105 protein-coding genes (1 of these 105 only partly in view) are annotated in these 113271 nt (G+C 62.1%); 43 read left to right on the top strand and 62 right to left on the bottom strand.

The genetic code is table 11. The features are described 5' to 3' along the window. Nucleotides 1–189, bottom strand: the beginning of a protein-coding gene (gene gdhA / locus BGO64_RS01535) for an NADP-specific glutamate dehydrogenase (RefSeq protein ID WP_202043939.1). The gene continues 1155 nt to the left of window position 1, outside the view; the window shows 189 of its 1344 coding nt (coding positions 1–189); it begins with the start codon at nt 187–189; its stop codon lies off the left edge, out of view. A 571-nt stretch (nt 190–760) separates the two neighbouring features. Here gdhA and rluF point away from each other — a divergent pair. Continuing rightward, entirely contained in the window at nt 761–1774 is a 1014-nt protein-coding gene (rluF, locus tag BGO64_RS01530; RefSeq protein WP_202043938.1) for a 23S rRNA pseudouridine(2604) synthase RluF, read from the top strand. An 86-nt stretch (nt 1775–1860) separates the two neighbouring features. Here the strand turns inward: rluF and BGO64_RS01525 are convergent, their stop codons facing one another. After that, nucleotides 1861–3093: an MFS transporter gene (locus BGO64_RS01525; protein ID WP_202043937.1), complete on the bottom strand. Its 1233-nt coding sequence runs from the start codon at nt 3091–3093 to the stop codon at nt 1861–1863. After that, entirely contained in the window at nt 3086–3595 is a 510-nt protein-coding gene (locus BGO64_RS01520) for a nucleoside deaminase (protein ID WP_164883018.1), read from the bottom strand. The genes BGO64_RS01525 and BGO64_RS01520 overlap by 8 nt, the downstream gene beginning before the upstream one ends. Nucleotides 3596–3710: 115 nt before the next feature. Between BGO64_RS01520 and BGO64_RS01515 the strand changes: the two genes are divergently transcribed. Next, complete coding sequence (locus BGO64_RS01515) at nt 3711–4553, top strand: LysR family transcriptional regulator (protein ID WP_124245432.1); 843 nt, start codon at nt 3711–3713, stop codon at nt 4551–4553. 16 nt (nt 4554–4569) lie between these two features. Here the strand turns inward: BGO64_RS01515 and BGO64_RS01510 are convergent, their stop codons facing one another. From BGO64_RS01510 to BGO64_RS01500, 3 genes are all read right to left on the bottom strand, one after another. After that, nucleotides 4570–5037, bottom strand: a complete 468-nt coding sequence (locus BGO64_RS01510; RefSeq protein ID WP_039038603.1) for a GyrI-like domain-containing protein — start codon at nt 5035–5037, stop codon at nt 4570–4572. A 20-nt stretch (nt 5038–5057) separates the two neighbouring features. Next, nucleotides 5058–5213 (bottom strand): pleiotropic regulatory protein RsmS, encoded by a 156-nt coding sequence (rsmS, locus tag BGO64_RS01505; RefSeq protein WP_010674200.1) that lies wholly within the window; start codon nt 5211–5213, stop codon nt 5058–5060. 84 nt (nt 5214–5297) lie between these two features. After that, nucleotides 5298–5765: an acyl-CoA thioesterase gene (locus BGO64_RS01500; RefSeq protein WP_010674201.1), complete on the bottom strand. Its 468-nt coding sequence runs from the start codon at nt 5763–5765 to the stop codon at nt 5298–5300. Nucleotides 5766–5938: 173 nt separating this feature from the next. On the opposite strand from BGO64_RS01500, the gene BGO64_RS01495 reads away from it, so the two are divergent. Beyond that, complete coding sequence (locus BGO64_RS01495; protein ID WP_286700054.1) at nt 5939–6589, top strand: tellurite resistance TerB family protein; 651 nt, start codon at nt 5939–5941, stop codon at nt 6587–6589. A gap of 159 nt (nt 6590–6748) precedes the next feature. Then, complete coding sequence (locus BGO64_RS01490) at nt 6749–7207, top strand: GNAT family N-acetyltransferase (RefSeq protein WP_039038605.1); 459 nt, start codon at nt 6749–6751, stop codon at nt 7205–7207. A 26-nt stretch (nt 7208–7233) separates the two neighbouring features. Here BGO64_RS01490 and BGO64_RS01485 read toward each other — a convergent pair whose 3' ends face one another. Further along, nucleotides 7234–8682: an aminotransferase-like domain-containing protein gene (locus BGO64_RS01485; protein WP_053288572.1), complete on the bottom strand. Its 1449-nt coding sequence runs from the start codon at nt 8680–8682 to the stop codon at nt 7234–7236. 120 nt (nt 8683–8802) lie between these two features. On the opposite strand from BGO64_RS01485, the gene BGO64_RS01480 reads away from it, so the two are divergent. The 3 genes from BGO64_RS01480 to BGO64_RS01470 are packed head-to-tail and all read left to right on the top strand — an operon-like array spanning nt 8803 to nt 11643. Then, nucleotides 8803–10374: a cytochrome ubiquinol oxidase subunit I gene (locus BGO64_RS01480; protein ID WP_234924026.1), complete on the top strand. Its 1572-nt coding sequence runs from the start codon at nt 8803–8805 to the stop codon at nt 10372–10374. Next, nucleotides 10374–11501 carry a cytochrome d ubiquinol oxidase subunit II gene (cydB, locus tag BGO64_RS01475; protein ID WP_286700053.1) on the top strand — a complete coding sequence of 376 codons (1128 nt, stop codon included), beginning with the start codon at nt 10374–10376 and terminating at the stop codon, nt 11499–11501. Before BGO64_RS01480 ends, cydB begins: the two co-directional genes overlap by 1 nt. Before the next feature lie 28 nt (nt 11502–11529). Then, on the top strand, nt 11530–11643 hold the full coding sequence (locus tag BGO64_RS01470) for a CydX/CbdX family cytochrome bd oxidase small subunit (protein WP_010674207.1): 114 nt from the start codon (nt 11530–11532) through the stop codon (nt 11641–11643). A gap of 62 nt (nt 11644–11705) precedes the next feature. Here BGO64_RS01470 and BGO64_RS01465 read toward each other — a convergent pair whose 3' ends face one another. The 5 genes from BGO64_RS01465 to BGO64_RS01445 all read right to left on the bottom strand — a co-directional run bounded on the left by BGO64_RS01465 (nt 11706) and on the right by BGO64_RS01445 (nt 15388). Further along, nucleotides 11706–12875, bottom strand: coding sequence for an MFS transporter (locus BGO64_RS01465; protein ID WP_286700052.1), 1170 nt, complete (start codon nt 12873–12875; stop codon nt 11706–11708). 396 nt (nt 12876–13271) lie between these two features. Beyond that, the gene (gene dkgB / locus BGO64_RS01460) at nt 13272–14075 is read right to left on the bottom strand and encodes a 2,5-didehydrogluconate reductase DkgB (RefSeq protein WP_286700051.1); all 804 of its coding nucleotides are present in this window, start codon (nt 14073–14075) and stop codon (nt 13272–13274) included. Between the two features lie 90 nt (nt 14076–14165). Further along, nucleotides 14166–14456: a putative quinol monooxygenase gene (locus tag BGO64_RS01455; RefSeq protein ID WP_139737152.1), complete on the bottom strand. Its 291-nt coding sequence runs from the start codon at nt 14454–14456 to the stop codon at nt 14166–14168. A 153-nt stretch (nt 14457–14609) separates the two neighbouring features. After that, nucleotides 14610–14975 carry a VOC family protein gene (locus BGO64_RS01450; RefSeq protein ID WP_286700050.1) on the bottom strand — a complete coding sequence of 122 codons (366 nt, stop codon included), beginning with the start codon at nt 14973–14975 and terminating at the stop codon, nt 14610–14612. A 26-nt stretch (nt 14976–15001) separates the two neighbouring features. Further along, on the bottom strand, nt 15002–15388 hold the full coding sequence (locus tag BGO64_RS01445) for a DUF6404 family protein (RefSeq protein ID WP_010674227.1): 387 nt from the start codon (nt 15386–15388) through the stop codon (nt 15002–15004). 168 nt (nt 15389–15556) lie between these two features. Between BGO64_RS01445 and BGO64_RS01440 the strand changes: the two genes are divergently transcribed. Beyond that, nucleotides 15557–16459 carry a LysR family transcriptional regulator gene (locus tag BGO64_RS01440; protein WP_286700049.1) on the top strand — a complete coding sequence of 301 codons (903 nt, stop codon included), beginning with the start codon at nt 15557–15559 and terminating at the stop codon, nt 16457–16459. Nucleotides 16460–16653: 194 nt separating this feature from the next. Here BGO64_RS01440 and glpK read toward each other — a convergent pair whose 3' ends face one another. Continuing rightward, on the bottom strand, nt 16654–18156 hold the full coding sequence (gene glpK, locus BGO64_RS01435; protein WP_010674229.1) for a glycerol kinase GlpK: 1503 nt from the start codon (nt 18154–18156) through the stop codon (nt 16654–16656). Between the two features lie 54 nt (nt 18157–18210). Continuing rightward, the gene (locus BGO64_RS01430) at nt 18211–19059 is read right to left on the bottom strand and encodes an MIP/aquaporin family protein (RefSeq protein WP_039038615.1); all 849 of its coding nucleotides are present in this window, start codon (nt 19057–19059) and stop codon (nt 18211–18213) included. 490 nt (nt 19060–19549) lie between these two features. On the opposite strand from BGO64_RS01430, the gene glpT reads away from it, so the two are divergent. The 6 genes from glpT (at nt 19550) to tyrA (ending at nt 27586) form a co-directional block, all read left to right on the top strand. Then, entirely contained in the window at nt 19550–20905 is a 1356-nt protein-coding gene (gene glpT, locus BGO64_RS01425) for a glycerol-3-phosphate transporter (protein ID WP_286700048.1), read from the top strand. Between the two features lie 101 nt (nt 20906–21006). Further along, nucleotides 21007–21765: a DeoR/GlpR family transcriptional regulator gene (locus BGO64_RS01420; RefSeq protein WP_010674233.1), complete on the top strand. Its 759-nt coding sequence runs from the start codon at nt 21007–21009 to the stop codon at nt 21763–21765. Nucleotides 21766–22213: 448 nt separating this feature from the next. Then, nucleotides 22214–23701, top strand: a complete 1488-nt coding sequence (glpD, locus tag BGO64_RS01415) for a glycerol-3-phosphate dehydrogenase (RefSeq protein ID WP_045525385.1) — start codon at nt 22214–22216, stop codon at nt 23699–23701. 102 nt (nt 23702–23803) lie between these two features. After that, the gene (gene glpQ, locus BGO64_RS01410; protein ID WP_286700047.1) at nt 23804–24883 is read left to right on the top strand and encodes a glycerophosphodiester phosphodiesterase; all 1080 of its coding nucleotides are present in this window, start codon (nt 23804–23806) and stop codon (nt 24881–24883) included. A 371-nt stretch (nt 24884–25254) separates the two neighbouring features. Beyond that, nucleotides 25255–26328, top strand: coding sequence for a 3-deoxy-7-phosphoheptulonate synthase (locus tag BGO64_RS01405; RefSeq protein ID WP_010674236.1), 1074 nt, complete (start codon nt 25255–25257; stop codon nt 26326–26328). 118 nt (nt 26329–26446) lie between these two features. Next, nucleotides 26447–27586 (top strand): bifunctional chorismate mutase/prephenate dehydrogenase, encoded by a 1140-nt coding sequence (gene tyrA, locus BGO64_RS01400; RefSeq protein ID WP_286700046.1) that lies wholly within the window; start codon nt 26447–26449, stop codon nt 27584–27586. A 114-nt stretch (nt 27587–27700) separates the two neighbouring features. Here tyrA and hdfR read toward each other — a convergent pair whose 3' ends face one another. The 10 genes from hdfR to BGO64_RS01350 form a co-directional block, all read right to left on the bottom strand. Beyond that, nucleotides 27701–28576: an HTH-type transcriptional regulator HdfR gene (hdfR, locus tag BGO64_RS01395; protein ID WP_286700045.1), complete on the bottom strand. Its 876-nt coding sequence runs from the start codon at nt 28574–28576 to the stop codon at nt 27701–27703. After that, nucleotides 28576–28932 (bottom strand): MaoP family protein, encoded by a 357-nt coding sequence (locus tag BGO64_RS01390; RefSeq protein ID WP_010674239.1) that lies wholly within the window; start codon nt 28930–28932, stop codon nt 28576–28578. The genes hdfR and BGO64_RS01390 overlap by 1 nt, the downstream gene beginning before the upstream one ends. A gap of 291 nt (nt 28933–29223) precedes the next feature. After that, a complete protein-coding gene (gene eco, locus BGO64_RS01385) occupies nt 29224–29706 on the bottom strand; it encodes a serine protease inhibitor ecotin (RefSeq protein WP_010674240.1) in 483 nt (160 codons plus the stop codon). Nucleotides 29707–29900: 194 nt separating this feature from the next. Beyond that, nucleotides 29901–30458, bottom strand: coding sequence for an Lcl C-terminal domain-containing protein (locus BGO64_RS01380; protein WP_010674241.1), 558 nt, complete (start codon nt 30456–30458; stop codon nt 29901–29903). Next, on the bottom strand, nt 30455–31813 hold the full coding sequence (locus tag BGO64_RS01375; protein WP_286700044.1) for an Lcl C-terminal domain-containing protein: 1359 nt from the start codon (nt 31811–31813) through the stop codon (nt 30455–30457). The genes BGO64_RS01380 and BGO64_RS01375 overlap by 4 nt, the downstream gene beginning before the upstream one ends. 50 nt (nt 31814–31863) lie before the next feature. Next, nucleotides 31864–34275, bottom strand: a complete 2412-nt coding sequence (locus BGO64_RS01370; RefSeq protein ID WP_286700043.1) for a proprotein convertase P-domain-containing protein — start codon at nt 34273–34275, stop codon at nt 31864–31866. 29 nt (nt 34276–34304) lie between these two features. Beyond that, entirely contained in the window at nt 34305–36347 is a 2043-nt protein-coding gene (locus tag BGO64_RS01365; protein ID WP_286700042.1) for a prolyl oligopeptidase family serine peptidase, read from the bottom strand. Beyond that, entirely contained in the window at nt 36347–38485 is a 2139-nt protein-coding gene (locus tag BGO64_RS01360; protein ID WP_410488816.1) for a TonB-dependent hemoglobin/transferrin/lactoferrin family receptor, read from the bottom strand. The genes BGO64_RS01365 and BGO64_RS01360 overlap by 1 nt, the downstream gene beginning before the upstream one ends. Nucleotides 38486–38765: 280 nt before the next feature. Beyond that, nucleotides 38766–40613, bottom strand: coding sequence for a DUF3413 domain-containing protein (locus BGO64_RS01355; protein ID WP_286700040.1), 1848 nt, complete (start codon nt 40611–40613; stop codon nt 38766–38768). A gap of 43 nt (nt 40614–40656) precedes the next feature. Then, nucleotides 40657–40884, bottom strand: a complete 228-nt coding sequence (locus BGO64_RS01350) for a YejL family protein (protein WP_039038627.1) — start codon at nt 40882–40884, stop codon at nt 40657–40659. Between the two features lie 73 nt (nt 40885–40957). Between BGO64_RS01350 and yejK the strand changes: the two genes are divergently transcribed. The 5 genes from yejK to BGO64_RS01325 all read left to right on the top strand — a co-directional run bounded on the left by yejK (nt 40958) and on the right by BGO64_RS01325 (nt 47423). Beyond that, the gene (yejK, locus tag BGO64_RS01345) at nt 40958–42007 is read left to right on the top strand and encodes a nucleoid-associated protein YejK (RefSeq protein WP_286700039.1); all 1050 of its coding nucleotides are present in this window, start codon (nt 40958–40960) and stop codon (nt 42005–42007) included. Between the two features lie 395 nt (nt 42008–42402). Continuing rightward, on the top strand, nt 42403–43584 hold the full coding sequence (gene malE, locus BGO64_RS01340; protein WP_010674249.1) for a maltose/maltodextrin ABC transporter substrate-binding protein MalE: 1182 nt from the start codon (nt 42403–42405) through the stop codon (nt 43582–43584). 73 nt (nt 43585–43657) lie between these two features. Next, complete coding sequence (gene malF, locus BGO64_RS01335; RefSeq protein ID WP_041215465.1) at nt 43658–45313, top strand: maltose ABC transporter permease MalF; 1656 nt, start codon at nt 43658–43660, stop codon at nt 45311–45313. Nucleotides 45314–45325: 12 nt separating this feature from the next. Further along, the gene (gene malG, locus BGO64_RS01330) at nt 45326–46216 is read left to right on the top strand and encodes a maltose ABC transporter permease MalG (RefSeq protein ID WP_010674251.1); all 891 of its coding nucleotides are present in this window, start codon (nt 45326–45328) and stop codon (nt 46214–46216) included. Nucleotides 46217–46286: 70 nt separating this feature from the next. Then, on the top strand, nt 46287–47423 hold the full coding sequence (locus BGO64_RS01325) for an ABC transporter ATP-binding protein (protein ID WP_010674252.1): 1137 nt from the start codon (nt 46287–46289) through the stop codon (nt 47421–47423). Nucleotides 47424–47551: 128 nt separating this feature from the next. Here BGO64_RS01325 and ppk2 read toward each other — a convergent pair whose 3' ends face one another. Further along, the gene (ppk2, locus tag BGO64_RS01320) at nt 47552–48382 is read right to left on the bottom strand and encodes a polyphosphate kinase 2 (RefSeq protein WP_286700038.1); all 831 of its coding nucleotides are present in this window, start codon (nt 48380–48382) and stop codon (nt 47552–47554) included. 156 nt (nt 48383–48538) lie between these two features. On the opposite strand from ppk2, the gene BGO64_RS01315 reads away from it, so the two are divergent. Further along, nucleotides 48539–49345, top strand: coding sequence for an alpha/beta fold hydrolase (locus BGO64_RS01315; protein WP_286700037.1), 807 nt, complete (start codon nt 48539–48541; stop codon nt 49343–49345). A gap of 65 nt (nt 49346–49410) precedes the next feature. Here BGO64_RS01315 and BGO64_RS01310 read toward each other — a convergent pair whose 3' ends face one another. The 3 genes from BGO64_RS01310 to BGO64_RS01300 form a co-directional block, all read right to left on the bottom strand. Then, a complete protein-coding gene (locus BGO64_RS01310) occupies nt 49411–50220 on the bottom strand; it encodes a MipA/OmpV family protein (protein WP_286700036.1) in 810 nt (269 codons plus the stop codon). A 173-nt stretch (nt 50221–50393) separates the two neighbouring features. Beyond that, on the bottom strand, nt 50394–51464 hold the full coding sequence (locus BGO64_RS01305) for an AI-2E family transporter (RefSeq protein WP_029314318.1): 1071 nt from the start codon (nt 51462–51464) through the stop codon (nt 50394–50396). After that, nucleotides 51458–51751: a sulfurtransferase TusA family protein gene (locus BGO64_RS01300; RefSeq protein WP_201956446.1), complete on the bottom strand. Its 294-nt coding sequence runs from the start codon at nt 51749–51751 to the stop codon at nt 51458–51460. Before BGO64_RS01300 ends, BGO64_RS01305 begins: the two co-directional genes overlap by 7 nt. Nucleotides 51752–51878: 127 nt before the next feature. Here BGO64_RS01300 and bepA point away from each other — a divergent pair, with 127 nt between their 5' ends. Then, entirely contained in the window at nt 51879–53333 is a 1455-nt protein-coding gene (gene bepA, locus BGO64_RS01295) for a beta-barrel assembly-enhancing protease (protein ID WP_223918331.1), read from the top strand. A 133-nt stretch (nt 53334–53466) separates the two neighbouring features. Here the strand turns inward: bepA and BGO64_RS01290 are convergent, their stop codons facing one another. Continuing rightward, nucleotides 53467–53946 (bottom strand): TlpA family protein disulfide reductase, encoded by a 480-nt coding sequence (locus BGO64_RS01290; protein ID WP_286700035.1) that lies wholly within the window; start codon nt 53944–53946, stop codon nt 53467–53469. 60 nt (nt 53947–54006) lie between these two features. Between BGO64_RS01290 and arsC the strand changes: the two genes are divergently transcribed. The 3 genes from arsC (at nt 54007) to BGO64_RS01275 (ending at nt 56047) form a co-directional block, all read left to right on the top strand. Continuing rightward, the gene (arsC, locus tag BGO64_RS01285; protein WP_104452738.1) at nt 54007–54357 is read left to right on the top strand and encodes an arsenate reductase (glutaredoxin); all 351 of its coding nucleotides are present in this window, start codon (nt 54007–54009) and stop codon (nt 54355–54357) included. Continuing rightward, complete coding sequence (locus BGO64_RS01280; protein WP_043155315.1) at nt 54354–54728, top strand: DUF2069 domain-containing protein; 375 nt, start codon at nt 54354–54356, stop codon at nt 54726–54728. The genes arsC and BGO64_RS01280 overlap by 4 nt, the downstream gene beginning before the upstream one ends. A gap of 248 nt (nt 54729–54976) precedes the next feature. Next, entirely contained in the window at nt 54977–56047 is a 1071-nt protein-coding gene (locus BGO64_RS01275) for a linear amide C-N hydrolase (protein ID WP_286700034.1), read from the top strand. A 38-nt stretch (nt 56048–56085) separates the two neighbouring features. On the opposite strand, the gene BGO64_RS01270 is transcribed toward BGO64_RS01275, so the two are convergent. Beyond that, the gene (locus tag BGO64_RS01270) at nt 56086–56697 is read right to left on the bottom strand and encodes an acyl carrier protein phosphodiesterase (RefSeq protein ID WP_286700033.1); all 612 of its coding nucleotides are present in this window, start codon (nt 56695–56697) and stop codon (nt 56086–56088) included. A gap of 385 nt (nt 56698–57082) precedes the next feature. Between BGO64_RS01270 and aotJ (BGO64_RS01265) the strand changes: the two genes are divergently transcribed. Both aotJ (BGO64_RS01265) and iadA read left to right on the top strand, forming a co-directional pair. Then, the gene (gene aotJ, locus BGO64_RS01265) at nt 57083–57862 is read left to right on the top strand and encodes an L-arginine-binding protein AotJ (protein ID WP_286700032.1); all 780 of its coding nucleotides are present in this window, start codon (nt 57083–57085) and stop codon (nt 57860–57862) included. A 58-nt stretch (nt 57863–57920) separates the two neighbouring features. Continuing rightward, nucleotides 57921–59051: a beta-aspartyl-peptidase gene (gene iadA / locus BGO64_RS01260; RefSeq protein WP_286700031.1), complete on the top strand. Its 1131-nt coding sequence runs from the start codon at nt 57921–57923 to the stop codon at nt 59049–59051. A gap of 82 nt (nt 59052–59133) precedes the next feature. Here the strand turns inward: iadA and BGO64_RS01255 are convergent, their stop codons facing one another. Further along, complete coding sequence (locus BGO64_RS01255) at nt 59134–60036, bottom strand: LysO family transporter (protein ID WP_113725220.1); 903 nt, start codon at nt 60034–60036, stop codon at nt 59134–59136. Between the two features lie 532 nt (nt 60037–60568). On the opposite strand from BGO64_RS01255, the gene BGO64_RS01250 reads away from it, so the two are divergent. From BGO64_RS01250 to BGO64_RS01235, 4 genes are all read left to right on the top strand, one after another. Further along, nucleotides 60569–61339, top strand: coding sequence for an ABC transporter ATP-binding protein (locus tag BGO64_RS01250; RefSeq protein ID WP_286700030.1), 771 nt, complete (start codon nt 60569–60571; stop codon nt 61337–61339). 65 nt (nt 61340–61404) lie between these two features. Beyond that, nucleotides 61405–62178 carry an L-arginine-binding protein AotJ gene (aotJ, locus tag BGO64_RS01245; RefSeq protein ID WP_010674268.1) on the top strand — a complete coding sequence of 258 codons (774 nt, stop codon included), beginning with the start codon at nt 61405–61407 and terminating at the stop codon, nt 62176–62178. 105 nt (nt 62179–62283) lie between these two features. Then, on the top strand, nt 62284–63024 hold the full coding sequence (locus BGO64_RS01240) for an ABC transporter permease (protein WP_010674269.1): 741 nt from the start codon (nt 62284–62286) through the stop codon (nt 63022–63024). Between the two features lie 3 nt (nt 63025–63027). Next, nucleotides 63028–63720: an ABC transporter permease gene (locus BGO64_RS01235; protein ID WP_010674270.1), complete on the top strand. Its 693-nt coding sequence runs from the start codon at nt 63028–63030 to the stop codon at nt 63718–63720. A 58-nt stretch (nt 63721–63778) separates the two neighbouring features. Here the strand turns inward: BGO64_RS01235 and BGO64_RS01230 are convergent, their stop codons facing one another. The 3 genes from BGO64_RS01230 to BGO64_RS01220 all read right to left on the bottom strand — a co-directional run bounded on the left by BGO64_RS01230 (nt 63779) and on the right by BGO64_RS01220 (nt 68372). Further along, nucleotides 63779–64420: an energy-coupling factor ABC transporter permease gene (locus BGO64_RS01230; protein ID WP_041215455.1), complete on the bottom strand. Its 642-nt coding sequence runs from the start codon at nt 64418–64420 to the stop codon at nt 63779–63781. Nucleotides 64421–64514: 94 nt separating this feature from the next. Beyond that, nucleotides 64515–65357, bottom strand: coding sequence for a pyruvate formate lyase 1-activating protein (pflA, locus tag BGO64_RS01225; RefSeq protein WP_010674272.1), 843 nt, complete (start codon nt 65355–65357; stop codon nt 64515–64517). 75 nt (nt 65358–65432) lie between these two features. Beyond that, nucleotides 65433–68372 (bottom strand): sensor domain-containing phosphodiesterase, encoded by a 2940-nt coding sequence (locus tag BGO64_RS01220; protein WP_274450133.1) that lies wholly within the window; start codon nt 68370–68372, stop codon nt 65433–65435. Nucleotides 68373–68506: 134 nt separating this feature from the next. Between BGO64_RS01220 and BGO64_RS01215 the strand changes: the two genes are divergently transcribed. After that, the gene (locus tag BGO64_RS01215; RefSeq protein ID WP_286700029.1) at nt 68507–70195 is read left to right on the top strand and encodes an FAD-dependent oxidoreductase; all 1689 of its coding nucleotides are present in this window, start codon (nt 68507–68509) and stop codon (nt 70193–70195) included. Nucleotides 70196–70268: 73 nt separating this feature from the next. Here BGO64_RS01215 and BGO64_RS01210 read toward each other — a convergent pair whose 3' ends face one another. Genes BGO64_RS01210 through BGO64_RS01190 form a run of 5 tightly spaced genes read right to left on the bottom strand, consistent with a single transcriptional unit; the run spans nt 70269 to nt 75436 of the window. Beyond that, nucleotides 70269–70697, bottom strand: a complete 429-nt coding sequence (locus BGO64_RS01210; protein ID WP_029314329.1) for an ion channel — start codon at nt 70695–70697, stop codon at nt 70269–70271. Nucleotide 70698: 1 nt separating this feature from the next. Next, nucleotides 70699–71727, bottom strand: coding sequence for a DUF2955 domain-containing protein (locus BGO64_RS01205; protein ID WP_151027600.1), 1029 nt, complete (start codon nt 71725–71727; stop codon nt 70699–70701). An 8-nt stretch (nt 71728–71735) separates the two neighbouring features. Next, nucleotides 71736–72827, bottom strand: a complete 1092-nt coding sequence (locus BGO64_RS01200; RefSeq protein WP_286700028.1) for an HlyD family secretion protein — start codon at nt 72825–72827, stop codon at nt 71736–71738. Continuing rightward, complete coding sequence (locus BGO64_RS01195) at nt 72820–74337, bottom strand: efflux transporter outer membrane subunit (RefSeq protein WP_286700027.1); 1518 nt, start codon at nt 74335–74337, stop codon at nt 72820–72822. Before BGO64_RS01195 ends, BGO64_RS01200 begins: the two co-directional genes overlap by 8 nt. A gap of 4 nt (nt 74338–74341) precedes the next feature. Further along, nucleotides 74342–75436: an AI-2E family transporter gene (locus tag BGO64_RS01190; RefSeq protein WP_139736570.1), complete on the bottom strand. Its 1095-nt coding sequence runs from the start codon at nt 75434–75436 to the stop codon at nt 74342–74344. Between the two features lie 30 nt (nt 75437–75466). Between BGO64_RS01190 and BGO64_RS01185 the strand changes: the two genes are divergently transcribed. The 3 genes from BGO64_RS01185 to pbpC all read left to right on the top strand — a co-directional run bounded on the left by BGO64_RS01185 (nt 75467) and on the right by pbpC (nt 83150). Continuing rightward, nucleotides 75467–75601, top strand: coding sequence for a hypothetical protein (locus BGO64_RS01185; protein ID WP_010674281.1), 135 nt, complete (start codon nt 75467–75469; stop codon nt 75599–75601). 330 nt (nt 75602–75931) lie between these two features. Further along, nucleotides 75932–80776 (top strand): alpha-2-macroglobulin family protein, encoded by a 4845-nt coding sequence (locus tag BGO64_RS01180; protein WP_286700026.1) that lies wholly within the window; start codon nt 75932–75934, stop codon nt 80774–80776. A 52-nt stretch (nt 80777–80828) separates the two neighbouring features. After that, nucleotides 80829–83150, top strand: coding sequence for a penicillin-binding protein 1C (gene pbpC / locus BGO64_RS01175; protein WP_286700078.1), 2322 nt, complete (start codon nt 80829–80831; stop codon nt 83148–83150). A gap of 88 nt (nt 83151–83238) precedes the next feature. On the opposite strand, the gene BGO64_RS01170 is transcribed toward pbpC, so the two are convergent. After that, nucleotides 83239–84198 carry a hypothetical protein gene (locus BGO64_RS01170; protein WP_286700025.1) on the bottom strand — a complete coding sequence of 320 codons (960 nt, stop codon included), beginning with the start codon at nt 84196–84198 and terminating at the stop codon, nt 83239–83241. Between the two features lie 164 nt (nt 84199–84362). Here BGO64_RS01170 and thiI point away from each other — a divergent pair, with 164 nt between their 5' ends. Then, nucleotides 84363–85811, top strand: coding sequence for a tRNA uracil 4-sulfurtransferase ThiI (gene thiI / locus BGO64_RS01165; RefSeq protein WP_039038656.1), 1449 nt, complete (start codon nt 84363–84365; stop codon nt 85809–85811). Between the two features lie 75 nt (nt 85812–85886). On the opposite strand, the gene BGO64_RS01160 is transcribed toward thiI, so the two are convergent. Further along, entirely contained in the window at nt 85887–86279 is a 393-nt protein-coding gene (locus tag BGO64_RS01160; protein WP_039038657.1) for a hypothetical protein, read from the bottom strand. A 101-nt stretch (nt 86280–86380) separates the two neighbouring features. Then, nucleotides 86381–87013, bottom strand: a complete 633-nt coding sequence (locus BGO64_RS01155; RefSeq protein ID WP_041212810.1) for a trimeric intracellular cation channel family protein — start codon at nt 87011–87013, stop codon at nt 86381–86383. Nucleotides 87014–87395: 382 nt separating this feature from the next. Between BGO64_RS01155 and flaA the strand changes: the two genes are divergently transcribed. The 7 genes from flaA (at nt 87396) to BGO64_RS01120 (ending at nt 94605) form a co-directional block, all read left to right on the top strand. Further along, nucleotides 87396–88340, top strand: a complete 945-nt coding sequence (gene flaA / locus BGO64_RS01150; RefSeq protein ID WP_045525415.1) for a flagellin A — start codon at nt 87396–87398, stop codon at nt 88338–88340. A gap of 621 nt (nt 88341–88961) precedes the next feature. Further along, nucleotides 88962–89900 (top strand): flagellin B, encoded by a 939-nt coding sequence (flaB, locus tag BGO64_RS01145; RefSeq protein WP_041212812.1) that lies wholly within the window; start codon nt 88962–88964, stop codon nt 89898–89900. 32 nt (nt 89901–89932) lie between these two features. After that, nucleotides 89933–90349 (top strand): flagellar protein FlaG, encoded by a 417-nt coding sequence (locus BGO64_RS01140; protein ID WP_286700024.1) that lies wholly within the window; start codon nt 89933–89935, stop codon nt 90347–90349. A 30-nt stretch (nt 90350–90379) separates the two neighbouring features. Continuing rightward, nucleotides 90380–91768, top strand: a complete 1389-nt coding sequence (fliD, locus tag BGO64_RS01135; protein WP_041212814.1) for a flagellar filament capping protein FliD — start codon at nt 90380–90382, stop codon at nt 91766–91768. A gap of 37 nt (nt 91769–91805) precedes the next feature. Beyond that, entirely contained in the window at nt 91806–92219 is a 414-nt protein-coding gene (fliS, locus tag BGO64_RS01130; RefSeq protein ID WP_041212815.1) for a flagellar export chaperone FliS, read from the top strand. Beyond that, complete coding sequence (locus tag BGO64_RS01125; RefSeq protein ID WP_048207387.1) at nt 92216–92509, top strand: hypothetical protein; 294 nt, start codon at nt 92216–92218, stop codon at nt 92507–92509. The genes fliS and BGO64_RS01125 overlap by 4 nt, the downstream gene beginning before the upstream one ends. 11 nt (nt 92510–92520) lie before the next feature. Continuing rightward, nucleotides 92521–94605: a motility associated factor glycosyltransferase family protein gene (locus BGO64_RS01120; RefSeq protein WP_286700023.1), complete on the top strand. Its 2085-nt coding sequence runs from the start codon at nt 92521–92523 to the stop codon at nt 94603–94605. A 67-nt stretch (nt 94606–94672) separates the two neighbouring features. Here the strand turns inward: BGO64_RS01120 and BGO64_RS01115 are convergent, their stop codons facing one another. The 15 genes from BGO64_RS01115 to BGO64_RS01045 form a co-directional block, all read right to left on the bottom strand. After that, on the bottom strand, nt 94673–95221 hold the full coding sequence (locus BGO64_RS01115) for a GNAT family N-acetyltransferase (RefSeq protein WP_050498282.1): 549 nt from the start codon (nt 95219–95221) through the stop codon (nt 94673–94675). 53 nt (nt 95222–95274) lie between these two features. Next, on the bottom strand, nt 95275–95412 hold the full coding sequence (locus BGO64_RS01110; protein WP_234921667.1) for a hypothetical protein: 138 nt from the start codon (nt 95410–95412) through the stop codon (nt 95275–95277). Between the two features lie 16 nt (nt 95413–95428). Then, nucleotides 95429–96469 (bottom strand): pseudaminic acid synthase, encoded by a 1041-nt coding sequence (gene pseI / locus BGO64_RS01105; protein ID WP_227656141.1) that lies wholly within the window; start codon nt 96467–96469, stop codon nt 95429–95431. Then, nucleotides 96466–97029: a UDP-4-amino-4,6-dideoxy-N-acetyl-beta-L-altrosamine N-acetyltransferase gene (pseH, locus tag BGO64_RS01100; protein WP_286700022.1), complete on the bottom strand. Its 564-nt coding sequence runs from the start codon at nt 97027–97029 to the stop codon at nt 96466–96468. Before pseH ends, pseI begins: the two co-directional genes overlap by 4 nt. Continuing rightward, the gene (locus BGO64_RS01095; RefSeq protein ID WP_104452757.1) at nt 97011–97955 is read right to left on the bottom strand and encodes a hypothetical protein; all 945 of its coding nucleotides are present in this window, start codon (nt 97953–97955) and stop codon (nt 97011–97013) included. The genes pseH and BGO64_RS01095 overlap by 19 nt, the downstream gene beginning before the upstream one ends. Next, nucleotides 97956–99245, bottom strand: a complete 1290-nt coding sequence (locus BGO64_RS01090; protein WP_286700021.1) for an aminotransferase class III-fold pyridoxal phosphate-dependent enzyme — start codon at nt 99243–99245, stop codon at nt 97956–97958. It lies immediately after the preceding gene. After that, nucleotides 99242–99997: a cytidylyltransferase domain-containing protein gene (locus tag BGO64_RS01085; protein WP_286700020.1), complete on the bottom strand. Its 756-nt coding sequence runs from the start codon at nt 99995–99997 to the stop codon at nt 99242–99244. The genes BGO64_RS01090 and BGO64_RS01085 overlap by 4 nt, the downstream gene beginning before the upstream one ends. Then, nucleotides 99994–100839, bottom strand: a complete 846-nt coding sequence (locus tag BGO64_RS01080) for an aldo/keto reductase (RefSeq protein WP_286700019.1) — start codon at nt 100837–100839, stop codon at nt 99994–99996. The genes BGO64_RS01085 and BGO64_RS01080 overlap by 4 nt, the downstream gene beginning before the upstream one ends. Then, complete coding sequence (pseC, locus tag BGO64_RS01075; RefSeq protein ID WP_286700018.1) at nt 100830–101972, bottom strand: UDP-4-amino-4,6-dideoxy-N-acetyl-beta-L-altrosamine transaminase; 1143 nt, start codon at nt 101970–101972, stop codon at nt 100830–100832. Before pseC ends, BGO64_RS01080 begins: the two co-directional genes overlap by 10 nt. Further along, a complete protein-coding gene (gene pseB / locus BGO64_RS01070; protein ID WP_052815491.1) occupies nt 101969–102973 on the bottom strand; it encodes a UDP-N-acetylglucosamine 4,6-dehydratase (inverting) in 1005 nt (334 codons plus the stop codon). The genes pseC and pseB overlap by 4 nt, the downstream gene beginning before the upstream one ends. Before the next feature lie 101 nt (nt 102974–103074). Next, the gene (locus BGO64_RS01065) at nt 103075–103914 is read right to left on the bottom strand and encodes a cobalamin-binding protein (RefSeq protein WP_410487886.1); all 840 of its coding nucleotides are present in this window, start codon (nt 103912–103914) and stop codon (nt 103075–103077) included. After that, complete coding sequence (locus BGO64_RS01060; protein WP_286700017.1) at nt 103907–104839, bottom strand: cobalamin biosynthesis protein CobD/CbiB; 933 nt, start codon at nt 104837–104839, stop codon at nt 103907–103909. The genes BGO64_RS01065 and BGO64_RS01060 overlap by 8 nt, the downstream gene beginning before the upstream one ends. Before the next feature lie 26 nt (nt 104840–104865). Continuing rightward, nucleotides 104866–105558 carry a 5'-methylthioadenosine/S-adenosylhomocysteine nucleosidase gene (gene mtnN, locus BGO64_RS01055; RefSeq protein WP_010674306.1) on the bottom strand — a complete coding sequence of 231 codons (693 nt, stop codon included), beginning with the start codon at nt 105556–105558 and terminating at the stop codon, nt 104866–104868. 100 nt (nt 105559–105658) lie between these two features. After that, nucleotides 105659–106417, bottom strand: a complete 759-nt coding sequence (locus BGO64_RS01050) for a substrate-binding periplasmic protein (RefSeq protein ID WP_286700016.1) — start codon at nt 106415–106417, stop codon at nt 105659–105661. Between the two features lie 142 nt (nt 106418–106559). After that, entirely contained in the window at nt 106560–107489 is a 930-nt protein-coding gene (locus BGO64_RS01045; RefSeq protein WP_041212823.1) for a ZIP family metal transporter, read from the bottom strand. Nucleotides 107490–107784: 295 nt separating this feature from the next. Between BGO64_RS01045 and BGO64_RS01040 the strand changes: the two genes are divergently transcribed. Beyond that, nucleotides 107785–109416: a methyl-accepting chemotaxis protein gene (locus tag BGO64_RS01040; RefSeq protein WP_286700015.1), complete on the top strand. Its 1632-nt coding sequence runs from the start codon at nt 107785–107787 to the stop codon at nt 109414–109416. Nucleotides 109417–109485: 69 nt separating this feature from the next. Here BGO64_RS01040 and gloA read toward each other — a convergent pair whose 3' ends face one another. From gloA to rsxD, 5 genes are all read right to left on the bottom strand, one after another. Beyond that, on the bottom strand, nt 109486–109893 hold the full coding sequence (gloA, locus tag BGO64_RS01035; RefSeq protein WP_010674310.1) for a lactoylglutathione lyase: 408 nt from the start codon (nt 109891–109893) through the stop codon (nt 109486–109488). A gap of 77 nt (nt 109894–109970) precedes the next feature. Further along, the gene (gene nth / locus BGO64_RS01030; RefSeq protein WP_005302279.1) at nt 109971–110612 is read right to left on the bottom strand and encodes an endonuclease III; all 642 of its coding nucleotides are present in this window, start codon (nt 110610–110612) and stop codon (nt 109971–109973) included. Between the two features lie 14 nt (nt 110613–110626). Next, the gene (locus BGO64_RS01025) at nt 110627–111385 is read right to left on the bottom strand and encodes an electron transport complex subunit E (RefSeq protein WP_010674312.1); all 759 of its coding nucleotides are present in this window, start codon (nt 111383–111385) and stop codon (nt 110627–110629) included. Between the two features lie 16 nt (nt 111386–111401). Beyond that, nucleotides 111402–112034: an electron transport complex subunit RsxG gene (gene rsxG, locus BGO64_RS01020; protein ID WP_286700014.1), complete on the bottom strand. Its 633-nt coding sequence runs from the start codon at nt 112032–112034 to the stop codon at nt 111402–111404. 43 nt (nt 112035–112077) lie between these two features. Next, nucleotides 112078–113130, bottom strand: coding sequence for an electron transport complex subunit RsxD (rsxD, locus tag BGO64_RS01015; RefSeq protein WP_010674314.1), 1053 nt, complete (start codon nt 113128–113130; stop codon nt 112078–112080). Between the last annotated feature and the right edge of the window lie 141 nt (nt 113131–113271).

The raw sequence follows: 113271 nt of genomic DNA, 5'->3' as shown, positions 1-113271 counted from the left end.
AAACTGCACCAGGCGCTCGGGTTCCACCAGTCGCTCCAGCAGGCCGTGTTGCAGGTAGCGGGGGTGGCGCTCCACATAGGGCCAGATGGAGGCGATCACCTCGCTCACGGCCTGGATAAACTCGGGCTGGTGAGGGTTGCGGCTGGCGACCTGGGCCAGGAAGGCCTCCTGGGAGAGGGAATGACTCATCTTTAACTCCTGTCGTGAATGATGAAAGTGGCGTCCTGCCAGAGAGGGGATCATGCCCGTCTTCAGGGTTCGCGGGGCTCAAGGGGCCCGTTGTTGCGCCCCGATGGGGGTGTCATTTCCCGTCGTCGGCGGGTCAGAGCAGATAATTCGCGATGACCAAAATCTTTTTATGCATTTTTGCTGGATAAATATCAAGCGTTAGATCATCTGGCTATCTGCCGAAGGCCGCACCCTATCTTCGGCGGCGGGGGCCCGGCCCATGAAGTGAGCACCATGAAGTGAAAAGAGGCGGGGAGTGCGCGGTGCAGCCCAATCAGGGCCGCGGCGTCACCGCACGCTGGATAATGGGGGGCCTGCTGCTGCATCAGGGGCAGCACCCCCTGTGAGCCAGCGGCCAGGGTGCGACGGGGCCGGGCGCGTGCGCGTGCAATGTGCTACTGTAGCGGCGTTTTTTGCCGAACATGCAGGGCGCAGGCCCTTATTTCATGGAGTTGTATGCAGACGAACCCGACCACAGCGCGGCTGATCCAGCCAGCCATTCTCAAGGCCCATCCGACCCAGGAGGTGACCCATGCTGTCCGATGAATCCATGCGCCTGAACAAATACATCAGCGAGAGCGGCATCTGCTCCCGTCGTGAGGCCGATCGTTTCATCGAGCAGGGCAACGTCTTCATCAACGGCAAGCGGGCCGGGGTGGGGGATCAGGTGTTTGCCGGGGATCTGGTCAAGGTCAACGGTCAGGTGATCGAGCCGCGGGAAGCCGACAGCCTGGTCTTCATCGCCCTCAACAAGCCGGTGGGTATCGTCAGCACCACGGAGGCGGGGGAGAAGGACAACATCGTCGACTTCGTCAACCACAGCACCCGCATCTTCCCCATAGGGCGCCTCGACAAGGACTCCCAGGGGCTTATCTTTCTCACCAACCACGGGGATCTGGTGAACAAGATCCTGCGGGCGGGCAACGATCACGAGAAAGAGTACCTGGTGACCGTGGACAAGCCGGTGACCGACGAGTTCGTCCGGGGCATGGCGGCCGGGGTGCCCATCCTCGGCACCGTCACCAAGAAGTGCAAGGTGAAGCGAGAGGCGCCCTTCGTGTTTCGCATCACCCTGGTGCAGGGGCTCAACCGCCAGATCCGCCGCATGTGCGAGCACTTCGGCTTCGAGGTGACCAAGCTCGAGCGCATCCGCATCATGAACGTCAGCCTCAAGGGGCTGCCGGTGGGGGAGTGGCGCGATCTCACCGACGACGAGCTGATCGAGCTGTTCAAGCTGATTGAGGACTCCTCCTCCGAGGCCAAACCGGCCAAGGGGGCTCAGGTTGCCAAGCCCAAGGCGGCTGCGGCCGGCACCCCGGCCCAGGGCAAGAAGCCGCGGCGCAGCGACGATCACGAGATTGGCGGGCGCCCCAATGTGCCGGGTCCCGAGGCGTTCGAGAAGAAGAGCCCCGCAGGCAAGGGCGGGGCGGGCAAAGGGGCTGCCAGCAAAGGGGGAGCAGGTAAAAGCGCGCCCGGCAAGGGGGGCAAACCCGCCCCGGGCAAACCGCGGCCAGGGCAGGGCGGGCGCCAGAAGAAGGGGCGCTGAGCGCCAGGCCTTCCCGCACCCTGATGCACAACACCGGCCAAGGCCGGTGTTGTGTTTTCTGGCCCCCAAGGCCAGTGCTCGCCGGATCAGGCAGGCTTGTGGCCTGCCGTCTGCACAGCCATGGCCTGCTCCGGGGGCAGGCCCATGGCCCTTGGGTAGTGGCGCGGGTTGAGACGCACCACCAGCAGGCTCATCAGGACCAGGGCACCGAGTTGCCACTGCCAGGCAGCGGCGAAGTCACCGCTTGCATGGTGCAGGCGGGCCGCCACCCAGGGGCCGGTAGCCGCCACCATGAAGCCGACCCCCTGCATCAGGGCGCAGAGGGCGCCCGCCCGGCGTGGGTCGGGCAGGTGATCCAGCGCAATCACCATGATGAGGGAGAAGCTCCCCCCAAGCCCGGCGCCGCACAACAAACACCAGAGCAGGGGGGCGGTCTGGGGAGCGAGCCAGAGGCCGCCAAAGCCCGCCAGCTGCATGGCGATGGCCAGCGCCATCCAGGGGCGGCGGTCCAGCCGACCGGCTGCCAGCAGGGGCAGGCCAAGGCCGCTCGCGGTCTGGGCCAGGGCGAGCCAGGCCACCAGCTCGCCCCCTTGCTGGGCGCTCCAGCCCGCCGCCATGTAGGCCGGGGCCAGCCAGGCCACGACGATGCCGTAGCCGCTGTTGATGATGCCAAAACAGGCGATGAGCAGCCAGGTGCGGGGCAGGGGGAGCAGCCGCTGCTCCCCGGTGGGGGCGGGCGTGCTGGCCGGGGTGGGCAGGGGCACCCGCCAGGCCAGCCAGCCGAGGGCCAGCAGCACCGGCAGGCCCCAGAGCGCCAGCGCCCGAGACCAGTCCAGATACTCGGCAAGGCGCGGGGTGAGCACGGCCCCGAGCGCCCCGCCCCCCATCATGCAGGCGGAGAAGATCCCCATCACCAGGGGCACCTTTTGGGCGAACCCCTCCTTGATGAGGCCGGGCAGCACCCCCTGTACCAGGGCTGAGCCCAGCCCGCACAGGGCGGCGCTGGCGATGAGCAGGGCGCCGCTCGCCAGATCGACGCGCAGGGCGCTGCCAAGGGCAAGCAGCAGCAGGGCCGTCCCGAGCAGGGGGCGCGGGCCCGTGCGACCCAGGAGCGCCGGGGTGAGCAGCACGCCGACCCCGATAAGCCAGAGGGGCAGCAGGGTGACCCAGGCCAGGGTATCCACCCCCAGGGCCAGCCTCGCGTCGATGCGAGGGGCCAGGGGGCCGATGGCGGTGAGGAAGGGGCGCAGGTTGAGGGCGATGAGGATCACCAGCACCAGCAAGGCGCCGCTGCCCGGGGGGAGGAGGCGCTTATGCATGGGGCAGGGGACCGTAGAGGGTTTCGGCCGCGATGGGGCTCGCCAGCTTGATGAGGGGCAGGGGCGGCGGGCACAGGGGCAGTCGCAGCGCCGCGTAGGCCGCGCGGCTGTCATAGCCGAAGGGGGCGGCATCGTCGTTGTCAAAGGCGTAGTAGACCGCCTGGATGCCGCTCATCACCAGGGCCGACAGGCACATGGGGCAGGGGTGCCCGCTGGCATAGACGATGGCCCCGGCCAGCGGCCCCTGGCGACTCCCTTCCCGCAGCGCTTCCAGCTCCGCGTGGCGGGTGGGGTCCCCCGCCTCCAGCATGCGGTTGACGGCGCTCGCCACCAGCCGGTTCTCCCTCACCAGCAGGGCGGCGAAGGGGCGCCCCCCTTGCTGGCGATGGGTCAGGGCCAGGTGCAGGGCCTGCTCCAGCCACTCCTGATGACTGGGGGCCGAGGCGGCGGTGAGGGAGTTGAGGAGGCGGGCACCGGACTGGGAAGGGGGTGGCATGGTCATATCCTGGCAAAAAGGGGGAGGACAGCAGCCTAGAGGGTCGCCGCATCATTTGGAAATTAAATGATAAAATGACTTCCAGTGGTTTTATAAATGGAGATTGCCCATGGAGCGCCCCCTGCTGGACCCCCAATTGCTGCAGAGCTTCGTCGCCATCGTCGAAACCGGCAGCTTTACCCGCGCCGCCGAGCGTATCCACCTCACCCAGTCCACCCTGAGCCAGCAGATGCGCCGCCTGGAGCAGCAGCTGGGTTGCACCCTGCTCGACCGATCCGGCCGCCAGGTGGTGACCACGGCCCAGGGGGAGACCCTGCTCGGGCTGGCGCGCCGCATCCTGGGGCTGCTGGCCCGGGCGGGGGAGCGGGTGAGCGAGGCGAGCCACCCCCTGCGCCTCGGGGTGCCGGAGGATTTTGCCGCGGGGGCCATGACCCCGGTGCTGGCCGCCTTCGCCCGCACGCACCCGCAGGTGCGGCTGGAGGTGCAAAGCGATCTCAGCCATGCCCTGTGGCAGGCGTTCGAAGGGGGAGAGCTGGATCTGGCCCTCATCAAGCAGGGGCGCGGCCAGGGGGAGCCCATCGCCCGCTGGCGCGAGCCCCTGGCCTGGGTTGACAGCCGGGAGTGGCCCGCCGCCGGGCGCGACCCCCTGCCTCTGGTGGTGTTTCCAAGCGAGGGGCTCTACCGGCGCCAGATGACCGACGCCCTGGATGCCGAGGGGATCCCCTGGCGCATCGCCTACGTAAGCGGCAGTCTCGCCAGCCTGCAAGGGGCGGTGAGCGCGGGGATCGGGGTCAGCCTGCTGCCGGCGCGCCTGTTGCAACCGGATCAGGTGGTGCTGGCCCACTGGCCTGCGGTGCGCTCGGTGGAGCTGGCCCTGCACCAGGGGCCGGGCACGAGTGAGCCCCTCGCCCGGCTGGGGGAGGCGTTGATCGCGCTCTGTGACGAGGTGATGGGGCCGAGGTAGCCCGGGCGGCCAGGGGTCAGGCCAGGGCCTGTTTTGGCACCACGGCGAGCCAGATTTCCACTTCGCCGCTGCCGGTGGCGGCGTCAAAGCGGGCGCCGTAGCGCTCGAAATCCGGCTGCTGGGCAGATTGATAGTCCGATTGCGCGAGCCACGCCAGGGCCTGGCGCCAGGTGTGCGGCAGGGTCGCGACATGCCCCTGATGCAAGAAGATGGCGTAGGTCTGGGGGGCGATGCGCATGCGGCCAAGCCCGGGAGGCAGCACCTCCAGGGCGGCGACCTCCACCCCGCAGAGGTATTCGCAGTGGGTGTCGGTGGCGGCGCAGATGACGCCATAGGCGTGCTCCCCGAGCTGGCCCGGCAGGGGAAGCAGGGCGCTGAGGTCGCGCCACTGGCCGGCGAAGTCCCCCTGCTCGAAGGGGTGGTGACGGCGCAGCCCCCCGAGGAGCATGGCGCGGCCTTGTTCGATGCGAATGGGGGCTGACATGGTGCCTCCTGCGGGGGCGCTCAGGCCTCCCGACCTTCCTCGAGCTTGCGCTCATAATCCCGGCGAACGATGGCGAGTGCCGCCAGGGCCAGCGCGGGGGCGATGTGGTTGGTTTCCAGCAGTTCGATCAGATCCACCGCGAGCTGGACCTCGGGGGGGGCATTTTCCAGAGACATCTTGGGTTCTCAAGGGCAAGGGTGGTCGCCATTATAGCGCCCGGCGGCGCGAAGACACGCCCCGGCTGCCCGGGGCGGGACGGGTCACATGTGCTGGCGCATCTCCTTGTCCAGCTCCTCGCGCAGGGCCATCAGCTTTTTGGCGTACTGCTGCAACTGCAGATCGCTCTCGCTCACCGGCTGCCACTGGGGCACCGGGGTGGGTTTGCCATGCTCGTCCATGGCCACGAAGATGATGATGCAGTGGGTGGTCTTGCGCCGCTCCGGGTCGGTGGGGTGGCGGCTGTAGACATCCACCGCCAGGTGCATGCTGGTGGTACCGGTGTGGATCACCTTGGCGTGCACCTCCACCAGCTGGCCTATCTGGATGGGGCGCAAGAAGCGGATGCCCCCCACATAGACGGTGACGGCATAGCCGCCACACCAGCCGGCGGCGCAGGCGTAGCCGGCCTGGTCAATCCACTTCATCACCATGCCGCCATGGACTTTGCCGCCAAAGTTGACGTCGGCGGGTTCGGCGAGAAATTGCAGGGTCAGTTCACGGGCGCTCATGGTACTTCCTTATGTCGAGGCAAGGGGGGACTCCTTGGCTGTCCCCCGGGGACAATAGCAGTGGGCGGGGCCGACACTGATCCAACCAGCGCCTCCTCTTGTCTGCGCCGTCATTCACCTTGAGTTCAGCGCAGGCGGCCCAGCATGACTCATCACGCGAGGGAGGAGGCCCCATGAAACAGATGCTGGAGCAATTGATGGGAGCTGGCAAGGGCTGGCTCAACGACGGTGGTGACACGCGCAAGGCCCAGATGAAGGGCATGGCCCAGGGGGGGTTGGCCGCCGGGGCCATGGCGCTGCTGCTTGGCAACAAGAAGATGCGCAAATATGGCACCAAGGTGGCGGCGGTGGGGGGGGCGGCGGCTCTCGGGGGGCTGGCCTACAAGCTCTATCAGGACTGGCAGACCCAGCAGTCCACCCCGGCCCAGCCGACCCAGCCCCTCGACACCCTGGAGGGCAAGGCCCTGGATGCCCGCGCCAATCTGCTGGTGCGCGCCATGGTGGCGGCGGCCCGGGCCGACGGCCACATCGATGCCGCCGAGCGCCAGAAGATCCAGGAGTACCTGACCGAACAGGGGGAGCGGGATGCGGCCCGCTGGATTGACGCCGAGCTCTCCCGCCCCCTCGACCCCCATGTCCTGGCGCGAGAAGTGACCGACATGGAGCTGGCGACCGAGGTCTACCTCGCCTCCCTGCTCACCATCGAGGTGGATCACTTCATGGAGCGCGGCTATCTGGACGAGCTGGCGCGCGCCTTGAAGCTGGATGACAACCTCAAGGAGAGCATAGAGCGCCAGGTGGCCCAGCTGGGGGCGCCGGGCTGAGCCCGCATTGCCATCAGGATTGTCCACAAGGCCCCGTCATGGGGCCTTGTCGTTGCCGGGGGCTGTTGATTGCCGTGACGAGCCGATAAGATGCGGGTTCCAAAGGGTGACCGCCGAGCCTCTTTCCTCGCTGGCGACCCTCACTGCAAGGAGCATCAGGTGGACATTCGCAAGGCAACTGAACAGGATATCGACGCCATTCTGGCCCTGAACCGGCAGATAGGTCAGCTCCACTTCGAGCAGGTGCCCGAGGTGTTCTGCCCCCCGTCCCCGGAGGACAGGGCCTTCTTGCTCGGCGCCATTGCCGACGAGGCGCGTCTTTTCTGCGTGGCGGTGGTGGCGGGGGAGGTGGCGGGCTTTCTCACCGCCCGCATCGACCTCAACGAGAGCGTCCCCTTTCTCAGCAAGCTGCCCGTCTGCCGCATCACGACCGTGGTGGTGGATGAGGGGCAGCGCTCCCGGGGCATCGGCCGGGCGCTGATCGCCCACGGGGACCAGTGGGGCAAGGCGCGGGGCGCAAGCCAGTTGCGCCTGGAGGTGATGGCTTTCAACGAGCGGGCCAGGGCCCTCTACGAGCGACTGGGTTTCAAGGCCCAGTCACAGACCATGGCCAGGTAAGGCGCATTCGCTTGCAAAAGGGCCCGTTACGGGCCCTTGTCGTGTGAGGCGTCAGGGGGGCTCTGCCAGGTTTCCCGTTGCCGGGCGATGAGGCCCGCAAGCCGGTTGAGCGCCGCGTCCAGTTGCGGGCTCCAGGGATGGGAGCTGTTGAGGCGCAGGCAGTGGTTGTGCTGGCCCTGGCTGGAGAAGAGGGCCCCGGGGGCGATGGAGACCCCCTGCTCGATGGCGCTGGCATAGAGCGCCCGGCCATCGAGGCGGGCGTCAAATTCGAGCCAGAGAAAGTAGCCCCCGTCCGGGGAGGAGATGCGCGCCTCGGGGAAGAGGCGCATCAGGGCTGCCCGCATCTGCTGCTGGCGCTGGGCCAGGGTGTGGCGCAGGCGGCGAAAGTGGGCGTCCACCCCGCCCTGGCGCAGCATGTCGGCCAGCGCCAGCTGACTGGGCACATTGGTCGAGAGCGTCGACATCAGTTGCAGCCGCTGGATGCGCTCGGCGTGGCGCTTCGCCACCACCCAGCCGACCCGAAAGCCCGGCGCCAGACACTTGGTCCAGGAGCCGCACAGCAGGCTCTCTCCCCGCGCATCCCAATGGGTGATGGGCCTTGGCCGCTCGCGCCCGACATAGAGCTCCGCATAGACGTCATCCTCCACCAGGGGGACCTGATGGCGGTTGAGCAGCCCCATCAGCGCCTGCTTGTGCTCATCCGGCATGGTGTGGCCGAGGGGGTGCTGCACATTGCCCATCAGCCAGCACGCCTTGACGGGGCGCTGGGCGAGGGCCTCCTCCAGCAGGGCGAGATCGATCCCCACCCCGGGGATCACCGGGATTTCCACTACCTTGAGCTTGAGCCGCTCGATGGCCTGCAGGGCGCCGTAGAAGGTGGGGGACTCCACCACCACCCAGTCCCCGGGCTCGGTCAGCACCTGAAGACTGAGGGAGAGCGCCTCCATGGCCCCCGTGGTGATGATGATCTGCTGGGGATCCACCGCCATCCCCTCGCCGGCGTAGCGCCGGGCGATGGCGCGGCGCAGTGCCTCGTTGCCGGGGGGCAGATCTGCCACCGTGCTGAAGGGATCGAGGCGGCGCATGCAACTGCCGAGGGCCCGACCGAGCTGGGGGTGGGGGAAGAGGGTCGGGTCCGCCACCGCCATGCCAAGGGGCACCAGCTCCCGTGACTTGCTCGCCTGCAGCACCTCGAACACCAGATCGTTGATGTCCACCGAGCCGCTGTAGCGGGCCTGCTGGGGCTGGCTCTCCCGCCGGGCCGTGCTCGCGGCCTTGACATAGTAGCCGGACTGGGGCCGCGCCAGGATGAGGCCGCGGCTTTCGAGCAGCTGATAGGCCTGGAGCACCGTCATGGGGCTGAGGCCGTGGGTCTTGCAGCTCTGGCGGATGGAGGGGATGCGCTCCCCCGGCTGCCAGAGGCCGCTCGTGATCTGCTGTTGCAGCTGGTCTGCCAACTGGCCGTAGCGGGACATGGTGGGCCCAAACTGTTATAGGTGTTTTTCACTATAACTGCATCTGTTATAGGTGTCATGGACCATGGTGTACTTGGCGGGCGAAAACCTGTCCGTTAAATGCAACATAGAGAGTCATGCATGATAAGCCTGGATGATGTGGTCAGCCTCTCCCGAATACAGTTCGGGGCGACGGCGATGTTCCACTTTCTGTTTGTGCCCCTCACCCTGGGGCTGTCCTGGATCCTGGTGATCGCCGAGTCGGCCTACGTGATGACCGGCAAGGTGATCTACAAGGACATCACCCGCTTCTGGGGCAAGCTGTTTGGCATCAACTTCGTGATGGGGGTGACCACCGGGATCACCCTGGAGTTCCAGTTCGGGACCAACTGGGCCTATTACTCCCACTATGTCGGCGATATCTTCGGCACGCCGCTGGCGGTGGAGGGGCTGATGGCCTTCTTCCTCGAGTCCACATTGGTGGGCCTCTTCTTCTTCGGTTGGGACAAGCTCTCCCGCGGTCAGCACCTGCTGGTGACCATGCTGGTGGCGCTCGGCTCCAACCTCTCCGCCCTCTGGATCCTCATCGCCAACGGCTGGATGCAAAACCCGGTCGGCGCCGAGTTCAACCCCATGACCATGCGCATGGAGCTGGTGGATGTGGCCGCGGTCATCTTCAACCCGGTGGCCCAGGTCAAGTTCGTCCACACGGTGGCGGCAGGCTATGTGGCGGCCTCCCTGTTCGTGATGGGGGTGAGCAGCTGGTATCTGCTGCGCGGCATGGAGGTGCGCTTCGCCCTGCGATCCTTTGCCATCGCCTCGGGCTTTGGTCTGGCCGCCATCCTCTCTGTCATCGTGCTCGGGGACGAGTCGGGTTATCGCTCGGGGGAGGTGCAGAAGGTCAAGCTCGCCGCCATCGAGGCGGAGTGGGAGACGGAGCCCGCCCCGGCTTCTTTCACCCTGTTCGGCCTGCCGGATCAGCGTGCCGAGACCACCCACGCGGCCATCAAGATACCCTATCTGATGGGCATCATCGCCACCCGCTCCCTGGATGAGCAGGTGACGGGGCTCAAAGATCTGAAAGCGCAGCACGAGGCGCGCATTCGCAGCGGCATGTTGGCCCACGAGGCGCTCGAAGCGATGCGGGCCGATGGCAGCAACCAGGCGGCCCGCGCCACCTTCGAGCGCCACCGCGGCGATCTGGGCTACGGCCTCTTGCTCACCCCCTATGCCAAGGAGATTGGCAAGGCGGACGAGGGGGCCATCGCCAAGGCGGTGGAGGACTCCATCCCCCAGGTGGCGCCGCTGTTCTGGAGCTTTCGCCTGATGGTGGGCATCGGCGTGGCGCTGCTGGCGCTCTTTGCCGCCGCCTTCCTGCAGCTGTGCCGGGGCAGGCTGGTGCAATCCCCGCGGCTGCTCAGGGCCCTGCTCTGGTCTATTCCGCTGCCCTGGATTGCCATCGAGGCGGGCTGGTTCGTGGCGGAGTTCGGTCGCCAGCCCTGGACCATCAGCGACGTGCTGCCGGTGTCGGCCTCCGTCTCCCTGCTGCAACCGGGGCAGCTCTGGTTCAGCCTCATCGCCATCTTCCTCATCTACAGCAGCCTGCTGGTGGTGGAGTTGTTCTTGTTGCGTCATGTGATCCGCAAAGGGCCTGCCAGCCTGCAGACGGGTCGTTATCAAGGTGAAGTGTTGCAAAACGGGAGTCCTGCCTGATGGATTACGAAACCCTGAAAGTGATCTGGTGGGGGCTGGTGCTCTTCCTGCTGGTCGGCTTCGTGGTGATGGATGGCTTCGATCTCGGGGTCGGCATGCTGCTGCCCGTGGTCGGCAAGACGGATGACGAGCGGCGGGTGCTGCTCAACAGCGTGGGGCCGGTGTGGGAGGGCAACCAGGTGTGGCTCATCGCCGGTGCCGGCACCCTGTTTGCCGCCTGGCCCCTAGTCTATGCCGCCGCCTTCTCGGCGCTTTACGTGCCCTTCATGTTCCTGCTGTTCGGTCTCTTTTTGCGACCGGTGGGCTTTGACTATCGCAGCAAGCTGCCGGACCCGGTCTGGCGCCGCTGGTGGGACCGCGCCCTGGTGGTGGGCGGTCTGCTGCCGACCCTGGTGTTTGGTGCCACCCTTGGCCTGGTGCTGCAAGGGCTGCCGTTTCGCTTCGATGCGGCCCTTCGCATCCACTACGGCGCTTTTGCGTTCCACTGGCCGCTGCTGTTGACCGCCATGGGGACGGCGCTGGCGCTGCTCTTGCTGCACGGTGCCAGCTTCCTGCAGTGCAAGACCCAGGGGGCCATAGCGGCGCGCAGCGCCCGCCTCGCCCTCTGGTTCGGCCCCCTGGCGAGCGCCCTCTTTGCCCTTGGCGGCGTCTGGCTTGGAGAGATGGCGGGGTATCGCATCACGGCCATCGGCGATCTCAACGGCGCCCTCACTCCGCTGATGAAAGAGGTGGTGGCGGTGCCGGCGGGCTGGCTTGGCAACTTTGTCGCCCATCCGGTGCTCTGGGCCGTGCCTGTACTCGGGCTCCTGCTGCCCCTGGTGTGCGCGCTGGCAAGCCGCCTCGGCAAGTCCGGGCTGGCGCTCGTGGCCAGCGGCGGTGCCTGCGCCGCCATGATGCTGACCGTGGCCATCGCGCTCTTCCCCTTCGTGCTGCCCTCGTCCCTGGATCCGGCCAGCAGCCTGACCCTGTGGGACAGCACCTCCAGCGAGCGCACCCTGCTTATCATGCTGGGGATCGTCGGGGTACTGATGCCGGTCAACATCGGCTACACCCTCTGGGTCTACCGGGTGGTGCGCGGCAGGGTCAGCGCCGAGCAGGTGCGCCAGCACGGCCACAGCCTCTACTAATCCGCTTCAACACAAGGATCAACGCGATATGTGGTATTTCACCTGGTTGCTGGGGCTGGGGTTTGCCCTGCTCTGCGGGCTGGTCAATCTGCTCTGGCTGGAGGCGCGCTGGGCCGCCGATGAGGATCTCAAGGAGCCCTGAGCCTCGCATCTTGCCCATGAAAAAAGGCCGACACAGGATGTCGGCCTTTTGCTTGCCCGGGGTCAGGCAAGGGCGGCGCGGCGCTCGCCCGCTTCGCTGACATGGGTGAGGCCGTAGGCCAGCAGCACGATGAGGGCGCCAATCCAGGGGGTGTGCATCAGGCCTAGGTGCTCCACCACGAAACCGCCGACCACGGAGCCCAGCGCAATGCCGACGTTGAAGGCGGCGATGTTGAGGCCGGAGGCCACATCCACGGCATTGGGGGTGTGGCGCTCGGCCTGTTTCACCACCAGTACCTGCAGACCCGGCACGTTGCCAAAGGCGAAGGCGCCCCACACCAGCACGGTCAGTACCGCCAGCACCGGGTGCGGCGCGGTGAAGGTGAGCACCAGCAGCACCACGGCGAGCCCGGCGAACAGCAGCTTGAGAGCGGGCAATGGGCCCATCCGGTCGGCGAGCTTGCCGCCCCAGATATTGCCGACGGCGACCGATACCCCGTACACCAGCAGAATGAGGCTCACCGCGCCGGCGCTAAAGCCGCTCACCTGTTGCAGGATGGGGGCGAGGAAGGTAAACGCCGTGAAGGCACCGCCATAGCCGAGCGCCGTCTTGGCGTAGACCAGCAGCAAGGGCCTCCTGGTGAGCACGGCGAGCTGCTCGCGAACGCTGGAGGCGGCCCCCTTCGGCAGCTTCCCCGGTACCAGCAGCATGCTGCCCACCATGGCGACGAGGCCGAGCAGGCTCACCACCAGGAAGGTCTCGCGCCAGCCAAAGACCTGACCAATCCAGGTGCCAAGCGGGACGCCGGTCACCAGGGCGACCGTGAGGCCGCTGAACATGATGGCGATGGCGCTGGCCGCCTTCTCTTTGGCCACGAGACCCGTGGCGATGGTGCTGCCTACCGAGAAGAAGACCCCGTGGGCCAGCCCGGTGAGGATGCGGGCCACAATCAGGCTCTCGTACCCGGGGGCCTGCCAGGCCAGCAGGTTGCCGACGGTGAAGAGGGCCATCAGCCCCACCAGCAGCCACTTGCGCGGCAGCTTGCCGGTGAGCGCCGTGAGCACGGGGGCGCCGATGGCCACCCCAAGGGCATAGAGGCTGACCAGCAGGCCCGCCGAGGGGAGCGAGACATTGAGCTGCTCGGCGATGGTGGGGATGAGCCCCACGATCACGAATTCGGTGGTGCCTATGGCAAAGGCACTTAAGGTGAGGGCAAATAACGCCAGTGGCATAACAACTCCTTGGATTGGGACTCCCGACGGGAGAATGGCGCCAGTATGCCGAGGGTGTTTGTTGGTAAAAATGACGGCAACGTCAAATTACTTTTGCCAAATCAGCAGCAATGGGGCTGTGAAAGTGGGAGTGGCTGAGGTTGCAGAGACAAGAGTGGGCCGTACAGCGCGAGTTGAATGCAGAGGCAAAGCGTACAGACCGAACTGGGAATAAAGAGGGAAGGGCAGCGGAAGGATGCAGGAGAGGGGGCCAGCGGCGCGGGTGGCAGTGACGCGCGGTATTGGGGACAAAAAAAGCGGGAGGCACAGTGCCTCCCGCTCAGGTTCTCGTCGACGGTGTCGGGTTTTCTTTGCTCCCTTCTCCCCTTGCGGGAGAAGGGCTGGGGATGAGGGGGATCAGTCCCAATCCGGCGCAAAGTCCGGGTTGGCGCAGCGCTCACCCCGATCCAGGGTGGCGATGGCGGCCATCTCATCGCGACTGAGTTGCACCTTCAGCGCAGCCAGGTTGGCGGCCAGATTCTCCCGTTTGGTAGAGCTCGGGATCACCGTCATGCCCTGGGCCAGCAGCCAGGCCAGCGACACCTGGGCTGCCGAGACGCCGTGGCGCTGGCCGATCTCCATCAAGAGCGGCTCGGCGAGCACCTTGCCATAGGCGAGCGGCATGTAGGCGGTGATGGCGATGCCGTGGGCCTGGCAGAATTCGACCACCTTGCGGTTTTGCAGCAGGGGGTGGATCTCCACCTGCTGGTGGGCGATGACGCCCGGCCCCAGAATATCGATGGCCTGTTTAAGCTGGGCCACGGTGAAGTTGGAGACCCCGATCTCCCGGGTCAGGCCCCGGGATTTGGCCTCGGCGAGCTGCTCCAGATAGACCGCCATCGGCACCTCATCCTGGGGGGAGGGCCAGTGAATGAGCGCCAGATCCAGATAGTCGGTGCCGAGTTTTTCCAGGCTCACTTCCAGGCTCGGGATCACCTTGCCCGGACTGAACTCGCTGGTCCACACCTTGGTGGTCAGGTAGATATCCTGGCGGGGCACGCCACTCTCGCTCATCAACTGGCCGACTTCGGCCTCGTTGTCATAGATCTGGGCGGTGTCGATATGGCGGTAGCCAAGTTCCAGCCCCTGGAGCAGGGAGTCGCGAAGGGGCTGATCTTTCAGGCGGAAGGTTCCAAGACCCAGGTTGGGCATCTTCATCATCAAATTCCTCAAGTTATTGTTTCTACGCTCAATGCTTTGTCTGTTTGCCGGGCCTGCGGTGCAGATCCGGCGGGGAGGGCGCCGGCAGCCTCAGACCCTGTGATAGCGGCGCACCAGGCTGCTGGCAAACCACTCCTGGGTGTCGGCCACGAAGGCGAGAAAATGGGGCTGCTGCTGGTGGGCGCTGAGGGCTGCTTCACTCTCCCACTCCTCGTACAGCATCCAGCTATGGGGGCTCTCCAGGCTCTGGTGCAACTGGTAGCGAAGGCACCCCGGCTCTTGCAGGGTAGCGGCGATCAGCGGCTCGAGGGCAGCGCGAAACTGGGCGGCGAATTCGGGTTTGGCGTCAAGCTGGGCAATCACGATCAGGGGGGATGGCATCTGAACCTCCTCGTTAAGACGGGAGTCAGTATGCCCGCCCCAGACTGGGGGATACAGGGCAGCAGTCGCAAAACACTATTGAGGTGAGTGCAGCAATGTGGCCTCCCCATGGCTGGTCGTGGTGCAGGTGGGCCAGGGGAGGGCGGAGTATTATCAGGCGCTGGCCGGTTCGGACCAGACCGCAAATTCATTGCCGCTGGGCTCGACAAAGTGAAAGCGGCGGCCACCGGGAAAATCGAACAGGGGGCGCACTATGGTGCCCCCTGCGCCGACTACCTTGCTCTGGGTCGCCTCGATATCGGCGCTGTAGAACACCAGGAGCGCCCCGCCCTGAGCACTCTGGCTGCACATATCTGCGCGGTAGAAGCCGCCATCCAGCCCTTCTCCCTCGAAGGCGCAATAATCGGGGCCGTAGTCGGCAAACTGCCAGCCGAAAGCGGCCTGAAAGAAGGCTTTGGTGGCGGCAATATCCCTGGCCGCAAATTCCACATAGTTCAGTTTTTCATGGGCCCTGGTCATAAGGGTTTCCTTGTCGATATCGGTGGTTATTTCGGTTGCCAGCGCTTTTGCGTGGGGCTTGTGGAGTGGGGCAAGGCGTCCCAGGGGGTCAGCTTGAGCTGCTTGCGCCTAAACCAGAACCAGGTCCCCATCAGCAGACCGAGCCCGATGCCAAACAGCAGGCTCTGGCGCAGGGCAAACCCCGGGCTCACCTCATCCTGCCAGCCGAGGCACCACATCAACACCCCCCAGATAGCGCCGATGGGGAGTCCCAGGGCAAGAACGTTGATCAGAAAGCGTTCGTAGTGGGGCGGCCTGATGGTGAACCCCGCCTTTCGCAGCAGCCAGATGATCGGCGGGTTGTAGTTGAGCGTTTGCACGCCCTTCTCGGCCAGCTCCCGATGGGCGGCGGCCAGCCTGTTGTCGAATGTCATGGATCGTCCCTGTCATAGTGTGGCGCCATACGGTGCCGGTTGGCGGCATTGTACTGGCAATGGCGCAGATAAAACAGGTGGTGCGTCACGATACGAAGCGACGCCTGTCTTGCCAACTCCCGGCCATTGCACCTATAAAGACCCATTACTCTTGCCAGGATGACAACAATGAAGACCCATTCCGATGAATTGACCCTGTTTGTGGCGGTGGTGGAGGCGGGCAGCTTTCGCCAGGCGGCGGAGAATCTCGGCATGGATAATTCCGTGGTGAGCCGCGGCATCAAGCGTCTCGAAGAGAAGCTCGCCACCGTGCTCCTCAACCGCACCACCCGCCGGGTCAGCCTGACCGAGGAGGGGAGCTGGTTCTATCAGCGGGCGGTGAAGATCCTGACCGAGATGAGCGAGGCGGAAGGGTTGCTGCTGATGCGCCGGGAGCAGCCGGAGGGCATATTGCGGGTGGACGCCGCCACCCCCTTCATCCTGCATAGATTGGTGCCCATCATCGGTGAGTTTCGCCGCCGCTACCCCGCCATCGAGCTGCAACTGCACAGCTCCGAGGGCTTCATCAACCTGATGGAGCGGCGGGTGGACATGGCCATTCGCATCGGCGAGCTGACGGACTCCTCCCTGCGGGCCCTGCCGCTGGGCCGCTCCAGGCTGCGGCTGCTGGCCTCCCCCGACTATCTGAAGGCACGCGGTACCCCGCGCCAGCCGGCTGACTTGCTGGCGGGCCACGAGCTGCTCGGTTTTTTGCACCCCGATCACCTCAATCATTGGCCCCTATTGAGCGAGGAGCAGGGGGACAGGTTCGCCATCACCCCGACCCTGCGGGCCAGCAGCGGGGAAACCTTGCGTCAGCTGGCGCTGGCGGGGCAGGGGATCGTCTGCCTGTCGGACTTCATGACGGGGGATGACAGGGCGAGCGGCGTCCTGGTGGAGGTGCTGGCCCGCAGCAACAGCGGTGCCTCGCGCCCCATCCATGCGGTCTTCTACTCCGATGCCCAACGGGACATCCGGCTGCGGGTCTGGCTCGATTTCCTGAAAGAGCAGCTCGGCGCTGAAGCGTTGTAGAGGGTATGCCGACAGTTCCAACCCCCCTCCCCCTCCATGAGGGGGAGGGGGAGGGGGCATTTTCTTCCACCCCTTGGCAAGGGGAGGGCTGGGATCGGGGGCGGTCAGAACAGTCGCGCTCGCCAATATAAAGAGGCCGACATTGCTGTCGGCCTCTTTGCTTTTTTCATCTCAAGGACGCGTCGGTTACCCCATCACTCCTCTTCGGCCCAGCGGCGTGAGCGTTCCACCGCCTTCTTCCAGCCGCTGTAGCGCTTGGCGCGATCGTCGCGGTCCATCTGCGGAATGAACTCGCGGTCCACGCTGAACTTGTCTTCCAGCTCTTCGGAGCTCTTCCAGAAGCCCACGGCGAGGCCGGCCAGGAAGGCTGCGCCCATGGCGGTGGTCTCGATGCGGGTCGGACGCACCACAGGGGTGTGCATCATGTCAGCCTGGAACTGCATCAGGAAGTCGTTGGCCACGGCGCCGCCGTCTACCTTGAGAGCTGCCAGCTTGATGCCGGAGTCCTGCTGCATGGCATCCAGCACGTCGCGGCTCTGGTAGGCGATGGATTCGAGCGCCGCACGGATGATGTGGTTGCGGTTGGCGCCACGGGTCAGGCCGACCATGGTGCCGCGAGCATACGGATCCCAGTAGGGGGCGCCCAGGCCCACGAAGGCCGGTACCAGGTAGACGCCGTTGGTGTCGCCCACCTTGCTCGCGAAGTAGTCGGTATCGCGGGCATCGTGGATGATCTTGAGCTCATCGCGCAGCCACTGGATGGTGGCGCCACCCATAAATACCGCACCCTCGAGGGCATAATTCACTTCCCCTTTCGGGCCGATGGCGACCGTGGTCAGCAGGCCGTTGCTGGAGCGAACCGGCTCGGTGCCGGTGTTCATCAGCATGAAGCAGCCGGTACCGTAGGTGTTCTTGGCCATCCCTTTTTCGAAGCAGAGCTGGCCGAACAGGGCGGACTGCTGGTCACCGGCGATACCGGCGATGGGGATGCGGGCGCCGCCGCCACGGGTTGTGTAGCCATAGACCTCGGAGGAGGGTTTGACTTGCGGCAGCATGGAGGCGGGGATGCCCAGCTCGTCCAGCATGCGCTCATCCCACTTCAGGTCGCGGATGTTGTAGAGCATGGTGCGCGAGGCGTTGGTCGGGTCGGTGACGTGCACCTCGCCGTTGGTCATCTTCCACACCAGCCAGGTGTCGATGGTGCCAAACAGCAGCTCGCCGTTCATCGCCTTCTCCCGGGCCCCTTCCACGTTGTCCAGGATCCACTTCACCTTGGTGCCGGAGAAGTAGGCGTCCAGCACCAGGCCGGTGTTTTCGCGAACGTACTCTTCAAGGCCCCGGGCCTTGAGCTCTTCGCAGATGGCCGCGGTGCGGCGGCACTGCCAGACGATGGCGTTGTAGATGGGCTTGCCAGTGGCCTTTTCCCAGACGACGGTGGTTTCACGCTGGTTGGTGATGCCGATGGCGGCGATCTGCTCGCTGTGCAGGCCGCTCTTGGCCAGCACTTCGGTGAAGACGGAGGACTGGGTCGCCCAGATCTCCATGGGGTCGTGCTCGACCCAGCCCGCTTTCGGGTAGTGCTGGGTGAATTCGCGCTGGGAGGTCGCGACGATGTTGGCGTCCTGATCGAAGACAATGGCACGGGAGGAGGTGGTGCCCTGGTCCAGCGCAACGACAAATTTCTTTTCAGCAGACATGATGTTCTCCACGTTTTTATTTTCCACGTTGTTACACGTTGGGGAGGGCCGCTCTCAGGCGGCGGCCTCTTCTTTGTTAGACAGCTTGGCGGCTTCTTCGGTGGCGACGCGGTTGCCCGGGACGCAGGGAGCCAGCACTTTCACATACAGGGCGGTACCGATCTGGGCGCCGACGATGGGGCCAAGGATGGGGACCCAGAAGTAGGGGTTGTCACGACCACCGGTCAGGGCCACGTCACCCCAGCCAGCCACGAAGGCGAACAGTTTGGGGCCGAAATCACGGGCCGGGTTCATGGCAAAGCCGGTCAAGGGGCCGAGTGAGGCGCCGATCACCGCGATCAGGATGCCGATGAGCAGGGCGGCGGCGAAGCCTTTGGGGGCGCCGTTGTTGTTGTCACCCAGTGCCATGATGCCCAGCATCAGGACGGCGGTGATCACCATCTCGACCGCGAAAGCCTGCATGTTGGAGAGCAGGGCATTGGGGTAGGTGGAGAAGATGCCTGCGGTGCCGAGGCTCTCGACGCTGCCGCGCACCACGTTGTGGGTCAGCTCCCACTGGGTGAACAGGTTGCTGTAGAGGGCGTAGACCAGGGCGGCGGAGGCGAATGCCCCGGCTATCTGGGCGATGATGAAGGGCACCACCTTGCGCTTGTCAAAGCCGCAGAAGGTCATCAGCGCCAGGGTCACGGCAGGGTTGAGGTGGGCACCGGAGATGCCACCGGTGACATAGATGGCGATGGCGACACCCAGGCCCCAGGTAATGGAGATTTCCCATTGCCCGAAGTTGGCGCCAGCCAGCACCAGGGCGGCCACACAGCCGACGCCGAAGAAGATCAGCAGGCCGGTGCCGATAAACTCGGCGAGGCACTCGCCAAGCAGGGTATTGGGTCTTTGTATGCTCATAGTTGTTATTCCTTATATCCACCCACAGTAGGTTTGATGTTCCGTTTTGTTATCTTTCATTCCCATTCATTGCGCCCGAAAACGTTTCTTCTTGTTTTTTGAGCTTGCGCAAACGTTATGCTCGTTTGCGCTCGTTCTTGGACGAGAGAGAAAATAAACCTTCTGCGTCAATTCACCATACCCCCGCCACCGGAAATGTGGGCAAGATCCCATTCATTGCTAAGAAAATGTGACGAAAAGCAACAGTTGTCGGCCATATTACTCCTTAGTGAGTAGCTAAAAGCCACGCCATGCGTGGGCTGACCCTGGATGCGCGTTCACTCACAGCGTCACAATTTTTGTAATAAAACTGCAATAATTTAGCGCTCATCACAGATTAAATGTTCACAAATGAGCACAATAGGCTCGCTTGCGAATCAAGACGCGTCTGATCGCCGGCATGAGCGGGGCGTCCTCAACCGCCCAGAACAACAATAAAAGGAAGCAGAACATGCTTAGTCTCTTCAGGCCTGCACCCCATATCGACCGGCTGCCGGCCGACAAGGTGGATCCCTTCTACAAACGCATGCGTTGGCAGGTGTTCTTCGGGATCTTCTTCGGGTATGCGGGTTACTACCTGGTACGGAAAAACTTCAGTCTGGCGATGCCCTACCTCATCGAGCAGGGCTTCTCCCGCGGGGATCTGGGTCTGGCTCTCTCCGGCGTCTCCATCGCCTACGGTCTCTCCAAATTCCTGATGGGGAACGTGTCGGACAGATCCAACGCGCGCTACTTCCTCTCCGCCGGTCTGCTGCTCTCGGCAGGCATCATGTTCATGATGGGGACCATGCACTGGGCCACCTCCAGCATTGGCATCATGTTCGTGCTCTTGTTCCTGAACGGCTGGGCACAGGGCATGGGCTGGCCCCCCTGCGGTCGCACCATGGTGCACTGGTGGTCACAGAAGGAGCGGGGTGAGATCGTCTCGGTCTGGAACGTGGCCCACAACGTGGGCGGCGGCATGATAGGCCCCCTGTTCATCCTCGGCATGGGCTGGTTCAACGACTGGCGCAGCGCCTTCTATGTGCCTGCGGCGGCGGCGGCGGCCATCGCGGTGATCGCCTTCTTCGTGATGCGCGATACCCCGCAATCGGTCGGTCTTCCCCCCATCGAGGAGTACAAGAACGACTACCCGAAGGATTACAACGAAAGCCACGAGCAGGAGTTCTCCGCCAAGGAGATCTTCATGAAGTACGTGCTGCACAACAAGCTGCTCTGGTACATCGCCATCGCCAACGCCTTCGTCTACCTCATCCGTTACGGCGTGCTGGACTGGGCGCCCACCTATCTGAAAGAGGCCAAGGACTTCAGCGTGGATCACTCCTCCTGGGCCTACTTCCTCTATGAGTGGGCGGGGATCCCGGGCACCCTGCTGTGCGGCTGGATCTCCGACAAGATGTTCAAGGGCCGCCGCGCCCCGGCAGGCATCCTGTTCATGGTGCTGGTGACCCTCTCCGTGCTGGTCTACTGGTTCAACCCGGCGGGCAACCCGACCATCGACATGATGGCCCTGGTCGCCATCGGCTTCCTCATCTATGGCCCCGTCATGCTGATCGGCCTCTACGCCCTGGAGCTGGCGCCCAAGAAGGCGGCCGGTACCGCGGCGGGCTTCACCGGCCTGTTCGGTTATCTGGGTGGCGCGGTCGCGGCCAACGCCATGCTGGGCTATACCGTTGACCACTTCGGCTGGGACGGCGGCTTCATGGTGCTCACCGTCTCCTGCGTGCTCTCCATCATCCTGCTGGCCATGACCTTCAAGCACGAGAACGAGTCGATTGCCGCCAAGGCGGCTGCCCATAAGGCATAAAACGTGATCCTGCCCTTATCGATTGGAAAAGGGATCAGGTACACTGCCAAAGGCCCCGCACCTGCCGGGGCCTTTTTTCGTCTCATCTGCGGAGTGCAAGCGTGAAGCAAACCCAACGACATCTGGAGATCCTGGACGTCCTGACCCGGCAGGGTTTCGTCTCGACCGACGATCTGGTGACCCATTTTGACGTCAGCCCCCAGACCATTCGCCGGGATCTCAACGATCTCGCCGAACAGAACAAGATCCGGCGCCATCACGGCGGGGCCTCACTGCATTCGAGCACCGTCAACACCGCCTACAGTGCCCGCAAGGTGATGCAGCTCAAGGAGAAGGAGCGCATCGCCCGGGAAGTGGCCGCCAACATCCCCGACGGTTCGTCGCTCTTTATCGACATCGGCACCACCACCGAGGCCATCGCCCGGGCCCTGCTCGACCACCGGGAGCTGCGCGTGGTCACCAACAACCTGAACGTCGCCAGCATCCTGACCGCCAAGGATGACTTCACCGTCATCATCGCCGGCGGCGAAATTCGCAACCGGGATGGCGGCATTGTCGGGGAGGCGACCCGCGACTTCATCGGCCAGTTTCGCATGGACTACGGCGTCATCGGCATCTCGGGCATCGATAGCGACGGCTCCCTGCTCGATTTCGACTATCACGAGGTGAAGATCGCCCAGGCCATCATCGCCCACTCCCGCCAGGTCTTCCTGGCCGCCGACCACACCAAGTTTGGCCGCAACGCCATGGTCAACCTCGGCAACCTCAACCAGATCCACGCCCTGTTCACGGATCAGGAGCCGCCGGAGAAGCTGATGCGACTGATGTCCCAGCATCAGATCGCCTGCCATATCTGCTGAGCTTCCCCGCACAGGCATCAGGCCGCCTCGGGGCGGCCGCTTTTTTTCCTGCCCCCTCCCGGCCTGCTGCGTCTCCCTTGCGGCGCCTAAGCGGCCAGTTCCTGGCGCTGACACTCCTTCTTTGACCCCCTGATGTTGCCCCGCACTCGGACACCCGGTTTGCACCGACGCTAGGCGCCTGCGAGGGATTCACGCTATCGCGCTCATCACTTTGCCTCATGGCCTCCCCATCCGTGACTCTTTGTTCTCCTCCCAGCCCGAAGTGGCTGTTTCCGGCAGACCTTAGCCTTGCCAGGCCGTCACCGACTGGCAGCATTTTTAGCATTGTGAAAACAATCGCGATCACATTTCTCTCACGAAATGTTCGTTTATTGGTTTTTCATGTTCTAATATGAGCGAAATCAAACATTGCTGTCATGGCAAACACAAAATAAGAAAGTAGGTGAACATGAGCGAACATTATGATCTGGTCGTCGTCGGCGGCGGCATCAACGGGGTCGGCATCGCGGCAGATGCGGCGGGGCGGGGGCTGAAGGTGGCGCTGTTCGAGGCGAGCGATCTCGCCTCTGCCACCTCGTCCAACTCCAGCAAGCTGATCCACGGCGGCCTGCGCTATCTCGAACATTACGAATTCCGGCTGGTGAAAGAGGCGCTGGCGGAGCGGGAGGTCCTGCTCGGCATGGCTCCCCACATCGCCCGTCCCATGCGTTTTCGTCTGCCTCATCGCCCGCACCTGCGTCCGGCCTGGATGATCCGCGCCGGTCTCTTCCTTTATGACAACCTGGCCAAGCGGGACAAGCTCAAGGGGAGCTGCGGCCTGCGCTTCCTGCCGCAGGACGGTCTCAAGAGCGGCATCAACAAGGGCTTTGAATACTCGGACGCCTGGGTCGACGACGCCCGGCTGGTGGTGCTCAATGCCATGCTGGCGCGGGACAAGGGCGCCGATGTGCAGACCCGTACCCGCTGCGTCAAGGCGGTGCGCGGATCCAAGCACTGGACCCTGACGCTGGAGCGGGAAGGGGGCGAGCAGTTCACCGTCAGCTGCCGTGGTCTGGTCAATGCGGCGGGCCCCTGGGTCAAGACCTTCTATGACGAGAGCCTGAGCGAGAAATCCCCCCGCGGCATTCGCCTCATCAAGGGGAGCCACATGATAGTGCCGCGCATCCATGAGCGCGAAGAGGCCTACATCCTGCAAAACGAGGACAACCGCATCGTCTTCGTCATCCCCTACCAGCAGGACTATTCCCTCATCGGCACCACGGACGTGGAGCACAAGGGCAGCCCGCGGGAGGCCAAGATCAGCGATGCCGAGATCAACTACCTGTGCAAGGTGGTCAATGCCCACTTCACCAGGCAGATAAGCCCGGCAGACGTGGTGTGGACCTATGCCGGGGTGCGCCCCCTGTGTGACGACGAGTCCGATTCACCCCAGGCGGTGACCCGAGACTACACGCTCGAGCTCAGTGGTGAATCCGACGGCGCGCCGCTGTTGTCGGTGTTTGGCGGCAAGCTCACCACCTACCGCAAGCTGGCCCAGGCCGCCTGCAACAAGCTCAAGCCCTGGTTCAGCCAGATGGGAGAGGACTGGACCGCCAACAGCCGGCTGCCCGGTGGCGAGTTCGACTGCTCGGTGCGTGAACTGGCGCGAGCCTTTGCGCTGGAATTCGACTGGCTCGACGATCGCAGCGCCCTGCGCATCGCCGAATCCTATGGCGCTCATGCCCGCCTCTGGCTGAAGGAGGAGCGCGGCCAGCACTTTGGCGCCGGACTGTATGAATCCGAAGTGCGCTATCTCATCGCGCGCGAATGGGCCCACTCCCTGGAGGACATCCTGTGGCGCCGCAGCAAGCTGGGGCTGCGCCTGTCGGAATCCGAACAGCAGCAGCTCGGTGCCTGGCTGCTCGAACACCACCACGCCCTGCCCAAGGCCAGCTGATGACCCACGGCGGGCGGCCTTTGCCGTCCGCCGTCAAACTGCAATAAACCCCTGCTATAACAATTGCCTGCATCCTACACACCATAACAACGAGATCTCTTGATGAAGCAACCTCACCGTACCCTGATAGCCCTTGGCCTCGGGGCTGCCCTGGCGCTGCCCGCACTGGCGGCCGACGAAGGCAAAATCGTGATCGCCCACCGTGGTGCCTCCGGTTACCTGCCGGAACACACCCTGGAATCCAAGGCCCTGGCCTATGGCATGGGCGCCGACTATCTGGAGCAGGACTTGGTGATGACCAAGGATGACCAGCTGGTGGTGATGCACGATCACTTCCTCGATGGCATCACGGACGTGGCCGAGCGCTTTCCCGGCCGGGCCCGCCCGGACGGTCGCTACTATGTGGTGGATTTCACCCTGGACGAGGTGCGCTCCCTGCGCATGACCGAGCCGTTCCAACTGGTGGACGGCAAGCAGGTGCCGGTCTATCCGGCGCGCTTCCCGCTGTGGAAGTCGAGCTTCAGGATCCACACCTTCCAGGAAGAGATCGAGATGATCCAGGGGCTCAACAAGAGCACCGGCAAGCACATCGGCATCTACCCGGAGATAAAAGCTCCCTGGCTGTTCCGCCACGAAGGCAAGGACATCTCCAGGGCGGTGCTCAAGGTACTGAAGGAGTACGGCTACACCAGCAAGAACGACAAGGTCTATCTGCAGTGTTTCGATGCCAACGAGCTCAAGCGCATCAACGGCGAACTGATGCCCGCCTTGGGTATGGACTTGAAGTTGGTGCAGTTGATGGCCGAGACCGACTGGAACGAGACCATGGTCTACGATGCCAAGGGCAAGGCGACCCCCTACAGCTATGACTGGATGTTCAAGCCGGGGGCCATGAAGACCATCGCCACCTATGCCGAGGGAATCGGTCCCTGGAAACCCATGGTGGTGACCGAGCCGGGCACTCCCGGCAAGCCGGTCTTCACCGGCATGGTGAAAGAGGCCCACGCGGCCGGTCTCAAGGTGCATCCTTATACCTTCCGTCAGGATGAGGAGCAGATCCCGGCCTATGCGAAAGACTTCACCGACCTGCTCAACATCTTCCTCTATCAGGCCGATGTGGATGGGGTATTTAGCGACTTCCCCGACAAGGCGGTCGAGGCTATCAAGGCCCACGGCAAATAATAAAAGAAGAGCAACACGGGAATGCAAGCGGGGCCAGGTGCCCCGCTTTTTTGTGCCCGGCATTATCGCCGGGATGAGGGGCCGGATAAGGGGTCATGAGAGGGGGCAGAGAGATGATATTGAAATGGATGGGTGTAATAAAATGTTTACGATTTGGGGCTGATTTGGCCTCGCGTGTCGCTACTTTTGAGTTGTTTCACTCTGCATTCTTGGTCATTTATCCATCTGTCAGCGTGCAAAGACGCTAGTTTCACTTGATTGTTTGTTTTTCCTTGGTAAGGTGGGGGCGGTTGCGTAACAAAGTGCTGACTTGTGTAAACAAAAATGAACGATCGGCGCCCTTGGCTTGAAACAGTAGAGAGAATGAGAAGATGCAAAGAGATCCCCTGAACAACATCCATATCCAGTCCGAACAAGTGATGATCACGCCTGCCCAGCTCAAGGAGAAACTGCCCATCTCCGATCGCGCGCTGGCATTCGTGCAAGGGGCCCGCAATACCATCGCCGACATCATCCACCGTCGCGATCACCGCTTGCTGGTGATCTGTGGTCCCTGCTCCATCCACGACATGGACGCTGCCAAAGAGTACGCAACCAGACTCAAAGCGCTTCATGACGCCTATCAGGACTCTCTCTACATTGTCATGCGGGTCTACTTTGAGAAGCCGCGCACCACGGTCGGCTGGAAGGGCTTTATCAACGATCCGAACCTGGACGGCACCTTTGACGTGGAACTGGGTCTGCACCGCGCCCGCGAGCTGCTCTGCTGGCTGGCCGAGCTGGAGTTGCCGCTGGCGACCGAGGCGCTCGACCCCATCAGCCCGCAGTACCTGGCGGAGCTCTTCTCCTGGTCGGCCATCGGTGCCCGCACCACCGAATCCCAGACCCACAGGGAGATGGCCTCCGGCCTCTCCATGCCGGTCGGCTTCAAGAACGGCACCGACGGCAACCTCGGCACCGCCATCAATGCGCTGCAGGCCGCTTCCAGCCCCCACGCCTTCATGGGGATCAACCAGCAGGGTCAGGTCGCGCTGCTGCAGACCCAGGGCAACCCGGACGGCCACGTGATCCTGCGCGGCGGCAAGCACCCGAATTACGATTCCGTCAATGTGTCGCTGGCGGAAGAGGCGCTGGAGAAGGCGGGTCTGCTGCCCGGTCTGGTGGTGGATTGCAGCCATGGCAACTCCAGCAAGGATCACCGGCTGCAGCCCAAGGTGGCCGACAACGTGATCCACCAGATCCAGGAGGGCAACCGCTCCATCATCGGGGTGATGCTCGAATCCAACCTGTTCGAAGGCAACCAGTCCAGCGAGCAGCCCAAGTGCGAGATGCGCTACGGCGTCTCCATCACCGATGCCTGCATCGACTGGGAGACCACGGATGCGCTGCTGGCCCGCTGCCACAGCCAGCTGGCGGCACCACTTTTGGCCAGAACATCGGCATAAGCCGTGGTATCTTGTTGTAACTGATTGAACCATCGAGGTATCACTGCCCACGCAGTGATACCTTGTTGCCTCTTGAATGACAGGGCGTCGCTGCGGGCGGCGCCAGCAGGGACTGGACATGGCGGAAGAGTTGAATGCCCTCAGGGACAAGATAGATGCGGTGGACAAGCAGCTGATTGATCTGCTGGCTGCCCGTCTCGCCCTGGTGGGGGAAGTGGGGGAAGTGAAGAGCCGGCACGGCCTGCCCATCTATGCACCGGATCGGGAGGCGAGCATGCTGGCCCGCCGCCGCGCCGAGGCCGAGGCACTGGGGGTGCCGGGGGACCTTATCGAAGATGTGCTGCGCCGGGTGATGCGCGAATCCTATATTCTGGAGTCCGCCAGCGACAAGGAGCACCACTTCAAGTGCATGAAGCCTGAGCTCGGCAAGGTGGTGATCATCGGTGGCCAGGGGCAGCTTGGCCGCCTGTTCGGCAACCTGTTCAGCCTCTCGGGTTACCGGGTCGAAACCCTGGGTCAGGCCGATTGGCCGCGCGCCGACGAGATCCTGCACGGCGCCGGGCTGGTGATGGTGGCGGTGCCCATCGACGTCACCTGCCAGGTGATCGACCGGCTCGGCAACCTGCCGGCGGACTGCCTGCTGGTGGACGTGACCAGCGTCAAGAGTGAACCGCTTGCCCATATGCTGGCGGTACACCAGGGGCCTGTGCTGGGGCTGCACCCCATGTTCGGGCCGGACGTGGCGAGCCTCGCCAAGCAGGTGATCGTCTGCTGTCAGGGACGCGATCCCGCCGCCAGCCAGTGGCTGCTGGAACAGATGACCATCTGGGGGGCGCGTTTGCAGCAGGTGGAGGCCAGGGCCCACGACGAGGCAATGACCTTCATTCAGGCGCTGCGCCACTTCGCCACCTTCGCCTACGGCTGGCACCTCTCCCGGGAGCAGGCCAACATCGACCGCCTGCTGGCCTTGAGCTCCCCCATCTACCGGCTGGAGCTCGCCATGGTGGGGCGACTGTTTGCCCAGGATCCCCACCTCTATGCCGACATCATTCTGTCGTCACCGCAGAACCTCGCGATGATCCGCCGCTACTACCAGAACTTCGGCGAGGCGCTGGGCCTGCTGGTGCGGGGCGACAGGGAGGGCTTCATCGAGGCCTTCAGCCAGGTCTCCGGCTTCTTCGGCGAGCGGGCGGAGGAGTTCCTGCGCGAGAGCCGCACCCTGCTGGCCCAGGCCAACGACCGTCGCCATCACTGCTGATGCACAAAGACATCTATATAAAAGGGGCCTGATGGCCCCTTTTTCATGTTGTTTGTGCTGCACCGATAACTACGGTAGATGAAAACACTGGTCTGGGCGTGAAATCGCCCTGTTTCATTCGGCAGGCGGTTGACGCAAGTCGGCGTCATGCCAGCCCAGCGGCAGGGTGAGCAGCTGATCGATCAGCTCCCGTCGGTCGGATTTCTCCAGATAGGCGAGGTAGAGCGGGCGGCTCAGGGATTGGCCCCCTTCCACCAGATGAAGCTGCCCCTGCTCCAGGAAGGGGTTCACCATGCGCCTTGGCAGGTAGGCGGCGCCGCCGTTGGCCAGTACGAATTGCAGGGCCATGCTGGCGGAGCTCGAATGCAGCACCGGGGTCTTCTGCAGGCTCTGCAATCGGCTCGATGGCGGTTCGAAGCTGGTGCCCCAGTCGAGATGAATGTGGGGCATCTGCATCAAGCTGTCGGCGTTTGCGGCCGGCTCCCGGCTCACCAGTTCGAACACCAGCTCGCCGATGGGGTGCAGGGCAATCTCGTCGATCTTGGTCGGCTCGGAGAGCAGGGCGAGATCGAGGGAGCGCTCCAGCAGCTGGCGACAGAGGTGCTCGCGGGAGGCCGTTTCGAGGCGCACCGCGAGGCCGGGGGCCAGGGCATAGACATGGTTCAGCCAGTCGTTGAAGTCGAGCTCCCAGAAGACGGCGGGGGCACCGATGGCAAGCTGCTGGCTGAAACCGGGGGAGAGGGCCACGTCCTGCTTGGCGCGCCCCAAAGTATGCAGAATGGCGTCTGCGTAGGGCAGCAGACGCTCACCGGAGGCAGTCAGGCGGATGTTGTTGCGATGACGGGCAAACAGGCTGACCCCGAGTTGCTGCTCGAGCTGGCGGATCCGGAAGCTCACCGCCGACTGGGTCAGGTAGAGATTTTCAGCCGCCCGGCCAAAGTGCCGGGTCTTGCTGACCTCGATGAAGGTCCGAAGCAGCTCGGTATCCATTAATCGAGGGACTCGTCGCTGCCGCCACCGCCGCCTTCAAAGCTGCCACCCGCATCTTCATTGGCGCCGCCAGCGACGGTGCACAGACGGTGCACGCGCTTGGGGCCGATGACTTTGAGATACTTGAACCACACCTTGGCGTGGGGGTTGTTGCCGGCTGCGCCGGATTTGACTTGTTCGATAAAGGCACTTTCTACGTCATCGCGCGGGGCCAGGTTGCCCTGATAGAGCGCCAGCATCACGGTGCCATATTTTTCCAGACTGTCCGCTTCGGCCACGGTGAATTCGCCACTGCGACGCAGGCCACGGGGAAAATGTTTGAAGTCGTTGAAACGCTTGTCTGATTCGAAGCTCATAGTGCTCTTGTTCTGGTTAGTTTGACCTTTGCGGGCAAGTATCATCAGGCCGTCGCAGAGTGCAAAATCAATTTTCTTACTATGTTAATAAATATCTTTTATCGAACAGGGTTTGTCGCATCCCGAGGGGGCATTTTGCGGTGCGCTGCACAAAAAAGCCTGAAAAATAGTGGAGTTATGTCAGATTTTGTACAGGAAAAACCGCTCAAAAACGGGCTCGGAAGCTAAAAATAAGGCGCCGTATGGCGCCTTTTTGTCATCATGACTGAGCTGAACCCGAGTGCGCGGCACTCACTCAATCATGGCTGGCTGTGCCAGGTTGTCGGCACGCCACAGACGATAGCGCACCTCGTACTCCTGGGGCACATAGATGACGAAGGGCAGCTTGGAGTTGTAGTTCACGAAGAAGCCCTGACCGTAGATCTGGACGAAACTCTCCTTCTTCTGGCCGTCCGGGCAGGCCATCAGGGTGCTGACGGGGCCGGTGACCTGGCCCAGAGTCAGGTAGTTGTAACCCCAGCCCTTGACGCTGTGCTGTTCCAGATTGCCCGCGAAGCGGGGCAGGTTGCAGTCGACCAGCATCTTCTTGCCGACTTGCAGCTCGACCATCATGTCGGCTTCGTTCTCGACTTCCGGCAGACGGATCACGACACGTTCCTGGTTCACTTCGGCGGCGGGGAACATGCTGATATCAAATTTTTTCGGTTCGGCGGCGAAGGCATGGCCACCCAATAACAAGGCGCCCAGCAGGCTAAAACGCAACACGGTTTTCATCTGTACCTCTTGGGATTGGTTCAACGCCGCTAGACTAACCGCTCTGCCGGTTTCATGCCAGCGCTGCGGCGTGCAAAACCGCCCTGAACAGGCATCACATGACGCAATTTGATGCTTTTTTGACGGCCAGGGTCACCCTGGCGCTTCTTGCCTCGTGTCAAACAGGGGGCCGGGTGGCCCCCATGGCCAGGCTGTCACCTCACCAGCAGAACCTGTTTCGCCCAAGAGCGGGGGGCGCGTTGGGCGACGGAGCCGCTGGTGATGTCCAGGTAAGCGACGCCCTGAAGGGCCGGCACCGGGGTAGAAGACCAGAGATAGACATAGCCGTCGTTCACCTCCTTGCCATCCCCGGCCATGGCGCGGGGGAAGATGGTTTCGTTCAATGCCGGTTTGTAACAGGCGGACTCCAGAATGCTGGCGAGCTCCTTGATGGTGGGCAGGCGCCAGTCGTGATGACCACCAAAGCCATACAGGGCATGGCTCGGTTCGGTGCGGATCCGTTCCGCCGTCTGCAGTGCCTGTTGCCAGTAGAGGCGGGTGGGCTCCCCCTCGCAGCTCTGGTTGCGCCAGGTCTGGCCGAGCTGGCAGCGCATCCAGGTCAGACCGGTGCCCCTGTCGGTGACGGTGCCGTTGCCGTGATCCTGGAAACGGGCGGTGGGGCTGGTACGGGGCAGGGCGTCGTCGCAGATGGCGATGGCCAGTGCCAGGGGGCTGCACAGGGTGAGCAGCAGGGTCAGAAGATACTTGTTCATCGGGTTACCTCGGCCACCAGGCGCAGTTGCAGACCGTTGGCGTCATTGCTGTTTTGAACTGGGGTGGGATAGTCGGCACCGGTGTCCTCGCCGAGGAAGATGTGGGCGATGGCGCTCAGAGGCGCGCTCTCCAGCCGGCGGGACGGGGTCAGGGTCTGGCTCCAGTAATAGCCATCGAAGCCATTGAGTCCGGTGCCGACATCGGGGAAGTAGCGCACATCCAGGGTGACGAGCTGGCCATCCTGGCGGGCGAGGGAGCCGTAGTGCTGCAAACTCATCAGCTCACGGGCGTGGGGCAGGCGCCAGTGGGTGATGCCGCACAGTTGCTGTGCATTGAGCCACTGACGGTACTGCTCCGTGGTGCAGATGGCCTCCCCTTCGGGGCAGGCGTAATCCCGCTCCTCCTGGGTCGGGTGATAGTTGTCGAACTCCCAGGCGAAGGTGCGGTGCAGATCCCTCGGACTGTCCGGATCCGCCAGCTTCTTCTCCCAGACGAGGCCGGTATTGAGATCCTCCACGCACTCCCACTCGTCGGCATTGTCCGCCAGGGGTTGCCCCTTGCCGTCCAGCTTGCGATAGCGAAGGGGCGCCTGGCCCAGGCTTGCCTCCTGGCCCGGGTGATCCGCAGGCTCCTGGGTGAGCAGATAATCCACCCCGTCCGTGTAGGTGGTGACGCCGCTGGCGGTCACCAACGCCCGGGGTTGCTGCTGCATCAGCACGGCGGCGAGTCTGGCCTGCTGGCTCAGTAGCTCGGGGCTGGCGGCAAAGTGCCGGGCGAGCTCGGGCAGCAGGGTGACAAGGCCTTGCCAGATCTGCTGACGGCGTTCGCTGGCGGGCAGGGTGGCCTCGTCATCGAAGGCGGCGAGGGCCAGCTCGGCGAGGGCGCGGTTGAAGTCGCCCAGCTGCGCCAGTGCCGCCAGATCTGGGCCGGGGTGAAGGGGCGCCAGGGCGAACAGCACGTCCGTCAGGGCCTGAGCCGGTGGCAGCCCGTCCGAGATACGCGTTTGCAGCAGGGTGCTGAGGGGGCTGGGGGTGAGGTGCTGGTTGTCCTGGCGCGCCGCCGGGTGGGCCAGGGGCAGGGCGGCGGGATCCGCCGGAATGAACAGCAGGGGAGTGGTGAGCAGATCAGGGTGGCGCCGGGTCAGGGAGTGGGCACCGGCCTCGCCGCTGACGGCGGGCTCATTGGCTTCGCAGCCGTCGTTCTGGTTCAGGTTGATGCACAGGGTGCCCGCAGCGGGCAGGCTGACCGTCAGGCGGTAGTCCGGCGCGGTCAGGGGAGCCTCGTCCGAACCGCCGCCACAGGCGCTGAGCAGGGGGGCCAGCAGGCAGACGATCGGGGTCATTCTCATGGTCATGGTGTGTCCTTGGAGGGGCCTTGGCCCCTCTCTTCTTTATGTAGGGAGAGTCAGAGGCGACGCAGACGGCGCCACAGGGCCAGCGGCAGCAGCCAGAGCAGGGGGAAGGCCCCCCCGCCACTGCTGTCCGAGGTATCGAAGCGGATGATGCCGTCATCCGGCACGGGCACGGTGTTGCCGCACTGGGCGCCGGTACGCTGGCTGATGCTCCACCCGTTCAGGAGACCCTGATTGCCCGGTTTGCTGTCCACCACCTCCAGGGTCCAGCGACCGGCCAGGGGTTCTCCTTCGAAGGCGCTGAAGGGTTGCAGGGACTGCAACTCGGTGGGGAAGACCCCTTTCAGGCTCGGCAGGGGGCTGTAACCCTTGTCCCAGAGCTGGACCCGGGTGCCGGCGGGGGAGCTGAGCCAGATCTCCAGCTCATCCAGCGCCTCATGCTGCAGATCCAGGCTCAGTTGCAGCCTGTCGCTCACACGGGCATCGCTCTTCTCCAGCAGCAGGCTGGTTTCGCTCAGGCCGCGCACCTCCTCGCTCTGGGCATCGTTCAGTCGCTGAGACCGACCACTGGCCCGGCTGATGACGGGGGTGCCGATGGGCAGGGTCAGGGATTGCTGCCACTGGCGCTCGGTGGGGCTGGTACTGCTCATGGCGAGATTCACCGAGAGGCTCGCCTCGTCGCCGCAGGCGAGCGGGCTCTGGGCCAGCAGGCGCAGGGTGGTGGTCATGCTGGCACCGGCGGCCAGGGTCGCTGGTTGCCAGTTGTCAGGATCGGCCTGCAACCCGGTTGGCAGGGTGAGGGCCAGCTCGTTGAGGGTCACCTCCCCCTTGCCCGGGTTGCTGAGGGTCAGCTGCACCGACTGGCGCTGCCCCAGCGGGATGGCGCTCCCCTCGGCGAGGGCGATATTGACGGGAGCTTGCAGCAGCCCGTGCTGGCGAAATGCCTGCTCCAGCAGACGGGCATAGGCTCGCGTCGGGTAGAGACGGGCGGCAGTATCCACGGTGATCCGGGCCAGTTGCGGCATGCGAATGGCCGGCCCCAGGCCGAAGTGGGATTCGATGATGACGCGATCAAACTCGTCCCTGGCCGCCTCACCGTGCTCGGCCACCGCCGTCAGCAGGGCCTGGAACAGCGGGGTGCCCCAGAGCTGATCCCCGTTGCTGCCGTTGATGGTGCGGTGGGCGGGGTAGCGGTAGTCCGGATGGTAGCGGGCGCGCAGATCGTCGAGCTGGCGCGGGGTGCGGTCGGTGAAGCGGGCATCCCAGTTGAACACCATGGCGGGTTCGAATTGGCGACCGGCTTCGCTGCGCTGGCGATGACTGGCGGCCAGGTAGTCGCCAAAGCCCTCGCCGATGGCTCCCCAGTCACCCTCTTCCCCGAGATCTGGCAGGATGTGGTGCTGTACCCCGTGGCCGAACTCGTGCCAGATGACCATGGGATCCTCGGCATCGGGCACGCCGCTGCGACCCAGCTCCAGCCTGCGTTCGAACGGATCGTAGAGGGAGTTGTCCTGATAGCCCGCGTCCGTGTCGATGTCGAGCGCCCCGGGGATGAGCTCGGTGAAGCCGAGCGCCTTGAGGTGGCGCTGGGCGAGATCCAGATGGTAGTAGGCGTTGATGTCCGCAAAGCCGCGATCGTCCCGGGTCAGGCGAAAACCCTGCACGTCACTGCTGCTGTAGGGGGCCGATTCGGGGGCCATGACATCCACCACCCTGGCATGGGGGCCGCTCAGGCGATACTGCCCGGCTTGCAGGCTCACCGGCAGGGGAACCGGATCCTGGTAGGCGGCCTGTGCCAGCACCAGCTCATCGTGCCAGACCAGGCTGGCGTCCTGCAGGCGGGTGCGGGGATCTGGGTCGAACACCCGGGCCTGAACCTGCTGATCGCCTGCGTCGGCGACATGCAGAGGGTGGGTAGTTGCCTGATCCCCGAGACGGCCAAGCTCCTGCTCCCCGTCGCAACGGGCAAACAGCTGCACCTGGCTGGCCTTGGCATTGCCTGCCTTGTGTTCACGCACCCGCTGGCGCAGGGCTGGCACCAGGGTATCGCCGTCTCGCCAGTACCAGGCTTCGACCGGTCCCAGCGTCTCTATCTGGTTGCCGTCGGTGCGCAGGGTGGCGAGCAGGGGATCCAGGGTGCCGCTGGCATCGCAGCCGGGCGCTGTGCTCTGCAAGGGGCGCAGGTTGTGATAGAGGCGCCAGGGGCGGCCGTCCCCGTCGACACTGACGGCGGCCTGGGTGGCGGCCACCGGCAGGCCGTTCACCCGCTGGCGAAAGCTGTAATGGTGGCCGAGCAGGCTGGCCCTGTCGTAGTCGGGGGCGAGGAGCACACCGAGGCGCTGCTCGAGCCAGCGCTTCGGCGTCGTGGTCAAGGGTTGTTCATCGACAAACTGCAGATCGGCCGCCAGCAGCGGCGATGAGATCAGGGTTGCCGCCAGCCAGAGGGCCAGGGAAGAGGGTTTCATGGTTCACTCCAGAAAAAGAGGACAAGGGGTCAGTGGTTGACGCCCGCCAGGGTGAGCAGGAAGGCATACTCCTGCGCCGCACGCAGCGCCGCCGTTCGGGGGGCGCCCAGGTGGCCGCCGTCGAGTTCGGTGCGCAGCAGATAGGGGCCTGTTCCCGTGCTATGGGATCGCAGGCGGGCTATCCACTTGAGGGGTTCCCAGTAGGGCACCTGACTGTCGTGTAGGCCGCCCGTCACATAGACGGGGGGATAAGGGGCCTTGTGCAGGTTGTCGTAGGGGCTCAGGCGGCGCATCGCGGCATAGTCACCCGGGATGGCCGGATTGCCCCACTCGGCGTACTCCTGCCGGGTGAGGGGTAGCTCGGGATCCTGCATGGTGCCCAGCAGGTCGACGAAGGGAACTTGCAGCACGGCCCCGGCGAAACGGGTGGGCGCCTGGTTGAGTGCCGCAGCCACCAGCAGGCCGCCGGCGCTGCCGCCCATGGCAAACAGCCGGGCGGGATCGATGGCGGGATCCCGTGCCAGGGCATCGGCCACGGCGAGAAAATCATCCACGCTGTGCTGTTTGTCCCGGCCACGACCCTCCCGGTACCAGGATTCGCCGAGCAGACCGCCCCCGCGCACATGGGCGATGGCGTAGACAAAGCCGCGATCCAGCAGGCTCAGCACCCGGGGCTGGTAGTAGGGACGCATGGGGGTGCCGTAAGCCCCATAGCCGTAGAGCAGCAGTGCCCTGGGGTGGGTAATGCCCTTGCGCCAGACCAGGGAGACAGGCACCTTGACCCCATCCTTGCCCGCGATCCAGCGTCGCTCGCTCTGATAGGGGGAGGTGTCCCTGGTCTCGGGTGTCCCCTCCCAGGCGCCGGAGGAGAGATCCAGCCAGCGCTGGTGAGGTGGCTCGGCCATACCCTGGCGGCGAATGAGCACCTTGTCGCTGGCCGGTTGCTGGCTGCCCTGGATCCAGGCCGTGCCTGCGCCATCGGTGAGCGGCAGGCTGTGGGTCAACGCACCCTTGGCATCCAGCACATCGAGCCAGTCATCCCCTTCCTTGCGGTATTGCAGCACGGTGTGCCGGGCAAAGAGGCGCCACTTCTCGAGTTCCCGGCCCTCGCCGGACCAGAGCAGTTGCCACTCTCCCTTCGCCACCAGGCTCAAGTCGGCCACCTGATAGAGGCCGAGGGCGCCGTCCCGGTTGCTCTTGAGCAGCACCCTGTCCCCCTGGGTATCCAGGTAGTACTCGAGGCCGCGCTCGCGCCCCTTGAGCAGGTCGGCCCGACCCGCGTCCAGCAGGTATTGCTCGGAGCTGTCGTGGTTGTTGCTTTGCAGCACCAGGTGGCGGCGATCCGTGGTGTGATAGAGGCCGAGCAGCCAGGCGGGATCGCGCTCCTCATACACCAGGGTCTCCTTGCCATCCTGCCAGGCCAGCAGTTGCCAGGGGCGCAGGGTCTGGCGCTCGTTGGCGAGGGTGTAGAGGGTCTTGCCATCCAGACTCCAGAGCAGATCGCCGGCGCGGTGAGGCAAAGAGGCCAGTGTCTCGCCACTCGCCAGATCCAGCAGGCTGATGCGGTAGTCCCGATCTCCCCTGCGGTCTTCGGCCAGGGCAAGCAGTTGCCCGTCCGGGTGCAGGGCCCAGGCGGCGAGCTCGTAATACCCCTCGGCAGGTTGGCGGGGAGCCAGCCGCTTTCGGGGAGCGTCATTGGCGTCGCTGCGTTGCCACAGGCTGCCGTCCGCCTCCATGCGCCACTGGCTGCCAGCCTGGCTCAGCCAGTCGTCCGGCACGGGTTCGCCCCGCTCCCGGCCCTGCCACTCCGTCTGCAGGCGCTGCACCAGTGGCGCCTGGCCGGCGAACTGCTGCTCGGTCCAGCGGTTCTGCTCGCGCAGCAGCGTCAGGAGGGCGGGATCCTGGCGGCTGTCGTCACGCCAGCCACCATAGGGATCGAGACGGGCTATCTCCCCCTTCATCAGTTGCGGGCGCTCGGGGATGAGGGGCGCGGCCTCCAGGGTTGCCTCAGGCAGGGGGGAGGCGGGGGCCTGCGTGGCCAGCAGGCTGGCCAGGATCAATAGGCTGTGCATCAGATCCCCACGAAGGTGTAGCGCAGGCTGGCACTCAGGGTGCGGCCGCTCTGGGTGAAGAGGGAAGCATCGGTCCCGGCTTCCAGCCCGGCCACATCCTGATAGCGGGTGTAGCGGGTGTCGAACAGGTTGTCGAGCTTGAGGTTGACCTTCAGGGCGTCGGTGACCAGCCAGTCGGCCGTCAGGGCGAAACTGAGCCAGCCGGCACTTTCGAGGCAGTCCCCCTGGCGGCCGGTCAGGCTGTTACCGCAGGTGGGCACCCGGCTCATGGCGGCGGCATAGTCCGCCTGAATGCCCAGACTCCACTCATTGGCCTGATAGCTCAGACGGGTGTTGCCCTCGAGGGGCGTCAGGGTGCGCAGCGCTTCACCTTTGTTGTCCTCGCCATCGACCCAGCCGAGCTTGGTGGCGAGCTCCCACTCCTGGGTCAGCCAGTAGCTGGCGGCGAGTTCGGCCCCCCAGGTTTCGGCCTTGGCGACGTTACGATATTGGCGCAGGATGACACCATCGCTCAGGCGCAGCCCCACCTCGCGCCAGTCGATGAAGTTGTAGTAGCGGTTGTAGAAGAGCGCTGGCTTGATGCTCCAGTTGTCCCCCTCGCCACTCAGCCCCCACTCTATGCTGTGGCTGGTTTCCTCCTTGAGCCCTGTGTTGGCGATGATCTCGAAGGGCGGCAGGGCGAAGTAGTGGGGGATGTTGCCGTACACCTTGTCGTAGGAAGGCGCCCGGAACCCGTTGGCGTAGCTGAGCCAGCTGCGCCACTGGTCGTTGAAGCGGTAGCTGGTGGCCAGGCTCGGGGAGAGGTGCCAGCTGTGGTTGCTGTCGTTGCTGCCGTCCAGCGGCGTGAGCCACTGGTGATCCATGCGCAGGGTGGGGGTGAACTGCCACTGGCCCAGGCTGGCCACGTCGCCGAGCCAGACTCCGGCCCTGTCGGTACGGGCGCGGCTGAAGGGGGCGGACTGGCCGGGTTGGGGAATGCCGGCCTCCAGACTCAGCTTCTCCACCGGCCGCTCGTGGGTGGTGCGCTCCAGCTCGATGCCGTAACTGAGTTGATGGGCGAGATGGCCGGTGGCGAGATCCCGGCGCACATCCAGCTCGGTACCGATCCTGTCTTCGGTGAAGGTGGCGAGCTCCCGTTCGCTGCGATAGCGCGGATAACCGCTCAGCAGATCGTTTTGCAGCAGGCTGCGCTTGTTGGCGGTGTTTTTCGAGTGATTGCCGTAGGCACTCCAGGTGAGGCTGTCGGCCAGTATTGTGTCGAGGTTTCTCGCCTCCCAGGCCAGCTTTCCCCCCTGGGTGCGTTGGCTGCCCTGCTCGTGGTACTGGCGCACCTGCCACTTGCCATCGGGCTGGGGCACTTCGCGCGGCCCCTGATCCCGTTCGGCGTTGTCCTCGAAGTAGTCGAGTTCGAGGCGCAGCAGATGATGTTCGTTCAGCTGGATGCGAGAGCTGGTGGAGGCGCTGAGGCCATCCAGATCCGCCGGGATGCGGCTCTCGTCGTAGTTGGCGGTCTCATGTCCCTGCCAGCCGGAGAGGCGCAGCAGGTGTTCGGTATCCCGTATCCGGGCGGCGCCGGTGGCGCTCAGCTTCTGCTTGTCACTGCTGCCATCGTGCAGCACCTTGCTGCTGAGATAGGCATCCTGGCCCTGAAGGTAATCTTCCGGCTGCTTGGTGCTGATGACGATGGTGCCGCCGATGGCATCGGAGCCATGGAGGGAGGAACCGGCTCCCTTGGCCACCTCTATCTGTTTGACATCGTCGAGATCGAAGCTGAAGCGGCCCACCTTGTCGTTGAGGTCGTCGGCGCCAAAACCGTCGCTGACCCGCACCCCGTCCTTGATGATGAGTACCCGGTTGCCGCCCATGCCGCGGATGATGATGTTCTGGGGGCGACCGGCGGAACCGGTCACCGAGACGCCGGGTTCGTTCTTGAACACATCGGTGAGCTCGGTGGCAACCTGGCGATCCAGATCCTCCTCCGTGATGACGGTGATGGAACCCGACACGTCGGAGAGCTTCTGTTCGATGCGCTGTCCCTTGACCACGATGGTTTCCCGCCCCTTGAGTTCGGGGGGCATGTCCGTTGTGTCGACCCCGGCGGGATCGCTGGCAGCCAGCGCCGTACCGGACAGCAGCATGGGCCAGTAGTGAAGAAGTCGAATTTTCATATTTGAGAATAATTATTATTTAAGCCTGAAGGGCGCGGATTATTGCAGAGGGAGTCAAGCAGATCAATAAATGACAATCATTATCATTTTGTTTTTATGACATTGATCGAATTGAATTTTTTGAGAGTTAAATCAGTAAGGTGGTGGCATACGTTTGCGAGTGACGCCATGGGAAACAGGAGGACGGGTGTGGTGCGGGCAAGAAAAAGCCCGCCATAGGGGCGGGCTCAAGGAGGTGGGCTGGCGCAGATCAGGGGGCGCGATAGAAGCGATTGAGCTCGTTCATCACCTGGATCAGGGTGCCCATGTCCGGGGTGCCGTGCTTGATGGGGCGATAGGTGTAGCGGTCCAGCAGCTCGAAGTCCCCCTGCTTGTTGAACTGGGTGATGGTGTTGCCCTGATAGATGGCGAAGTCATTCTGATCCCCCGCCAGCAGCCAGGTGCGTGTACTGGCTTCGAACAGGTTGCGCCCCGTGCTGTAGTCACGATAGGGGTTGCGTACACCCAGCATGTTCTTCATCAGGGTCGGTACCAGATCCAGGTGGCTGCTCGCCTGCGCCTGGGGCGCAGGTTCGGCACCAGGCCAGGCCAGCACCAGGGGGACCTGCACCTGATAGGTCGAGTAATTGCTGCCATAGCCCCAGCTGTTGCTCTGGGTCTCGTTGAACTCCTGACCGTGGTTGGAGGTGACCACGACGATGGTCTGATCATCAAGCCCCTGCAATTGCAGTTGGGTCAGCATCTGCTCCAGCAGTTGATCGGTATAGAAGACCGCGTTCTTGTAGCGGTTCTCCAGCTTCTGCAGGTTCTCGGGCCGATAGGCAGTGGCCGGGTTGAAGCGGGTCAACTCGGGCTGGAAGGGGCCCTTGATGCTGGCGGGCACCTGATAATCCCCCGGGCTAGAGAGATAGACCAGAGAGAACCAGGGTCTGTCCGCGGTGCGCGTGCCAAGCCACTGCTGCCAGTCGTCGATGAGCCTGCGGTCATCGGTCTGGCGGGAGACGAAGACCTGCTTGCGCAGACCCGCAAGCAGACTCTGGCGATACTGCTTGGCATCTTCCAGTGCACCGAACAGGCCGAACTGGTAATCCTGGCGCAGCATCTCGTCGAACAGCACGGGGGGGCGCTTGTCGGCCCGGATGTCCCCGTAATAGTGGCCGGGCAGCCCGTAGAAGAGGCTGAACATCCCCATGGCTTCATCATTGCCACCACTCATGTGCTGGCGGAAATTGAAGTGGTTGTCCGCGTAGCGCTGCAGATTGGGCATGTTGATGTTGTTGAGCATGTCGGCTCGCAGGGAGTCGACCACCACCACTAGCAGGTTCTTGTGATCGCTGGGTGCGCTCACGCTGAGGGGGCGCAAGGGATAGAGCAGACGGTGCTCAGCGCTTCCCTGATCTTCGGCCTTCTTCTCATACTGCTCGAGGTCGAGCCAGCCATGCTTGGCCAAGAAGCTCCTGGCGGTCATGGGGTAGGAGAGGGGGAAGTTGGCCCGTTGCATGGTGATGGGTTGATACAGGGTCGCATCCGCCCAGCTGTTGACCAGATGGGTGAGGATGAAGCAGACCAGCAGGGCCAGCCCCACCTGATTGCCGTACTGGCGGCGTTTGCGCTTGTTGATCTTGCGCCACACATAGGCCGACAGCAGCAGTTGCAGCAGGAAGATGGCGGGCACCGCCACGAAGATGATGCTCCAGATAGAGCCCTCTTCGGTCTGCGCCTGATCCAGCAGCAGTTGCCACACCTGGCCATTCAAGTGGAACTTGAACAGCTGGAACACCTGGGTGTCGATAAGCAGCAGCACCAGCGCCAGGGTGGCGATGATGGATGAAATGAAGCGCAGCGGCTTCTCCCTGGGCAGGATGAAGCTCAAGGGGAAGATGGTCAGCAGATAGGTGACGAAGCTCAGGAACGAGAAATGACCTATCCAGCTGATGACGAGATAGGTCACGCCGAGCGTGGTCGACGGCCAGCTGATGGCGCCCAGGTAACGGGTCGAGATCAGCATGGCCAGGATGATGTTGAAGAAGGAGAACCAATGCCCCCAGGTGATCAGGCGAGAGACATTATCGCGATAGGGGTTGCCGGTTTCGACCATAATGATCCATCTGCTTGAAAAACATCAAAGAATGCGAAGAAACTCAGTGCGCATCGTGGCGATGGCCCACCGAGGCGGTGAGTGCCTGGATGAACTTCTCGGTGATCGCCTGGCGCTGGGCCGGGGCCATGCCGTTGATGATGTTGGTGGTCAGGTTGCCAAGGACCATCAGACTGAGATCCACCGGTGCCTTGTGTTTCTCCAGGGCGGTGATCAGGTCGTTCATCAGGGCGTCAAACTGCTCGTTATTGTACTTTGATACGATGGGCATAATCTTGGGTTCACCTCGGTTCAAAGCGCCTTATAATACTTCACCCTTTCGGCTAACACTATGGCTTTGTGACATGAGTCTCGATATCGACAAGATCATTCTTCACTCCCTGCGGGCGGGCAACGATGGCCAGCCTCACGCCGATACCCGCAGCCAGACCCTGCCTGCCGACGAGGCAGTACAAGGGCTGATGGCGGAGCTGCATCGCATCTACAACGGCAAGGGGGGAAAGGGCTTTGGCTTCTTCGCCGATCCCGAGGCCGCCGTCGCCGAGCTGGCGGAGGGGGAAGACGCCCCCAAGCAGCCTTCCCCTGCCTTTCGCATCGCCCTGGAGCAGCTGCTGGCGGAGCAGACCGAGTTCGTCCCCTTTTCCGTCAACCTGACCCAGATGCTGGTCAGGCAGCTGGTGGAGCATGCCCTGGACGAGCAAGGGGTGTTGCTGATTGCCAAGTACAACTATGTGGGGGTGGATTACCTGATGATCGCCCTGCTGGAAGGCAAGGAGAGCGTCACCGTGAGCGAGGCGCTGGAGCTGCGCCACATCCAGTACCTGGATATCGGCAAACTCAATCTGGTGGCCCGCATCGATCTCACCGAGTGGAAAACCCAGGGGGATTCGCGTCGTTATATCACCTTCAGCAAGGGCCGGGTCGGTCGCAAGCTGGGGGATTTCTTCATGGATCTGCTGGGGGCCCGGGAGGGCATGGATGCCAAGATCCAGAACAAGGGGTTGCTGCAGGCGGTGGACGATTACTGCGACAGCCGCCAACTCGAACCGGCCGAACGCAATGACTACAAGAAGCAGGTCTTCAAATATTGCACCGAGCAGGCCAGCGCCGGCGAGGAGATCGAGATCAAGGAGCTGTCGGCGGAATTGCCCGGTGATGGGGACCTCGATTTTTACAGCTTCATCGGTCAGGAGTACGAGCTGGAGGAGCGCTTCCCGGCGGACCGTTCCACCCTGCGGGGCTTGACCAAGTTTGTGGGCTCCGGTGGCGGCCTGACCCTGAGCTTCGAGCAGAAGTTGCTCAACAACCGGGTCTTTTACGATCCCCAGACCGACACCCTGACCATCAGGGGAGTCCCGCCCAATCTCAAGGATCAATTGCTGCGCCAGTCGTAATGTGATCCAGCCGTCATTTCTTGCAAAAAGGCACCGGAGTCCGCTCCGGTGCCTTTTTATTTAAGGGGGTGATGTAGATGGAAACCACCTCAGTACTTTTGTTAACACATTGAACAAAATATCGGGAATGAAAGGGTTTTCAGTGGGGTGAAACCCCTTTCAGTGACGTAAATTAATTTCCTTTCTGTAATTTAATTTCCATATCTTGGCAAAAATATGGGGATATTCCTTCCTAAGTCGCTGAAATAAGAAAATGTTTTCATAACTTTCTGGAAGAAAATACGTAATTGCATTTCAAAAATGCGAGGCGTGTCATGTGAGGCATTGACTGCTTGGGATAATATTCATCTGCACACAATGCTCTTACAGCGCGGAACTAATACAAGGAAAGGCTCATGAAAAAGAAATTGCTGTCATCCCTGATCGGTCTGGCTACCCTGGGCGTGGCCTGCTCTGCCACTGCTGCCATTGATGAAGGTCAGCTGACCATCTGGATCAACGGTGACAAGGGCTACAACGGCCTGGCCGAAGTCGGCAAGAAGTTTGAAGCCGAAACCGGCATCAAGGTCACCGTCGCCCACCCGGATCAGGTTGAAGTCAAATTCCAGCAAGCCGCCGCCACCGGCAACGGCCCGGACATCTTCTTCTGGGCTCACGACCGTTACGGTGAGTGGGTCAAGTCCGGTCTGCTGGTTCCCGTGACCCCGAATGCCGCCACCAAGGCCAAGTTCGAGCAATTCGCCTGGGATGCCATGACCGTCGATGGCAAGACCTATGGCTACCCGGTCGCGGTAGAAGCCGTCAGCCTGATTTACAACAAGGATCTGTTGCCCAACCCGCCGAAGACCTTCGAAGAGATCGCCAAGATCGACGAAGACCTGAAGAAAAATGGCAAGCGCGCCATCATGTGGGCCTATGACACCCCCTACTTCAGCTACCCCCTGGTGGCTGCCAACGGTGGTTATGCCTTCAAGAAGACCGCCACCGGCTATGACGTCAAAGACACCGGCGTGAACAACGCAGGTGCCAAGGCCGGCGTCGGCTACATCTCCGAGATGATCAAATCCGGTCACCTGGAGAAGGGCATCGACTACGGTGTGATGGACGCCAAGTTCAACAAGGGCGAAGTGGCCATGATGATCAACGGTCCCTGGGCCTGGAGCAACCTGGACAAGAGCGGTATCAAGTATGGCGTAGCCCAGCTGCCGACCCTGAAAGGCAAGCCGGCCAAGGCCTTCGTTGGCGTACTGGGTGCCACCATCAACGCCGCCAGCCCGAACAAGGATCTGGCCATCGAGTTCCTCGAGAACTACCTGCTGACCGATGCCGGTCTGGCGCCGATGAACGCCGACAAGCCGCTGGGTGCCGTGGCCCTGAAGTCCTTCCAGAAGACCCTGGAAGCCGACCCCAACATCAAGGCCACCATGCTGAACGCCCAGAACGGCGAACCGATGCCGTCCGTGCCCGAGATGAGCCGTTTCTGGTCCTCCTTCGAAACCGCCCTCAAGAACGTCACCTCTGGCCGTCAGGGTGTTGACGAAGCCCTGGATACCGCTGCCAAGCGTATCGTCCAGTAAGCATGCACTACCCGGGAGGCCTTCGGGCCTCCCACTCTCTCAATCTCTCTTGGCGCAATAAAGGTTAATTGGCATGGAAGTAGTACCTTCTATCGAATCCTATGCCGGTCCGAAGAAAGACAAGTACGTCTGGCTGAAATGGACCATGGCGGCACTGATCGCAGTGCTTAATGGTTATGCGGCCGTGATGATGTATGCCAGCGGCGAGTGGGTATTTGCCCTGCTCGATCTGGTGGTCGTATCCGTCGGTCTCTATGTCTTCATGAACAAGAAGACCTATGCCCACCGTTATATTTTCCCCGGTGTGGCAGGCATGGTTGTTTTTATCATCTTCCCTCTTGCCTACACGATCGGCATCGCCTTCACCAACTATTCGGGATCCAACTTGCTCTCCCTTGAGCAGGCACGGGATTACCATCTGAAAAAAACCTACAAGGTGACCGGCGGTGAATTCGATTTCACCCTCCTGGGTGGTGAGAACAATCAGTTTCAGCTGCTGCTGAAACAGGACGACCAATCCTTTATCAGTCAACCCCTTACCTTGCTGAACAACAAGGCGCGTACCCTGGCAGTCCGTGAAGGACGGGTCCGTGACGAGCCCCAGGTTGTTCAGTTGCAGCCTCTGGACGGGGCCACGGTCGGCGAGGCGGCACCCATTCGTGCCATCGTCGATCACCGCACCCACCTGAGTGCCCTGGATGTGGTACTGCCGGAAGGCAATATCCATCTGACCCTGAGCAGCCTGCGCAAGTTCGCCGCCCAGAAACAGCTCTATACCCAGCTGGTCGACGGCGCCGTGCTCAAGTCCGGCGTCATGATCAAGGACAGCAACCTGCTGCGTGACAACCAGAGCGGCGAGCTGATGCTGCCCAACGGTGACACCGGCTTCTACCAGTACATCGATGCGGAAGGTCACTTCGTCGGCAAGGGCGTTGCCCCCGGTTTCGTGGTGAGCGTGGGTTGGAAAAACTTCATGCGCATCATGACGGACCCGGGTATCCAGAGTCCCTTCATGCAGATCTTCGTCTGGACCGTGATCTTCTCCGCCTGCTCGGTCGCCTTCACCCTGGCGATCGGCATGGTGCTGGCGTGCCTGGTGCAGTGGGAGCAGCTCAGGGGGCGTGGTTTCTACCGGGTCATGCTGATCCTGCCCTATGCGATACCGGCGTTCATCTCCATCCTGGTGTTCAAGGGCTTGTTCAACCAGAACTTCGGTGAAATCAACCTGTTCCTGGAAGCGGCCTTCGGCATCAAGCCGGACTGGTACACCAATCCCTTCCTGGCCAAGGTGATGATCCTCATCGTCAACACCTGGCTCGGTTACCCCTACATGATGATCCTCTGCATGGGCCTGCTCAAGGCCATTCCGGAAGATCTCTACGAGGCGTCCGCCATGGATGGGGCGGGGCCGGTACAGAACTTCTTCAAGATCACCGTACCGCTCTTGATGAAGCCGCTGACACCGCTGTTGATTGCATCCTTTGCCTTCAACTTCAACAACTTCGTACTTATCCAGTTGTTGACGAACGGGGCGCCGGACATCATCGGGGCCACCACGCCGGCCGGGACCACCGACTTGCTGGTGAGCTACACCTACCGGATCGCGTTCCAGGGCTCGGGTGGTCAGGACTACGGTCTGGCCAGTGCCATCGCCACCGCCATCTTCCTCATCGTGGGTGCGCTGGCCTTGCTCAACCTGAAATTGTCCAAAGCCGACAAGCAACTGTAAGGAGGCTTCAACATGGCAATCGTACAACCCAAATCAGTCAAATACCGGGTGTGGGCAACCCACCTGGTGATGTGGGGCTTCCTGGCACTGATCATCTTCCCGCTGATCATGGTCATCGCCATCTCGTTCCGTAACGGCAACTTCTCGGTGGGGGAGATCATCCCCACCAATCCGACCCTGGATCACTGGAAGCTGGCGCTCGGCATGTCCATCACCAACGCCGACGGCAGCATCACGCCGCCGCCGTTCCCGGTGCTGACCTGGCTGTGGAACTCCATCAAGGTGGCGGGCATCACCGCCCTGATGATAGTGGTGCTCTCCACCACCTGTGCCTACGCCTTCGCCCGTCTGCGGTTCCGTGGCAAGTCCACCATCCTGCAGGGTATGCTGATCTTCCAGATGTTCCCGGCGGTGCTGGCACTGGTGGCCATCTACGCGCTCTTCAACAAGATCGGTGACTACATCCCCTGGCTGGGTCTCAACACCCACGGCGGCCTGATCCTGGCCTACATGGGGGGCATCGCCCTGCACGTCTGGACCATCAAGGGCTACTTCGAGACCATCGACTCCTCCCTGGAGGAGGCGGCGGCCATCGATGGCGCTACTCCGTGGCAGGCGTTCCGCCTGATCCTGCTGCCCCTGTCGGTGCCCATTCTGGCGGTGGTGTTCATCCTGGCCTTCATCGGCTCCATCACCGAGGTGCCCATGGCCTCCATCCTGTTGCAGGATGTGAACAATCTGACCCTGGCGGTCGGGGCTCAGCAGTACCTCTATCCGCAGAACTACCTGTGGGGTGACTTCGCCGCAGCCGCCGTGCTGTCAGGCTTCCCCATCACGGTCGTCTTCCTGCTCGCCCAGCGCTGGCTGGTGGGTGGTCTGACCGCAGGCGGCGTGAAAGGTTAACGGTTCATGGCCGGGGGAGCTGGCTCCCCCCGTCATCACGATTTGCAAAGATTCAAGAGCGGAGCTCGACATGGCTGAAGTAGTACTCAACAACGTTCGCAAAAATTACGACCCGGCTGTCCACAAGGACACCCTGCGCAGCATCAACCTGGACATCAAGGAAGGGGAATTCATCGTCTTCGTCGGCCCGTCCGGCTGCGGCAAGTCCACCCTGCTTCGGATGATCGCGGGTCTGGAAGACATCACCAGCGGCGAGCTGACCATCGGCGGGCGCTACATGAACGACGTGCCGCCGGTGGAGCGCAACGTCGGCATGGTGTTCCAGTCCTACGCCCTCTACCCGCACATGAATATCTACGAGAACATGGCTTTTGGCCTCAAGCTCAAGAAGATGGACAAGGAGAACATCCACAAGCGGGTGATGCGCGCCGCCGAGATCCTGGGTCTCGAGCCGCTGCTGGACAGAAAGCCCAAGGCCCTTTCTGGCGGTCAGCGCCAGCGGGTGGCCATCGGCCGCTCCATCGTGCAGCAGCCGCAGGTGTTCCTGTTTGACGAACCGCTGTCGAACCTCGACGCCGCCCTGCGGGTCAAGATGCGCATCGAGATCGCCAAGCTGCACAAGGAGCTCAACTCCACCATCATCTACGTGACCCACGACCAGGTGGAGGCCATGACGCTGGCCAACCGCATCGTGGTGCTGAGCCCGCTCAAGGGCGAGGCGGCCACCAACCTGGAGCAGTTCGGCACCCCCCTCGAGCTCTACCACAACCCGGACAACAAGTTCGTGGCGGGCTTCATCGGCTCCCCCAAGATGAACTTCCTGGCGGGCGAGCTGGTGGAGATCGGCGAGCAGGAGTGCGTGGTCAAGCTCACCTCCGGCGATACCGTGCGTGCCCGGGTGGATGCCCGTCGCGGCGCGGTGGGTGACAAGGTGGAGCTGGGCATTCGCCCCGAGCACCTGGTGCCGCTGGGTCATGCCCATGCCGACAGCCGCGTGAGCGGCGTGGTGCAGGTAGCCGAACACCTGGGGGCAGAATCCTTCGTCTACATGGACGTGGATGGTCACGACTTCACCGTCAAGGCGAGCTCCGACATCGACGTGGCCACCGGCCAGGAGTACAGCGTCGGCATCCCGGCCGAAGCCTGCTACCTGTTCGATGCCAAAGAGCAGGCGTTCCCGCGCACGGCCAAATATATCCGCGCCTGAGAGGGCGAGAGTGCCAGGTTTTCCTTTCTATACGTTCAATGCCTTTTGCCGGTCGCAAGACCGGCTTTTTATTGCCCGTCATCCGAAGCCCGGGTTCCGGCCAGCGGGGGCGGCTGGCCGGGGTCCCGTCACTGTCCGTGCTTGTCTGACTCGAGGGCGGCGGTGACGTCCGGCACGAAGTGCTGGCTGGTGAGCGGTGGGCGCTCATACCCTTCGGTCTTGATGGGGGGCAGGGTGATGGGCTCGTAGTGGATCGCCTCGTAGGGCACCTTGCCAAGGAGGTGGGAGATGCAGTTGAGGCGGGCGCGGCGCTTGTCGTCGGCGTCCACCACGAACCAGGGGCAATCCTCGGTATCCGTGTAGATGAACATGTCATCCTTGGCGCGGGAATACTCCACCCAGCGGGAGCGGGATTGCAGATCCATGGGGCTGAATTTCCAGCGCTTGATGGGAGTGTTGATGCGCTCCTTGAAGCGTTTCTCCTGCTCTTCGTCGCTGACCGAGAACCAGTATTTGATGAGGGTGATGCCGGAGCGGATCAACATCCGCTCGAATTCGGGGCAGGCGCGCAGGAATTCGCGATACTCGTCGTCGCTGCAAAAGCCCATCACCCGTTCGACCCCGGCCCGGTTGTACCAGGAACGGTCAAACAGCACCATCTCGCCCGCCGAGGGCAGGTGCGCCACGTAGCGCTGGAAGTACCACTGGGTGCGCTCCCGATCCGAGGGGGCGGGCAGGGCGGTGACCCGGCAGACCCGGGGGTTGAGGGGTTCGGTGATCGCCTTGATGACGCCCCCCTTGCCCGCGGTGTCGCGCCCCTCGAACAGCACCACCACTTTGAGCCCCTCCTGCTTGACCCACTCCTGCAACTTGACCAGCTCCTCCTGCAGGTGGGCGAGGTGATGTTCGTAGGTCTTCTTGTCCAGACGGGGGCGTTTCTTGCTCTTTTCCTTGGCCATCATCCTCTCCTTGGTGACTCCTCGTTGTGAGTCTCTCCAGCTTGCACCAGGCGGACACCCCTGCCAAGGGTGGCGTGTTACACTGCCGCCTCATCAGCCGCTGGCAACAGAAAAACAGGAAAGCCAGTTTCATCGCCGCTGGCAACAGGAGAAAACATGAAGCAGTTTATGGAGATAGCGGGCCGCCGCATGGCCTATCTGGACGAGGGGCAGGGTCCGGCACTGCTCTTTGGGCACAGCTACCTGTGGGACAGTGCCATGTGGGCACCGCAAATCGAGGCCCTCAAGGGGCAGTATCGCTGCATCGTGCCCGAGCTTTGGGGTCACGGGGATTCCGATGTGCTGCCCGAGGGGCCCTGCACCCTGGCGACCCTGGCCCGGGATCACCTGGCGCTGCTCGATGCCCTCGGCATCGACGAGTGCGTGCTGGTGGGGCTCTCCATCGGTGGCATGTGGGGCGTGGAGCTGGCGCGCATGGCGCCTGCTCGCCTCAAGGGCCTGGTGCTGATGGACAGCTTCGTCGGCCTTGAACCCCAGATCACCTGCGAGCGCTATCTCGGCATGCTGGCGATGATCGAGCAGGTCGGCGCCGTGCCTGCGCCCATCGCCGATCAGGTGGCGCCGCTCTTCTTCGCCCATCAACCGGACGCGGCCCTGATGGTCGGTTTCAAGGCCCGGCTGGCCCAATGGCCCGCCGACAAGGTGGCGAGCCTGGTGGCGGTGGGGCGCAGCTTCGTGACCCGGGAGGATCGCATCGACTGGCTCGAAGAGATGAGGCTGCCCGCACTGGTGATGACGGGGTGCGAGGACAAGGCTCGCCCTGTGCTGGAGGGGTATCTGATGGCCGAGGTGCTGGGGTGCCCGTTCAGGGAGATCCCGGGGGCTGGTCACATCTCGACCTTGGAGAATCCCGCGTTCATCAACCGGGCGCTCGCCGAATTTCTCGCCGAAGTGGCAGGGTGACGCTGCGCCGGATAGCCGAAAAAAGGAGCCATGGGCTCCTTTTTTGTTGCCCAGTTCGGATGGGGCTACCAGATGTAGCCCACCCCGAAGCCTGCATAGAGTTCTCCCTGATGCTGGACGATGGGGCTGTCCGCGATGTCGTCGTCGTAGCGCTCGTAGTTGATGCCAAAGCCGCCAATCCAGTTGGCGCTGAAGCGATAGCTGCCGATGAGGGAGACCATGGGGGAGAGGGTGGTGCCCGTGTTCCACGCCGGCCTGTCCGCCCTCGCTTCGTCTTGCGAGACACCGCCGAAGTAGTAGTTGGCGAGGTTGTGGCTGCGCAGCATCACGCCGGCTCCCGGCATCAGCAGCAGGGGACCGCGGATGATGGGGAAGTTGACCCACAGCATCAGCTCCTGACCGTTGCTGGTGCCGGTCACATCCGTGGTGGCCCGCACGCTCCAGAGGGCGTAGGGAGTGATGAGATCGGCCCCAACGCCGGCCTCGAACTGCCCCTTGCGCTTCTCCATGCCATGGAGGAAGGGATCGTCGTCCGGGTCCAGGTTGCCAAAGCGCATCCGGCCGAAGGCATAGGTCGAGAGGTTGCCATTGCGGCTCAGGTAGTAGCGGGCCCGATCCCCCAGATACATCAGGTTGTCACCAAAATAGAGGGCCCCCGGGATGGGCATCAGGGTGTCGTCCTGGTGCTGGTAACGGGCCTGACCGCCGATGACGGCCCCGCCCAGCACCAACCCCTTGGGAATGGGGCTGTCAGGGCTGTCGCTTGAGAAGGCGCTGAGGGCCCCGATATCGAGGTCTGCCCGGACGGGAGAACAGAACAGCAGTGCCAGAAAGGCACCCAGAGAGGCATGGCGCAGGGCAGGGAGTGGGGACATGACAGATCCTTGTCGGTGGGTGGGCGTGGGAACGAATCAGACCGGCGTAGCAAGTCAAACGGATGTCGGTTTTCAATTAAACCCGACAAGGCAAGCATGAGCCAGCGTCACGGAGGTGCTGCTGGTGGCCGGTATCTGGAAGGGGCGAGACCCGGCCTCGCCCCTTGCCAGGGTCAGGGGGCGGGGCGGGGGAGATCTTCCCGCTTGGGCCAGGCATTGAGCACCGCTTTGACCAGGGTGGCGAGGGGAATGGCGAAGAAGACGCCCCAAAAGCCCCACAGACCGCCAAACACCAGCACGGCGATGATGATGGCCACCGGGTGCAGGTTGACCGCCTCGGAGAAGAGCAGGGGGACCAGCAGGTTGCCGTCGAGGGCCTGGATCACGAAATAGGCCACCATCAGCCAGGCGAAGTCGGGGGTCAGCCCCCACTGGAACAGGGCCACCATGGCCACCGGCACGGTCACCGCGGCGGCACCGATATAGGGGATGAGCACGGAGAAGCCCACCGCGACCGCCAGCAGGGCGGAGTAGCGCAATCCCATCAGGGCGAAGGGCACATAGGTGGCGATGCCGACGATGACGATCTCGATCACCTTGCCGCGGATGTAGTTGATGATCTGGTCGTTCATCTCCACCCAGACCCGGTTCACCAGGGTGCGGTTGCGGGGCAGGAAGCGGCGCAGGCCTCCCATCAGCACCTGTTTGTCCTTGAGCATGAAGAAGACCATCAGGGGCACCAGGATGGCGTAGATGAGGATGGCCACCACGTTGATGAGGGAGCTCAAAGAGGCGCTCACCAGTTGTTCGCCGCCGGTCAGGATGCGCTGGCGAATGTTGTCGATGATGGTCTCCACCAGGCTGACGTCGATGATCTCGGGGTATTTTTCCGGCAGGGTGCGGACATAGTCCTGGGCATGGGCCAGCATGGCGGGGGCCTCCTTGGCCAGGTTGACCCCCTGGCTCACCAGCGTCGGGATGAGGCCCAGCAGCATCAGGGTCGTCACCGTGATGAACAACAGCAGGACCAGGCTGGTAGCGACGGTGCGAGAGAGGCCGCCTCGTTGCAGGCGACTCACCGGCCACTCCAGCAGATAGGCCATCACCAGGGCCACCAGCAGCGGTGCCAGCAGATCCCCAAACAGCCAGAGCACGGCAAAGCAGAAGACCAGCAGCAGGAAGAGGGTGACGGCATCGGGGTCGGAAAAACGGGTCTGATACCAGCGCTTCAATACATCTAACATCGAGGCTTCCTTGATGGCGGCTCACGGGGTGGCATGGGCTCGGGGGCGAGCAGGGCGTCCCGGGGGGGACGGGCAACGACGAGCAGCAGGGAGAGGCGGGCAGCTGACTCTTCCCGGGTCTGGACATGGTGACCCTGACGGCGCAGATAGGCGGGAATGTCCTGCCGGGAGCCTGCATCCCCGAGCTGGATGCACACGGATTGACCGGGCCGGGCCTGGCGCAACCAGAGCTTGAGCCGGATGAGGGGCTCGGGACAACGCCAGGGGGTCAGGTCGAGCTGTTCCATGAGAACTCCATCGCGTGCGTGGCGGTCATTATGGCCGTGATGAGAGGATGAAACAACGCTTGTGGGCCTTGAATGGCAAGGGTATTCTGCCGATGCCCGCTGGGGTCTGATTGGAGATAGAGATAACGTGGCACGTTTTTCCCCCCTGATAGCATCGCTTCCCCTGTTGGTCACCCTGATGGGGGCGACCTTCCACGCCCAGGGGAGCAACCAGTTGCCCGACATCGGTACCGCCGGGGTCGCCGCACTGCCCATCGAGCAGGAGGTGCGCTACGGCAACGCCTTCATGCGTTTTGCACGGGCGGGCCTGCCCATCATCGATGACCCCGTGCTCAACGAATACATCGACGATCTGGGCCAGCGGCTGCTGACCAATGCCGACGGGGTGCGCTTCCCGTTCACCTTCTTCCTCATCAACGATCCCAGCATCAACGCGGCGGCCTTCCTCGGTGGCCGGGTCAAGGTGCACACCGGCCTCTTCCTCTACGCCGAGAGCGAGAGCGAGCTGGCCTCGGTACTGGCCCACGAAATCACCCACGTGACCCAGCGTCACATCGCCCGTTACATGGAGGCACAGGCGAGCAGCTCCGCCATGACCCTGGCCGGCCTGGTGGGCTCCATTGCACTCGCGGTGATCAACCCCACCGCCGGCATCGCGGCCTTGCAGACCACGCTTGGTTTGTCGATGCAGTCGGCCATCAACTACACCCGGGACAACGAATACGAGGCGGATCGCATCGGCATGAAGACGCTGTATGACGCCGGGTTCGATCCCATGGGCATGGCCAACTTCTTCCAGAAGCTGGCGGCGGAGTACCGCTACGCCAGCAAGCCGCCGGAGATGCTGCTGACTCACCCCCTGCCGGAGACCCGGATCAGCGAAGCCCGTGCCCGGGCCGGTAGCTATGGCGCGCGCGCCCTGCCGCCGAGCCTGGACTTCTGGCTGGCCAAGGTGCGCATCCAGGTGCGCTATGGCACCGAGACGCCCCAGGCGCTGCTCACCTACTTCGACAGCCGCCTGCAGAAGGGGGATTACCCCCTCAAGGATGCCGCCATCTATGGCAAGGCGCTGGCCCTGTTGCAGCTCAAGCGCACCGACGAGGCCGACACCCTGATGCAGGAGCTGGCGACCCGTCACCCGGAGGATCTCTTCGTGGTGGATGCCCTGACCGACATCGATCTCGCCAAGGGGCGCAGCGCCCAGGCCATCGCCAGACTGGAGCGCTTCCGCACCCGGATGCCGGACAACGAGGTGGTGGTGGTGAACCTCGGCAACGCCTATCTGGAGGGGGGCAACTACAAGAAGTCCATCGCCATCCTGGACCCTTATGCCCGGGAGCACGACGAGAACAGCCTGGCCTGGAGCCTGCTGTCGGACGCCTACCGCAAGGCGGGCAGAATGACGGACCTGCACATGGCACGGGCGGAGACCCTTTCCCTGCGCGGGGACTACCAGGCGGCCATCGACGAACTGATCGTGGCGCGGGGCACCACCAGTGACAAGCTGACCCTGGCCCGCATCGAGGCGCGTATCACCCAGCTGGAGCGGGCCAAGAAGGATCTGGACAGCCTCAAGGGCTGAGTCCGGAGCGGGTTGATGGCAGGCGGGGTGCTCCTTTGGGGGCACCCCGCCTTGTTTTGCAGGCTAAAATAGGGCCTTTCATCGGTTTCAACGCATCTTGATGATGAAGAAATGAATGTGATGGATGGCTCTGCTATGGGGCGTTCGCCAGGCGGCGTTTTATCTCGGCGAGCTTCTGTTCGTCCAGCTCCCCCACCAGGGTCTCCAGCAGCGTGCCCCTGGCATCGAGCAGATAGCTGGTGGGCAGCGCCCCGGGCCTTGGGAACGGGAGGCGGGCGTCGTCATCCGGGATCATCAGGGGAACCCTGATGGCGTGGCGCCTTGCCAGCTCGGTCAGTTCGGTGGGGGAGGCGGGGTCATAGTTGATGGCGATCACCCGGATCTGGCCTTCCTGGTGCAATGTTGCCAGCAGGGGCATCTCCCGCAGGCAGGGGGCGCACCAGGGAGCGAAGTAGTTGACCAGCAGCGGTTTGCCACCGAGATCCGCGAGACTGACCTTCTTTCCCGCGCCGTCGGTGAAGTCGGGTGCCGGGCTGCAGGCCCCCAGCAGGGTTGCCACAATCAGCCAACAGATCCGTTTCATTTCCATAGCCTTCCCGCTTACCCTGACCATCCGTTTCCCCTACAATAGCGCCATTTCTTGTCCCATCTTGCGATTAATCAGGGAGTTATCATGAGCGAGACCCAAATCTACCACAATCCGCGCTGCTCCAAGAGCCGTGAAACCCTGGCCTTGCTGGAACAGCACGGGGTCGCCCCCGAGGTGGTACTCTATCTGGAGCAGGCACCGAGCGAGGCACAGATCCGCACCCTCCTGAGTCAGCTTGGCTTCACGGATCCCCGACAGCTGATGCGCACCAAGGAAGATCTCTACAAGGAGCTGGGGCTCGGCGAGGTGAGCGGCGATGACCTCATTCGTGCCATGCACCAGCACCCCAAGCTCATCGAGCGCCCCATCGTCATCAGAAACGGGCAGGCCCGCATCGGTCGTCCGCCCGAGCAGGTGCTGGAGATCCTCAAGTGAGCACCCGCTTCGCCCGTCTGCTGACCCTGGCCGGTTTTTTCGGCCTGCTGGCCTGGGTGCTGCTCTGGCACCTCTGGCTCTCGCCCCACCCGGATCTCGCCCCCTGGCTGTTGCCGGTGATCTGGACGGTGCCGCTGCTCTTCCCCCTCAAGGGCATAGTGCAGGGCAATCCCTACACCCACGCCTGGGGCAACTTCGTGCTGATGCCCTACTTCCTGCACGCCCTGACCTTGATCACCACGGATGAGGGGGAGCGGTGGCTGGCGGTGGTGGAGCTGGTGCTCACCACCCTGGCGTTTGTGGGCACCATCTATTATGCCCGCCTGCGCGGCCGCGAGCTGGGGCTGAGTATCCGCAAGAAGGAAGGCTGAGCCCCTCCCTGTCCGCCTGCTGGCGGGCAGGGTATGTGTCTGAAACCGACGCAAGCCAGCGAATGGCATCTGGCGGTATCGCCCCGAAGTGGCTTGCTTATCTCTTTGATTAATTTATGAATATTGATCGCTGATTGGCAGGGTAGCACCTCTGTTGACAGATCTGCCATCTGGTTTGCCAGCCTCAGTCAGCCCCTGTTATGCAAAAAGGGGTATGCTTGTGTTTTCACCAGACTCGAGTGATCCATATGACAATCCTGCGTTCCCCCCTGTTGCACAAGACCCTGCTGGCCCTGACCGTCTCCCTCTCCGTCAGTTCCCTCGCCGATGCCTGTACCCGCTCCGTCTATCAGGGGGAGGGAGCGCTGGTGGTGACCGGTCGTACCATGGACTGGCGCAGCGCCATGCCGACCAATCTCTGGGCGCTGCCCCGTGGCATCGCGCGGGAAGGGGAGGCCGGTGCGCACTCCATGACGTGGACGTCGCGTTACGGCTCCGTGGTGGCGGCAGGCTTCGATGCGGGCACCGCCGACGGCATGAACGAGAAGGGGCTGGTGGCCAACCTCCTCTATCTGACCGAGTCCGAGTATGTGACCCCGAGCGACAAGGATCCGCGCAAGACCCTCTCCATCTCGCTCTGGGCCCAGTATGCCCTGGACAACTTCGCCACCGTGGCCGAGGCGGTCGAGGCCCTCTCCAGAGATGAATTCTATGTGGTGACCACCCTGACCCCGGATGGCAAGCCGGGCCAGCTGCACCTCTCCCTCTCGGATGCGAGCGGCGATTCCGCCATCTTCCAGTACGTGGGGGGCAAGCTGCAGATCTACCACGACCGCAGCTATCAGGTGATGACCAACTCGCCGACCTTTGACAAGCAACTGGCCCTCAACGACTACTGGGAGGAGATTGGCGGTCTCACCATGCTGCCCGGCACCAACCGCTCGGCGGACCGTTTTGCCCGCGCCTCCTTCTACATCAAGACCCTGCCAAAGACCGACCAGGCCAACGAGGCGGTGGCCGGGGTGATGAGCGTGATGCGCAACGTCTCGGTACCCATGGGGATCAGCACCCCGGATCAGCCCAACATCTCCACCACCCTGTGGCGCAGCGTGGCGGATCAGCAGCATCGCCGCTATTTCTTCGAGCTGACCCATCTGCCCAACACCTTCTGGGTGAGCATGGACAAGCTGGAGCTCGCCGCGGGGGCCCCGGTGCTCAAGTTGCCCCTGACCGAGCAGCAGCTCTATGCGGGGGAGACGGCGGAGAATTTCGTCCCGGCCAAGGCGTTTCGCTTCCTGCCGGCCAGCCCCAAGGCCTGAGCATTCCCCCGATGACAACGCCCCGCTCGGGGCGTTTTTTATGGTGGGGATGAGGTGGCCGTGCGGTGGGCGGCGATCTGCGCCTCGCAAAAGCGCATCAGCTCCGGATAGAAGTGCAGGAAGGCGTGCTCGGCCTCGATCCAGCGAGCCTGATCCAGGGCATGGAGCGCCTCCCCGAGCGGCACGGGGCGGCGCAGCCGACGACCGATGCCGTTGAGGGCCGCCCCCACCCCTTCCCGATACTGGTAGGAGGCCAGCCAGTCCTGCTCGGCCATGTGCCGCAGGGCCATCGGCAGGCCCTGTGGCAGGCTGTGATGATCCAGGAGAAGCTGACCATAGCTCTGCGCCAGAAAGCGGGGCAGGGGGGCTGCGCTGAACCTCTGCCAGTGCTGGCTGAGCCAGTGATCGTAGAGCATGTCCACCACAATGCCGCCGAAGCGGCGCCAGGGGGGGGCGAAGCTCGCCACGGCGGCCCGATGGGCCGGGTGGGCATCGGTGAAGGCGTCTATCTTGCGGTGCAGCCAGATCCCCTCGTCGAAGCGGTCAGCCAGACCCGTCGGCAGCGGGCCCTTGATGAAGTCCCCCAGCAGGTTGCCGGTGAGGGAGCTGCCGGTATGGGCCGCCAGATGGAGGTGGGCGAGAAAATTCATGGGATGGGGCTCGCGTGCCTGGGCGTGAACGGGTGATCCGAGCCTAACGAATCGTGGCCGGATTGACCATGGGCAGGATGTTTCATCCCCAAGTCCCCTTGCCGGGCAAATTTGAGGCGTGGTAAGGTGCTTGCCATCTTTGTCACAGGACTCGACAAATCACCATGATGCGCAAAGCCAGAGGCTTCTTTCTGGCCTTCTATTTCAAGCCTTTCTATCTCTCCGAGTGGTTCGACGAATAGGTCGAGGCCCCGGAGCAGTTCATTGACGCCCATGGCGGCGTAATCCCGCTCATCTGCAATTTGCCGTTAGTTGGCCATCGCTTGCCTCTGCCTGCGATGCCTTGACCGCGCCTGTGCGCTTTTTAGGTAATGGAGTACTCACGATGAAGACCACACTGACCCTGTCAGCCCTTGTTGCTGCCTGTCTGCTCGCCGCCCCCGTCACCGCCAAGGAGTGGAAGACGGTGCGCTTTGGGGTGGAGGGGGCCTATCCCCCCTTCTCATGGACCGATGCGTCCGGAGAGATCAAGGGATTTGACATCGATCTTGCCAACGCCCTGTGCCAGCAGATGGCCGTCAGGTGCGAACTGGTGGCCCAGGATTGGGACGGCATGATCCCCGCCCTGCTGTCGCGCAAGTACGACGCCATCATCGCCGCCATGTCGATCACCGACGAGCGGCGCAAGAAGGTCGACTTCACCGAGAAATATGCCCACATTCCCAACCGCTTCGTGGCGGCCAGGGGCATCGAACTGACGCTGACGCCGGAAGGGATGGCGGGCAAGCGCATCGGCGTGCAGCGGGCCACCACCCACGACAAGTACCTGACCGACAACTTCGGCTCCAGCGTCACCATAGTGCGTTACGGCAGTGCCGATGAAGCCTACCTCGACCTGAAGGCGGGACGGGTGCTGGCCCTGCTGGCCGACGCCTCGGCCATCGAACAGGGGTTGCTTGGCAAGGAAGGGGGCGACAAGTTCGACTATGTGGGGCCGGCCCTGACTGACCGTCAATGGTTTGGCGATGGAATGGGGATCGCGGTGCGCAAGGGGGATCCGGATCTCAGGGCCAGGCTGAACGACGCCATCAAGGCCCTGCGCGCCAACGGCAAGTATCAGGAGATCAACCGGAAGTACTTCAAGTACGATATCTATGGCGGTTGATGGGTAACAGTCGGAGGGAGCCTGCTCCCTCCTTTTTCATGCAGCAAGGAGAGACCCCATGTTGACCCTGATCGAGGGTGCGCAGATCCATAGTCCGGCCCCGCTCGGCCAGCAGGACCTGCTGGTGGCGGATGGCCGCATCGCCTGGATGGGCAAGGGACTGACGGTTCCGGCCGACTGGCCACTGACGCGGGTGGACGCTGGCGGCCGCTATCTGGTGCCCGGACTGGTAGACCCGCTCGCCCATATCACGGGAGGGGGCGGCGAGGGAGGCTTCGGCTTTCGCACGCCGGAGCTCTCGGCAAGGGAAGCTCTGGCGGCGGGGGTTACCACGCTCGTGGCGGCGCTCGGCACCGACAGCCTGACCCGCAGCCCGGCCCAGGTGCTGGGGAAGGTGCGCGAGTTTCGCGCAGCCGGGGTGAGCGCCTTCATGTACACCGGCTCCTACCACCTGCCGGTCAAGACCCTCACCGGCACGGTGGAGTCGGACATCATGCTGATCCCCGAAGTGCTGGGGGTGGGGGAGGTGGCCATCAGCGATCACAGGTCCAGCGCCCCCACCCACGACGAGCTGGCGCGGCTGGCGAGCGAGGCGCGGGTGGCCGGGCTGTTGTCGGGCAAAAGTGGCGTCAGCTTCTTTCACCTGGGGGATGGCCGCGGGGCGCTGGCGCCCCTGCGGGCCCTGCGCGATGACACCGACATCCCGCTTCGCCAGCTCTACCCCACCCACTGCAACCGCAATCCCTGGCTCTTTGCCGAGGCCATCGAGTGGGGTCGGGCAGGTGGCTGGGTCGACCTCACCACGTCGAGCTTCCCGGATCTGCTGGATGACGGGGAGCGGCTCGCGGCCGACGCCCTGGTGGCGTTGCTGGCGGCGGGCGTGCCCGTGGATCGCATCAGCTTCAGCTCGGACGCCAACGCCAGTCTGCCGCGCTTTGACGGCGAGGGGCGGCTCATCGAGCTGCGCTGTGGCCAGATAGGGAGCCTGTGGCAGGAGGTGGTGGCGGCCTGCGGCAAGGGGGTGGCGCTGGAGACGGCACTGGCGGTAGTGACGGCCAATCCGGCCAGGGCGCTGGGGCTTGCGAGCAAGGGTACCCTGGGGGTGGGGCAGGATGCGGATCTGCTGCTGATCGATCCTGATTCGTTCGCCATCGAACGGGTGATGAGCGGGGGTCGGTGGCGCACCTGAATACCGGCGCCTGTCATCCAGCCCGCTCAGTTCATCAACAAAAAGCCCGGCAGCAGTGCCGGGTTTTGTCATGCCATGGGGGTCAGATGGCCAGGAACCCCAGGATCAGAATGGGGCCGAGCAGGCTCAGGATAAAGCCGGAGACGATGGCCACCGGCACCACCTGGATGCCGCCGGATTTCTGGATGACAGGCAGAGTGAAGTCCAGCGCCGTGGCGCCGCCGTAGCCGATGGCGGCGCTGGGGTGGCGGCGCATCAGCACCGGGATGATGAGGATGGCGATAAGCTCGCGCCCCAGATCGTTGATGAAGGCGGCGGAGCCCAGCACCGGGCCCAGCTTGTCCGCTACCAGGATGCCGGAAAGCGAATACCAGCCAAAACTGGAGCTCATCGCGAGGCCATGGGCAAAGGGCATGCCGAGCAGCTGGGCGGCCAGCAGGCTGCCGAGCCAGCTGCTGAGGATGACGGTGAGCGCGATCTTCATGCCCCAGGGGTTGAGCAGGATCTGGCGCAGGCGCATGCCGGAGTTGCGCATCTGGATGCCGATTAGCAAGAGCAGCAGCATCAGGGCCCACTCGCTCCACTTGTCGATGGGCAGGGCGCGCAGGTCCACCACCAGCCCCAGCAAGACGCCCCCCAGCACCACGAAACAGAGCTGGAGGGATTCCCACAACAGGTGCAGCTTGCTCGGCATCTTGCCGTCGCTGGCCTCGTGGGTGGGGGGGCTGCGTTTGTCCAGCCACCACAGGGCCAGCAGGTTGCAGAGGGTAATGGCGGCGAGCATCACCCCTGCCACCTTGAAGATCACTGCCAGGTTGCTGCCCAGGTTCTCCACATAGGCCAGTCCCAGCCCCATCAGGAACAGGATGAGGTAGACCATCTTGCCCAGGGACTGGTTGACCAGCTTGATCAGACGGGCGGAAGAGAGGGGAACCAGATAGCCGATCACGAGCGGCAGCAGGATCAGCAACACATTGAGCAACATCGGGGCCTCGATCACAAAACGTGGAAAAACGGCACCTTATCACGACTTGTTGCACCTGTGTCACGGATCTGTGCATCAGCATGGCCCATACGGGACTTTTTTATCATATTGTTGTGTTTTTTGATGACAGCCAGCTGTGCACGCAAACAGAGAAAGAGGGGCACATCACCTGAAAAATCAATTTCATCCCCATGAAATGACGAGAGAAGGGGAATCTGCCCGGGTGAATAAAGTCCTTTTGGGTGACATCTGGCGGATATGGTGAAATATGCTTGCTACCAGTGCGCTGCGGGTATAAAAGAGCGGTAGGGAAGGTGCGACAAAAAATGGATTTTATGCAGACAAAGTGCTGAAAAATACTCAATAGGCCAATAAAAATACAGATAAAACACCAAATACCTCGGTTCTGTATTGTTTTTTCACTACCTCAATGATATTTTCGCTGAAGGTTGCCATCGGTTAACGTTTTGTTAAATGGACGATGGTGGAGTCACGCCGAAGCGGCGTCTAGGGAAAGACAAGGTTGTAATGGATGAGCGACGTTGCCGCACTGGAAGTTCGTGATCTGCACAAGTATTTTGGCACCCACGAAGTGCTCAAGGGCATCGATATGACGGCCCACAAGGGGGATGTGATCTCCCTCATCGGCTCCTCGGGTTCGGGGAAGTCGACCTTTCTACGCTGTATCAATCTGCTTGAAACCCCCTCATCGGGCAGCGTCTCCCTCCACGGGGAGTTGATCCGGATGAAAACCAGCCGTTCCGGCGAACGCCTGCCGGAAGACATGCGCCAGGTGGAGCGTATCCGCAGCCGGTTGGCCATGGTGTTTCAAAGCTTCAATCTCTGGTCCCACATGACCATCATGCAGAACATCATCGAAGTGCCCATCCAGGTGCTCAAGGTGCCCCGTGCCGAGGCCATCACCAAGGCGGAGCATCTGCTCAACCGGGTGGGGCTGTGGGAGCGTCGCGACTATTATCCCGGTCACCTCTCCGGCGGCCAGCAGCAGCGGGCCGCCATCGCCCGGGCGCTGGCGGTGGAGCCCGAGGTGATGCTGTTTGACGAGCCTACCTCGGCCCTCGACCCTGAACTGGTGGGGGAGGTCCTTGGCCTGATGCGCGAGCTGGCGGAAGAGGGGCGTACCATGATGGTGGTGACCCACGAGATGTCCTTCGCCCGCGACGTGTCGAACAAGGTGATGTTCCTGCACCAGGGGCGCGTGGAGGAGGAGGGCAATCCCAAGGAGATCTTCGCCCATCCCAAGTCGGAGCGATTCAAGCAATTCATCTCGTCCATCTATTGATGGACGGGATTCAATTTAAACCATCCGTACTTTCAACGATCGACGTGTTTATCAAGGAGAGATACATGAACAAGCTGATGCTGGCGACTGCCGTGATGACGGCCCTGTGTTCCGGTAGCCTGATGGCCAAGGAGTGGAAAGAGGTCCGGATCGGGGTGGAAGGGGCCTATCCCCCCTTCTCCTGGACCGAGCCGAGCGGCGAGGTGAAAGGCTTCGACATCGACATCGCCAACGCCCTGTGCGAAGAGATGAAAGTGAAGTGCACCCTGATCAAGCAGGACTGGGACGGCATCATTCCGGCGCTGCTGTCGCGCAAGTATGACGCCATCATCGCCACCATGGACATCACCGAAGAGCGCAAGAAGAAGGTGGACTTCACCCAGAAGTACCAGCACATCCCGGCGCGCTTCGCCGCCAAGAAAGGGACCGAGATCCAGCTCGACAAGGCCTTCATGGACGGCAAGACCATCGCCGTGCAGCGTGCCACCTCCATGGATACCTACATCACCGACAACTTCCCCAATGCCACCATCAAGCGCTACGGCACAGCGGATGAAGCCTACCTCGATCTGAAATCCGGCCGTGTCGACTACGTGATGGCCGACTCCGCCGCCATCAGCGACGGCCTGCTGAAGAAGGAAGGGGGCGATGCCTTCGAGTTCATCGGCCCGAAACTGACCGATCCCAAGTGGTTTGGCGAGGGTGCCGGCATCGCGGTGCGCAAGGCTGACAAGGATCTGAAAGAGAAATTCAATGCCGCCATCCTGGCCCTGCGTGCCAATGGCAAGTACAAGGAAATCAACGACAAGTACTTCGACTTCGACGTGTACGGCGAGTAAGCCGACGTCAGGCGAACAACGACAGGTTGATCCCGTCAGTAGTCATCGGGCCCGTTGCCTTCCGCTGGGAGTGACGGGCCCGATTGCGATGGAGCTGCATTGCATATGTTTGATTTGAAAGGATACGAAACCTCTCTGCTGGAGGGGGCCTGGATCACCCTGGAGGTGGCGCTCGCCTCCCTGCTGCTGGCCCTGGTGCTCGGCATGCTGGGGGCCCTGGCCAAGCTCTCTCCCTACAAGTGGGCACGCGGCATCGCGGCGGCCTACACCACCGTCATTCGCGGCATCCCGGATCTGGTGCTGATGATGCTGCTCTTCTTCGGTGGCCAGGTGCTCATCAACGGGATCTGCACCTGGGTCAACGAGGCCTACAACAACCACCTGCTGGCGAGCAACCCGAACCAGGAGTGGGTCTCCCTGCTGCCCGATTACATCGACATCAGCCCGTTTGCGGCCGGGGTCGCCACCATCGGCTTCATCTTCGGCGCCTACATGACCGAGACCTTCCGCGGCGCCATCCTGGCGGTGGACAAGGGGGAGCTCGAGGCGGCCCGTGCCTTCGGCATGCGGGCAAGCCAGGTGTTTGTGCGGATCCTCTTTCCCCAGATGATGCGCCACGCCCTGCCCGGGTTTGGCAACAACTGGCTGGTGCTGCTGAAAACCACGGCCCTGGTCTCCATCATCGGGCTCGATGACATGGTGCGAAAGGCGTCGCTCGCGGCGGGCTCGACCCAGCAGCCTTTCACCTTTTACATGGCGGTGGCGCTGATCTTCCTGGTCTTCACCGCAGTCTCTACCTCGGCGCTCAAGTGGGCCGAGCGTCACTACGCCATCAAGACGAGGTAAGCCATGGATTTCTCGATCATTCTCAAGGAGTGGCCCACCTACTGGGAGGGTCTCTATACCACCATCTGGCTGGTGGCCGCCTCGCTCATGCTGGGGCTCATGCTGGCGGTGCCCATGGGCATACTGCGCAACAGCCGCAACTGGTTGATAAAGGGGCCAATCTGGGCCTATATCTACTTCTTCCGTGGCACCCCGCTCCTGGTGCAGCTTTTCATCATCTACTACGGTGCCGCCCAGTGGGAGTGGCTCAAGAACAGTGCGGCCTGGTCCCTCTTCTCGGAAGCCTGGTTCTGTGCCCTGCTGGCGTTCACTCTCAACACCGGTGCCTACACCGCCGAGATAGTGCGTGGCGCCGTGATGAACATGCCCAAGGGGCAGATAGAAGCGGCAAGCGCCTTCGGCATGACCCGCTGGCAGACCCTGACCCGCATCATCCTGCCCAACTCGTTTCGCCGTGCGCTGCCGGCCTACAGCAACGAGGTGATCTTCATGCTGCAGGGGTCGGCGGTGGCGGGCATCATCACCATCGTCGATCTGACGGGGGCCGCGCGGATCATCAACTCCCGCTACTACAGCCCGTTCGAGGCGTTCCTGACCGCAGGTCTGCTCTACATGCTGCTCACCTTCGTCATCGTCTGGTTGTTCAAGAAGTGGGAAGCCCGCTGGCATGCCCACCTGCGCCCGCGCAGCGTCTGACTGCCAGCAGAGAAAAAGCCCGCAACTGCGGGCTTTTTTTTATGGATCACGGGCAGGCTCAGCGCCCCAGGTACTCCCTGTCGAAGAAGGTGTTGACCCAGTGGGGGCGATAGACGGCGAGCAGGGTCATGGTCATGCCGTTGAGGAGCGCCTCGGGGAAGAGCAGTAGCGGCCAGATGGAGAGGTAGTCGGCGCTGATGGTGTGCCAGGAGTAGGTGCCGCTCACCCCCATCAGCAAGGCGCTGGCGATCACCTTGGCCGAGATGCTCAGCGCCCCCCCGAGAAATGCCGCCACGAACAGGTAGACGAAGAGGTGGCGAGGCAGCCAGGCCCAGCTCCCCAGAAACAGCAGCCAGCTGGTGGCCACCGGCAGGGCAACGCCGATGAGGGCCTGCCAGCCGATGTCGGCCAGGGGGATGACCCCGAAGTAAGCGAGGAGCAGCAGGGTGAGGCAGGGGGCGAGCAGGGCGAGGCGCCAGCCCAGCAACAGGGTCAGGCTGGTGAGGCCGAGAAAGTGGATCTCGAGCCCCTCGTGCAACCCGGCCCGCAAGGTCCACAGCGGTACCAGCACGATGGCGCCGCCGAGGCAAAGATGCTGATAGAGCGGGTGGGCGCCAAGGGTGCGCAGCAGGGAGGCGTTCAGACTGAAGGCGAGCAGCACCAGCCAGAGCAGGAGGGCGGCGACTTGTCCTTCACTCATGAGCGGTTCCCCCGGATGCGGCTGTCGGTGATGGCGCGGTGGCGAACGCCGGCGCAATGAAAAGAGGCCGCCCTCTGCCGGGCGGCCTCCTGTCTCAATACTTCACGTTGGGGTGATACTTGCCAAGGATGCCCTGGACCCTGTCCATGGTCTCCTTGCTGGGGGGCTTGATGCCGACCAGATCGTAGGTATCTCCCAGCACGTCCCACTTGTGCTTGCCAAGTTCGTGGTAGGGCAGCAGCTCCACCTTCTCGACGCACTCCCCCAGCTCGGCGATGAACTGGCCGAGTCCTTCTGCGCTCTCGTCATCGTCGGACCAGGTGGGCACCACCACGTAGCGGATCCACATGGTCTGACCGCGGGAGGCCAGGTAGCGGGCGAACTCCAGGGTGTACTTGTTGCTGACGTGGGTGAGGGGAATGTGCTTCTCGTCGTTGATCTGCTTGATGTCGAGCAGCACCAGATCGGTGTTGTCCAGCACCCGGTCGAGCAGCTCGTCGTAGTGACGCACGAAACCGTTGGTGTCGAGGCAGGTGTGGATCCCCTGGGCCTTGCAGGCGGTGAACAGTTCGGCGATGAACTCCTGCTGCAGCATGGCCTCGCCGCCGGAGGCGGTCACGCCACCGCCGGAGGCATTCATGAAGTGGCGATAGCTGGTGAGATCCTTCATCAGCTCGGGCACGGTGACCTCGCGGCCGCCCTGGGTGTCCCAGGTGTCCCGGTTGTGACAATACTTGCAGCGCATCAGGCAGCCCTGCATGAACACGATGAAGCGGATGCCGGGGCCGTCGACGGTCCCGCAGGTCTCGACGGAGTGGATCCGGCCAATGATGTCGGTAGTGCCGGTGTCGCTGGCTTCAACGGTCGGGATCCGCTGCGTGCCGGGGGTGGCAGGTCCCTTGGATTCAACGGCGGGGATCCGGTTAATGACTGACATAGACGACTCCAATGGTGCGGACAAGGTTCGAGCGGTCGTTATTTTATGACAGAAAGCCCTATAAATCCTACCAGTTTAGCCCGCAGGGGTGGCACCCAGCAGGCTCTCCAGTGCCTTGACGGGGAGCGGCCGGCTGGTGAGGAAGCCTTGATAATGCTGGCATCCCAGGGCCTTGAGCACGGCGAGCTGCTCCTCTTCCTCCACCCCTTCGGCGGTGACGGTGAAACGAAACACCCGGGCGAGATCCAGGATGGCCTTGACGATGGCCTTGTCCTGTTCGCTGTGGACCAGGGTCTGGATGAAGCTTCTGTCGAGCTTCACCTCGTCGGCGGGCAGATCCCGCAGATAGGCCAGGGACGAGTAGCCCGTGCCGAAGTCGTCGATGGAGATGAGCAGGCCGAGGGCCTTGAGCTGGCGGATCCTGGCGATACTCTCCAGCCGGTTTTCCAGCACCACGGACTCGGTGATCTCCAGCAGCAGGCGCGACGGGGGCACCCCGGTGTCCCGCAGAATGTACTCCACCTGCTGCACGAAACCGGCGGTGTGGAACTGGCGGGCGCTGACGTTGACCGACAGATGGGGGATGGCGAGACCGTTGTTGAGCCAGAAGCTGTACTGGGCACAGGCGGTCTTCATCACCCAGTAGCCTATCTCCTGGATCAGGGTGGTCTCCTCGGCGATGGGGATGAACTCCCCGGGGGGCACCATGGTGCCGTCGGCCTTCTGCCAGCGCAGCAGCGCCTCTATGCCCGAGAGCGTGCCGTTGTCGACCCGGTATTGGGGCTGGTAGTGCAGCACCAGCTCGTTGTTGCGCAGGGCATCGCGCAGCTGGTTGTTGAGAGAAAGCTTGCTCTTCTCTTTTTCCGCCATGGCTTCACTGAAGAAGATATGGTTGCCCTGGCCCGCGCGCTTGGCCATGTGAACGGCGGTATCGGCCTGCTGCATCAGGACAAGGTGATCCTTGTCGTCATCGCTGAACAGGCTGATCCCCACGGAGGCGCTGCAGTGCAGCTTGTGATCGCCGATGTCGAAGGGGGCACGGAAGATCCCCATCAGCTCCCGGGCAAAGTGCTCCGCCAGGATCTTGGCGGTGATATAGCCCTGGCCCAGCGCCGTGAAGAGCAGGGCAAATTCGTCACCCGAGGTGCGGGCGAGCACCAGGTTCTCCTGGGGCAGGGACTTGAGTCGCACCACCACGGCCTGGAGCAGCAGATCGCCGCAGGCGTGACCGAGGGAGTCGTTGATGGATTTGAAGTTGTCCAGATCCAGCAGCAGCAGGGCCCCCCACTGACCACTCGGGGTCTGCAGGGTGCGCTGCATGATGTCGGTCAGGCTGCGCCTGTTGTAGAGATCGCACAGGTCGTCGTAGTAGGCGAGGCGCTCGATGTGGCGGGCGGTCTCTTTCTCCTGGGTGATGTCGTGGAAGCTGCAGACGAAGTGGCTGATCTCCTCCTCCTCGTCCTTGACCCCGCTCACCATGAGCCGCACCGGGAAGAGGTGTCCCTCCCTGTGCAGGCATTGTTCCTCCCCGAGCCAGTATCCCTGCCGGTTGACCGCCGCGATCACCTCCTCCTTGAGGGTGTCGCCATAGTAGGTGGGCCTCAGGGCATCGATGTGCAGGCCCAGCATCTCCTCGCTGGCAAAGCCGGTGATGCGGCTGAAGGAGGCATTGACCTTGAGGATGATGCCCCCGTGATCCATCACCAGCAGGCCGTCGTGGGTGTTGAAGGCCACTTCGGCCAGGCGCAGGGCATCGTCATTGGCCAGGCGCTGCAACTCGCTGGCGGCCCGCTCGCGCTGTTCGTAGAGGACGTCCAGCAGGGGCGCGGGATCGGCCAGGGGGGTGGCGAGCAGCAGGGTGAGCTGCCCCAGGGGGAGACCGTTTGGCCCCGGGAAGGGGATGCCGACATAGGCCTTGGCGTCGAGGGCCAGCAGCTGGCTGGACTGGGGATAGCGCAGGGCCAGATCTTCCACGTAGAGGCTCTGCCCGTGCTGGAAGATCTCCCGGCCCGGGCCGATGTCCATGGGCATGGGTTTGACGACGGCGAAGGCATCCCCCTCCACCACGCAGCGGGGAATGAGCCAGAGATCCTGGCCGCGAGGCTGAAACTCGCCGATCCAGCCCCTGTGGGCACCGCTCAGGCCCATGGCCCAGCGCAGCAGGGCGCGGCAGTAATCGTTGCCGGTCAGGTTGGCAAGCCCGGGTGGGGGCGCGAGGTCCGGGGCGTCGGTCGCCACGGGGTCCGGCTGCCAGTGGCCGAGCAAACGGGCGCAATGACGCACCAGTTGCAGGGTGTCATCGCTGATGAGGGTGCTCTCGGCATACTCCAGGCTGAGCACGCCGATGAGCTTCTCCTGCTCCAGCAAGGCGCCGTCCAGGCGGGAGCAGACATTGGCATCGGCCAGATAGTAGTGCTGGCTCAACATGGGCTGGTGGGCCGCCTCCGAGAAGCTCAGGGCGCCCCGGGCGCGCAGGGCTCGGATGTAGCGGCTGTCTCCGCGAATGGCACCGAGCGCGTCTACCCCCAGGGTGAACACCGGGGTCAGCTGTTCGCCGCCAAGGGCGCCATGGGCCTGGTAGTGCCATAGGATCAGGCGATCGGCCCCCAGGCACTCCTTGAGGCTCTCCAGCATGGCGTCATACTGCTGCTGGCTGGCCATCTGGCTCAGGCGCGGCAGTTGCAGGGACAGGCTGGCGGCGCTCTCCTGGGACTGAGTCTGCAGGCAGATGAGCCAGAAGGCGTCCTGCTCGTGGGAGAGGGAAATATGCCAGAGGAGGGCGTCAAAGCGCAGCACCAGCTTGCCCCCCTTGCCGCTGGCCAGCCGCTGCTCGATGGGTTGGCGCAGGGCGTCCGGCAATTGGGCCGGCCAGGCACTGCGGGGCTCGTCGAGCCAGTGGAGCGGCGTCTGCATCACATCGGTCAGGGCGACCAGCCGTTGACTACGGGTATCCAGGCGGAAAAACAGGGGCGCCTGGCTGGCGGTCGGAAGATGGCTGAGCGCGGTAGACGACATGAACTGACACTATCCTGTTGAGCAATTGTCGGAGGGCAAGAATACTGCAAATCCGTGGCAAACAAAATTTCATTGAATTCTAAATTAGAAAGGCCTAATTTATTGGTCATTTCCTGTTGAGTGGAGTCTTGGAGATGAAACGGATCCTGATTGTGGGTGGTGTGGCCGGAGGGGCGTCCGCCGCCGCCCGTGCCCGCCGTTTGAGCGAAGAGGCGGAGATCGTGATGTTCGAGCGGGGCGAGTTCGTGAGCTTCGCCAACTGCGGTCTGCCTTATCACATCGGGGGGGATATCCCGGATCGGGATGCCCTGCTGCTGCAGACACCGCAAAGCTTCAAGCGCCGGTTCAACGTGGATGTGTGGGTGTTTCACGACGTCATCGAGATAGACAGGGCCGGCAAGAGCCTGCTGGTGCGCAACCTGCTGACCGGCGAAGAGCGGCGCGAAGCCTACGACGTTCTGCTGCTGAGCCCGGGGGCGGCGCCCATCCGGCCTCCCTTCCCCGGCATCGACAGCCCGGGGGTACACACCCTGCGGAGCATTCCCGACATGGATCGCATCCTGGCGGCGCTGGCGCACGACAAGCCCCGCCACGTCACCGTGGTGGGGGGCGGTTTCATCGGGCTGGAGATGATGGAGGCGCTGCACCAGCGCAAGCTGGATGTCACCCTGCTGGAGCTTTCCGATCAGGTGATGGCGCCGGTGGACAAGGAGATGGCCAACCTGCTCCATGCCCGTATCCGGGAGGAGGGCATCGATCTGCGCCTGCGCATCGGCCTCGCTGCCATCGAGAGCCTGGAGGTGCCTGCCGAGAAGACCGCCGCCGTGGCGACCGCCCAGCGGGGTGGACTGCGCTTGACCCTGAGCGACGGCTCTCATCTCGACACCGGCCTGTTGATCCTCGCCATCGGCGTCAAGCCCGAGACCCTGCTCGCCGCCAAGGCGGGGCTGGTGCTGGGACCGCGGGGCGGCATCAAAGTGGATGCCGGGATGCGTACCTCGGATCCCTTCATCTACGCGGTGGGGGACGCGGTGGAGGAGACCGACTTCGTCACCGGCGAGTCCGTGCTGATCCCCCTGGCGGGTCCGGCCAACCGGCAGGGGCGCATCGCCGCCGACAACATGCTGGGGCGAAGCGAAACCTACAAGAAGACGCAAGGGACCGCCATCTGCAAGCTGTTCGATCTGGCGGTAGCCAGCACCGGCCTCAATGAGAAGCGGCTGCTGCAGCTGGGGCTGCCGTTCGAGAAGGCCTATGTCCACCCGGGCAGCCACGCCGGTTACTACCCCGGTGCCCACCCGGTCAGCCTCAAGCTGCTGTTTGCCCCCGATGGCAAGATTTACGGCGCCCAGGCCATCGGCAAGGACGGGGTCGACAAGCGCATCGACGTGCTGGCGGTGGCCCAGCGCGCCGGTCTCACCGTGTTTGATCTGCAGGATCTGGAGCTCACCTATGCACCGCCCTTCGGCTCGGCCAAGGACGTGATCAACATGGCCGGCTTCGTGGCGAGCAACCATCTGAAGGGGGATACCCTGCTCTGCCACGCAGCCGAGGTGCAGGCCCGTCACCCCCATCAGCAGGTGCTGGACGTGCGCAATGGCCCCGAACTCGACAAGCTGGGACGCATTCCGGGGGCGATGCACATTCCTCTGGACGAGCTGCGCGGCCGTCTTGATGAGTTGCCCAGGGATAAAGAGCTGCTCATCAGCTGCCAGGTGGGACTGCGGGGTCACGTGGCCTGCCGCCTGCTGAGCCAGCACGGTTTTCGGGTCAAGAACCTCTCCGGCGGTTTCAAGACCTGGCAGACGGTGATCGCCGAGTAGATGCCCCAGGCTGACATGGCCCGATTGATCACTCTGTATGCAAACGGGGTTGCCGCAGGTGGCCCCCTCGCTCTCAGGGGGGGCTGTCAGCGAGCTGATTGCGAATGTGGTGCTGCAAGACCGCGAGCATGGAGGCGCCGGAGAGGCCTATCATCAGGGCACCGTTGACTGCCTCCAGGGGGCCGAGCAGCTTCCACTGCGGGCTCATGACGATGTCGCCATAGCCCAGAGTGGCGAAGTTGACCCCGGAGTGATAGACGGCCTCCTGCAGGGTATCGAACTCCCCGAGCCACAGGAAGAGCCCGCCCCAGACGCCGATCTGGGCCAGGTTGCCCAGCATCACCAGAGTGATGATGCCAAACAAAGCCAGCATGCCGGCCAGGGCCCCCTCGCGTCGATTGAATCGCTTGACGTAGAAGCGGATGCACCAGACGGATACCAGGGATTGCAGCAGCATGTTGACCAGGATCACCGGGATGCCGACCAAAAAAATCGTTAACATATCAATCTCCTAGCTTGGCTTCTGCCAGTGGGCGGCCGACTGGCCACCACTGTTCGAGCAGCAAGATACAGAGCCAGCCATAGCCGGCCACCACCAGATAGAGGCCGCAACGCATGGCGGCCGCCAACCACACATCCTTGCCGGTGGCGCTGTCCTCGATGGCCGGGCCAAACAGGATGAGCGCCGTGATCCAGGCGTTGCTCCAGAAGGATGGCGGGAAACGCCCCGCCACCAGCCGCACCAGGCGCCGCGCCAGCCAGAGGGTCATCAGGGCCAGCATCAGCACCAGCATCAGGAGCGAGGGCCAGAGGCTGAGCCCGAGCCAGAGTGCGAACGCCAGCAGGGCGCCCATCAGGGTCGAGAGCACCAGCTCCTGGCCCGCCTGTCTGGCGTTGAGGGAGGTACTCTGCTGGGCCAGGGTTACCGTCTTCATCACCGCCGGAATGTAGAACGCCGGATTGCCGAGGGCCAGCAGCCACATCGGCAGTACCATGGCGACGGCGCGCAGCGCCAGCCGCTCGGGATGTTCGGGGGGCAATGGCACCGGTCTTGCCGCCGCTCCCGCCACCTGCAGGGGAGGGAAGAGTGCGTGGGCCAGGCGGTTGACCAGGGTGCCTATCAGGATCCCCAGTCCCATCATCTGGGCAAGGGCGATGGCAAGGGACTGCTCGATGAGACCGGCCACCGGGATCACCGTGATGGCCATGATGAGCAGCATGGCGGCGGCGCCCTTGCCGGCCATCGCCTGCTGCATCAGCAGGTAGAGCAGCAGGGCGACGAGCAGCACGGCCGCCAGGGCATAGTGGGTCAGCAGGGGCACCAGCAGCACGCCGCCGACCATCACGGCCAGCAGCAGAGCGCCACCCAGCAACCCTTTGCCAAGGCTGAGCGGCTCGCCGGGTCGGCACAGCACCACCCAGGCCATGATGACCCCGAGGTGGGGCATGGGCAGCGCCAGACCGTAACAGATCCCCGTCGCGAGCCCGATGCCCGTGCCAATGCGCAGTACAGCCTTGTCGGCGTTATGCATCTGGCGCCTCAATAGAGGAAGGAGAAGAGGCTCATCAGGCGGATATAGAGCGTCCCCAGGAGGTGCAGCACCCCGCTCTCACCGGTGTAGACCAGCACGTCGGCCTGGCCACCGATCCGCAGCGCCTCGACCGGGGGGAAGTCGTCGCTCTGGAAGGCGACCTTGACCGGGAAACGCTGGGCCTGGCGCAGCCAGTCGCGGTTGTTGTCCACCGTGGGCAGGGTGCCGGCGGGCTGGTTCTTGCCATCGCCCACCCCGTAGCCGACGCTGCGGACTTTCCCCTCGAACAGCTGTCCAGGCAGGCTGTCGAGCAGGATGGCGACCTTGTCCCCTGGTCGAATGTTGCCGAGGTTGTTCTCCGTCAGATCCGCCGATACCCAGACGTCGTGGATGGCGATCAGGGTCATGGCCGGGGCGCCGGCCCCGATAAACTGGCCCGCATCCGTGCTGAGGTCGGTGATGAGCCCCCGGCCCGGCGCCACCACGCGGGTGTTCTGGCGATCCAGCTCGGCCTTGTGCACCGCCGAGCGGGCACTGAGCAGCTGGGAGTTGTCATCGCCGCTCGCCCCGGCGGCCTCGATGGCGCGGCGAACGTCGGCTTCGGCCGCCGCCACCTGGCTCTTGGCGGTCTCGCGGCTGGCCTGGGCCACCTCCAGGCGACGCACCGAAATGGCCCCCGGATCTTCCCGATAGAGCCGCTCCTGGCGCTCGGCATCCTTGGCGGCGTTGTCATAGGCGGCGCGCATGGCCATCAAGGAGGCCTCGGCCGCCTTGACCCCTTCGGTATTTGCCTTGACGCCGCTCAGCACCGTCTGGTAGTCGGATCTGGCCTTGGCCAGGGCGATGTCATAGGGCTCGGGATCGATCTCGAACAGGGGGGCGCCGGCCTCCACGTCCTGATTGTCGTGGACATAGACCCGCTTGATCTGGCCTGCCACCTCGGCGGCGACGGGGACCACGAAGGCCTGCACCCGGGCCTGGGAGCTGTAGGGGGTCAGCCGGTCCGCCAGCAGATACCAGCTGAGCAGGAGGAGGATCGCGGCCAGCAGCCCGAGGGTGGCGCGGCGGCTGGCCTGGCCGGGAGAGGCTGTGTCAGTCATGGGAGCTTGCCTTCTGTGTCATGGGGGAATGGGCTGCGTCGAGCAGGGGGGCCCAGTCGGCGCGCGTGCGCAGCTGGGCCTCCACCTTGGGGGTCACCAGGGGACGTTCGCGCCCCTGTTCCCAACCGCCACCCAGTGCCTTGTAGAGGGTGATGAGATCGCGCATCCGGGCGCCGCGGCTGTTGACCAGGCGCTCCTGCTGGTTGAACAGGGCGCGCTGGGAGTCGAGCACCCGCTGGAAGTCCGCCATCCCCTCGCGATACTGGGTGTTGGCTATCTCGAGGGAGCGACGGGCGGCCTCGCCGGTCTGGGTCAGCAGGGCGATTTCCTCCTGGCCGTTGGCGTAGGCCACCGCCGCGTCATCCACCTCGCGGGCCGCCTTGAACACGCTGTCGCGATAACGTTCGTGAAGCTGCTGGAAGCGGGCGTCCTGCACCAGGATCTGGTTGCCGAGCCGCCCCTGATCCAGCAGGTTCCAGCTCAGCGACGGCCCGACGGCCCAGGAGAAGGTGCCACTTTCCCCGCCGCTGGCATTGACTCCCAGGGTGCCGAGCAGGGTGATGGAGGGGTAGAGCTCGCTCTCGGCCACCCCGATGAGGGCCGACTGGGCGGCCAGCTGACGCTCCGCCCCCCGCACGTCAGGACGGCGGCGCAGCAGATCCGCGGGCATCTCGGTGACCAGGGCCAGCTCGCCCTGGGGGATCTTGCCGGTGTTGGTGGTCATCTCGGGCAGGGGCCCCGGGGCGCGGGCGAGCAGGGTGGAGAGGGCGTTCTGGCTTTGGCGCAGGCTGGTCTCGAGCTGGGGAATGCCGGACAGGGTGCCCAGGTACTGGGTCCTGGCTTGCTGCACGTCCAGCTCGGCGCTGTTGCCGCTCTTGAACAGTCGCTCGGTGATCTCCAGGCTGCGCCGCTGGATGCGGGCATTCTCCCGGGCGATCTGGAGCCTGGCCTCCAGGGTACGGATGCTCACATAGAGCTGGGCCACCTGGGCGGCCATCAACACCTGGATGTCGTCATATTGGGCCAGGGTCGCGAAATAGCTGGCATCCGCCGCCTCGACTCCGCGCTGGAACTTGCCCCAGAAGTCAAGTTCCCAACCGAGGTTGAAGCCGGCGCCATAGCTGTTGCCCGCGCTGCTGTGGCCGCCCCGGGTCTGACCTGCCTGGAGGAATTCTGCCGTTCCCACCGTCGCCTGGGGGCCGAGCAGGCTCTCGGCGATGCCAAGCTGGGCCTGGGCCTCGAGGATCCGCAGGCCGGCGATCCGCACGTCCGGATTCTTGAGGAAGGCCTCCTCCACCAGGGCGCTCAGCACGGGATCGTGCAAGTTGTCCCACCATCGTCGGTAGTCGGTCACCGTCACCGCCTGCTGACCCTCGCTGGCGCTGTGCCAGTTGGCCATCTCCTCGACACCGGGGGCCTGATAATCGGGCCCGAGCAGAGTACAGGCACCGAGCAGCAGGCAGGTGCCCCCTGCAAACAGGGGGCGAAGGAGAGAAAGTGCGTCGGCCATGGGGTTATTTTTCCGCGTTGGCCAGACCGTCGTTGACCCAGGCCATGAAGATGCGATAGCCGATGGAGAGCAGGGTGGCACCGATGAACATGCCGAGGATGCCATTGGTGGCCATGCCGCCGAGGGCCCCCAGCAGCACTACCGGCATGGGCGCATCGACACCACGCCCCAGCAGCAGCGGCTTGAGCACGTTGTCGGCCATGCCGGCCACGACCAGCAGCACTGAGTAGATGACGTTGAGCAGGGTGCCGTGATCCCCCGCCATCCACATGAAGGCAATGGCCGGTCCCGTGATCAGGATGACGGGGACCTGAGCGATACCCAGGATCAGCGCCAGGACGAAGAAGATCCCGACCGCCGGGATCCCGGCGAGGGACATGATGACGCCAGCCAGCAGGGCCTGGATGAAGGCGACCCCGATGACCCCCATGGCCACGGCCCGGATGGTGCTGGTGCACAGCTTGGTCAGGGCGAGGCCCTTGCGCTCATCGGTGATGCGCATGGCGATGCGCTCGGCGCTGATGGCACCCGGTGCCCCCCAGGCCATGATGATGCCAGCCACGATGAAAGAGGCGACGAAGCCCAGCAGGCCGCCCCCCATGCTGGCGAGCATGGTGACAGTCTGCTTGGCCATGTCGCCGAGCTGCGGCTTGTAGCTGATGAGGAGGCTCGGCAGATCCACGGATGCCTTGGTCCATAAGGCGTGCAGCTTGGCACCGATCAGCGGGATGCTGGCGATGTCGGCGGAAGGTGCCGGAATCACCAGAGTGTTGTTGTTCACCTTGTCTATCAGGGCGCTGACGCTGTCACCCAGGGAGCCGAGCATGGCAACGGTGGGGGCCACGATGAGCAGGATGCCCAACAGGACCAGCAGGGTGGACGACTGGCCCTGTTTTCCCCCGAGTCGGGCGGCAAAGCGCTGATGGAGGGGGTAAAGGGTGACCGCCAGGATCAGGGCCCACAGCATCATGTTCATGAAGGGGGAGAACACGGTGAAGCAGAACGAGCCTAGCGCCAGAATAAGGCCAAATTTGATGAACATGTCCAGGAATCTGGCAACCAATCTTTTTTCGACGAGGGACAGATCGTTATTTTCCATGCTGATATGACTCCAGAGAGGGATGGATGCATGACCCCGCTGACCCTGTGTGAACTCAAGGTCGGCATTCTGGTCGATGGACAATTAATAAGTTTGTTTTCAATGGTTGAGGCATACATCGAGCGCACCTGCACGTTATGTATGGCACAGGTGTTCAAGGCTTAAAAAATATTTATCTGCTTGATATGTCGTTGATTGGAAGGCCTGCATTGAGCAGGGCCGAGAATAATGAATGGCCCGATCACGCACAAGTGAACAGTGGTGCCCGGTTTAGCCTGGGTTCAGAAAATCACGACAATCCTCTTTCATGGAACAGGACATCGCATGCAGGGTCTCGAATAAACCTCGCGGTTCACGGGGCGTCGCGCTCCCGTCCGAGGCGATGTGCCCATCTCTGTTGGCCGATGCCGCCCGATATGGCAGTTGGTGTTCCCGGGAGTGACGCTTTATTCTATTGGCTCCTGCGCTGCGGCGATCCAACCCGGGATGAACACCATGCACCTCTCTCTCTCCTGCCCCGTGACTCGTCTTCCCCGTGTGGCCTGGCTGGCGGCGCTGCTGCTGGCTGGTTGCGGCCCCGACAAGCCTGTCAACCAGGTACCGACCACCGAATCCACTGCCCGGCAGGAGGCAGGAGCGCCCGCCTCCGTGGTGCAGGCCAATGCACGCCAATACCGCGATGCCCCGGCGCTGGCGCTGGTCTTCTCCGGTCCATTGGTGCCCAAGGCAAACTGGCAGAGTTGGCTCGGGGTCAGTGAAGGGGGCAAGCAGGTGCAGGGGGAGTGGATTCTCGCCGACGATGGCCGCACCCTCTATTTCCCGAACGTTCAGCCCGACAAGCGCTACGAGGTGAGCCTCAAGTCGGGGCTGGGCCCATCCCCCCAGCGCTGGACCCTCAAGACCCGGCCGCTGGAGGCGGGGGCGTCGTTTACCGCGAGCGGCATGGTGTTGCCGCTGCGCGACGAGCTGCGCCTGCCCATCAGCGCGGTCAATGTGGACGAGATCAATATCGACTTCTTCCGGGTCGATGCGGAGTATCTGCCCCGTTTTCTGGCCGAGTATCGCCCCGGTGCCGGCATGGGCAACTGGGAGCTTGAGCAGATCACCAAGCGGGCCAAGCGGGTATTCAGCGGCCGCTATGCGCTGGAGCTCGATGCCAACCGGCGCGAGACCCGCCTCATCAATGTGAAGGAGCCGCAGCTGGCGGAGGCTGGCGTCTACTTTGCGGTGATGTCGCCCCTTGGCAACTACGACTGGCGCAAGGAGACCACCTACTTTGCGGTGAGCGACATGGGGCTCAGTGCCCGCCGTTACCGCGATGAGCTGGAGGTGTTCGTGAGCTCCCTGGCCAGCGCCGACCCGCTCAAGGATGTGCAGCTCTCCCTGCTCGACGAGAAGGGCAACCGGCTGCAGGTGCAAACCACCGACCCCCAAGGTCATCGCCGTTTCGATCAGGTGCAGGGGGCTCGCCTGCTGCTGGCCGAGCAGGGCAAGCATCTGGCGGTGCTGCGCCTCGATGGCGCGGCCCTCGATCTCTCCACCTTCGATCTCGGCACCCAGCCCTGGCAGGCCCAGCAGTTGTATCTCTTTAGCGGGCGCGATCTCTATCGCCCCGGCGAGCGGCTCGACAGCGAAATCCTGCTTAAAGGACAAGATGGCCAGCTGCTGCCGGGCATGGCGGTAGAGCTGGAGGTGAAGCAGCCGGACGGTCAGCTGCTCGAACAAAAGCGCCTGCTGCCGGACAATCTTGGCGCGGCCCACTACGGCCTGCGTTTGCCGGATGATGCGCCGCTCGGGCGCTGGACCATCAACCTCAAGACCGCCGCCGGCAGCCGCTTCGAGTGGCCTTTTCTGGTGGAGGAGTTTCTGCCGGAGCGGCTGAAACTGCAGCTTGGCAAGGGGCCGGATGGGGAAGTGACGAGTCTGGACGCCGCCCTGACGCTGCCACTGCAAGGGGACTATCTCTACGGCGCACCTGCGAGCGCCACCAAGGCCAAGGCGGAGGTGAAAATCAGCCGCGCCACCATGCCCTTTACCCAGTGGCAGGAGTTCACTCTGGGTGATGTGCTGCTCGCCGAGCAGGCCAAGGATCTTGAGCCGCTGAATCTCACCCTGGATGCGCAGGGGCAGGGGACATTTTCGCTTGCTGATGAGCTCGATGGGGTGCGCGGTCTCGGGCCGCTGGAGGTGGCTTATCGGGTGTCGCTCTCCGAACCCGGTGGCCGCGCCGTCAATCGCAGCCGCACCCAGTATGGCTGGCCCGCAGACAGCCAGTGGCCGGCACTCAAGGCCGATTTCGTAGCGGAGCGGGTAGAGGGGGGCAAGCCGCTCCCCTTCCAGATCCTCAACCTCGATAAGCAAGGCCAGCCGGTGGCGGGGGCGGTGAAGGTGCGCCTCATCAACGAGTACCGCGACTACTACTGGCACTACGCCGATGGGGAGGGGTGGAAGTACGAATTCAACAGCCAGCCCTATCTGGAGCAGGAGCAGACCCTGCAGCTGGATGGCAAGGGGCCGACCCCGCTCACGCTGCAACTGGCGGCGGGCTGGTATCGGTTGGAGGTGGAGAACAGTCAGGGCCATCAATCCAGCCTGCGGGTGGAGATAGGTAGTTACGCCTGGGGCGGCGGTGGGGAGCAGGCGCGGCCCGACAAGATTGCCATCACCCTCGACAAACGCGCCTATCAGGCGGGCGACAAGGCCAAAGTGACCCTGGTGGCGCCGCGCCCCGGCAAGGGGTTGCTGATGGTGGAAGATGGCGACGGCCTGCGCTGGTGGCAGCGTATCGAGCTCAAGGGGGCCGGCAACGATGCCAAGGATGCCCGAGGCGAATTCGAGATCCCGGTCAGCCCCGAGTGGCAGCGCCATGACCTGCATATCTCGGCCCAGATCGCCGCGCCAGACAGTGACTCAAAGCCGGTGAGCCAAAAGAGTGTGCAGAGCCTGCGCTCGGTCGGGCTGGTGCCGCTCACCCTGGACCGGGAAGCGCGCCGTCTTCCGCTCACCCTGAGCGCGCCGGACAAAGCGGTGCCGCTCACCCGGCTGGAAGTGACCGCCACCTCCACCCCCAACAGTCAGGGCCGTGTGGTGCTGGCGGCGGTGGATCGGGGTGTGCTCAACATCAGCGATTATCAGCCGCTCGACCCGTTCGAGATCTTCTTTGGTCGCAAGCGCTTCGCGCAAGATTTGTTCGATAACTACGGTCAGGTGATCCCGCCGCAAGATGGCAAGCTGGCCCGCCTCAACTATGGGGGTGACCGGGCGCCGCTGAAAAAGGGCGGCGCGCTGGAGAGCCGAGTCGAGATAGCTGCGCTCTGGAGCGGCGAGGTGAGTTTTGACGAGCAGGGCAAGGCGGTGATCCCGCTCGATCTGCCCAACTTCAACGGCGAGCTGGCGCTGATGGCGCTGGCCTGGAACGAACAGCAGGTCGGTGAGGCCGAGCGCGCCGTCAAGGTAGTGGCGCCCCTGGTGGCCGAGATCGGCTGGCCGCGCTTTGGCGCCAGAGGGGATGAGACCCGGGCGTTGGTGCAGCTGCGCAATATGAGCGGTGAGGATCAGACGCTCTCCCTTGCCTGGACCCTCAACGGCGGGCTGAAAGCAAACGGCGAGCTGCCCGGCACCCTTTCCCTTAAAAATGGCGAGGAGCAGTGGCTGACCCTGCCGCTCACCGTGACTGGGGCGAGCGGCGTGGCAAGCCTGCAGTTGGCTGCCAGCGGCAAGGATTTTGCCATCAGCCGCGACTGGACTTTGCCGCTGCGTTCCCCCTGGCCTGCCGAGACTCGCCAGCGCTACCAGATGCTGGCTCCCGGCCAAGAGATGGCTTTTGCGCCAGCTGAGCTGACCGGGCTGGATCGTGCCAATCTGCAGGGGCTGCTCAGCCTCTCCGGCACTCCCCCCTGGGATCCGGCAGCCCAGTGGCAGGCGCTGGCCGACTACCCCTATGCCTGTCTGGAGCAGACCCTGTCCCGTGCCTGGCCTTACTTGCTGACCACGGCGGATGAGCGCACCGCCTGGAGCAAACCCGCACAGGGCAACAAACCGGCGAGCGAGGCGGATGTGCAACGCGCCCTGCTGCAACGGCTGCAACGGTTGCAACTGCCAAGCGGCGGCTTTGGCCTGTGGGATGGTCGCTCCGACGAGGAGCAGTGGCTCACCGCCTATGCCGCCGACTACCTGCTGGCGCGCAAGGAAGCGGGCGACGCCGTGCCGGAGGCGATGCTCAATCAGGCTTTGAACCGGCTGCAAAGCTATCTCACCGACAGTCAGTATGGTGAGCGCTGGAGCAGTGCCCCCGAGCACAGCCGGCTGGCCTATCAGGCCTACAGTGCCTATGTGCTGGCCCGGGTGGGCAAGGCGCCGCTCGCTACCCTGCGCCTTATCTGGGAGCAGCAGGCCGATCATGCCCGCTCCGGCTTGCCGCTCTTGCACCTCTCGCTGGCGCTCTCGGCCATGGGGGATGAGCAGAACGCCGCCAAGGCCCTCAGTCGGGCATTGGCGACCGAGCGCGGGGACGACTATCTCGGGGATTACGGTTCGCCGCTGCGCGATCAGGCCCTTGAGCTCTCCCTGCTGCGCCAGCACAAGCTGGCTGCGGAGCGCTGGCCGGCCCTCAGTGCCAAGGTGGCCGATACCCTGGCTCACCGTCAGTGGCTCAGCACCCAGGAGCGACTCGCCCTGCTGCGACTCGCCCGCGTCGATCCGGCCGTCGACTGGCAGGCCAGGGTGACCTCCTCTCTTGGCAGTGGATCCCTGAGCGGTTCGGTTCCGCTGCAGCAGGGTGCCCCCGAGGCACTGGCGGCGAGCACCGTCACCAACGAGGGCAAGGGATCCCTCTATGTGCAGCGCACCCTGGTCGGCTACCCCGAACAGGCTCCTACCAGATTGAGTCAGGGGATAAGCGTGACCCGCAGCTGGTTCAACAGCGACGGTCAGCGTTTTGACCCGACCAAGGTGAAGGTCGGCGATCTGGTGGTGGTGCGGCTCAATGTCAGCAGTGAATCGGCGGTGCCCGATGCCCTGCTGGTGGAGATGGTGCCCGCCGGCTTCGAGCTGGAGAATCCGGCCCTTGGCACCAGCATCAAGCTCGAAGAGCTCTCCATCGAGGGGAAACCAGCGTGGCAGAGCGAGTGGAACGACTACCTCAATCATCAGGAGTTTCGCGATGACCGCTACACGGCGGCGCTGGATCTGAGCGCCGGGAGCAACCAGCAACTGGTCTACCTGATGCGGGCGGTGACGCCGGGTCGCTATCAGGTGCCGCCGACCCAGGTGGAGGATATGTACCGCCCCGAGCTGCGGGCTGTGGGTGAGGATATCCACGAGGTGATCATCTCTGAGTAACAAACCCTCCCTTGAGCGGGTTCGCCCGCTCACTTTCTGGCGGTGCGGCTGGCTGCGACTGTGTCACGGTGGCCGCATTTGCCGCCACCGGCTTGGCCGTCTGCCACGCTGGCTGCGCTACTCGGTGCTGGGGGTTGTGGCACTGCTTTTGTCATTGCTGGCGCTGGATCGACTCTTCCCGCCGCCGCCACTCGACCCGGCCTACGCACGGGTGGTGCTCGACATGAAGGGGCGACCGCTGCGCGCCTTTGCCGATACCAGCGGCGTGTGGCGTTACCCCGTGACCCTGGAGCAGGTTTCCCCCCGCTATATCGAGGCGCTGCTCGGCTACGAGGATCGCCATTTCTGGCGTCATCCCGGAGTCAATCCGGTGGCCATGGTGCGCGGGGTCTGGCAGTGGCTGCGTTACGGGCGCGCCGTGTCGGGGGGCTCGACCCTCACCATGCAGGTGGCGCGTCTTATCGAGCCCTACCACAGGAGCGTGCCCGGCAAGCTGCGCCAGATGGCCCGTGCGCTGCAACTGGAGTGGCACCATGACAAGCGCACCCTGCTCACCGTCTATCTGAACCGGGCGCCGTTTGGCGGCAATCTGGAGGGGGTGCAGGCGGCAAGTTTTGCCTATCTCGGCAAGAGCGCCGCCAAGCTGACCCATGCCGAGGCGGCGCTCTTGGCAGTGCTGCCCCAGGCCCCCAGCCGCAACCGGCCGGACAGGCATCCCGAGCGGGCCCGCACCGCCCGCGACAAGGTGATGCAGCGGCTGGTGGCACAGGGCGTTTGGCCCGAACAGGTGTGGCAGGAGGGGCGTATCGAGCCGGTGCTGGCTCGCGGTCACTTCACGCCGATGGAGGCGCCGCTCTTTGCCCGCCTCGCCGCCGACCATCAGGCCGGGGCCCTGGTGCATACCACCATCGACGGGGATCTGCAGCGCTGGCTGGAGGGGCGGGTGGCGAGCTATATCCGCCGCTTCCCCGAGCAGACCTCAGCGGCGTTGCTCCTGGTCGACAACAGGACCATGGCGGTGCGCGCCTATGTGGGCAGCGCCGAGTATGGCAATCTGCGTCGCCACGGTTACCTCGACATGGTGCAGGCGATCCGCTCTCCCGGCTCTACGCTCAAGCCCTTCATCTACGGTCTGGCGATGGACGAGGGGTTGGTGCACTCGGCCTCTCTGCTCTCCGATGCACCAAGGCTGGGCTCGGAGTATCGCCCCGCCAACTTTTCCGGCGCCTTTCAGGGGCCGGTGACCCTCGCTCAGGCGCTGCAGCAATCCCTCAACGTGCCGGCGGTGCAGGTGCTGGAGGCGCTGGGGCCGGACAAACTGGTCAGCCGTCTCGACAACGCCGGGGTGAGGCTGGCCCTCTCCGACAAGCCCAATCCGGCCATTGCGCTGGGGGCAGCGGGCATTCGGCTCGAGCAGCTGGTGGCGCTCTACAGCTCGCTGACCCGGCAGGGGCAGGTAGCGATGCCGGTCTGGCTGGCGGGGCAGCAGGCGGTGTCGCGCCCCTTGCTGAGTCCGGGGGCCGCCTGGATCATCTGGCAGATATTGAGCGCCCAGGGGCGCGCGGATCAGCCCTTTGCCAGCGAGGCGACCGGCCGGGTCAACCGACTGGCCTGGAAGACCGGCACCAGCTATGGCTATCGCGACAGCTGGGCCATGGGGGTCTCCGGTCGCTGGACCATCGGCGTCTGGCTGGGGCGCCCCGACGGCACCCCCATGCCCGGCTTTTATGGACAGAGTGCGGCAGTGCCACTGCTGCTCTCTGTCTATTCGCGGCTCTCGGACAACAGCCCCCTGCCAGCACAACCCAACACGGTGAGCGAAGCCGAGATCTGCTGGCCCTTGGGGCGCAAAATGAGCTCGACCCTGCCTGAGGCCTGTTTGCAGCATCAGAGCGCCTGGTTGCTGGAAGGGCGCGACCCTCCCACCTTGCCGGATCCCATGGATTGGCCCTCGCCGCTGCGCCAGGTTGCGCTCACTGTCGACGGCAAGCCGACGCTGACCCGCTGCCACGATGCGGCACAATCCGCTTTTAGAGCGCTCTGGCCGCTGTCGCTGGAGCCATGGCGCTCACCGGGCGAGCGGCGTCAGGCGCTGCTTGCCAGGGGCTGCGCGGGGGAGGGGCAGAGCGCCGAGCAGCAGGCCCCCATCCGCATCCTGGCACTGGGGGAGGGCAACCTTATCCGCAGTCAGCGCTATCGGTTGCAGCCCAGGGTGCTCGGCGGTGTCGGAAAGCCGGCATGGTTTCTCAACGGCCAGCGGCTGCGCTGGGACGGGGATCAAGTAGTGAGCAAGGCGGGCCGCTATCAGCTGGTGGTGGTGGATGAGGCGGGAAACAGCGATCGCATCGAGTTTCGGCTGGAAAACCCCTCCTGAGGGCGTGGTGAGCGCCAGAATATTGACGGCATCGGTGATGGTCCCGATGCCGTCAGTTGATTGTCGATTCCCCGGCAGAGGCGGGGAGTCAGGGCTTGACCTGCCCCAGCCGGGTGAAGAAATGCCGGCTCTTGCGCTGGTGGAAGTGGCTCTTCTTGATGGGATGAAACACCAGGTCGCTCTGTGGGTGACTCCCCTTGAGGTGGTGGATCATCGCCATGGCCGGTAAGCCAGTACTGACGAGCGTGGTGAGCGGCAGGGTGACGGTCTCGGGTCCCAGCAAGGGTGTGAACCCCTGCTGGGCCTGCTCGAAGCGGGTCAACACGGCGGGTTCGGCGTAGCCGCTGCCCAGCATGGCGAGCAGGGCATCGAGGGCCTGATGGAGCTCGGCGAGCTGCTGACGAAAGCCGCTTCTCCCCCGCAGGGCAATGAGCTCTGCAAACGGGATGTCGGCCAGGTGAGTGGGCACTTGCAGCGGGATCTCGAGGTGGAAGCAGTCCTGGCCGCCCCGGTTGTGGTAGCGGGATTCGAGCAGATGGAGCAGCCGATCCAGATAGTCGTGATCGGTAATAAGCGCCCCGTCATTGGCGAGTGCCCACTCACGGGCGAGGCGCATGGAGAGCAGGTTGGCAAAGCGGCGCGCCATTCTGATCCCCCCTTCATCCTGCGTCGCAAAGCCGTGGGTCAGACAAAACCCGTGCAGCCGCTCCAGTCCCGCCTGAACCGGGCAGAAGCAGTCGTGGTTGGGGGCTGAACGCCAGCGGGCGATGAGCTCTCTGTTGCCAAACACCTTGTGGCGGACAAAATCGGGGGCGACCAGGCCGGCAATCTGGCTCTCCACCTGGGGCGTGATATGGGCGAAGAAGGCGGGTTGTGGCGGCTCGGCCAGCAGGTCGGTTTGCTGGCGCAGGGTCTCCAGCAGGGCGGTGAGACCACTCTTCTCACTAACGGTGAAGACGAAGGCGAGCCGCTCCAGATAGAGCAGGGCAAACTTGAGCCAGAGCTCGTCGCGTACCTCCATGCCGGGGTAGTAGATATGGGTTTTCATGAATGCTGTGTTGCCAGGATGCAGGGGTGGGAATATACGCATGATTGCCCGGATGCGGCAAACTTTGCGTGGGGGAATGTGAGCAGCCGCTCATGCAGTAGGCGCTGGTCACAAAGTTCTGATATAATTCGCGCCCTTAAATCAAGGCCACCCGAGTCATTACCATGAAGTTCATTATCAAGTTGTTCCCTGAAATCACCATCAAGAGCAAGTCGGTTCGCCAGCGTTTTATCAAGATCCTGCAGGGCAATATCCGCAATGTCCTGCGCCGCTTCGACGACGATGCCCGGGTGCGGATGGATTGGGACAAGCTGATCGTGAGCTCCCGCAATGACCAGTTCCGCGAGCAGGCCATCGAAGCCCTGGCCTGCATCCCCGGCATTCAGGCCTTCCTCGAGGTGCAGGCCAGCAAGTTTACCGACCTGCACGACATCTTCGAGCAGGTGAAAGCCGTCTGGGGTGATCAGCTCGAGGGCAAGACCTTCTGCGTGCGTGCCAAGCGCCACGGCAAACACGAATTCTCCTCGCTGGAGATTGAACGTTACGTGGGCGGCGGTCTGAACCAGCACTGCGTGAGCAACGGTGTGCGCCTCAAGAACCCGGATGTGAAGATCAACCTCGAGATCGATGGCGAGGAGCTTTTCATCGTCAGCGCCATCCACCAGGGGCTGAGCGGCATGCCCATCGCCACCCAGGAAGATGTGCTGAGCTTGCTCTCCGGCGGGTTTGACTCGGGTGTCGCCTCCTTCCAGTTCATCAAGCGTGGCTGCCGGGTGCACTACTGCTTCTTCAATCTGGGTGGGGCGGCTCACGAGATCGGCGTCAAGCAGGTGGCCTATCACCTGTGGAACCGTTTCGGCTCCTCCCACCGGGTGCGCTTCACCGCGGTGGACTTCGAGCCCGTGGTGGCCGAGATCCTCGAGAAGATCGACAACGGCCAGATGGGGGTGGTGCTCAAGCGGATGATGATGCGTGCCGCTGCCAAGGTGGCCGACGAGTTCCAGATCCCGGCCCTGGTGACCGGCGAGTGCGTTGGTCAGGTTTCCAGCCAGACCCTCACCAACCTGAACGTCATCGACCGGGTGACCGACAAGGTGATCCTGCGCCCGCTCATCACCTGGGACAAGCCGGACATCATCAGCGAAGCCCGCCGCATCGGTACCCTGGAGTTCGCGGAGACCATGCCGGAGTATTGCGGCGTGATTTCCAAGAAGCCGACCGTGAAGGCCGAGCTCTCCCGCATCGAGGCGGAAGAGGAGAACTTCGACTTTGCCATTCTGGACAAGGTGGTGGCCGAGGCCCGTTACCTCGACATTCGTCGCATCGGTGAAGAGACCGCCGCCGAGGTGCAGGAGGTGGAGACCACCGCCGAGAGCGGTGACGACGAGGTGATCCTGGACATTCGCTCCATGGAGGAGCATGACGACAAGCCGCTGGTGGTGGAAGGGCGCGAGATTATGCATATCCCCTTCTTCAAGCTGGCCACCGCCTTTGGTGACCTGCCGAAAGAGAAGACCTACCTGCTCTATTGCGATCGTGGCGTGATGAGCAAACTGCAGGCGCTTTACCTGAAAGAGAAGGGCTTTGCCAACGTCAAGGTCTACCGTCCGTGATGTGACGGCAAGACGCGTATAAAAAATCCGGCCAAGGCGCCGGATTTTTTATTTCACTCGGATGAAGGTAGACGCTCAGGGGCAGGGGACCGGGGTGAAGGTTTCCTGACCCTGACAGCGCCAGCCCATCTCGGCCTGACGCATCTGCCACAGGTTGTTGCTGCGAAACAGGGTCAGGATGTAGAGCATGTCGCTACGCTGGCCATCAAGAGCCACCGAGAGCACCAGATCGTTGTCCAGCTGTTGAGCATGGATACGGGTGGGTACATCTTTATGGCCGACGAAGCGGCGAGCCACTTCGCGATAGTCGTTGACCCAGCCTTGCTGACTGCTGCTCGCCTGACGGATCTGCTGGTTGAACTGCTGTACCGGGGTGGATGCCAGACGCCCGAACAGGGCCTGTGCCCCCGCATGAGCCGCTGCCACCATCATCAGAACAAGCGTGGTAATGAGCCCAAGTTTTTGCATGAGGTTTTCCGGCTTGAAACGACCCCTGTATGACAACAGAAAAGCCGACTTGGTTCAATCTTGTCCCTGCCGGGATGGGATCTCGCCCACTCTGAGGCTTCTCAGTTGCGCTGCAGCGAGAAGGTGGGCAGGGAGAGGTGCCAGTAGATGGCCGCCACCCGCAGACCAAACACCCCCAGCATGCTGATGAGCATGGCGCTGACCCTGTCTACCCCGACCTCCAGCGACAAGGTATAGAGGATGCCGCCCAGAATGCAGGCGGTGGCGTAGATCTCCTTTTGCAGCACCATGGGCACTTCCCGGGCCAGCACGTCCCTTATCATGCCCCCAGCGACCCCTGTCATGGTGCCCATCAATACGGCGATAAGCCCAGATGTACCAAAGTTGAGGGCTTTTTGTGCCCCGATCACGGTAAAGAGCGCCAACCCGAAGGCGTCCGCCACCGGCAGCACGTACCAGGGCATGCGACGGGGCAGTTTGACCATCCACATGCCGATGAGTGCCGTGGCAATGACCACCCAGATATAGAGGGGGTCGCGCACCCAGAAGACGGGGGTTGCCCCCAGGATCATGTCGCGGATGGTGCCGCCCCCGATGGCGGTGACCGCCGCCAGCACCATGACACCGAAACCGTCCATCCTGAGACGGCCGGCCACCAGTACGCCCGAAAACGCGAATACCGCAGTACCAAACATGTCGCTGATGTAAACAATCTGCTCAACCAGTGTCTGCATGGAGAACAACTCACGTCCAATAGATGATGGGGCGGCGATTTTAGGGGCAAGGTGTGGGGATGAGCAATGCTGGCGTGCAAAAGTGGGAGCCAGCGCCGGTTTCTGAAGGCTGGGTGAATATCACGCTCCCGCCTTGTCTGATGCGGGCTGTGGGCACTATGGCTCGGGGGGCGGGCTGTCAGGTGACAAAAAATCCCGATTTTTTTCTCAAGGGAAGGGAATAGAGGCCGATATATAGGTTAGGCGGCGATTACTGCCATAAAGGCAGAAAAAAGAAATTAAAGTCTTGTGAAAAGGCGCCGTTAACTAAACATATCAGGCACAAAACACAATAAAGCCTGAGTGAATTAAAGTTAAATTTTAATAGCTTAGGAGAAAAATCATGAGTCTGTATATCAATACCAACGTTTCATCGCTCAACGCTCAGCGTAACATGATGAACAGCACCAAATCCCTGGATACCTCCTACACCCGTCTGGCCTCCGGCCTGCGCATCAACAGCGCCAAGGACGATGCGGCAGGTCTGCAGATCTCCAACCGTCTGACCTCCCAGATCAACGGTCTGGACCAGGGCAACCGCAACGCCAACGACGGCATCTCAGTTGCCCAAACCGCGGAAGGGGCCATGGATGAAGTGACCTCCATGTTGCAACGGATGCGGACACTGGCTCAGCAGTCAGCCAATGGCTCTAATAACAAAGATGACAGAGATGCTCTGCAGGCAGAATACAAGCAGCTTTCTACCGAGATCAACCGTGTTGCCAACGATACCACTTTTGGGGGTCAGAAGCTCTTGTCTGGGGGGTATAAGGGCACCTTCCAGGTTGGCGCAGATGCAGGTCAGACCATCTCCTTCAAAATGACCACTGCATTTACGATGTCTGGTATTGCCAGCGTTACTAAAGGGAGTGCGACGATTGCTCAAGCAACCAATACTACTGCCGCAAGTACAATTGGAGATGCTTGGGTTGTTACTGCAGCGACATCGAACACTATTACAGTAGATTGGTCGGCAATCAGTGATATTTCCGGCTCAACCGATTCCAATGCGCAGTTGGCATTTGCCAACCTGGACAAGATGATTCAGGTGGTGGATAGCAAGCGGGCTGAGCTGGGTGCTGTACAGAACCGGTTTGACTCAACAATCCGCAACCAATCCAATATTTCGGAAAACGTAAGTGCTGCCCGCTCCCGTATCCGCGACGCAGATTTTGCAACCGAGACCGCCAACATGACCAAGCAGAACATTCTGCAACAGGCGGCTTCCAGTATCTTGTCCCAGGCCAATCAGCGCCCGCAGTCTGCTCTTTCTCTGCTGCAAGGCTAAGCCGACTCAGTGTAGAAAGTGTAAGAAAAGAAAAGGGCGGTTGTTCAGGCCGCCCTGGTAACAAGATGGAACAATGGGGTGTTCGGATTTACGCCTTGTTCTATCGAAAGAGAAGTTCTCTTATTGGTATACCCCTCGAGTGTTGCGCAGATCGTTCACTCTGTCACCTTCGAGGTTGTTCTCCTGAGCGTAAGCTCTTCTTTGGCCGACATTGTCGGCCTTTTTTATGGGCGTCGGAAAAGCGACGTCACATAACACACAGCACAAAATGTGCCAACTTAATGTGCTTGAAATGCTCTGCCAATACGTATGGTAGTTAGCGGAGGGATAGGAGCTGTGCTCTGTCGTTCTCATCGCAAGCGGAGAGCGCTTGCCTCTTTACCGGTGAAAGCGGCAATAAATTTCCTAAAGCTTCTGGTAGAGATGCCGTTACAGAGTATGAAGCAAATTGAGGGGTGTTCGGAAATCCAGCATTTGCGCAACTGCGGGTCCTGTGTCTGTTCAAACAGAGGACCCGCCAGATGGTACAGACCGTTCAATCTGTCCGTCTGAACGGTGGGTCCCTGGCTGTATAGATGCAAACAGAGCCCGCAGTTTCTTGTTCATCAGGAGATAATTTTTATGGCCATGTATATCAATACCAACACTTCATCACTGAACGCTCAGCGTAACTTGATGAACACCAACAAATCGCTGGATACTTCCTATACCCGTCTGGCCTCCGGCCTGCGCATCAACAGCGCCAAGGACGATGCTGCGGGTCTGCAAATCTCCAACCGTTTGACTTCTCAGGTCAATGGTCTGGATCAGGGTAACCGCAACGCCAACGATGGTATCTCGGTCGCTCAGACTGCCGAGGGAGCCATGGATGAAGTAACCTCCATGTTGCAGCGGATGCGGACTTTGGCTCAGCAGTCTGCAAATGGGTCTAATAACAAAGATGATAGGGATGCGTTGCAGGCCGAGTACAAGCAACTGACCACAGAAATTAACCGGATTGCAGGGGATACCACCTTTGGGGGCCAGAAGTTGCTGGATGGTGGCTACAAGGGCTCTTTCCAAGTTGGCGCCGATGCTGGCCAGACCATTTCCTTCAAGATGACCACAGCTTTTACCATGTCAGGTATTGCTAGCGCCACTAAAGGCAGCGCGACAATTGCTCGCGCAACCAACACTGCTGCCAGTACTACAGCAGATGCTTGGATTGTTACTGCAGCGACATCGAACACTATTACAGTAGATTGGTCGGGAATCAGTGACATTTCTGGCTCTACCGATTCCAATGCGCAACTGGCATTTGCCAACCTGGACAAGATGATCCAGGTGGTAGACAGCAAACGGGCTGAATTGGGGGCAGTACAAAACCGCTTTGATTCAACCATCCGCAACCAGTCCAATATCTCTGAAAACCTGAGTGCTGCACGCTCCCGTATTCGTGATGCGGACTTTGCGACCGAGACAGCCAACATGACCAAGCAGAATATTCTGCAACAGGCTGCGTCCAGCATTTTGGCACAAGCTAATCAGCGACCGCAGTCTGCGCTGTCCCTGCTTGGCTAAGCATGTAGCTGGATTGAGATGGGAGATAAGAGATGACAACTGAACTCGCAAATCTGTCATCTGCCAGTGGTGCTTCCGTACAGCTAAGTGACAAGAGCGGCCAAGTGGCCGCTCAATTACTTTCTGGTACGGCTGAGGAGGCAAAAAACGGCGGGCAGCAGGAAAAAAATGAGAGTGCTCACCCAATACCGCAAAGTGCGACAGAACTTGCCAAGCAGGTACAAAACTTGCAAGACTTTGTTCAACAACAGGGGTGGACTGTAAATTTCAGTATGGAGAAGGAGCTGGAGCAAGTGGTTATCAAGGTAGTTGATGCCGATACCAGGAGGGTGATCCGTCAGATCCCCAGCGAAGAACTCATTGCTATCAACAAGCGGATCCAGGCTTTGGTGCAAGGTGAGGCTGGCGCCAATCCCAGAGTCGGTTTGTTGTTTGATAGTGAGATATGAGCTGTTAATGACTAGTGAGGAGAACAGACAATGGCAACGATAACATCTGCTGGCGCAGGGTCCGGTATCGATCTGGAGAGTGTGATCTCTGCCAGTTTGAATGCCAGAAAGGCACAGCTCCAGCAGCCAATCACGACCAAAAAGACCAATGCCCAGATAACGCTCTCCGGGGTCGGTCAATTGAAATCTGCGATTGCCTCCTATGTCACGACTCTCAAAGATATGGCGAAGACGGATGCATTCAACAAGCGAGCCGTCAATATTACTCAAGATAAAGACAACCCCATTCTCAAAGTGGAGAGCAAGGCTGGTGCATCAAATGGCCAGTACAATATCACTGTCAATAAATTGGCGACAACCAGCAAATTCGAGGGAACTTTTGACAGTTCGACCACAGCGCTTGCAACGGAAGACGGTACTCTGACTTTTACCGCAGGGGACAAAAAGTTCAATGTAGAAGTCAAAGCAGGTGATTCGCTGCAAACCATTCGAAAGAAAATCAATAATAATGGCGATAATTTTGGATTGACTGCGAATATCATCAATACAGCGGATGGCAAGGCCAAGCTGGTAATGGATTCAGGAGTCAGTGGTACCGGAAAAGATCTACAGATTACGGGTAGTACTGCAGGCGTGAGCAGTTTTGCTTCCTCTCTTACCAAAACCCAAAGTGCCAGTAATGCAGAAATAACCGTTGATGGTAGTGTGCTCAGCAGTGATACCAATACTTTTGATGGCACTATCATGGGGCTAAAGGTCACCGTGCTGCGTGAATCAGACAAAGACACTGATGGTAATGCAAAGTCAAATAAGGTTGATGTCACCACGGATAAAGATGGCATCAAATCCATGATCAAGAGCTTCATCGATGGTTACAACACATTGGTGAGTAAGGCTGACGGATTAGGGAAGCGTAATAGCATCGTGGCAGGTGAAAGCCAGGATGATGGTGGTGCCTTGGCCGGGGATTCAGTAACACGCAGTGTGATCAATCAGATGAGTAGCATCCTTATCACCCCGTCTGAGAATTCGAACGTATTCGATACAATCTTCCAGCTTGGGATAAAGATGGACAACAAGGGGGTTCTCTCTCTTGATAGCGAAAAGTTTGATGAGGCGCTAGATAAAAACTTTGAACAGGTAGTAGCCATTTTCGGTGGTGAGAAAGGGGTTGCCGGTCAACTGGCAACATCTCTCGAAGATTATTCGAAAACAGGTGGATTACTTGCTCAACGAGAAGACTCCCTTAATACAGACTTACGCTCTTTAGCACAGAAAGAGTCAGATGCATCAGCCCAGTTAGTGAAATATGAGGCTAGTTTACGTGCTCGTTATGGTGGTCTTGATACTCTACTTGCCAAAATGAACCAGTCTGCATCTTATTTGAGCCTGATTAATACCTCAAACTCATCATCTTGATTTTTATTTTGGCGATTCCGAGTGAGGAGGATACATCATGTATCACAAGCATATTAAAGCTTACACAACCCAGAACCTTCAAGCCGAAATGGCTGTTGCTGATCCTTATCGTGTTATTCAGTTGATGATGCAAGGCTGTATTGAACGTGTTGCTCAAGCGAAAGGGGCAATAGAGCGCAAGGATTTCGAAAATAAGTCTATTGCGATTTCCAAAAGTATGGCACTGATTAACGGTTTACAGGACGCGTTGGATCTTTCATATGGTAAAGTACCTGAGGACTTGTTCGCTCTTTACGATTACATGAAACAACGCCTATTGGACTCAAGTCGTAATATGGACGTAGCGCCGTTAGATGAAGTCAGTAAACTAATGCTTACAATTAAAAGTGGTTGGGATGCTATCCCAGAAGAAGAACGCAAGCAGGTTTTGGCAAATAAGGTTGCTATATGAATGAGAGTAGCCTCTTGTCTGAATTGAGCGATCAGCTTGAACAGGCAATCCTGTCTCAGGATATTGATTTGGCTCATCAGATTGCAGATAAGAGGCTTTGCTTATTGAAAAATATTATTGATGCAAAAAACATATCAGAGGAAATTATTAGTGTAGCGGTTGCAGAACTAGAGAGAGAAAATAAATTGCGATCATTAGTCGAAGATGAAAAGTCTAAGATGCAGCAACAAATTAAAAACATTCTGTCTGCAGAAAAAATAAGCAACATATACAAGGCAAACTCAAGGTAAGCAGGTTCAATATGGACTTCGAAAGCAAGATAAACTCTCTGGAAGTTGAACTAGGACGCCTGCGTGCTCAACAAGAACAAGAACAAGCGATGCTGGAGGTACTTCCTGCCAGATTTGAAATGAATATGACTGCATTTTCATATTATATCCCAGATATATATGAAAAATTCAAATCATATAATCCAGTGAGCGGGTTCAGTTTTTTCTGCGGTGAAAATGGCATTCCTAACTTACGCTGGAATGATTCTAACATGTCATTTTATGGTGACGATCCTTATAAAGAGTGTGAAGATCAGATTGGGGCAGTTTTAAATAGTCCAGGATCTATTCAGACGATAGAATTTTCAAAAGAAGATAATCCAATTGACTTTATTCATGTGGACTACATGAATAAAATGATGAAAGTTAGGGACATTGCCTCTGAGAAACTGATGCCAATCAGCAAGGTTGGGGAAGATATTCCTCTGATGCTTATGTACGGAGTTGGGTTAGGGTATCAGTTATCTTACCTCTATGAGCAATGTCGCCCTAGAATTCTTTTTGTTATTGAGCCGAACTTCGATCTTTTTTATGCATCTTTATTTACCTTTGACTGGTACAAGCTGCTTGAGTATCTAAATGAAGAAGAGCTTGGTATTCATATTTTTCTTGGTCAAAACAAAGATGAAGTAATACAAGACATTACTGTTGCCTCTGCAAAAATAGGTTCCTATCTTTCTGCTGCAACTGTTGGTTTCTGGCACTATAAGAGTGATGAAATAATTGAGCTTATTACCAGGACAAAACAGGAATTTTTCTTTTTGATTAGCGGATGGGGCTTTTTTGATGACAATGTTATTGCCTTGTCGCATTGCGTTGAAAATATAAGGCAAAATATTCCTTTTCTTGTCAAAGGAAAGTCTTTGGATGATAAATGGAGAGATATTCCGGTATTTGTGATCGGTAATGGACCATCTCTTGATATCGCTATAGATAAGTTAAAGTCCTGTCAACACCAAGTAATTATACTAAGCTGTGGTAGTGCACTATCTTCATTATATAAGGCAGGTATACAGCCGGATATTCACGTACAGGTTGAGAGAACTAAGGTCGTACCTGACTCACACTTATTATTAAAAGATGACCAATACTTGAAAGGAATATTGTTTTTAAGTGTGGACGTTATCCATCCTGATTGTGCCAAGCAATTTGATAGAGTTGGCCTAGCTTTCAAATCTTTTGAGCCTGGTTTCCCTCTTATTAAAATGCATTCTTCGGTTGCACGTACTAGAGACATTCTTAGTTCTGCTAACCCATTAGTGGGGAACACCGGCCTGGCAACAGCATGTCGTTTGGGCTTTAGGAATATTTATCTAATTGGCATTGATAATGGATATAAAAGCAATGCACACCATCATTCTAAACTCAGCTTTTATTTTGACGACACAGGCAATCAGAAAGACAAGTTATCAATTCAAGTTAATAAAAAAAGCAATCATCTTGTGCCCGGCAACTTTGGTGGTGAAGTAGAAACAACCAACATGATGATTAGTTCAAGAACGGTTATGGAAAATCTTATTGAAGCGTATGCTGATGTCCTTTTTTATAACTGTTCAGATGGTGCTAAAATAAAAGGTGCTGTACCAAAAAGAATAAATGATATATCCTTTAATAATTTTTATTGTGATAAAAATAGCTTATTGAATCATATCGTCAATGATATATATAAGCCTATGGATATAGATGTTAATAAGTTGGAAGAAAACTTTCATATAGAGTTGTTTAATGACTTTATTGATATGTTCATTCGAGATTGGGATAAATGCTTTTCGACTAGGGAAGATATTGTGTCGAACATGTTGAAGGTTCGTGATTATCTTCTTGCTATGAGAGTGAATGGATATGAGCACATATATAGATGCTTGATTGGTTCAATCAATTATTCTTATAGCGTTATACTTTCCACTCTGTATAGATTTGATGTTTGTGACGACTTATACAAAACAATAAATGATATTATAAAAATCATGGTGGAATACTTTGTAGCTATAAAAAATAAATATGTCCGTGCACTCAGCAGTGTTGATAGAAAAGAACATGGACTGTTTGATCACTAATATTCAAAGCTACAAAGGTGCTACTGACCTACAATATAAATGACATGCAGGTCAGTTAGCACATACATCACTTTCTTAGTTTTCCCATATAGATGCCATTTACCCACCCTGAAGGTGTCAAATAATGATCTTGCATTTCACCTTCAATCATATAATTATTTTTTAAAAAAGCTTTAATTGATGCTTTATTGTTAATATATGTACCAGCAGTGACCTTGTGAACCCCGAGGTTGGTAAAGCAATAGTTAGTGACGATTTCAATTGCTGCCGTGGCAATACCTTTCCCCCAAAATCTCTTATCGCCAATAACAATACCTATGTCAACTCTATTGTGGTATGGGTCTACACTTGAAATTTTCACGTTGCCAATGTGAGTGGTTGTATCATCATCAATAATTGCAAGCAGTAATTCCTTCCTGCTTTTATCCTGGAAATATTTGAGGAGCGAGCTCATATCCCACTTTGTGAAGCGAGATTCAAGGTATTTATTGACTTCTGTATCATTGAGCCAATTGCAGTATGTCTCAGTAACATCTGAGATTGTCAGGTTTCGAATTGTAATAGATGACTCTTGCCCATCTAACTTCTTTTTTAAGATGACTTTATCTGTATTCATATATCAGACCTTTTTAAGGGACGATACCTCCACCGGAGGTGGTTCATTCACGTTCAGACATGCTTGCAGCCCAGATACGCCAGCGCCTTGAAGATAGGGTCGTTGTCCAGTGTCTTGCCGAGAATGGCGCTCTTGTTGCGCTCATACCATTCATTCCCTTCCCGGGCCATGAAGACATTTTTCTGATCCATGGGATGTTCCTTGCAGTCAGACAATCAATGACCATGCCAGCGGCGTGCCGGCCTGAATATCCTGGCTGGCATGGCGACCCAGCAGGGATGGAAGATGAACCGGGGGCAACCCATCGGCAGGGCGGATGGAGCGGACATTGCGTGACGTGAATGCATCCCCGGCTTTCATGTCCTCACAGACGAAGAGAGAGCGAGCGAATCGCCGGTTTCGCAGTGTCTTGTCGTTGAGGTGATAGCTGACATTCCCCAGTGCAGCCTCGACTTGCCGTACTCCCTCGACCATATGAGCGAATTCATCCGGTGTCATGGAGAAGGAGGCATCCGGCCCGCCCAGGGTGCGGTCCAGAATGAAGTGTTTCTCTATCACGCGTGCTCCCAGGGCGGTGGCGGCCATGGCCACGGCCTCTCCCAGGGTATGATCCGACAAGCCCACTTCGACTCCGAAAGTCTGCTTCATATTGGGCATGGTGAGCAGGTTGGCCTCGTCCACCGGCGCTGGATAGGAAGAAGTGCACTTGAGCAATGTGATGTCATGATTGCCCACGCGGCGGCATGCCTGCACGGCAGCATCAATATCGGCCAGGGTCGCGATACCGGTCGAGATAATCATCGGCTTTCCCTTGCTGGCGGTGTACTCGATCAGAGGAATGTCGGTGATTTCAAACGAGGCGATCTTGTAGAGAGGGACGTCGAGCGTCTCCAGAAAATCGACGGCACTGGTGTCGAAGGGAGTAGAGAAGAAGACGAGCCCCTCTTTGCGGGCCTCGGCCTGGATGGCGGCATGCCACTCCCAGGGGGTATAGGCCTCCTGATAGAGTTTGTGGAGCGTGGTGCCATCCCAGATGGTGCCCTGATTGATCTGGAAATATTCATTGTCACAATCAAGGGTGATGGTGTCGGCCGTATAGGTCTGGATCTTGATGGCATCGGCACCACACGCCTTGGCTGAGCGCACCGTCGCCAGCGCCGTCTCCAGTGAGTGGCCGTGGTTGGCAGAGAGTTCGGCAATGATGAAGCATCGCGTCGGATTGAAGGTGCGAGTCATGGTTTGGGTCATGAATTATTCCACTCCTGTTCAGTGATCCCCATGAGCACGAGATCCACATAGTTTGATGTCTGAGGGCGATACACGGCTTCCCGCCAGACCCCTTCATGGCGAAAACCGGATCTCAGATAGGCTTTGATGGCCCTTTCGTTGTCTGCCGCGACTTCCAGCTTGAGGGTATGCAGACGGGCGATGTCGAAGGCGAGCTGGTTCACGGCGCTCAGCAGGCGTGCGCCCAGCCCCTTGTCGAGGCGAAAAGGATTGCGATAGATCCCGAGCCAGGCCAGGCGATTGTGCCAGTCCAGCCTGTGCAAGGAGATGACTCCGAGGGGGCCCGCGTTGTCCTGGCAGAGATAGTTGATGTTGCGGGTGTCCTGATGCTGGCGAGCCATGAAAGCGAGATGCGATTCCAGGCTGATGTCGCCGCCACTGTTCATCCAGTGGGCAATGTCGGGATGCGTGCGCATCTGCCAGACGGCAATTTTCTGTTGTTCGTCCAGCATGGCGAAGGGGATGAGTGTGGCACCGGACAGCGTTAGGTGGCGCTGCAGGTTCATCTCTGGTTGAGCCATGAAAGTGCCTCCAGAGTGCCGTTTCCTGTCATGAGTTGCTGCAGCCCCTGTGACCGCCTTGCCCGTTCGTCCGGTGCAGACAGCGCTGTCAATCCTTGCTCCAGCCGGGAGAGCAAGGCGGTATCGTGCCACCACCCAGCCGACATGAAAGCGTCCGGGCCGCACCAGCCAGCCAGCTGACGACGCTGGTTGTCTGCCACGCCGACGAGAATGCCGGGGAGACCGCAGCGTGCCAGTTCATAGGTCACCTGTCCGGCGGCGCTGATGGCCAGATCGCAGTGGGACATGAGCGCGATCATCTGCTCGGCATCCAGACGGTGATGTTGCCGGCATCCCGACAACCGGGTGTCCCGCTCCCGGTTGACAACATTCAGCTCCATGTCAGGGTGGGACTGGCGCAGCCTGCTCACCAGCCCGGGAGTCAGATCGCGCACGTCGGTTCCCCCCATGATGATCAAGATGCGTTCGACACGGTCGGCAAACCTGGTTCGGGTGGGGACCGACCAAAATGGGGGGCGCAAAGGTTGCCAGCCCGGCCCCCACCGCCAGATGGCGGCGCCGGACTTGTCACCATGGGGACCGGGGCTGGCATGGACCACCATCCCCTGTGGATAGTCCAGACGTTCGGTGTCATCGAGGTACATCACTCGCACAAATCCCGCTGCCATGCTCTGCAGCGTCTCCAGACTGGCCGAGTAGGAGTCGACGATGGCGACCGCCTGTTGCGGGGGGATGGATTGCTGCTGCCAGCGACCCCAGCTGACGGACTCCCCTTCGAGCAGGGTGCTGGCAAGCGCATCACCGTCCACCACCCAGTGGACGACGCCTCCCTGTTGTCGCCAGGCCTGCGCATAGGCGCTGCAACGGCTGAGGTGCCCCAGGCCCCGGACCCTGTCCCCTTCACTGAAGATCCAGAGTGGCAGCACTCAACGCACCTTGAACACCGGCTGGATGGGTTCGCCATCCAGGGCCTGATGAATGGCCTTGTCCGCATCCAGCCGGATAAGCGCCGGCAGGATATCGGCATAGACGGCCAGCAGGGTTTGGACGTCCTCTTCGCTGTGGGCAAGGTTCAGGTTGTGGCTGCCGAGACTGAGGATGCCCCGTTTGCACAGCTCCTGGATGAAGTAGCTCTTGAGCAGCCAGCTGGAATGGTTGGGGGAGTCGCCGATAAGCAGGAAGCTCCAGCTCGGATGACCCGCGCTTTGCAGCCAGCGTGGGGCGTTCACTTGTTCCAGCAGTGCGTTGAGCCCATCCAGCAGTTGTTGGCCTCGCTCGGCCAGCCTGGCTGGTACGTCGAGCCGACGCATCTTGCCGATCACGGCGTTCGCCGCCGCCAGGGCGATGGCATCGCCGCCGAAGGTACCGGAGAAGAAGATGTCCTCCATGCGGCGCATGTACTGGCGGCGCCCCACCACGGCGGAGATGGGAAAACCGTTTGCCATGCCCTTGCCGAAAGCGGCCAGATCCGGGGTGACGCCAAACAGGGTCTGCGCACCGCCGAGGTGGAAACGAAAGCCGGTGATAGTCTCATCAAAGACCAGCAGGGCGCCGTGTTCATCGCACAGCTGGCGCAGACCGGGCAGAAAGTCCGGGGCGGGCCAGGCGACGTTCATGGGCTCCAGGATCACGGCGGCAAACTCACCGGGGTGGGCTTCCAGTTGGGCCTTGAGGGAGTCCATGTCGTTGTAGTCGAAGCGGTGGGTGAGCTCGCGCACGCACTCCGGGACCCCCAGATGACGGGTGGTGGAGCCGATGTACCAGTCCTGCCAGCCATGGTAGCCGCAGACGGCAACGCGCTCTCGCCCTGTCACTGCGCGGGAGAGACGAATGCAGGCGGAGGTGGCGTCGGTGCCGTTCTTGCCAAAGCGAACCATCTCGGCGCAAGGGATGAGCGCGATCAGCTGTTCGGCGACCTCGGTCTCAAGGCGGTGGGGCAGGGAGAAGATGGAGCCCAGGTTGAGTTGCTCCATCACGGCCTGGTTCACATCCAAATCACAATAGCCCAGGCTGATGGCGAGCAGGCCGCTGGCAAAATCCAGGTACTCGTTGCCATCCACATCCCACACCCTGGCGCCCTGGCCGCGCTCGATAAAGAGCGGGGCTGCGCCATAGGGAAAGCAGAGTCGGCTCTTGGAGAAGGTCTGGGACCCTAAGGGAATGCTCTGCTCGGCCCGGGCCGACAGGGTCAGTGAATGCTGGTAACGTGAACTCATGAGTGGTTCTCCTTGGCCAGCGAGCTTGCCAGCCCCTCATTGCGTTGATGTTGAGTGTTCAGGGTTGCCAACTGCGGCTCACGAGCCAGCAGGGCGAGAATGTCGTCGGTGGCAAAGGCTGGGTTTGACGGGTAGAGACGCTGATATATCTGCTCGATCAGGGCGAAGTCGGCGGGTTCGTCCACCGTCCAGCGCAGGTGGGCGAGGCTGGGGGTGCGACTCAATGTGCCAATCTTGAACGCATCCGCATGCTGGCGGATGTAGTAGGTCACATGCTCGCGCTCGGTCAGGGTGTGCGCACGTTCGGCGAGCAAATCGAGGGTGGCGGCACTCAAGATCTCGGCATCCAGCCCATCCGGGTAGCTGGGCTCCCAACAGTTGCTGCTGTAGTCGTAGCCACCGTCCAGATGAAGCGCGACAAGCTCGTCGATAAGGGCCGGATCCGCGAGGGGGCAATCCCCGGTGAGCCTGACAATCTGGCTGGGCCCAAAGGGCTGGGCCGCGAGATGAAAACGCAGCAGCACATCGTCCAGCGGGCCACGGAAACAGGGCATGTCCAGCTTGGCGCAAAGCGCCGCGATGGCCTCATCCTCGCGCTGATCGCTGGTGGCGACCACCAGTTTATCCAGCCTGGCGGAACGTTTGAGCCGCTCTATCTGGCGGGCGAGCATGGGCTCGCCGAGCAGAGGCTTGAGCACCTTGCCAGGCAGTCGGCTGGAGTTGGCTCTGGCCTGCAGGATCCCGAGGATCATGATGTTCTCCACATGGCAGGGTTGATGAGGGCCGGCTCGTCGCAGGCGAGGGTTGCCAGTTCGGCGTCCTGAGCAGGATGCAGATGGTCATAGGCAGATGCAATCGCTGCCAGCTCATGTGCGTGGCAGACGCCGACCACAAAGCGGCTCACCTGGGGCAGGGCCGGGATCAGGGCAAGCGCCTTGTGGAGGAGGGAGAGATGGGGCTGCCACCCATCCAGTCGCGAGAGCGGTTCGCTGAAGGCGTCAAAATAAGGGGGACGAAGGGTTGGCTGCATCAATAACAGGCCTTGCAGGAAGAGGGAGCGCACATGGATTTCACACCCCATGGCCTGCAACCGATCGAGCCAGCCTGTGCGCAAAAAACGCTGATCGAGCAGATTGGCAGGGAGCTGCACCAGCTCCAGGGGATAACCCTGCTCGAGCCAACGCGTCAGCTCCTCGGGGGTATAGACAGAGACGCCCACCTTGCCCACCTTGCCCTGATGCTGAAGGTCTGCCAGCCGCTCGAACAGGGCCGGGCTGGCGTCCTGGCTGCGGTGCAGCAGCAAGCCCTCGACACAGGGGCGAGCCAGTCGTTGCAGGCTGGCCTCCAAAGAGGGGGTCAGATCCGCGGCATCGATATTGGGTGAGAGCTTGGTGATGACCTGAAAGTCGGCGGTGTTGCACATCCCGAGCCTCGCCTCGGCCTTGCCGTAGGCCTGGGCCGTGTCCAGGGTATTCACCCCCAGCTTGCGGGCCAGGGCCAGAATGGCGTCGAGCTCCTGATCCTGCACTTCGCCTGCGCGGTTGCTGATGCCGTAATCGAGCCCGAACTGGACCGTACCCAGTGCTAGGCGCATAGCACCGACTCCAGGGTCTGAACGACCTGATCCTGCTCGGCCAGGGAGAGGCCGGGGAACAGGGGGAGGCTGATGGCTTGTCGATAATAGGCCTGGGCACCGGGATAGTTGGCGGGGTCGTGGCCGAGATCACGGTAATAGGGCTGGGCTGGAATGGGCATGTAGTGCACGTTGACGCCGATACCGGCGTCTCTCAGGCGGGCAAACACCTCATCCCGGTCTTGCACCCGGATCACATAGAGGTGGTAGCCACTGAGTCTGTCATGCCCCTGGTGCAAGGGCTCGACCGGCAGTCGGGTCAGCAGCTCGTCGTAGCGGGCAGCCAACAACCGGCGCCTGTCAATGAACTGCGGCAGGCGGGCGAGCTGGCTGCTTCCCAGCGCCGCCTGGATGTCGGTCAGGCGATAGTTGAAGCCGAGTACCTGCTGCTCGTAGTACCAGCCTCCCGGAGTGTCGACGGTCAACTGCGCCGGATCCCGGGTGATGCCATGGCTGCGATAGAGACGAAGCCTCGCGGCCAGCTCGGCACTGCGAGTCGTGACGGCGCCCCCTTCCCCGGTCGTGATGGGCTTGACCGGATGGAAGCTGAAGACGGTCATGTCACTGTGGGCACAACTGCCGATGGGCTCTCCCTGATAACGGGCTCCCAGGGCATGGCAGGCATCTTCGATGAGGGACACGCCATATTCTCGGCACAGGGCGCCTATCTCGGCGAGATCGCATGGCTGGCCCGCGAGATGCACGGCGACCAGGGCCTTCGGCTGACGACCGCTGCCCTGAACCTGTTGCAGCTTCTCGCGCAGCGCCGTCACGCAGAGGTTGCCGGTTGCGGAGTCCACGTCGACGAAATCCACCTGGGCGCCGCAATAGCGGGCACAGTTGGCGGAGGCGACGAAACTGATGGCGGATACCCAGACCCAATCCTGTTCACCCAGCGCCAGCGCGGCGCAGGCAAGGTGCAGGGCCGTGGTGCCGTTGCTGCAGGCGATCACGTGGGGAGTCTGGCAGTAGTCGGCCAATCCCTGTTCGAAGACGGGAACCGCCTCACCCTGGGTGAGGTAGTCCGACTTCAGCACGGCGACGACGGCTTCGATATCTTCATCTGTGATGGATTGGCGTCCATAGGGGATCATTCGGCGAGCACCTGCTGATTCATGACTTTCAATTCCTCTATCGACAGGAAGTGGCGATTATTGAGGGAATTGTATTCAAAGCCGTGCTCGACCCGCACCGCGGTGTCACCCAGGGCATTGACGGCGAAGTCATTGTTTCGGCTGGTGAAGGTGATGCTGGGAGCGATGACGTAATAGTCGTCAAATTCATAGGTGTGGTAGGAGTCGTCAGCCGGACACATCACTTCGTGCAACTTCTCGCCCGGACGGATGCCGATGATCTCCTGGGGCAAGTCCGGCGCCATGGCGCTGGCGAGATCCGTGATGCGTACCGACGGGATCTTCGGAACGAACACTTCCCCCCCCTTCATGCGGGCAAAGTTGGTCAGCACGAACTCGACCCCCTGTTGCAGGGTGAGCCAGAAACGGGTCATCTCGCCATGGGTAATGGGCAGGCTGCTGGCCCCTTCCTTGATCAGGCGATCGAAGAAGGGCACCACAGAGCCCCGGGAGCCGACCACGTTGCCATAACGTACCACGGAGAAAATGGTGGGGTGCTTGCCCGCCATATTATTGGCGGCGACGAACAGCTTGTCGGAGCAGAGTTTGGTGGCGCCATACAGGTTGACCGGATTGGCCGCCTTGTCGGTGGAGAGGGCGATCACCTTCTCGACCCCGTTGTTGAGGGCCGCCTTGATGACGTTTTCCGCACCATGGATGTTGGTCTTGATGCACTCCATGGGGTTGTATTCGGCGGCAGGCACCTGCTTGAGGGCGGCGGCATGCACCACGAAGTCCACGCCGTGCATGGCCATGTCCAGGCGCTCGGCATCCCGTACGTCACCGATGAAATAGCGCATGCAGGGGTGATTGAAACGCTGCTGCATCTCGAACTGCTTGAGTTCATCACGGGAGTAGACGATCAATCGGCTCGGCGTGTAGAGGGAGAGGACAGCCTCGATGAACTTCTTGCCAAAGGAGCCGGTTCCCCCGGTGATCAGGATCGTTTTGCCGTTGAACATGTCATGGTCCCGTTATGAAGTGAGTGTCTGTTAGATTCAAAAGCATATTTTATGCCATAACCCACGATATGGGAGAGAGCATCGCCGTGACGCAGGCGCCATCAAGGAGTTGGCGTGCTGGTCCCGGCGATCGCCTCGCATATCTGCTCCACCGCGTTGAGGGCGCGGGGGGTGAAGCGGTGCAGTTCATCGGCGTTGATGAGGGCGAGCCGCTGGTGTTTGACGGCGTCCAGCATGGGCCACTGCCGCCAGTGATCCAGCACGGAAGGATCCCGGCCGCCAGCCAGGATAAGCCCGGGATTGGCCTTGATCACCTGCTCCAGCCCGACCTGGGGGTAGGCTGCTCCCGTCTTCGCCATGATGTTGCGTCCGCCGCAGAGGGTGATGGCCTGCCCCGGCCAGGTCGAATTATTGACGCTGGTGAGCGGCGGGTACCAGAGCTGATAGAAGACCGACAGGGGCTTGGGCTCGCCGTAGCGCGCAGCCAGGGCGTCGAGCCGGGTCAGATAGGCGCGGGCTTGCTCGTCGGCCCTGGACGTGAGCCCGAGAAGGTGCCCCAGGCTGCGCATCTCGGTGGCCAGGGAGGCAAAGTCGGTGGGCTCCGAGTAGAAGACGGGGATGCCGAGGCGCTCGACCGGGCCCAGCATGCGGGCCTGGGCGGAGCGCCAGGCCACTACCAGATCCGGCTTCTGGGCCAGCAGCGCCTCGAGGTTGATGCTGCGATAGTTGGCCACCCGGGGGAGGTTGGTCACCTCGGCGGGGTAATCGGAGGCATCGTCGGTGGCGACCACGCGATCCCCGGCGCCGATATCGAACAGCAGTTCCGTCAGATGGGGAGTGAGGCTCACGATGCGCTGCGGCGGGGTGGCCATGGCGCACAGTGAGGTGCCCAGCAGGCAGACAAACAGGCCCAGGGCACGAAGGGAAACGCGATCAGCCATGATTGAGCGCCATCCATGTCAGGAGCAGCGAGAGCCCGAGCCAGCCCCAGCCGGTCAGTTGCAGACGCTGCAGCAGGCGCAGGGGCAGGTTGGCATCGGGTTCGCTCCCCTCATCAAATACCGGAAAGCGCACCAGCTGGCCCTGATAGTAGCGGGGGCCGCCGAGTCGGCTGCCCGTCGCCCGGGCCAGCAGCGCGAGCAGGACCCCCATGGCGGGATGGGGCCAATGCAGCGCAGGCCGCACTCTGTTGCCCAGCCCGCGCACCTGGGTCAGGCACAGGGGGAGCGCCAGCAACAGGATGGCGGGGGTGCAGAAACCCTGATAGAGCGCCGCAGCCGGGCGGCCGAAGTGGACGAACGCGCTTTGCTTGGGGTTCCACGCCAGATGGGTCAACTGGGCGAGCCGCACCAGCAGGGCACCCTGTACCCCGGCCAGGGCAAAGCCCAGCAGGGGGGCGGCCCACTGACCCACGAGGCGCAGTACGCAGGTCTCGCTCACCGCCTTGTTCAACCCCATCACCGAGAGCTTGCCGGTTTCCCGCTTGAGCCAGGGGGCGACCTGCAGCCTTGCCACGACCAGCGTCTCCTGGGTCGCCAGGGCGCGGCTCCCCCGGGCGAGTTCCCGCAAGGGGCGGGATTCGAGCATCAGCAGCAGGAACAGGAGGTCGAACAGGGGCTCGGACAGGGAGAGATTGCGCATTGCCCAGAGACCGGCAGCGCAGGGCACCCAGACCACCAGCAGGGCAAGGAGCCCGGCCTGGCTCTGCTGGCGCGGTGTGCCGTCGGGGCGATAGACCTTCTGGCCGAGGCGGGTGAGCAGAGGCACGGCTGCGCCGGGTCGAAAGCGTGCGGGCCAGGGCAGCAGGGCCTCCAGCAGGGCGGCCCCCACCATGATGGCCGCCGTCGTGGAGGCGAGGGCGGTCATCAGGGCATCCCAGGAGGGGGCGTCGATCACAGCTTGCCGAGCAGCGCGATGATCACTTCGGCGGAGTGTTGACCCGCCACCTCGATGAAGGCATCGAAGGATTCCACCTGCTCCTTGCCGGCGATGTCCGACATGGCCCGTACCACCAGATAGGGCACCTTGAACATGTGGCACACCTGGCCGATGGCGGCCCCTTCCATCTCCACCGCCAGCATCTGCGGGAAGTCGGCACGGGCTTTCGCGATGGCGTCCGGTTTGCACATGAACTGATCACCGGTGCAGATGAGCCCGACCTTGGTCTGGTGCTTGCCTTGCTCGGCAATGCAGGCTTGTGCCAGGGCGATGAGTTTTTCGTCGCAGGGGAAGGCGGCGGGCTGCTGGGCCATCTGGCCCATTTCGTAACCGAAGGCGGTCACGTCCACGTCGTGGAAGCGCATCTCGCTCGCGATGACCACGTCACCGATGTGCAGATCCTGGGCGAAGCCACCGGCAGAACCGGTGTTGATGACGCAATCGGGAGCGAACTTCTCCAGCAGCAGGCTGGTGGCGACGCTGGCGGCGACCTTGCCGATGCCGGAGCGGGTCAGGATCACCTCTTTACCGGCCAGCTTGCCCTGATAGAACTCGCAGCCGCCCAGTTGCAGGGTGGTGGGCTCGCTCAGCTGGCTGCGCAGGAGGGCTACTTCCTGCTCCATGGCGCCGATAATACCTACTTTCATCATCTACCTCGTCTCGATGGCCGCTGGGCCGAAAAAGTTGGCGTGGATGATAGCAAAACTTGGCGGTGGCGCCGAGCATTGCGATGGCGCGGATGGGGGGTCAGGGGTAGCGTCTGGCCAGGGCGGCCAGTTCACCACTGTCTGCGAGCCGTTGCAGGGTGTTGGCGAACAGGGTCAGGCGCTTGGGGGCACTGTGGCGATGGAACAGGATGTAGAAGGGAGTCTCTTCCATCACGGTGGGGAGGATGCGGATCTTGTCGGCCAGCCCCTGTTCGCGCAAGTCGGACTCAAACCCCGGGGAGCGGTAGTAGACGAAACGGCCGCGCTTCATCAACAACTTCTCGTAGTTGGCCTGGTTGCTGATCCCGCCGCTGTCGATGATGAGGCCGCCGATATCCTGGAGCCGGGCGATGGCGCCGCTGCCATGGTTGATGAGGATGATGCCCGCCTGGCCGAGGGCCCTGACATCCTGCCAGCTGCGTATCTCGACGGGATCGTCACGGCGCACCGCCAGGTGGTAGCGCACCGTGAAGATGGCGGGAGTCAGGACGATGAAGTGATCCCGCCTGGCCGGGCTCTCCCCCACGCCGCAGATGAAGTCCAGCTGACCGTGCTGCACCTTCTTTTCCAGCCGTCGTAGCGGCAGGAAGCGCTGATCTCCCTCAATGCGAAGGGCTGGCTCCCTTGCTTCCATGAGCCGGAAGAGATCGACGCAGATCCCGCCGACATGCCCGTCGGGGAGCGTCACGTACTTGGGGGACGACGCCTGCTGCGCGGCCGTATGAAAGACCTCGGTGGCGCCAATGGCCCTGGCGGTGAGGACAAGCAGACACAGCAGCAGGATTATCCTGAGGGTCATCCGGGCAGGCTTCCGATGGGATTCAGGCGCCGTACATCAACCAGTCAAAGGGCGCCGGGGGCTCAACATTAGGCGATTTCCCCCTCTTATTTCAAGGGGTTCGCGCTGTCGTCACCGGGCGTACGGGGCTTGAGGGGGGTGATCAGCCGAGCGCGGTGTCGAGGGTCATCATCAGGGCGAAGCCCGCCATCAGGCCCAGGGTGGCGTGGGTCTGGTGGCCGTTGCGATGGGTTTCCGGGATCACCTCGTGGGAGACCACAAACAGCATTGCACCAGCCGCGAGCCCGAGGCCGATGGGGTAGGCGATGGCCATGCCGCTGGCGAGCCCGACCCCGAGCAGGGCGCCAAGCGGTTCCAGCAGGCCGCTGCCGATGGCGACCAGCACGGCCACCGGCGGGCGAAAACCGGCTGCGCACATGGCCAGCGCCACCGCCAGCCCTTCGGGAATGTCCTGCAGGGCAATGGCGGTCGTGAGGGGCAGTCCCACCGTCATGTCCCCCTGGGAGAAGCTGACCCCGATGGCCATGCCTTCGGGCAGGTTGTGCAGGGCGATGGCGAAGACGAACAGCCAGACCCGTGAGCAGCTCTCATGGCCGGGACCACAGGGGCCGGTCTTGTCGTGTTCGTGAGGGGTGAATTGATCCAGTCCCAGCATCAGCAGCACCCCGAGGGTCATGCCGGCCACCACCACGGCGGCGGCGAGGAAGCCGTCACCCGTGATCCCCTCGGCGGCCTCGAGCCCCGGCAGCAGCAGGGAGAAGGCGCTCGCCGCCAGCATCATGCCGGCGGCGAACCCCAGCATGGCATCTTCCACCCGTTGGGGAACGGCGCGCAGGAACAGGGCAGGCAGGGCGCCCAGCGCCGTGGCGGCAAAACCCGCAGCGCCGCCAATGAGGCCATAGCGTACCCCGGCCGTGATCTCTCCTGCTGCCAGCATGACGAGACTCTGCACCAGGAGCAGCAGCACGGCGACCAGGGCGAGCAGCAGCCCCAGGGCGATGAGGGGGCGATCTGCTATCTGCTCGCGCAGTTGGACAGACCAGGAAGGGGAGAGGGTCGATACGTTGTCCATGGAGCCTCTGAAGACAGGAATGGGGAGAGACGAGCGGCCATTACATAACCTGGCCCCTGCTTTGTCCATGACGGCGGACCGATTGTGGCAATCGGCTCAAGTTTTGCGTCGAGTTGGTCGCTCCTGTGCTGGCAGCCTCGTGGCGGGCACAAGGCCCGGCGTGGGGCGAGCGGGAAGCAAGGGATCCCCTCTCTTCGCTCCCATCGTCATTTCCCGTCAGGAGTCTCGGGTCACCGCTTACACGGATGTGATCATTGTGTCACTGCACATCTGCAGTCGAGGATCACCAGCCAACATGTCTTACAAGCATCTCTCCATCGGCAAGAAGATTGCCGCCGTCTTTGCGGTCATTGCCGTCATCAACGCCGTCTTCGGCCTGTTTCTCGCCACCGAACTGCGGGACATTCGGGATCGGGTATTGAACTTCACCGACTCCACCCTGCCAAGCGTGCTCTCGGTGGACAACCTGCTCTACGACGTCTCCTATGTGCGCCGTGCCCAGTTTGCCCTGCTGATGGTGGAAGATGCCGTCGACAGGCAGGTTCGCCGCGCCCGCATCCAGGAGAGCCTGGGCAAGGTGCAGCAGGTCATGGATGCCTACGAGGCAACCGTGGGGGCCGAGCATGAACGCCAGGCCTTCAACCGCGTCAAGCAGCAGTGGCTGCAATATCTGGGGGCCGTCAACCAGGTGGATGCCCTGTTGTTCCAGGGCAGCAGGGATGAGGCCAGGGAGGCGCTGTTTCGCTCGAACGGGCTCTACACCGAGCTGGAGCTGGTGGTGCGTGCACTGGTGAAAGTGAATCTTGGCTTTGTGGAAGAGAACCGTGGCAGCCTGCTTGGCAGCGTCACCATGGTGATGACCTTTGCCGTGGTGAGCATCGCGACCCTGCTGATCTTCATGGGGGTCATGACCTGGTTCCTCACCCGCCAGATCTGCCTGCCCCTGCAAGCCGTGGTGGCCCAGGCCAATGCCATCGCCCTGGGGGATCTGACCCATCGGCTGGATCGCCAGCACATCGGGCAGGACGAACTGGGGATGCTGGCCAGCGCCTCCCTCAAGATGCAGGACAACCTGCGTGGGCTCATCGAGGAGGTGGCCGCCGCCGTGACTCAGCTGGGGGCCGCCATCGAGGAGGTGAGCGCTGTCTCCGAGCAATCATCCCAGGGGATCCAGAGCCAGCAGCAGGAGATAGCCCAGGTCGCCACCGCCATGGCCCAGATGAAGGCGACGGTAGCGGATGTGGCGGGCAACACCGAGGTGGCCTCGGAGTCGGCAAGCTCCGCCAATGCCCTGGCTCGTCGTGGCAGTCAGGATGTGCAGGGGGCCCTGGATGCCATCACCCGGGTGGCCGGTGAGATGGAGCAGGCGGGCAACCTGGTGAGTGAACTGGAGAAAGAGTCCGCCCAGATCAACCTGGTGGTGGATGTCATTCGCGGCATTGCCGACCAGACCAACCTGCTGGCACTCAATGCCGCCATCGAGGCGGCCCGTGCCGGTGAGCAGGGGCGCGGCTTTGCGGTGGTGGCCGACGAGGTGCGCACCCTGGCGGGTCGTACCCAGGCCTCCACCGGCGAAATCGTCGCCATCATCGAGACCCTGCAGGCCCGTGCCAACCGGGCGAAGTCGGTGACCGGCCAGAGTTGCGAGATGATCCGCCAGTGCGTGAGTCAGAGCGAACGCACCAGCGCGGGCATTCGTCAGATTGAAGAGGCGGTGGCCCAGATAGCCGACATGGCGATCCAGATTGCCAGTGCCTGTGGCGAGCAGGATGCGGTCTCCGATGAGCTGGGCCGCAACGTGGCGCGCATCAACGACTCCTCCAACGAGGTTGCGACCGGCGCGGATCATACCGCCAAAGCCTGTCTGGAGCTGAGCCAGCTGGCGGCGGGTCTGCGCCAGAGCATGGGGCGCTTCCGCCTGGCCTGACGGTGGCCGCAGCCAATGAAAACGGGGCCCTGGGCCCCGTTGTTTTTCTCACCGCCAGGCGGCGTGGGCTCAGGCGCCCAGGCCGGTACCGGCGTCTTTCTTGGCAATCAGCTCAATCTTGTAGCCGTCCGGGTCTTCCACGAAGGCGATGACGGTGGTGCCGCCCTTCACCGGGCCCGGTTCGCGGGTGATCTTGGCGCCGGCGGCGCGCAGCGCCTCGCAGGTGGCATAGATGTCGTCCGCTTCCAGGGCGATGTGACCATAGGCGGAACCGAGCTCGTACTCGCTCACCCCCCAGTTGTAGGTGAGCTCGATGACGGCTTCATCCTTCTCGTCGCCGTAGCCGACGAAGGCCAGGGTGTACTTGTATTCGCTGTTCTCGCTCTTGCGCAGCAGTGTCATGCCCAGCACTCGGGTGTAGAAGTCGATGGAACGTTGCAGATCGCCGACGCGCAACATGGTATGCAGAATTCTCATTGCTCAATTCTCCGGGTTGGTGGATTGGTACTGCCTTGAATCCATGGCCCGAGACCGGATCCGCAGAGGCCTGCAGATCAACTCTCGGGATAGACCTTCTCTTTGTATTCGCACAAATCTTCGATGATGCAGGAGCCGCAGCGGGGCTTGCGGGCGAGACAGGTGTAGCGCCCGTGCAGGATGAGCCAGTGGTGCACGTCCAGCTTGAACTCGGCGGGGACCACCTTGAGCAGCTTCTCCTCCACCTGATCGACGTTCTTGCCCACGGCAAAGCCGGTGCGGTTGGAGACCCGGAAGATATGGGTGTCGACGGCGATGGTGGGCCAGCCGAAGGCGGTGTTGAGCACCACGTTGGCGGTCTTGCGGCCGACGCCGGGCAGGGCCTCGAGGGCCTCGCGATTCTCCGGCACCTCGCCGCCGTGGCGCTCCAGCAGAATGGCGCAGGTCTTGATGACGTTCTCGGCCTTGGTGTTGAACAGGCCGATGGTCTTGATGTACTCCTTGACCCCGTCCACCCCCAGATCCAGCATGGCCTGGGGGGTGTTGGCCACCGGATAGAGCTTGTCGGTGGCCTTGTTGACGCTCACGTCGGTGGCCTGGGCCGAAAGCAGCACGGCGATGAGCAGCTCGAAGGGCGTTGTGAAGTTGAGCTCTGTGGTGGGATGGGGGTTGTCATCGCGCAACCGCTCCAGGATCAGCCTGCGTTTCTGGTTGTTCATGGCTCTCTCTTGTCTCAGAGCTGGGTAGTGCGGGCGCCCGCCGCCGGCACGGTGCAGTGGGCCTTCTCGGCACTCTGCTTGCGGCCCATCCAGTCGTTGATGGCGTTTTTGCCGGCGATCATCAAACCGAGGCCGATGAAGCCGCCGGGGGGCAGGATCGCCAGCAGCAGGCTGGCGTCGGCGTGGAACAGCTCGACGCGCAATGACTTGGCCCAGTCACCCAGCAGCAGCTCGGCACCGTCAAACAGGGTGCCCATGCCGATGATCTCGCGAAGGCCCCCCAGTACCAGCAGCACCAGGGTAAAGCCCAGCCCCATCATGAAGCCGTCGAGGGCGGCAAGCAGGGGCGGGTTCTTGGAGGCATAGGCTTCGGCGCGGCCGATGATGACGCAGTTGGTGACGATGAGGGCGATGAAGATGCCGAGCGCCTGATAGAGGCCGTAGGTGTAGGCGTTCATCAACAGCTGCACGCTGGTCACCAGGGCCGCGATAATCATCACGTAGACCGGGATGCGGATATCCTTGGGCACCCAGTTGCGCACCAGGGAGACGGCGAGGTTGGAGCAGACCAGTACCACCATGGTGGCAAGGCCGAGCCCCAACGCATTGGTAAAGGTGGAGGAGACCGCCAGGGTGGGGCAGAGTCCCAGCACCTGCACCAGGGAGGGGTTGTTCTTCCACAGTCCCTGCAGCATCAGCTCCTTGAGCTCTTCGCGGCGGCCACTTTCCCCGGCGGGTTGGCTGGCCGTGTCAATCACGTCGACTTGTTCCATAGCGTGTGCTCCGGCGTTAGGGGTTGGTATGGCAGGAGGGGGCATCGTGCAGCAGTTCGGGGTGCTCCTGTTGCAGCCTCAGCAAATTTTTCACCGCCTTGACCACGGCCCGCGGGGTGATGGTTGCCCCGGTGAAGGCGTCGAATTCGCCGCCATCCTTCTTCACCGCCCAGGTGGTGTCGTTGTCGGCCGTGAGGGACTTGCCGATGAAGCTTTCGATCCAGCTGGATTTCTTCAGCTCTATCTTGTCACCAAGCCCCGGGGTTTCCTTGTGGGCCAGCACCCTGACCGCGCTGACGGCCCCCTTGGCATCGGTGCCGACCACCATGCGAATGGCTCCACTGTAACCATCGGGGGCCACGGTTTCCAGCGCGTAGCCGGTATGCACCCCCTTGAGGGTGGCGGTATAGAGGGGCATGGGCTCATCGCTGCCCAGGTATTCCCGGCTGCTGACCAGCTTGCAACTGGCCACCAGATCGTTGTCATAACTCCCCTCGGGCAGCAGGGCCTGCAGGGTGCGCAGCTTCTCCAGCTCTTGCTGGTGGGCGATGCGATCCCGGGTCAGTTCGTTGGTCAGCACCACCATGGCGGTGCAGCAGAGGGCAAAGAGGGCCAGGGTCAGGCCATTCTTGCGCATGCTTTTCAACATGGGAGGCTCCCTGTCTCGCGTCTGCGGCAATTCAGATGTGGGTTCATTTGCGACGGGCTCCATAGACCTTGGGGCGGGTCAGACTGTCAATCAGGGGAACGCACAGGTTGGCCAGCAACACGGCGAAGGCGAAGGCATCCGGATAGCCGCCAAAACGGCGGATGACATAGACCAGCACGCCGATGAGCACACCGTAGACGAGGCGCCCCTTTGCGGTGGTGCTGGCACTCACCGGATCGGTGGCGATGAAGAAGGCCCCGAGCATGGTGGCACCGCTGAACAGGTGCAGCATGGGGGTGGCGGTGGCATCCGGGGTGGCCAGATAGCCCAGGGTGGCAGCGAGCAGCAATGCGCCCAGCACGGCAGTCGGAATGCGCCAGTTGATCACTTTCTGCTGGAGCAGGAAGAGGCCTCCCAGCAGGTAGCCGAGGTTGACCCAGCTCCAGCCGATGCCACCCCAGCCCTCGAAGACCTTGTGGGTCATCACTTCGGTGGCGGTCAGCCCCTGGGTCAGCCCGGTCTTTAAGGTATCCAGCGGCGTGGCCATGGTCAGGCCATCCACCCCCTGCTTGAGCTGCAGCATGCTGTAGCCGTCGAGGCTGAAGCCGGTGAAGATCACCGAGGCCGCATCGGCGAAGCCGATGTCGTAGGCGGCGATGCTGGAGGGGGGCAGCCAGCTGGTCATCTGGACCGGGAAGGAGACCAGCAGCAGCACATAGGCCACCATGGCAGGATTGAACAGGTTCTGACCGAGCCCGCCATAGAGATGCTTGGCGATGATGATGGCGAACGCCGTGCCCAGCACCAGCATCCACCAGGGCAGCAAGGGGGGCAGGGAGAGACCGATGAGCACGGCGGTGAGCGCCGCGCTGCCATCCAGCAGGGCCGGTTTGACGGGGCGGCCGCGCAGGCGAAGGACCAGGGCCTCCGAACCCAGGGCCGTGACCAGCGCCAGCAGGATCTGGATCAGGGTCCCCCAGCCGAAGAACCAGGTCTGCGCCAGGAAGCCGGGCAGGCAGGCCAGGATCACCAGCACCATCAGGGTCTGGGTCTGTTTGCGGTTGTGGGCAAAAGGCGCACTCGCGATATTGAACATGGATCAGTGGCTCTTATCGGTCGAAGGGGAGGAGGCAGCCTCGGCCGCCAGCTTCTTGGCTTTGGCCCGGGCGATGGCCGCCTTCTTGGGGTCCACCTCGGCGGCGGGTCCGGATGCGGCGGCCGGGGCCTCAACGGCGTT

It is taken from the genome of Aeromonas sp. 62-46 (assembly GCF_001898585.1).
In the GTDB taxonomy this organism is placed as follows: Bacteria; Pseudomonadota; Gammaproteobacteria; order Enterobacterales; family Aeromonadaceae; genus Aeromonas; species Aeromonas caviae.
The sequence above is the reverse complement of the archived record's forward strand: the minus strand, read 5'-3'. Positions and strand labels throughout refer to the sequence as shown.

Coding starts and splice junctions, on each gene's coding strand:
- rluF (WP_202043938.1), top strand. CDS start 761: ATGCTGTCCGATGAATCCATGCGCCTGAACAAATACATCAGCGAGAGC.
- BGO64_RS01525 (WP_202043937.1), bottom strand. CDS start 3,093: ATGCATAAGCGCCTCCTCCCCCCGGGCAGCGGCGCCTTGCTGGTGCTG.
- BGO64_RS01520 (WP_164883018.1), bottom strand. CDS start 3,595: ATGACCATGCCACCCCCTTCCCAGTCCGGTGCCCGCCTCCTCAACTCC.
- BGO64_RS01510 (WP_039038603.1), bottom strand. CDS start 5,037: ATGTCAGCCCCCATTCGCATCGAACAAGGCCGCGCCATGCTCCTCGGG.
- rsmS (WP_010674200.1), bottom strand. CDS start 5,213: ATGTCTCTGGAAAATGCCCCCCCCGAGGTCCAGCTCGCGGTGGATCTG.
- BGO64_RS01500 (WP_010674201.1), bottom strand. CDS start 5,765: ATGAGCGCCCGTGAACTGACCCTGCAATTTCTCGCCGAACCCGCCGAC.
- BGO64_RS01495 (WP_286700054.1), top strand. CDS start 5,939: ATGAAACAGATGCTGGAGCAATTGATGGGAGCTGGCAAGGGCTGGCTC.
- BGO64_RS01485 (WP_053288572.1), bottom strand. CDS start 8,682: ATGTCCCGCTACGGCCAGTTGGCAGACCAGCTGCAACAGCAGATCACG.
- BGO64_RS01480 (WP_234924026.1), top strand. CDS start 8,803: ATGATAAGCCTGGATGATGTGGTCAGCCTCTCCCGAATACAGTTCGGG.
- cydB (WP_286700053.1), top strand. CDS start 10,374: ATGGATTACGAAACCCTGAAAGTGATCTGGTGGGGGCTGGTGCTCTTC.
- BGO64_RS01470 (WP_010674207.1), top strand. CDS start 11,530: ATGTGGTATTTCACCTGGTTGCTGGGGCTGGGGTTTGCCCTGCTCTGC.
- BGO64_RS01465 (WP_286700052.1), bottom strand. CDS start 12,875: ATGCCACTGGCGTTATTTGCCCTCACCTTAAGTGCCTTTGCCATAGGC.
- dkgB (WP_286700051.1), bottom strand. CDS start 14,075: ATGATGAAGATGCCCAACCTGGGTCTTGGAACCTTCCGCCTGAAAGAT.
- BGO64_RS01455 (WP_139737152.1), bottom strand. CDS start 14,456: ATGCCATCCCCCCTGATCGTGATTGCCCAGCTTGACGCCAAACCCGAA.
- BGO64_RS01450 (WP_286700050.1), bottom strand. CDS start 14,975: ATGACCAGGGCCCATGAAAAACTGAACTATGTGGAATTTGCGGCCAGG.
- BGO64_RS01445 (WP_010674227.1), bottom strand. CDS start 15,388: ATGACATTCGACAACAGGCTGGCCGCCGCCCATCGGGAGCTGGCCGAG.
- BGO64_RS01440 (WP_286700049.1), top strand. CDS start 15,557: ATGAAGACCCATTCCGATGAATTGACCCTGTTTGTGGCGGTGGTGGAG.
- glpK (WP_010674229.1), bottom strand. CDS start 18,156: ATGTCTGCTGAAAAGAAATTTGTCGTTGCGCTGGACCAGGGCACCACC.
- BGO64_RS01430 (WP_039038615.1), bottom strand. CDS start 19,059: ATGAGCATACAAAGACCCAATACCCTGCTTGGCGAGTGCCTCGCCGAG.
- glpT (WP_286700048.1), top strand. CDS start 19,550: ATGCTTAGTCTCTTCAGGCCTGCACCCCATATCGACCGGCTGCCGGCC.
- glpD (WP_045525385.1), top strand. CDS start 22,214: ATGAGCGAACATTATGATCTGGTCGTCGTCGGCGGCGGCATCAACGGG.
- glpQ (WP_286700047.1), top strand. CDS start 23,804: ATGAAGCAACCTCACCGTACCCTGATAGCCCTTGGCCTCGGGGCTGCC.
- BGO64_RS01405 (WP_010674236.1), top strand. CDS start 25,255: ATGCAAAGAGATCCCCTGAACAACATCCATATCCAGTCCGAACAAGTG.
- tyrA (WP_286700046.1), top strand. CDS start 26,447: ATGGCGGAAGAGTTGAATGCCCTCAGGGACAAGATAGATGCGGTGGAC.
- hdfR (WP_286700045.1), bottom strand. CDS start 28,576: ATGGATACCGAGCTGCTTCGGACCTTCATCGAGGTCAGCAAGACCCGG.
- BGO64_RS01390 (WP_010674239.1), bottom strand. CDS start 28,932: ATGAGCTTCGAATCAGACAAGCGTTTCAACGACTTCAAACATTTTCCC.
- eco (WP_010674240.1), bottom strand. CDS start 29,706: ATGAAAACCGTGTTGCGTTTTAGCCTGCTGGGCGCCTTGTTATTGGGT.
- BGO64_RS01380 (WP_010674241.1), bottom strand. CDS start 30,458: ATGAACAAGTATCTTCTGACCCTGCTGCTCACCCTGTGCAGCCCCCTG.
- BGO64_RS01375 (WP_286700044.1), bottom strand. CDS start 31,813: ATGACCATGAGAATGACCCCGATCGTCTGCCTGCTGGCCCCCCTGCTC.
- BGO64_RS01370 (WP_286700043.1), bottom strand. CDS start 34,275: ATGAAACCCTCTTCCCTGGCCCTCTGGCTGGCGGCAACCCTGATCTCA.
- BGO64_RS01365 (WP_286700042.1), bottom strand. CDS start 36,347: ATGCACAGCCTATTGATCCTGGCCAGCCTGCTGGCCACGCAGGCCCCC.
- BGO64_RS01360 (WP_410488816.1), bottom strand. CDS start 38,485: ATGCTGCTGTCCGGTACGGCGCTGGCTGCCAGCGATCCCGCCGGGGTC.
- BGO64_RS01355 (WP_286700040.1), bottom strand. CDS start 40,613: ATGGTCGAAACCGGCAACCCCTATCGCGATAATGTCTCTCGCCTGATC.
- BGO64_RS01350 (WP_039038627.1), bottom strand. CDS start 40,884: ATGCCCATCGTATCAAAGTACAATAACGAGCAGTTTGACGCCCTGATG.
- yejK (WP_286700039.1), top strand. CDS start 40,958: ATGAGTCTCGATATCGACAAGATCATTCTTCACTCCCTGCGGGCGGGC.
- malE (WP_010674249.1), top strand. CDS start 42,403: ATGAAAAAGAAATTGCTGTCATCCCTGATCGGTCTGGCTACCCTGGGC.
- malF (WP_041215465.1), top strand. CDS start 43,658: ATGGAAGTAGTACCTTCTATCGAATCCTATGCCGGTCCGAAGAAAGAC.
- malG (WP_010674251.1), top strand. CDS start 45,326: ATGGCAATCGTACAACCCAAATCAGTCAAATACCGGGTGTGGGCAACC.
- BGO64_RS01325 (WP_010674252.1), top strand. CDS start 46,287: ATGGCTGAAGTAGTACTCAACAACGTTCGCAAAAATTACGACCCGGCT.
- ppk2 (WP_286700038.1), bottom strand. CDS start 48,382: ATGGCCAAGGAAAAGAGCAAGAAACGCCCCCGTCTGGACAAGAAGACC.
- BGO64_RS01315 (WP_286700037.1), top strand. CDS start 48,539: ATGAAGCAGTTTATGGAGATAGCGGGCCGCCGCATGGCCTATCTGGAC.
- BGO64_RS01310 (WP_286700036.1), bottom strand. CDS start 50,220: ATGTCCCCACTCCCTGCCCTGCGCCATGCCTCTCTGGGTGCCTTTCTG.
- BGO64_RS01305 (WP_029314318.1), bottom strand. CDS start 51,464: ATGTTAGATGTATTGAAGCGCTGGTATCAGACCCGTTTTTCCGACCCC.
- BGO64_RS01300 (WP_201956446.1), bottom strand. CDS start 51,751: ATGGAACAGCTCGACCTGACCCCCTGGCGTTGTCCCGAGCCCCTCATC.
- BGO64_RS01290 (WP_286700035.1), bottom strand. CDS start 53,946: ATGGTCAGGGTAAGCGGGAAGGCTATGGAAATGAAACGGATCTGTTGG.
- arsC (WP_104452738.1), top strand. CDS start 54,007: ATGAGCGAGACCCAAATCTACCACAATCCGCGCTGCTCCAAGAGCCGT.
- BGO64_RS01275 (WP_286700034.1), top strand. CDS start 54,977: ATGACAATCCTGCGTTCCCCCCTGTTGCACAAGACCCTGCTGGCCCTG.
- BGO64_RS01270 (WP_286700033.1), bottom strand. CDS start 56,697: ATGAATTTTCTCGCCCACCTCCATCTGGCGGCCCATACCGGCAGCTCC.
- aotJ (WP_286700032.1), top strand. CDS start 57,083: ATGAAGACCACACTGACCCTGTCAGCCCTTGTTGCTGCCTGTCTGCTC.
- iadA (WP_286700031.1), top strand. CDS start 57,921: ATGTTGACCCTGATCGAGGGTGCGCAGATCCATAGTCCGGCCCCGCTC.
- BGO64_RS01255 (WP_113725220.1), bottom strand. CDS start 60,036: ATGTTGCTCAATGTGTTGCTGATCCTGCTGCCGCTCGTGATCGGCTAT.
- BGO64_RS01250 (WP_286700030.1), top strand. CDS start 60,569: ATGAGCGACGTTGCCGCACTGGAAGTTCGTGATCTGCACAAGTATTTT.
- aotJ (WP_010674268.1), top strand. CDS start 61,405: ATGAACAAGCTGATGCTGGCGACTGCCGTGATGACGGCCCTGTGTTCC.
- BGO64_RS01240 (WP_010674269.1), top strand. CDS start 62,284: ATGTTTGATTTGAAAGGATACGAAACCTCTCTGCTGGAGGGGGCCTGG.
- BGO64_RS01235 (WP_010674270.1), top strand. CDS start 63,028: ATGGATTTCTCGATCATTCTCAAGGAGTGGCCCACCTACTGGGAGGGT.
- BGO64_RS01230 (WP_041215455.1), bottom strand. CDS start 64,420: ATGAGTGAAGGACAAGTCGCCGCCCTCCTGCTCTGGCTGGTGCTGCTC.
- pflA (WP_010674272.1), bottom strand. CDS start 65,357: ATGTCAGTCATTAACCGGATCCCCGCCGTTGAATCCAAGGGACCTGCC.
- BGO64_RS01220 (WP_274450133.1), bottom strand. CDS start 68,372: ATGTCGTCTACCGCGCTCAGCCATCTTCCGACCGCCAGCCAGGCGCCC.
- BGO64_RS01215 (WP_286700029.1), top strand. CDS start 68,507: ATGAAACGGATCCTGATTGTGGGTGGTGTGGCCGGAGGGGCGTCCGCC.
- BGO64_RS01210 (WP_029314329.1), bottom strand. CDS start 70,697: ATGTTAACGATTTTTTTGGTCGGCATCCCGGTGATCCTGGTCAACATG.
- BGO64_RS01205 (WP_151027600.1), bottom strand. CDS start 71,727: ATGCATAACGCCGACAAGGCTGTACTGCGCATTGGCACGGGCATCGGG.
- BGO64_RS01200 (WP_286700028.1), bottom strand. CDS start 72,827: ATGACTGACACAGCCTCTCCCGGCCAGGCCAGCCGCCGCGCCACCCTC.
- BGO64_RS01195 (WP_286700027.1), bottom strand. CDS start 74,337: ATGGCCGACGCACTTTCTCTCCTTCGCCCCCTGTTTGCAGGGGGCACC.
- BGO64_RS01190 (WP_139736570.1), bottom strand. CDS start 75,436: ATGGAAAATAACGATCTGTCCCTCGTCGAAAAAAGATTGGTTGCCAGA.
- BGO64_RS01185 (WP_010674281.1), top strand. CDS start 75,467: ATGACCCCGCTGACCCTGTGTGAACTCAAGGTCGGCATTCTGGTCGAT.
- BGO64_RS01180 (WP_286700026.1), top strand. CDS start 75,932: ATGCACCTCTCTCTCTCCTGCCCCGTGACTCGTCTTCCCCGTGTGGCC.
- BGO64_RS01170 (WP_286700025.1), bottom strand. CDS start 84,198: ATGAAAACCCATATCTACTACCCCGGCATGGAGGTACGCGACGAGCTC.
- thiI (WP_039038656.1), top strand. CDS start 84,363: ATGAAGTTCATTATCAAGTTGTTCCCTGAAATCACCATCAAGAGCAAG.
- BGO64_RS01160 (WP_039038657.1), bottom strand. CDS start 86,279: ATGCAAAAACTTGGGCTCATTACCACGCTTGTTCTGATGATGGTGGCA.
- BGO64_RS01155 (WP_041212810.1), bottom strand. CDS start 87,013: ATGCAGACACTGGTTGAGCAGATTGTTTACATCAGCGACATGTTTGGT.
- flaA (WP_045525415.1), top strand. CDS start 87,396: ATGAGTCTGTATATCAATACCAACGTTTCATCGCTCAACGCTCAGCGT.
- flaB (WP_041212812.1), top strand. CDS start 88,962: ATGGCCATGTATATCAATACCAACACTTCATCACTGAACGCTCAGCGT.
- BGO64_RS01140 (WP_286700024.1), top strand. CDS start 89,933: ATGACAACTGAACTCGCAAATCTGTCATCTGCCAGTGGTGCTTCCGTA.
- fliD (WP_041212814.1), top strand. CDS start 90,380: ATGGCAACGATAACATCTGCTGGCGCAGGGTCCGGTATCGATCTGGAG.
- fliS (WP_041212815.1), top strand. CDS start 91,806: ATGTATCACAAGCATATTAAAGCTTACACAACCCAGAACCTTCAAGCC.
- BGO64_RS01125 (WP_048207387.1), top strand. CDS start 92,216: ATGAATGAGAGTAGCCTCTTGTCTGAATTGAGCGATCAGCTTGAACAG.
- BGO64_RS01120 (WP_286700023.1), top strand. CDS start 92,521: ATGGACTTCGAAAGCAAGATAAACTCTCTGGAAGTTGAACTAGGACGC.
- BGO64_RS01115 (WP_050498282.1), bottom strand. CDS start 95,221: ATGAATACAGATAAAGTCATCTTAAAAAAGAAGTTAGATGGGCAAGAG.
- BGO64_RS01110 (WP_234921667.1), bottom strand. CDS start 95,412: ATGGATCAGAAAAATGTCTTCATGGCCCGGGAAGGGAATGAATGGTAT.
- pseI (WP_227656141.1), bottom strand. CDS start 96,469: ATGACCCAAACCATGACTCGCACCTTCAATCCGACGCGATGCTTCATC.
- pseH (WP_286700022.1), bottom strand. CDS start 97,029: ATGGCTCAACCAGAGATGAACCTGCAGCGCCACCTAACGCTGTCCGGT.
- BGO64_RS01090 (WP_286700021.1), bottom strand. CDS start 99,245: ATGAGTTCACGTTACCAGCATTCACTGACCCTGTCGGCCCGGGCCGAG.
- BGO64_RS01085 (WP_286700020.1), bottom strand. CDS start 99,997: ATGATCCTCGGGATCCTGCAGGCCAGAGCCAACTCCAGCCGACTGCCT.
- BGO64_RS01080 (WP_286700019.1), bottom strand. CDS start 100,839: ATGCGCCTAGCACTGGGTACGGTCCAGTTCGGGCTCGATTACGGCATC.
- pseC (WP_286700018.1), bottom strand. CDS start 101,972: ATGATCCCCTATGGACGCCAATCCATCACAGATGAAGATATCGAAGCC.
- pseB (WP_052815491.1), bottom strand. CDS start 102,973: ATGTTCAACGGCAAAACGATCCTGATCACCGGGGGAACCGGCTCCTTT.
- BGO64_RS01065 (WP_410487886.1), bottom strand. CDS start 103,914: ATGGCTGATCGCGTTTCCCTTCGTGCCCTGGGCCTGTTTGTCTGCCTG.
- BGO64_RS01060 (WP_286700017.1), bottom strand. CDS start 104,839: ATGACCGCCCTCGCCTCCACGACGGCGGCCATCATGGTGGGGGCCGCC.
- mtnN (WP_010674306.1), bottom strand. CDS start 105,558: ATGAAAGTAGGTATTATCGGCGCCATGGAGCAGGAAGTAGCCCTCCTG.
- BGO64_RS01050 (WP_286700016.1), bottom strand. CDS start 106,417: ATGACCCTCAGGATAATCCTGCTGCTGTGTCTGCTTGTCCTCACCGCC.
- BGO64_RS01045 (WP_041212823.1), bottom strand. CDS start 107,489: ATGGACAACGTATCGACCCTCTCCCCTTCCTGGTCTGTCCAACTGCGC.
- BGO64_RS01040 (WP_286700015.1), top strand. CDS start 107,785: ATGTCTTACAAGCATCTCTCCATCGGCAAGAAGATTGCCGCCGTCTTT.
- gloA (WP_010674310.1), bottom strand. CDS start 109,893: ATGAGAATTCTGCATACCATGTTGCGCGTCGGCGATCTGCAACGTTCC.
- nth (WP_005302279.1), bottom strand. CDS start 110,612: ATGAACAACCAGAAACGCAGGCTGATCCTGGAGCGGTTGCGCGATGAC.
- BGO64_RS01025 (WP_010674312.1), bottom strand. CDS start 111,385: ATGGAACAAGTCGACGTGATTGACACGGCCAGCCAACCCGCCGGGGAA.
- rsxG (WP_286700014.1), bottom strand. CDS start 112,034: ATGTTGAAAAGCATGCGCAAGAATGGCCTGACCCTGGCCCTCTTTGCC.
- rsxD (WP_010674314.1), bottom strand. CDS start 113,130: ATGTTCAATATCGCGAGTGCGCCTTTTGCCCACAACCGCAAACAGACC.